Annotated in this window: 88 protein-coding genes, 1 pseudogene and 1 CRISPR repeat array (2 of these 90 running past the window's edge); of the genes and pseudogenes, 56 read left to right on the forward strand and 33 right to left on the reverse strand. The window is 73.6% G+C overall.

Annotated features, from left to right (window positions below):
* From casB to cas2e, 6 genes are all read left to right on the forward strand, one after another.
* On the forward strand, positions 1–746 hold the 3' portion of the coding sequence (gene casB / locus ACIP4O_RS06190) for a type I-E CRISPR-associated protein Cse2/CasB (RefSeq protein WP_401572079.1). 115 nt of this gene lie to the left of the window's left edge; 746 of the gene's 861 nt are visible here — the last part of the coding sequence; the start codon falls outside the window, past its left edge; its stop codon occupies positions 744–746.
* Positions 747–839: 93 nt separating this feature from the next.
* Positions 840–2,021, forward strand: coding sequence for a type I-E CRISPR-associated protein Cas7/Cse4/CasC (cas7e, locus tag ACIP4O_RS06195; RefSeq protein ID WP_401572082.1), 1,182 nt, complete (start codon positions 840–842; stop codon positions 2,019–2,021).
* A complete protein-coding gene (cas5e, locus tag ACIP4O_RS06200; RefSeq protein ID WP_401572085.1) occupies positions 2,018–2,917 on the forward strand; it encodes a type I-E CRISPR-associated protein Cas5/CasD in 900 nt (299 codons plus the stop codon). The genes cas7e and cas5e overlap by 4 nt, the downstream gene beginning before the upstream one ends.
* Positions 2,914–3,567, forward strand: a complete 654-nt coding sequence (gene cas6e, locus ACIP4O_RS06205) for a type I-E CRISPR-associated protein Cas6/Cse3/CasE (protein ID WP_401572087.1) — start codon at positions 2,914–2,916, stop codon at positions 3,565–3,567. The genes cas5e and cas6e overlap by 4 nt, the downstream gene beginning before the upstream one ends.
* Positions 3,564–4,583 (forward strand): type I-E CRISPR-associated endonuclease Cas1e, encoded by a 1,020-nt coding sequence (cas1e, locus tag ACIP4O_RS06210; protein ID WP_401572089.1) that lies wholly within the window; start codon positions 3,564–3,566, stop codon positions 4,581–4,583. Before cas6e ends, cas1e begins: the two co-directional genes overlap by 4 nt.
* A 10-nt stretch (positions 4,584–4,593) precedes the next feature.
* Complete coding sequence (gene cas2e / locus ACIP4O_RS06215; protein WP_401573854.1) at positions 4,594–4,893, forward strand: type I-E CRISPR-associated endoribonuclease Cas2e; 300 nt, start codon at positions 4,594–4,596, stop codon at positions 4,891–4,893.
* A 24-nt stretch (positions 4,894–4,917) separates the two neighbouring features.
* Positions 4,918–7,105: a CRISPR direct-repeat array (repeat unit 28 nt; unit sequence ATCCGCCCCGCGCTGCGGGGGTGAACCG).
* 38 nt (positions 7,106–7,143) lie between these two features.
* On the opposite strand, the gene ACIP4O_RS06220 is transcribed toward cas2e, so the two are convergent.
* From ACIP4O_RS06220 to ACIP4O_RS06230, 3 genes are read right to left on the reverse strand one after another with little or no spacing between them, the layout of a single operon-like run.
* Complete coding sequence (locus ACIP4O_RS06220; protein ID WP_401572092.1) at positions 7,144–7,305, reverse strand: hypothetical protein; 162 nt, start codon at positions 7,303–7,305, stop codon at positions 7,144–7,146.
* Positions 7,302–7,487 carry a hypothetical protein gene (locus ACIP4O_RS06225; RefSeq protein ID WP_401572095.1) on the reverse strand — a complete coding sequence of 62 codons (186 nt, stop codon included), beginning with the start codon at positions 7,485–7,487 and terminating at the stop codon, positions 7,302–7,304. Before ACIP4O_RS06225 ends, ACIP4O_RS06220 begins: the two co-directional genes overlap by 4 nt.
* On the reverse strand, positions 7,484–7,939 hold the full coding sequence (locus ACIP4O_RS06230; protein ID WP_401572098.1) for a hypothetical protein: 456 nt from the start codon (positions 7,937–7,939) through the stop codon (positions 7,484–7,486). Before ACIP4O_RS06230 ends, ACIP4O_RS06225 begins: the two co-directional genes overlap by 4 nt.
* Before the next feature lie 222 nt (positions 7,940–8,161).
* Here ACIP4O_RS06230 and ACIP4O_RS06235 point away from each other — a divergent pair, with 222 nt between their 5' ends.
* Positions 8,162–9,373, forward strand: coding sequence for a helix-turn-helix domain-containing protein (locus tag ACIP4O_RS06235; RefSeq protein ID WP_401572100.1), 1,212 nt, complete (start codon positions 8,162–8,164; stop codon positions 9,371–9,373).
* Here the strand turns inward: ACIP4O_RS06235 and ACIP4O_RS06240 are convergent.
* The 3 genes from ACIP4O_RS06240 to ACIP4O_RS06250 all read right to left on the reverse strand — a co-directional run bounded on the left by ACIP4O_RS06240 (position 9,354) and on the right by ACIP4O_RS06250 (position 13,815).
* The gene (locus ACIP4O_RS06240) at positions 9,354–10,016 is read right to left on the reverse strand and encodes an HAD family hydrolase (protein ID WP_401572102.1); all 663 of its coding nucleotides are present in this window, start codon (positions 10,014–10,016) and stop codon (positions 9,354–9,356) included. The genes ACIP4O_RS06235 and ACIP4O_RS06240 overlap by 20 nt on opposite strands.
* Before the next feature lie 1,274 nt (positions 10,017–11,290).
* Positions 11,291–13,627, reverse strand: a complete 2,337-nt coding sequence (locus ACIP4O_RS06245) for a TOMM precursor leader peptide-binding protein (RefSeq protein WP_401572105.1) — start codon at positions 13,625–13,627, stop codon at positions 11,291–11,293.
* Positions 13,624–13,815: a hypothetical protein gene (locus ACIP4O_RS06250; protein ID WP_361320670.1), complete on the reverse strand. Its 192-nt coding sequence runs from the start codon at positions 13,813–13,815 to the stop codon at positions 13,624–13,626. Before ACIP4O_RS06250 ends, ACIP4O_RS06245 begins: the two co-directional genes overlap by 4 nt.
* Before the next feature lie 399 nt (positions 13,816–14,214).
* On the opposite strand from ACIP4O_RS06250, the gene ACIP4O_RS06255 reads away from it, so the two are divergent.
* The 7 genes from ACIP4O_RS06255 (at position 14,215) to ACIP4O_RS06285 (ending at position 20,696) form a co-directional block, all read left to right on the forward strand.
* Positions 14,215–14,907: a tryptophan 2,3-dioxygenase family protein gene (locus tag ACIP4O_RS06255; RefSeq protein WP_401572108.1), complete on the forward strand. Its 693-nt coding sequence runs from the start codon at positions 14,215–14,217 to the stop codon at positions 14,905–14,907.
* On the forward strand, positions 14,904–15,914 hold the full coding sequence (locus ACIP4O_RS06260) for an alpha/beta hydrolase (protein ID WP_401572111.1): 1,011 nt from the start codon (positions 14,904–14,906) through the stop codon (positions 15,912–15,914). The genes ACIP4O_RS06255 and ACIP4O_RS06260 overlap by 4 nt, the downstream gene beginning before the upstream one ends.
* 4 nt (positions 15,915–15,918) lie before the next feature.
* Positions 15,919–16,599 (forward strand): 4'-phosphopantetheinyl transferase, encoded by a 681-nt coding sequence (locus ACIP4O_RS06265; RefSeq protein WP_401572113.1) that lies wholly within the window; start codon positions 15,919–15,921, stop codon positions 16,597–16,599.
* 109 nt (positions 16,600–16,708) lie between these two features.
* Positions 16,709–18,268, forward strand: a complete 1,560-nt coding sequence (locus ACIP4O_RS06270) for an amino acid adenylation domain-containing protein (protein WP_401572115.1) — start codon at positions 16,709–16,711, stop codon at positions 18,266–18,268.
* Between the two features lie 170 nt (positions 18,269–18,438).
* Positions 18,439–18,660 (forward strand): MbtH family protein, encoded by a 222-nt coding sequence (locus ACIP4O_RS06275; RefSeq protein WP_401572118.1) that lies wholly within the window; start codon positions 18,439–18,441, stop codon positions 18,658–18,660.
* Between the two features lie 41 nt (positions 18,661–18,701).
* Positions 18,702–19,655, forward strand: coding sequence for an ATP-binding cassette domain-containing protein (locus ACIP4O_RS06280; RefSeq protein WP_401573856.1), 954 nt, complete (start codon positions 18,702–18,704; stop codon positions 19,653–19,655).
* Positions 19,656–19,685: 30 nt separating this feature from the next.
* The gene (locus ACIP4O_RS06285; protein WP_401572121.1) at positions 19,686–20,696 is read left to right on the forward strand and encodes an ArsR/SmtB family transcription factor; all 1,011 of its coding nucleotides are present in this window, start codon (positions 19,686–19,688) and stop codon (positions 20,694–20,696) included.
* Between the two features lie 193 nt (positions 20,697–20,889).
* Here the strand turns inward: ACIP4O_RS06285 and ACIP4O_RS06290 are convergent, their stop codons facing one another.
* The 5 genes from ACIP4O_RS06290 to ACIP4O_RS06310 all read right to left on the reverse strand — a co-directional run bounded on the left by ACIP4O_RS06290 (position 20,890) and on the right by ACIP4O_RS06310 (position 27,732).
* Positions 20,890–23,421: an ABC transporter permease gene (locus ACIP4O_RS06290; RefSeq protein WP_401572124.1), complete on the reverse strand. Its 2,532-nt coding sequence runs from the start codon at positions 23,419–23,421 to the stop codon at positions 20,890–20,892.
* Positions 23,418–24,215 (reverse strand): ABC transporter ATP-binding protein, encoded by a 798-nt coding sequence (locus ACIP4O_RS06295; RefSeq protein ID WP_401572126.1) that lies wholly within the window; start codon positions 24,213–24,215, stop codon positions 23,418–23,420. Before ACIP4O_RS06295 ends, ACIP4O_RS06290 begins: the two co-directional genes overlap by 4 nt.
* 86 nt (positions 24,216–24,301) lie before the next feature.
* Positions 24,302–24,865: a flavin reductase family protein gene (locus ACIP4O_RS06300; protein WP_361320690.1), complete on the reverse strand. Its 564-nt coding sequence runs from the start codon at positions 24,863–24,865 to the stop codon at positions 24,302–24,304.
* Positions 24,862–26,154: a cation:proton antiporter gene (locus ACIP4O_RS06305; RefSeq protein ID WP_401572129.1), complete on the reverse strand. Its 1,293-nt coding sequence runs from the start codon at positions 26,152–26,154 to the stop codon at positions 24,862–24,864. The genes ACIP4O_RS06300 and ACIP4O_RS06305 overlap by 4 nt, the downstream gene beginning before the upstream one ends.
* A gap of 27 nt (positions 26,155–26,181) precedes the next feature.
* Entirely contained in the window at positions 26,182–27,732 is a 1,551-nt protein-coding gene (locus tag ACIP4O_RS06310; protein ID WP_401572132.1) for a tryptophan halogenase family protein, read from the reverse strand.
* Between the two features lie 298 nt (positions 27,733–28,030).
* Between ACIP4O_RS06310 and ACIP4O_RS06315 the strand changes: the two genes are divergently transcribed.
* The 11 genes from ACIP4O_RS06315 (at position 28,031) to ACIP4O_RS06365 (ending at position 49,033) form a co-directional block, all read left to right on the forward strand.
* Positions 28,031–28,816: a BTAD domain-containing putative transcriptional regulator gene (locus ACIP4O_RS06315; protein WP_401572133.1), complete on the forward strand. Its 786-nt coding sequence runs from the start codon at positions 28,031–28,033 to the stop codon at positions 28,814–28,816.
* A gap of 161 nt (positions 28,817–28,977) precedes the next feature.
* Complete coding sequence (locus tag ACIP4O_RS06320; RefSeq protein WP_401572136.1) at positions 28,978–30,000, forward strand: LysR family transcriptional regulator; 1,023 nt, start codon at positions 28,978–28,980, stop codon at positions 29,998–30,000.
* Positions 29,997–30,275, forward strand: a complete 279-nt coding sequence (locus ACIP4O_RS06325; RefSeq protein ID WP_361320700.1) for an acyl carrier protein — start codon at positions 29,997–29,999, stop codon at positions 30,273–30,275. The genes ACIP4O_RS06320 and ACIP4O_RS06325 overlap by 4 nt, the downstream gene beginning before the upstream one ends.
* A gap of 33 nt (positions 30,276–30,308) precedes the next feature.
* On the forward strand, positions 30,309–31,568 hold the full coding sequence (locus ACIP4O_RS06330) for a beta-ketoacyl-[acyl-carrier-protein] synthase family protein (RefSeq protein WP_401572139.1): 1,260 nt from the start codon (positions 30,309–30,311) through the stop codon (positions 31,566–31,568).
* A complete protein-coding gene (locus ACIP4O_RS06335; protein WP_401572142.1) occupies positions 31,568–32,653 on the forward strand; it encodes a beta-ketoacyl synthase N-terminal-like domain-containing protein in 1,086 nt (361 codons plus the stop codon). The genes ACIP4O_RS06330 and ACIP4O_RS06335 overlap by 1 nt, the downstream gene beginning before the upstream one ends.
* Before the next feature lie 56 nt (positions 32,654–32,709).
* A complete protein-coding gene (fabG, locus tag ACIP4O_RS06340) occupies positions 32,710–33,456 on the forward strand; it encodes a 3-oxoacyl-[acyl-carrier-protein] reductase (protein ID WP_361320706.1) in 747 nt (248 codons plus the stop codon).
* A gap of 18 nt (positions 33,457–33,474) precedes the next feature.
* On the forward strand, positions 33,475–34,179 hold the full coding sequence (locus ACIP4O_RS06345; RefSeq protein ID WP_401572145.1) for a 2-hydroxychromene-2-carboxylate isomerase: 705 nt from the start codon (positions 33,475–33,477) through the stop codon (positions 34,177–34,179).
* 130 nt (positions 34,180–34,309) lie between these two features.
* On the forward strand, positions 34,310–45,721 hold the full coding sequence (locus ACIP4O_RS06350) for an amino acid adenylation domain-containing protein (RefSeq protein ID WP_401572148.1): 11,412 nt from the start codon (positions 34,310–34,312) through the stop codon (positions 45,719–45,721).
* Positions 45,722–45,917: 196 nt separating this feature from the next.
* Positions 45,918–46,796 carry an ABC transporter permease gene (locus ACIP4O_RS06355; RefSeq protein ID WP_401572151.1) on the forward strand — a complete coding sequence of 293 codons (879 nt, stop codon included), beginning with the start codon at positions 45,918–45,920 and terminating at the stop codon, positions 46,794–46,796.
* Positions 46,797–46,842: 46 nt separating this feature from the next.
* Positions 46,843–48,081 carry a cytochrome P450 gene (locus ACIP4O_RS06360; protein ID WP_401572154.1) on the forward strand — a complete coding sequence of 413 codons (1,239 nt, stop codon included), beginning with the start codon at positions 46,843–46,845 and terminating at the stop codon, positions 48,079–48,081.
* A 1-nt stretch (position 48,082) separates the two neighbouring features.
* Positions 48,083–49,033, forward strand: a complete 951-nt coding sequence (locus ACIP4O_RS06365) for a TauD/TfdA family dioxygenase (protein ID WP_401572157.1) — start codon at positions 48,083–48,085, stop codon at positions 49,031–49,033.
* A gap of 83 nt (positions 49,034–49,116) precedes the next feature.
* Here ACIP4O_RS06365 and trpD read toward each other — a convergent pair whose 3' ends face one another.
* Positions 49,117–50,223, reverse strand: a complete 1,107-nt coding sequence (trpD, locus tag ACIP4O_RS06370; protein ID WP_401572160.1) for an anthranilate phosphoribosyltransferase — start codon at positions 50,221–50,223, stop codon at positions 49,117–49,119.
* A gap of 159 nt (positions 50,224–50,382) precedes the next feature.
* Between trpD and ACIP4O_RS06375 the strand changes: the two genes are divergently transcribed.
* Positions 50,383–51,765: a PLP-dependent aminotransferase family protein gene (locus ACIP4O_RS06375; protein WP_401572163.1), complete on the forward strand. Its 1,383-nt coding sequence runs from the start codon at positions 50,383–50,385 to the stop codon at positions 51,763–51,765.
* Here ACIP4O_RS06375 and ACIP4O_RS06380 read toward each other — a convergent pair.
* A complete protein-coding gene (locus ACIP4O_RS06380) occupies positions 51,758–52,339 on the reverse strand; it encodes an anthranilate synthase component II (RefSeq protein ID WP_401572166.1) in 582 nt (193 codons plus the stop codon). The two genes, ACIP4O_RS06375 and ACIP4O_RS06380, sit on opposite strands and share 8 nt — an antisense overlap.
* The gene (locus tag ACIP4O_RS06385; RefSeq protein WP_401572169.1) at positions 52,336–53,889 is read right to left on the reverse strand and encodes an anthranilate synthase component I family protein; all 1,554 of its coding nucleotides are present in this window, start codon (positions 53,887–53,889) and stop codon (positions 52,336–52,338) included. The genes ACIP4O_RS06380 and ACIP4O_RS06385 overlap by 4 nt, the downstream gene beginning before the upstream one ends.
* Before the next feature lie 208 nt (positions 53,890–54,097).
* Here ACIP4O_RS06385 and ACIP4O_RS06390 point away from each other — a divergent pair, with 208 nt between their 5' ends.
* The gene (locus tag ACIP4O_RS06390; protein WP_401572172.1) at positions 54,098–55,543 is read left to right on the forward strand and encodes a class II 3-deoxy-7-phosphoheptulonate synthase; all 1,446 of its coding nucleotides are present in this window, start codon (positions 54,098–54,100) and stop codon (positions 55,541–55,543) included.
* Here the strand turns inward: ACIP4O_RS06390 and ACIP4O_RS06395 are convergent.
* Positions 55,451–56,284 carry a thioesterase II family protein gene (locus tag ACIP4O_RS06395; protein ID WP_401572175.1) on the reverse strand — a complete coding sequence of 278 codons (834 nt, stop codon included), beginning with the start codon at positions 56,282–56,284 and terminating at the stop codon, positions 55,451–55,453. The genes ACIP4O_RS06390 and ACIP4O_RS06395 overlap by 93 nt on opposite strands.
* Positions 56,285–56,501: 217 nt before the next feature.
* Between ACIP4O_RS06395 and ACIP4O_RS06400 the strand changes: the two genes are divergently transcribed.
* The 10 genes from ACIP4O_RS06400 to ACIP4O_RS06445 all read left to right on the forward strand — a co-directional run bounded on the left by ACIP4O_RS06400 (position 56,502) and on the right by ACIP4O_RS06445 (position 70,674).
* Entirely contained in the window at positions 56,502–57,581 is a 1,080-nt protein-coding gene (locus ACIP4O_RS06400) for a cysteine synthase family protein (RefSeq protein WP_401572177.1), read from the forward strand.
* Complete coding sequence (gene argH / locus ACIP4O_RS06405; RefSeq protein ID WP_401572180.1) at positions 57,578–59,059, forward strand: argininosuccinate lyase; 1,482 nt, start codon at positions 57,578–57,580, stop codon at positions 59,057–59,059. Before ACIP4O_RS06400 ends, argH begins: the two co-directional genes overlap by 4 nt.
* A gap of 85 nt (positions 59,060–59,144) precedes the next feature.
* Complete coding sequence (locus tag ACIP4O_RS06410; protein ID WP_401572183.1) at positions 59,145–60,374, forward strand: ATP-grasp domain-containing protein; 1,230 nt, start codon at positions 59,145–59,147, stop codon at positions 60,372–60,374.
* Complete coding sequence (locus tag ACIP4O_RS06415; RefSeq protein ID WP_401572185.1) at positions 60,371–63,568, forward strand: amino acid adenylation domain-containing protein; 3,198 nt, start codon at positions 60,371–60,373, stop codon at positions 63,566–63,568. Before ACIP4O_RS06410 ends, ACIP4O_RS06415 begins: the two co-directional genes overlap by 4 nt.
* A complete protein-coding gene (locus tag ACIP4O_RS06420; RefSeq protein WP_401572188.1) occupies positions 63,565–64,458 on the forward strand; it encodes a kinase in 894 nt (297 codons plus the stop codon). Before ACIP4O_RS06415 ends, ACIP4O_RS06420 begins: the two co-directional genes overlap by 4 nt.
* A gap of 87 nt (positions 64,459–64,545) precedes the next feature.
* Positions 64,546–66,753, forward strand: coding sequence for an MMPL family transporter (locus tag ACIP4O_RS06425; protein WP_401572191.1), 2,208 nt, complete (start codon positions 64,546–64,548; stop codon positions 66,751–66,753).
* 59 nt (positions 66,754–66,812) lie between these two features.
* Positions 66,813–67,997, forward strand: a complete 1,185-nt coding sequence (locus ACIP4O_RS06430; protein ID WP_401572194.1) for a sensor histidine kinase — start codon at positions 66,813–66,815, stop codon at positions 67,995–67,997.
* Positions 67,998–67,999: 2 nt separating this feature from the next.
* Positions 68,000–68,647 carry a response regulator transcription factor gene (locus tag ACIP4O_RS06435; RefSeq protein ID WP_361320741.1) on the forward strand — a complete coding sequence of 216 codons (648 nt, stop codon included), beginning with the start codon at positions 68,000–68,002 and terminating at the stop codon, positions 68,645–68,647.
* Between the two features lie 111 nt (positions 68,648–68,758).
* Entirely contained in the window at positions 68,759–69,988 is a 1,230-nt protein-coding gene (locus ACIP4O_RS06440; RefSeq protein ID WP_401572198.1) for a sensor histidine kinase, read from the forward strand.
* A 77-nt stretch (positions 69,989–70,065) separates the two neighbouring features.
* Positions 70,066–70,674 carry a DNA-binding response regulator gene (locus ACIP4O_RS06445; protein WP_401572201.1) on the forward strand — a complete coding sequence of 203 codons (609 nt, stop codon included), beginning with the start codon at positions 70,066–70,068 and terminating at the stop codon, positions 70,672–70,674.
* A gap of 41 nt (positions 70,675–70,715) precedes the next feature.
* Here the strand turns inward: ACIP4O_RS06445 and ACIP4O_RS06450 are convergent, their stop codons facing one another.
* From ACIP4O_RS06450 to ACIP4O_RS06460, 3 genes are all read right to left on the reverse strand, one after another.
* A complete protein-coding gene (locus ACIP4O_RS06450; protein WP_401572204.1) occupies positions 70,716–71,342 on the reverse strand; it encodes an NADH oxidase in 627 nt (208 codons plus the stop codon).
* Positions 71,343–71,376: 34 nt separating this feature from the next.
* Entirely contained in the window at positions 71,377–72,189 is an 813-nt protein-coding gene (locus ACIP4O_RS06455) for a BTAD domain-containing putative transcriptional regulator (protein WP_401572207.1), read from the reverse strand.
* A gap of 340 nt (positions 72,190–72,529) precedes the next feature.
* The gene (locus tag ACIP4O_RS06460) at positions 72,530–72,937 is read right to left on the reverse strand and encodes a DUF5997 family protein (protein ID WP_401572209.1); all 408 of its coding nucleotides are present in this window, start codon (positions 72,935–72,937) and stop codon (positions 72,530–72,532) included.
* Positions 72,938–72,997: 60 nt separating this feature from the next.
* Here ACIP4O_RS06460 and ACIP4O_RS06465 point away from each other — a divergent pair, with 60 nt between their 5' ends.
* The 4 genes from ACIP4O_RS06465 to ACIP4O_RS06480 all read left to right on the forward strand — a co-directional run bounded on the left by ACIP4O_RS06465 (position 72,998) and on the right by ACIP4O_RS06480 (position 80,490).
* The gene (locus ACIP4O_RS06465) at positions 72,998–73,822 is read left to right on the forward strand and encodes a LysR family substrate-binding domain-containing protein (RefSeq protein ID WP_401572212.1); all 825 of its coding nucleotides are present in this window, start codon (positions 72,998–73,000) and stop codon (positions 73,820–73,822) included.
* Between the two features lie 117 nt (positions 73,823–73,939).
* Entirely contained in the window at positions 73,940–76,912 is a 2,973-nt protein-coding gene (locus ACIP4O_RS06470) for a BTAD domain-containing putative transcriptional regulator (protein WP_401572215.1), read from the forward strand.
* A 219-nt stretch (positions 76,913–77,131) separates the two neighbouring features.
* Positions 77,132–77,911: an ABC transporter ATP-binding protein gene (locus ACIP4O_RS06475; protein ID WP_401572218.1), complete on the forward strand. Its 780-nt coding sequence runs from the start codon at positions 77,132–77,134 to the stop codon at positions 77,909–77,911.
* Entirely contained in the window at positions 77,911–80,490 is a 2,580-nt protein-coding gene (locus ACIP4O_RS06480) for an ABC transporter permease (protein WP_401572221.1), read from the forward strand. Before ACIP4O_RS06475 ends, ACIP4O_RS06480 begins: the two co-directional genes overlap by 1 nt.
* 12 nt (positions 80,491–80,502) lie before the next feature.
* Here the strand turns inward: ACIP4O_RS06480 and ACIP4O_RS06485 are convergent, their stop codons facing one another.
* The 5 genes and pseudogenes from ACIP4O_RS06485 to ACIP4O_RS06505 all read right to left on the reverse strand — a co-directional run bounded on the left by ACIP4O_RS06485 (position 80,503) and on the right by ACIP4O_RS06505 (position 85,930).
* A complete protein-coding gene (locus ACIP4O_RS06485; RefSeq protein ID WP_401572224.1) occupies positions 80,503–82,599 on the reverse strand; it encodes an N-6 DNA methylase in 2,097 nt (698 codons plus the stop codon).
* A gap of 23 nt (positions 82,600–82,622) precedes the next feature.
* Positions 82,623–82,760: a hypothetical protein gene (locus tag ACIP4O_RS06490; protein ID WP_401572226.1), complete on the reverse strand. Its 138-nt coding sequence runs from the start codon at positions 82,758–82,760 to the stop codon at positions 82,623–82,625.
* A 312-nt stretch (positions 82,761–83,072) separates the two neighbouring features.
* Positions 83,073–83,246: a hypothetical protein gene (locus ACIP4O_RS06495; protein WP_401572229.1), complete on the reverse strand. Its 174-nt coding sequence runs from the start codon at positions 83,244–83,246 to the stop codon at positions 83,073–83,075.
* Positions 83,247–83,293: 47 nt separating this feature from the next.
* Complete coding sequence (locus tag ACIP4O_RS06500; protein ID WP_401572231.1) at positions 83,294–83,956, reverse strand: hypothetical protein; 663 nt, start codon at positions 83,954–83,956, stop codon at positions 83,294–83,296.
* Positions 83,957–84,031: 75 nt separating this feature from the next.
* Positions 84,032–85,930: pseudogene (locus ACIP4O_RS06505) on the reverse strand (fibronectin type III domain-containing protein).
* 257 nt (positions 85,931–86,187) lie between these two features.
* On the opposite strand from ACIP4O_RS06505, the gene ACIP4O_RS06510 reads away from it, so the two are divergent.
* The gene (locus ACIP4O_RS06510; protein WP_401572234.1) at positions 86,188–86,430 is read left to right on the forward strand and encodes a hypothetical protein; all 243 of its coding nucleotides are present in this window, start codon (positions 86,188–86,190) and stop codon (positions 86,428–86,430) included.
* Between the two features lie 140 nt (positions 86,431–86,570).
* Here the strand turns inward: ACIP4O_RS06510 and ACIP4O_RS06515 are convergent, their stop codons facing one another.
* Complete coding sequence (locus ACIP4O_RS06515) at positions 86,571–87,014, reverse strand: MarR family winged helix-turn-helix transcriptional regulator (RefSeq protein ID WP_401572237.1); 444 nt, start codon at positions 87,012–87,014, stop codon at positions 86,571–86,573.
* Positions 87,015–87,250: 236 nt separating this feature from the next.
* Between ACIP4O_RS06515 and ACIP4O_RS06520 the strand changes: the two genes are divergently transcribed.
* Positions 87,251–88,693, forward strand: coding sequence for an MATE family efflux transporter (locus ACIP4O_RS06520; protein ID WP_401572240.1), 1,443 nt, complete (start codon positions 87,251–87,253; stop codon positions 88,691–88,693).
* Positions 88,694–88,810: 117 nt separating this feature from the next.
* Here the strand turns inward: ACIP4O_RS06520 and ACIP4O_RS06525 are convergent, their stop codons facing one another.
* Both ACIP4O_RS06525 and ACIP4O_RS06530 read right to left on the reverse strand, forming a co-directional pair.
* On the reverse strand, positions 88,811–90,112 hold the full coding sequence (locus ACIP4O_RS06525; protein ID WP_401572243.1) for a M14 family zinc carboxypeptidase: 1,302 nt from the start codon (positions 90,110–90,112) through the stop codon (positions 88,811–88,813).
* Positions 90,113–90,118: 6 nt separating this feature from the next.
* Complete coding sequence (locus tag ACIP4O_RS06530; protein WP_361320962.1) at positions 90,119–90,250, reverse strand: hypothetical protein; 132 nt, start codon at positions 90,248–90,250, stop codon at positions 90,119–90,121.
* A gap of 69 nt (positions 90,251–90,319) precedes the next feature.
* Here ACIP4O_RS06530 and ACIP4O_RS06535 point away from each other — a divergent pair, with 69 nt between their 5' ends.
* Together ACIP4O_RS06535 and ACIP4O_RS06540 are read left to right on the forward strand one after the other, a co-directional pair.
* The gene (locus ACIP4O_RS06535) at positions 90,320–91,507 is read left to right on the forward strand and encodes a HesA/MoeB/ThiF family protein (RefSeq protein WP_401572245.1); all 1,188 of its coding nucleotides are present in this window, start codon (positions 90,320–90,322) and stop codon (positions 91,505–91,507) included.
* A 116-nt stretch (positions 91,508–91,623) separates the two neighbouring features.
* Positions 91,624–92,817, forward strand: coding sequence for a hypothetical protein (locus tag ACIP4O_RS06540; RefSeq protein ID WP_401573857.1), 1,194 nt, complete (start codon positions 91,624–91,626; stop codon positions 92,815–92,817).
* A 352-nt stretch (positions 92,818–93,169) separates the two neighbouring features.
* Here ACIP4O_RS06540 and ACIP4O_RS06545 read toward each other — a convergent pair whose 3' ends face one another.
* Entirely contained in the window at positions 93,170–93,967 is a 798-nt protein-coding gene (locus ACIP4O_RS06545; RefSeq protein ID WP_361320765.1) for a phosphatase, read from the reverse strand.
* Positions 93,968–94,168: 201 nt separating this feature from the next.
* Here ACIP4O_RS06545 and ACIP4O_RS06550 point away from each other — a divergent pair, with 201 nt between their 5' ends.
* Both ACIP4O_RS06550 and ACIP4O_RS06555 read left to right on the forward strand, forming a co-directional pair.
* Positions 94,169–95,755 (forward strand): beta-xylosidase, encoded by a 1,587-nt coding sequence (locus ACIP4O_RS06550; protein WP_401572249.1) that lies wholly within the window; start codon positions 94,169–94,171, stop codon positions 95,753–95,755.
* 234 nt (positions 95,756–95,989) lie between these two features.
* Positions 95,990–97,201 carry an ROK family protein gene (locus ACIP4O_RS06555; protein ID WP_401572252.1) on the forward strand — a complete coding sequence of 404 codons (1,212 nt, stop codon included), beginning with the start codon at positions 95,990–95,992 and terminating at the stop codon, positions 97,199–97,201.
* A gap of 118 nt (positions 97,202–97,319) precedes the next feature.
* On the opposite strand, the gene ACIP4O_RS06560 is transcribed toward ACIP4O_RS06555, so the two are convergent.
* Positions 97,320–98,663 carry an enolase C-terminal domain-like protein gene (locus ACIP4O_RS06560; protein WP_401572254.1) on the reverse strand — a complete coding sequence of 448 codons (1,344 nt, stop codon included), beginning with the start codon at positions 98,661–98,663 and terminating at the stop codon, positions 97,320–97,322.
* Positions 98,664–98,836: 173 nt separating this feature from the next.
* Here ACIP4O_RS06560 and ACIP4O_RS06565 point away from each other — a divergent pair, with 173 nt between their 5' ends.
* From ACIP4O_RS06565 to ACIP4O_RS06580, 4 genes are all read left to right on the forward strand, one after another.
* On the forward strand, positions 98,837–100,219 hold the full coding sequence (locus tag ACIP4O_RS06565; protein WP_401572257.1) for an ABC transporter substrate-binding protein: 1,383 nt from the start codon (positions 98,837–98,839) through the stop codon (positions 100,217–100,219).
* Positions 100,219–101,202, forward strand: a complete 984-nt coding sequence (locus ACIP4O_RS06570) for a sugar ABC transporter permease (protein ID WP_361320775.1) — start codon at positions 100,219–100,221, stop codon at positions 101,200–101,202. The genes ACIP4O_RS06565 and ACIP4O_RS06570 overlap by 1 nt, the downstream gene beginning before the upstream one ends.
* Complete coding sequence (locus ACIP4O_RS06575; RefSeq protein WP_361320777.1) at positions 101,199–102,101, forward strand: carbohydrate ABC transporter permease; 903 nt, start codon at positions 101,199–101,201, stop codon at positions 102,099–102,101. Before ACIP4O_RS06570 ends, ACIP4O_RS06575 begins: the two co-directional genes overlap by 4 nt.
* 115 nt (positions 102,102–102,216) lie before the next feature.
* Positions 102,217–103,110 carry an NAD-dependent epimerase/dehydratase family protein gene (locus ACIP4O_RS06580; protein WP_401572262.1) on the forward strand — a complete coding sequence of 298 codons (894 nt, stop codon included), beginning with the start codon at positions 102,217–102,219 and terminating at the stop codon, positions 103,108–103,110.
* A gap of 106 nt (positions 103,111–103,216) precedes the next feature.
* Here the strand turns inward: ACIP4O_RS06580 and ACIP4O_RS06585 are convergent, their stop codons facing one another.
* A complete protein-coding gene (locus tag ACIP4O_RS06585; protein WP_401572264.1) occupies positions 103,217–106,456 on the reverse strand; it encodes a VWA domain-containing protein in 3,240 nt (1,079 codons plus the stop codon).
* A gap of 134 nt (positions 106,457–106,590) precedes the next feature.
* Between ACIP4O_RS06585 and speB the strand changes: the two genes are divergently transcribed.
* Both speB and ACIP4O_RS06595 read left to right on the forward strand, forming a co-directional pair.
* The gene (speB, locus tag ACIP4O_RS06590) at positions 106,591–107,577 is read left to right on the forward strand and encodes an agmatinase (protein ID WP_361320783.1); all 987 of its coding nucleotides are present in this window, start codon (positions 106,591–106,593) and stop codon (positions 107,575–107,577) included.
* 90 nt (positions 107,578–107,667) lie between these two features.
* Positions 107,668–109,344 carry a thiamine pyrophosphate-binding protein gene (locus ACIP4O_RS06595; protein ID WP_401572267.1) on the forward strand — a complete coding sequence of 559 codons (1,677 nt, stop codon included), beginning with the start codon at positions 107,668–107,670 and terminating at the stop codon, positions 109,342–109,344.
* A 73-nt stretch (positions 109,345–109,417) separates the two neighbouring features.
* Here the strand turns inward: ACIP4O_RS06595 and ACIP4O_RS06600 are convergent, their stop codons facing one another.
* A complete protein-coding gene (locus ACIP4O_RS06600; protein ID WP_401572270.1) occupies positions 109,418–110,908 on the reverse strand; it encodes a hypothetical protein in 1,491 nt (496 codons plus the stop codon).
* A 113-nt stretch (positions 110,909–111,021) separates the two neighbouring features.
* On the opposite strand from ACIP4O_RS06600, the gene ACIP4O_RS06605 reads away from it, so the two are divergent.
* Together ACIP4O_RS06605 and ACIP4O_RS06610 are read left to right on the forward strand one after the other, a co-directional pair.
* Positions 111,022–112,377, forward strand: coding sequence for a molybdopterin-dependent oxidoreductase (locus ACIP4O_RS06605; protein WP_401572272.1), 1,356 nt, complete (start codon positions 111,022–111,024; stop codon positions 112,375–112,377).
* A 2-nt stretch (positions 112,378–112,379) separates the two neighbouring features.
* Positions 112,380–112,844: a hypothetical protein gene (locus tag ACIP4O_RS06610; RefSeq protein WP_361320791.1), complete on the forward strand. Its 465-nt coding sequence runs from the start codon at positions 112,380–112,382 to the stop codon at positions 112,842–112,844.
* Here ACIP4O_RS06610 and ACIP4O_RS06615 read toward each other — a convergent pair.
* Genes ACIP4O_RS06615 through ACIP4O_RS06625 form a run of 3 tightly spaced genes read right to left on the reverse strand, consistent with a single transcriptional unit; the run spans position 112,733 to position 114,764 of the window.
* Positions 112,733–113,464, reverse strand: coding sequence for a class I SAM-dependent methyltransferase (locus ACIP4O_RS06615; protein WP_401572275.1), 732 nt, complete (start codon positions 113,462–113,464; stop codon positions 112,733–112,735). The two genes, ACIP4O_RS06610 and ACIP4O_RS06615, sit on opposite strands and share 112 nt — an antisense overlap.
* Positions 113,461–114,078: a TIGR04282 family arsenosugar biosynthesis glycosyltransferase gene (locus tag ACIP4O_RS06620; protein ID WP_361320795.1), complete on the reverse strand. Its 618-nt coding sequence runs from the start codon at positions 114,076–114,078 to the stop codon at positions 113,461–113,463. The genes ACIP4O_RS06615 and ACIP4O_RS06620 overlap by 4 nt, the downstream gene beginning before the upstream one ends.
* A complete protein-coding gene (locus ACIP4O_RS06625; RefSeq protein ID WP_401572278.1) occupies positions 114,075–114,764 on the reverse strand; it encodes a glycosyltransferase family 2 protein in 690 nt (229 codons plus the stop codon). The genes ACIP4O_RS06620 and ACIP4O_RS06625 overlap by 4 nt, the downstream gene beginning before the upstream one ends.
* A 121-nt stretch (positions 114,765–114,885) precedes the next feature.
* Between ACIP4O_RS06625 and ACIP4O_RS06630 the strand changes: the two genes are divergently transcribed.
* Positions 114,886–115,343, forward strand: the 5' portion of a protein-coding gene (locus ACIP4O_RS06630) for a response regulator transcription factor (RefSeq protein ID WP_401572281.1). The gene runs 382 nt beyond the window's last position; only the first 458 of its 840 coding nucleotides appear in the window; it begins with the start codon at positions 114,886–114,888; the stop codon falls past the right edge of the window.

Below are 115,343 nucleotides of genomic sequence, written 5' to 3' on the forward strand. Positions count from 1 at the left end.
AGGTCGGGCAACCGGGCAACCGCTCCGCCCTGCGCAGCGGCGTCGGACGCACCGGCCGTCGGCCCGTCCAGGGTGACCGGCGGGACCCGCTGGAGCGCATGCACCGCGCCATCGCGCACTACGTGCCCGCCGGCCTGACGCACCAAGAAGCCGAGGCGCACTACGCGATCGCCTCGATCATCGCGGCGCTGCCCCGCACCACCGCCGCGACCGAAGCCGACGAACCTGCCGAGGAACCCGCGGACTCCACGGCGACGGCCCCCGACAAGGAGCCAACGGCCACCGCAGCGGCTACGGCCGAGTCCTCGTCAGGCAGCGCTGCGGAAGCGGCGCCGACTCCCGGCGCCACCGCGGCCGCGCCAACGCCGAGCGCCGGCTCGACCCGCACGCCGGCCCGCCCACCACGAGCCCGCAACCTCGGGCAGAGCCTGGCGGAGGCCGTCGCTGCCGGCCGGATCACCACGACCTACGCGGAGAACCGCCTTGCCCTGCTGGTGCGGCAGAGCGCTGCCGGACTGCACCGCTACCTGCCCGCCACCGTGCTGCGCCTCGCCAGTGAGCGCGGCGCCGTGGACTTCGCGCAACTGCTCCTCGACCTGCGGTGGTGGCATCGCCACCACACCGAGATCTCCCGCCGCTGGCAGCAGAGCTACTACCGCGCCGTCTTCGCGGCCACCGCCCGGCAGGCCGAGGCGGACGACCAGGCCGAGCAGGAACAGGCCGCCGACAACGCCACCACCGGCTGACCGGTCCGCCCACGACGGCCGGCGTCCCGCCCACCTCGCCGTCCCCGTGCCCTTCCGAGACCACGACCACCGCAACGAACGGAGCCTGCCGCCATGGCCGACATCACCGGGCGCTTCATCGAAGCCCACCTTCTCCAGGTCATCCCGTACGCGAACCTCAACCGCGACGACAACAACTCCGTCAAGACGGTCGTGTTCGGTGACACCCCACGCACTCGGGTCAGCAGCCAGAGCTGGAAGCGCGCCGCCCGGCTGCGACTGCAACAGCGTCTCGGGCAGCAGGCGCTGCGCACCCGCCGTCTGGCCGAGCGCGTCCAGGAGTACCTGGTCGAGGAGCGCGGCTGGGACGAGGCGGCCGCCGTCCTCGCCGGCCGGCACCTGATCTCCGCCGGCAGCACCGGCGCGGACATTCCGAAGAAGGACGCCGACACCGCCCCGTGGTCGACCGCGGCGATGGTCTACCTCCCGGACACCGCCGTCGTCGAACTCGCCGACCTCGCCGAGCAGTACCGTCCGCAGTTCGAGGCCGGCAAGCCGGTCAAGTCGGCGATCGCGGCGAAGAACCTTATCGTCCCGGGCAAGGAGGTCGACGCGATCCTGCGCTCGCGCAACGGCGTCATCAACCTCTTCGGCCGGATGCTCGCCCAGGTCGAGGACGCGAAGGTCGACGGCGCTGTCCAGGTCGCCCACGCCTTCACCACCCACTCCACCGACGTCGAGATCGACTACTTCAGCGCCGTCGACGACGTCACCGCCGACTGGGGCGACGCCCCGGGCAGCGCCCACCTCGGCCACGCCGAGCACTCCGCCGGCGTCCTCTACCGCTACGCCGTCGTCGACCTGCGGGAGTTGGAGCACAACCTCGGCGGCGACCGCGCGGCGAGCCGGGAGCTCGCGACGGCCTTCCTCGACGCGATCATCCGGTCCCTGCCGTCCGCGAAGAAGAACTCCACCGCCCCGAACACCGTGCCCGACCTCATCCACCTCGTCGTCCGCAACGACCAGCCGGTCTCCTACGCCTCGGCGTTCGAACGCCCCGTCGCGGCCGCCGACGAGGGCGGCCACCTCGCCGCGTCGATCACCGCGCTCGACAGCTACGCCACCCGCCTGGCGGCGATCCTCGGCGAGGAGGACGTGTGCCACCGCGGGCACATCGCCGTGCACGAGGCCGCCACCGAGCCGACCGGCCTGGGAGGCGCCGCGGAGAACCTCGCCGCCCTGATCGGTGAGACCGTCGACGCGGCCGCGTCCGAGGCGGAGGCCGAAGCCCGATGACCAGCCCGCATACCCTCACCTCGGGGGACGCCGCCCAGGACGCCGCCACGCCGGACGCCCCCGCGCAACCCACCGGGCCCACGCTTCTGATGCACCTGGCCGGCCCGTTGCAGTCCTGGGGCGAACGCTCCCGTTTCCCCAGCCAACGCGACACCGGCGTCACCCCGACCCGCTCCGCGCTCATCGGCCTGTTCGCCGCCGCTCTCGGACGCAGTCGCGACGACGCCCTGACCGGCCGGGACCCCGACACCGACGGCGACCTGCGCACCCTGTCCTTCCTGGTGCGCACCGACCGGCCCGGCACCCGGCTGCGCGACTTCCACACCGTCGGCGGCGGCCTGCCCCGCACGGAGACCGTCGTCACCGCCGAAGGCACCTACCGGAAAGGTGCGAACGCCCTCGTCACCACCCGCCACTACCTACAGGACGCCGCGTTCACCGTCGCCGTCACCGGCACTGACACCGCGCTGCTGGAACGCTGCGACGAGGCACTGCGCCGGCCCCGCTGGCCGCTGTACCTCGGCCGCCGCTCCTGCCCGCCCACCGGCCGGGTGCGGCTCGGCCTGCTGCCCGGACCGCCGATGCCGTACCTGCTCGATCTGCCGCTCGCCCGTCCCATCCCAGGCCGGCACGTCGAGACCGTTCCGGTCAGCTTCGACGCCGACCGCCCGCTGCGGCCGATGCTCGATCAGATCACGTTGCGCACAGGCGAGTTCAACACCACCGAGGTCGCCGACGACCCGCAGTCCTACGCCACCTTGGACCGCCGCTACCTCGACCGCACCCGCCACCACGTGGTCGTCCACCTGCCCGCCGCCCGCTGCGGTGGTCAGGGCACGACCTACCTCGGCAACGCCGCCCGCTACCTCACGACGACACGAGGCGCCGCATCATGATCGAGCACCGGGTCTGGCTCACCCAGATCGTCCCGCACACCGGCCTCAGTGCCGAGGCCACCCGCGACCTGCGCAGCGCCGTCAACCTGCACAAGCGCGTCATGAGCCTCTTCCCCGACGACCTGGGCGAGCGGGCCCGGCAGCAGATCGGGGCGCTCTTCCGCTTCGAGGAGGACGCCACCCGCGGTAGCCGCCTGCTCGTGCAGAGCGTCGTCGAACCCGACCCGGCCCGGCTGCCGGCGCGCTACGGCGCCGTCCGCAGCACCGAGATCACCCCGCTGCTGCAGCGCCTGCGAGCCGGCGTCCGCGTCAACTACCGGCTGGCCGGCAACGCCACCCGCACCCTCAGCCGTGACACCACCGCCGGCCGCCCCAACCAGGTCATCCCGCTACGCGGCGCCGACGCCGAGGAGTGGTGGCTGCGCCGCGCCGCAAGCGCCGGCCTGGAGATCCACAAGATCCACACCACCGAGCTCGACGACGCCGCCGGCAACCGCCATGACAAGCAGCGCATCCGCCACGCCCGCACCCGCTTCGACGGCACCGCCACCGTCACCGACCCGGACGCTCTGCGCACCTGCGTCATGACGGGCATCGGCCGCGGCAAGTCCTACGGCTGCGGCCTGCTCAGCCTGGCACCCGCCCGGTGACCCCGCGACCGGCCGGGCCCGCCAACCGCCGCGCCGCCCTCGCGTCCGGCACCGCCCGCAAACGCATCGGCAAGCCCAACGCCGCGATGCTCCCGCGGATCGGCGACTCGCTGTCCTTCCTGTTCCTCGACCAGGCACGCGTCGAACAGGATGCCACCGGCGTCAAGGCCGTCCTGGCCGGCGACGACGGCCCGACGGTACTCGCCGTCCCGACGGCCGCACTCTCCTGCCTGCTCCTCGGCCCCGGCACCTCGATCACCGCACCGGCACTGCGCACCCTCGCCCGGCACGGCACCTCCGTCGTCATCACCGGCTCGGCAGGCGTGCGCTGCTACGCCGGACTCGTCCCGGAGGGCGTGACGTCGAAGTGGCTCCAGGCCCAGGCGACGGCCTGGGCCGACCCCACCGCGCGCACCGCGATCGCCGAGCGGATGTACCGGATGCGCTTCGGCCCGACCGCGCCCCAGGACGCCACCATCGCCACGTTGCGCGGCCTGGAGGGCAGCCGTATGAAGGCCATGTACAAGGCCCTCGCCCAGCAGCACCACCTCCCGCCGTTCCGCCGCAGTTACGACCCGGAGGACTGGGACGACCAGACGTCCGTCAACAAGGCGCTCTCGGCTGCCAACTCCTGCCTCTACGGCATCGTCCACGCGGCGATGATGGCCCTCGGTATCAGCCCCGGACTCGGCTTCGTCCACACCGGGACGACGCTGTCGTTCGTCTACGACATCGCCGACCTCTACAAGAGCGAACTGGCCATCCCGCTCGCCTTCAGCCTGCACGACAGCACCGATCCCGAGGGCGAAGCCCGGCGGTCTTTCCGGGAAGGACTGCGGCTCTTCAAGCTGCTGCCACGCATTGTCGCCGACCTCCAAGACCTCTTCGACCCCCAGAACGGGCACAGCCGCCGCGACGACGCCGAAGAGGCCCTGGAGGAGATCACCGACCTGTGGGACCCTGAGCTCGGCGCCTTGCCCGGCGGCCGCAACTACAGCTCAAGCGGGGAAAACTGACGTGCCGTCGATGATCGTCATCGCGACGACCGCCGTCCCCGAGCACGTCCGCGGCGCTCTCACCCGCTGGATGATCGAACCGATGCCGGGCTTCTACATCGGCACGCTCTCGGCGCGGGTCCGCGATGCCCTGTGGGACGTCGTCGCCGCCTCGGTGGCCGACGGCGCAGCGGTCATGGGGTACCCGGCGGACACCGAACAGGGCTATGCGGTCCGAACCGCGGGCGAACGGCGGCGGAGGCCGGTGGATCTGGAGGGCCTGGTGTTGGTGGCGTTCCACCCGAGCGAACATAACGAATCGGCAACGTAGCGCAAGCGGTGCAGGTCAGGAAGTATCCGCCCCGCGCTGCGGGGGTGAACCGCCCCGACGTCTGACGCGGTGCTCCCCACGGAGATCCGCCCCGCGCTGCGGGGGTGAACCGGGGCGTACAACGGGATGTAGGCACGCACGGTGATCCGCCCCGCGCTGCGGGGGTGAACCGCCGCGGCACGGCGACCCGCACGCCTACCCGTGATCCGCCCCGCGCTGCGGGGGTGAACCGGCGCAGGAGGACGCCCGGCGCACTGGCGTGGAATCCGCCCCGCGCTGCGGGGGTGAACCGTTACCGCCGGTAACACCACGGCTACGGAGGGAATCCGCCCCGCGCTGCGGGGGTGAACCGGGTGACGGGGATCGCTGGGTCCCTCCGGGCAGATCCGCCCCGCGCTGCGGGGGTGAACCGCCCGCCGGCACCTCATGGCGTGGGCCAGCGGGATCCGCCCCGCGCTGCGGGGGTGAACCGCCGAGAACGTGGACTGGGTGTGGAAAGGCGCCATCCGCCCCGCGCTGCGGGGGTGAACCAGACCGTCAGCCCGCAGTAGCGGAAGGTGTGACATCCGCCCCGCGCTGCGGGGGTGAACCGGATCTGTACGTCGGCGCCGTTGTCCTGATCGGATCCGCCCCGCGCTGCGGGGGTGAACCGATGGATCTGCGCGCCATGCAGCAGCCGTCCCGATCCGCCCCGCGCTGCGGGGGTGAACCGGGCGGGCGCCCGCCGCCGCCGGGGAGAGCGTGATCCGCCCCGCGCTGCGGGGGTGAACCGGAGCAGGTGGTCCAGGAGCGTGCTGTGGGTGCATCCGCCCCGCGCTGCGGGGGTGAACCGACACTGATGGCCCATCGTGGGGACGCGCTTCTATCCGCCCCGCGCTGCGGGGGTGAACCGCCCCGGCGGACTGCCCCCAGCCCACGGCGCAAATCCGCCCCGCGCTGCGGGGGTGAACCGGCCTCCGGAAACGTCCCGAGGCCTTCGTCGTGATCCGCCCCGCGCTGCGGGGGTGAACCGGCCCTGGACGCCTACATCGACCTCTACCGCCCATCCGCCCCGCGCTGCGGGGGTGAACCGCTGATGGACCCATCGGGCGCCGGGGCGCGCGAATCCGCCCCGCGCTGCGGGGGTGAACCGACCGCCGTGGCTGGCCGCATCATCTTCGTCTGATCCGCCCCGCGCTGCGGGGGTGAACCGTGCGCGGGGCACAGCCCCTGCCGCAGGGAGCGATCCGCCCCGCGCTGCGGGGGTGAACCGCGGGCCGCCGCGTGACCGCCGCCGTCGCACCGATCCGCCCCGCGCTGCGGGGGTGAACCGACGGGCCGATCCTCGCGGACCTCGACCTCACGATCCGCCCCGCGCTGCGGGGGTGAACCGGACGAGGTCGCCGCCGAGGTCGCCCGCATTCAATCCGCCCCGCGCTGCGGGGGTGAACCGGCCGAGGTGATCCGATGCCGCTGATCGTCCGCATCCGCCCCGCGCTGCGGGGGTGAACCGTAGAGCGGGCGGCTCAGCGCCTCGCTGTCCATATCCGCCCCGCGCTGCGGGGGTGAACCGTCGGCGTGGCCCCGGAGGCCCGGGTCGTTGAATCCGCCCCGCGCTGCGGGGGTGAACCGCGCAGCCCCCTTCATGTCCGGAACGTCAACCGATCCGCCCCGCGCTGCGGGGGTGAACCGCCGAGGGTGACGAGGTCGCCTGGCTGTAGCTCATCCGCCCCGCGCTGCGGGGGTGAACCGAGCGTGCGGACGTTCGGGCTGACGCTGTGCGAATCCGCCCCGCGCTGCGGGGGTGAACCGTCCTCGGTGACGCCCTTCGCGTAGAGCTGCCCATCCGCCCCGCGCTGCGGGGGTGAACCGCCGGGGGCGGCCACGGACCCGTAGTCCCCCAGATCCGCCCCGCGCTGCGGGGGTGAACCGGACGGCGGGCTCATCCACCGCGCGAACGGCGGATCCGCCCCGCGCTGCGGGGGTGAACCGGCGGACCTGGACCGGAAGATCAGCGCCGCGCAATCCGCCCCGCGCTGCGGGGGTGAACCGGACTCCACGGGCAGCGCCCAGTCGCCCTGGAGATCCGCCCCGCGCTGCGGGGGTGAACCGATTGAGGGCGGGAGTCGTCCGGCCAGCCCCGGCATCCGCCTTGCGCTGCGGGGGTGAACCGGAGGAGGCGCTGGCGCTGATGCTGCGCGTCCTGTCCGCCCTGCGCTGCGGGGGTGAACCGGTGCGCGAGGGGCGTGAACGGGCCGCAGTTGGGGCAGTTCACGGCCGCTCCTCCGGGGGTGCGAGGTTGAGGGTCGGCCGCCACGCCCGGTACAGGGCCGCCGCCTCGGGGCAGCCGTCGACGCCAGCCCGGCACTGCGGGCACTCATCCGAGTGCCGCGCGAGGGCGGCGAACGCGACCTTCTCCTCCTGGGTGGTCATCGCTTCTCCGCGTAGGGGGTGAGCTGGTACGACTCGCGGCAACGCGGGCAGGCGTAGAGGTGCCCGCCCGCTCCGGGCCCGGACGCCTGCTCGACAACCTGGATGAGGGTGACGTCGTCGGCGAGGCCGCGATGCCACGCACACCAGCCGATCAATCGCGCCGGGGCGCCGGGCGTGGTCACCGGCCCTCCCTCACGTGGCAGGGCTGACAGGCGCGAGGGAACCAGGCGACAGAGGCGCCGCCGCTGGGGCGCCAGCGGCGTGACCCGAGGTCGACGTCGTTGAGTCCCGCCTGTACGGGCTTCCCGCACCAGACGCACGCGGCACCACGCACCTGTTCCCCCGTGAGGGCGCTCGGGTGGGGAAGGGCGTCGGCCAGTGCGGCGGCCAGGGCGTCGGGGTCGGTGGGCAGCCAGGTCTCGGCGGGGCAGACCAACCAGCGAGGTCCGGGCCCGTTCGTGCGTCGTCCCGCAGGGATCGGGGTGCTCGCAGGGTCGGCCGGGTCCGCGCCCGCGATGCTGGCCTCGGGGGGCACGAGGAAGTAGACGCCGCCTGCCCCGTCGTCGATTGCGGTGCCGCAGCGGGCGCCGAGGATCTGGACTGCGGACAGGCCGATGCCTCGCGGTACGCGCACCGCAGATGCGGTAGAAGGCGCGGGCCCGAGATCAGGGGCAGTCTCCACGAGCACTCCCGGAGTTCGATGGGCTACCCAGGGTGGCCCTGCTCCGGAGATGAAACGAGGACTTCCATAGGTCTTATCGCTGCCGTAAAGCGGGCTTTCGGTCCCTCGCGCGGGTGACGGTGGCGTGCTCGGCGGACTTCGCAGACACTGAAAGCCCGTCACCGAGGAGGTATCGTGCCCAGTTTGGGGAACGCTCGCCTGCGAGCCGCGCGCATCGCGGCTGGCTACCCGTCCCAGCAGGCCCTCGCCGACGCGCTCGGCGTGGGCGTCCGTCAGGTCCGCCGCTGGGAATCCGACACCCCGCCCTGGCCTCAGGGTGACATGCAGCAGGCCCTCACCCGCGCCCTCGGTCAGGACCTTACCGCGCTCGGGTTCAGCCCAGCAGGGCCCTCTGTGAACCGGCCCACCGTGTCACCGCTCTCCGCTCCGGTGGCCGCGCAGGTCCCCACGCAGTCCGCGCGAGGCGTGCAACCCGCCTCGGTCGCCGCCGACTTCACGGCCACGACGCGCGCGCATCGGCGGCTGTACTGGTCGGTCGCCCCGTCCACCCTCCACCCGGCGGTCATCGCCCACGCCGGGCTCGGGCACGCCCTCCTCATCGAGACGGCCGGGCAGACCCGCGCGCTTGTCGCGAGCGCCCTCGCCGAGACGCATCTCCTCGCAGGGCGGATCGAGTTCTTCGACCTGCAGGAGCCGGACCGAGCTTCGGCGACCTGGCTCCGCGCTCTCCAGGCGGCAGGGGAAGCGGATGACGCCTTGCTCGGCGCCGCCGTGCTCGCCCACACCGCGTTCGTTCCCGGCTGGGCCGGAGACCGGGCCACCGCCGCCGAGCGGATGACGGCGGCCCGCACCTACGCGCGGCGCGGCGCAGCACCCGAAGAGGTGCTGGCGTGGCTCGACGCGGTGGAGGCCGAGTGCGAGACGCGCTGTGGGAACACGCGGACCGCACTTCATCTCATCGGGCACGGCGAGGATCTCCTCGCGCGCGGCACGGGCGGCGACCTGCCGGAGTGGTTCGACTGGTTCAGCGCGGTGCGCCTCGCTGCCTTCAAGGGCAACACCCAGCTCAAAGCAGGGCACCTGCCACAGGCGCGCGAGACGCTCCTCGCCGCGCTCGACGCTCTCCCGGTCGCCGAGGAGAAGCAGAGCGCGGTCCTCCTCGGGGACCTCGCCGCGGTAGAGGCGGCGGCCGGACGCCCCGAGGAGGCTTGCGCCTTCGCGGCACGCGCGCTCGACCAGCTCGCCCGCACCTGGTACGCGGTGGGCATGGACCGCGTGCGGGAGGTGCGGCGCGCGCTCGCCCCGCACCAGCACGAGCCGTGCGTGCGCGCCCTCGACGACCGCCTCTACGACTGGTCGACCACCGTCAGCGCCCTTGCTCGTTGAAGTTCGCGATGAGCGGCGACAGTTCAGCGAGGCTCTCGATGCGGAAGGTCGGCAGCTTCTCGGCCGCCTCCGTCCGCCACTGGATCGTCGCCCAGGGGCCACGGTGCACGAGCGCGGTGAGCATGCCCGCCTTCCGGGCGGGCGCGATGTCGTTGTCGACGCGATCGCCGACGTACAGGATCTCGCCCGGTTCGGCGGGGACGGCGTCGGCGACGCGGTGGAAGAACTCTGGGTCGGGCTTGCTTGCGCCCCAGTCGTCGGAGGTGCCGATCAGGTCGACGTCCTTCGTGAACAGCTCGCGCAGGATGCGGCCCGCGCGGACAGTCTGGTTTCCGGCGATGCCGAGCCAGAGCCCGTCCGCGCGCAGGGCATGGAGGGCGTCGCGGACATCCGGATGGAGGTCGTCCTCGCCGAAGTGCTCGGGTTGGCCGGCGGCGGCGCGGCGCTCGCGTTCGGCGTAGAGGTCGAAGCCGGGCTGGAACTCCTGGAAGACGTCGCGGTAGTCGCGGCCCTGGGCGATGACGGCGCCGAACATGGCGGCGAAGGTGTGGCGGGGGACGCCGAGCCAGTCGGCCCAGGTGCCGTACTCCCGTGTCTCGTCTACCAGGCATTCACCGACGTCGAAGACCACCGCTCGAATCATGCCGGTGATCCTACGGAGCCCGCGCCGCAGCGGGTAGCCCGCTCTCCCGTGGGTGGCCAACCGCGACGGGGGATGCACGGCAGGCCGGTCTCAGTGTGGCACCCGCCCCGGCGGAGGCGTGCGACCACTGTCGGCCGGACACGGCGCTCGGGTGGATGGGGTGACGCGCGAAGCCCCCGCCGCCCGGAGCGGGCGGCGGGGCGAGGGCCGGCCGAAGTCTTACGCGGTGCGCCGACGCTCGATGGCGATGAGCGGCCGTGTGAGCTTGCCCGTCAGCCAGGTGGGGCATTGTCGTCCTCCTCGTGCTCGTGCTCCGGGGTAAGCCAGTCAACGCGGGAAACAGCTATAGGCTGCGCCTGTGTTCCCCACGCTGCGGGGGGTAAGCCGCGCACGCACGGCGCCTCCGGTCCGCCGTGCCGTCCTCCCCGTGTTGCGGGGGTGAGCCGGGGTTTCGCCAGCGCCGGTCCGTCGCGTCAAAGGTTCCCCGTGTTGCGGGGGTGAGCCGGGGTTTCGCCAGCGCCGGTCCGTCGCGTCAAAGGTTCCCCGTGTTGCGGGGCGGCGGCCTGAGCGTTTGCTCCGGCCTTGCCAGCATCGTGGAGACTCTTGCGGACAAGGGGTTACGGCAACGTCGATCAATGCACGATTTTTCCAAAATCCTGAAATGTCAGGTCTCATCGTGCGAGAGTCCGTGGAGTCAGCCCCAGTGGGCTGACTCCGAAGATCGCTGTCTCGCCAGGGGGCTAACGTGACTGAGCACCGCAAACCTAAGGGCTCGTCGATTAGGCAGCGTCAAGACCGCCTGATGATCGTCAACATCTGCGTTGGCCTCAGCCGACTGTTCGAGCGGATCCTGAGTCACCTCGGCTGGTAGGAGCTGCGGGGCGCCTGAGTAGATGTTGACCGTGCTCAATGGTCACGTCGCCATGATGGTGGCTGCGCCTGTGCCGGGTTGGTGTTGGGAGAGACCGCTCCTGGAGACTGGGCGTGCACGTGGGAGCGCTGCGTCAGACGTTCCGGTTCAACGTGTAGTGGGTTAGCTGTCGCGAGACAGCGAATTCGTTACGTATGCAGGCCGGGTGGGGTTGGGCTCTGGTGAGCCCGGCCCCTTCCGCATTCCTGTGCTGACTTGGTGCTGACTCATCCGCGGGGAGGCGGATCGAGTTTCCGCAGGTCGAGGTTGATCTCGAAGGGGACCGGGCGGAGGAGCGCGCCGCCGACCGGCTCTGTTGCGGGCGCCCCCTCACGTCCCCGGCCGGGTGGCGGCCCGGTCGGGGTCAGACGAAGAGGGGGATGGGGTTGAGGTTCTCGTAGCGGGTCGGGGTGGGGAGGCGGCCGAGGGTTACGGGGGTGTCGAAGAGGCGGCCCGGGGCGAAGCGGGACCAGAAGTGGCGCAGGCCCGGGACGATCACCTTCACGACCGGGAGGTCCAGGTCGGGCCGGCGCTGGTCGAGCACGAGCAGGTCGAGGCCCTTGCGGCGGACCAGGTCGGTGACGGCGTGCACGTCGTCGAGGAGATCGGGGTGGTGCGGGGTGTGCCAGTGGGCGGGGCCGCGCGGGGCGGTGTGCGGGTCGGGGGAGAGGTAGGGCTGGTTGCGGGTCGTCGCGTGCCGCCACCAGCCCATCGGCTCGGGGTCGTCCAGGCGGTATCCGGAGCCGTCGGGCAGCACCTCGCAGACCGCGGGCAGGAGCTGCCCCATCTCGGTGAGCGCCCGCCGCAGGGCGATGCGCGGGTCGAAGTGGGCGCCGAAGCCGAAGACGATGTCCTCGGCCGGTTTGTCGTTGCGCCGGGAGAGCGCCGCCACGACCGGGATGCCGAAGTCCGACGTCAGGTCGAGGACCCACACGTCCCGGTGGACGCGCCGGTACCCCTCGCGCAGCCGGGACACGTACGGCTCGTCGAAGGCGTCCAGGTCCACCTCGGCCTGCCGGGTGCGGTTGTACCACCACAGGGCGACCGCGTCCCGCTCGACCAGCTCCAGGAAGCCCTGGAGGAGGGCGTCCTCCGGGCTGCTGCCGGCGGCGTTGCCGTTCGAGTCGGCCCACAGGCCGTCGCCGCGCTGCCTCGGTGCCGTGCCCGTCTGCCCGGCCCCGGCGAAGTAGAGCATGGACGTGGGCAGGAACCGCTGGGTGTCGTGGGTCAGGGACCAGACCGGCGTCCAGTCGGTCGGTCGCCCCTCGTCGAACGGCGCGCTGACGTACTGGAACCGGGAGTGGCTCGCGTTCCACCGCTCCCGCTCGGCGAACTGCCGGTCCGCGTAGAGCTGGCAGTCGTTGGGGTGCACGGCCGCCTCGCCCAGGCCGCGGTAGGAGTCGCGGATGACCGGCTCGTCCCCGTGCCGGGTCCCGCTGTAGCGTTCGACGGCCTCGCACACGGCGCTGGTACGCGCCTCGGCCTCCGTCAGGCCCTTGCCCCCGCTGAGCGCGCGCAGACCGGAGCGCAGTCCGGCGAGCGTGGCGGGGCCCATCGCGAGGTTGTGGCCGGAGAGGTAGGACGTGACGAAGTCGGGACAGCCGGCGGCCGGTCTGATCTCCTTGACGACCCCCGTGACGGGGTTCACCAAGTGCCCGTACTTGCCCAGCATCTGCTCGGGCGTCAGCGCCCGGTGCCCGCTGCCGTCCGTGGTGGCCTTGGAGCGCGGTACGGGCCTGAACGGAGCGCTCACCTGCCGGGCGACCAGCTCCGGGTCCCCGCACTCGGGGCACTGCGGGCGCCTGCTCACCGGATACGAGGCCGTGTGCAGGCGGAGCGTGTCGAGTGTGCGGATGTGCCCCTGCTCCGGATCGCGCACCCCGGCCAGCCACTTCGCCGTCTCCAGGACGGCGAGGCCGACGGCCAGGGAGCGCCCGGCGGCCAGCGAGGCCGCGGGGCGGGGGAGCGGTCCGTCGAGCCCGAGCGCCCGCTGGGCGGGTACCTCCGAGTGCCGGTGCCCGCGCAGCCGTACCGAGAGGCAGTGCCAGCAGGGGCCCTCGCCCTCGTCGGGGCGGAACACCGGCCCGATCCACGGGTCCGCGCCGCACAGTTTCGCCAGCAGCCAGGGCCTGCCCTCCGCTCGGTGCTCCGCGTCCACGGCCGCGAGGCCGGGCGTCAGGTAGTCGTCGCACAGCACGAGCGAGAAATCGGCGGGCGCGCCCGGCGCCGCCACCGTGAGCCCTTCGGCGAGGGCGGCCCGCGCCACCGCGTCCCGCGACACCCCCGGCAGCGCCTCGATCGCGACGGTGGCGCCCGCGAGGGCTCCCGCGGCGCGGTCGCCGTCGAGGCCGATCAGGTCCCAGTACGCCTCGGCGACGGGGTCCACGTGCCGCGAACCCGTTCCGCCGAAGCGCAGCAGGCCCGCGGCGTCGAGGGCGTGCAGGGCGCCCTCGGCGGCCTCACCGCCGAGCAGGGCCGCGGCCTCGCGCAGCACGGCCGGCGCGCTGCGGGTGCCGTCGAGGAGGGGCACGAGCACCTCGGCCTGGGAGCCGTGCAGCGCCGTGACGCCGCGGCGCGAGACGAGGTACGTCGCGTCGCCGGGCACCACGGTCGGGCGGAGGTGGCTCTTGAAGCCCACCAGCGGGCTCTCGGCGCCCTCGCGGACGGGGGATCTCCCGTCCCGTGCGTCGGTGGGCGTCATGCCTCGAGCCGTCCGGCTCCCCGCGGGGCGACCGGGACAGCCGTGTCGGCCATGATGCAGAACGTGGACAGGGCGACCATGTGGTCCGCCATCGTGTCGAGTTCCTCGATCACGAGGCCGGGACCGGCGGGGCCGGTGCCGTCGGTGGCGAGGGTCTTCAGCTGGCTGCCGGAAGAGAGCATGTTCATGATGTGGTGTCCCCCAGGAGTAGGTGGTGCGCCGGTGTTCGCAGGTGGTGCGGTGTGCCGTTCCGGAGAAGATTCTGCGAAGTCGGGCCGGGCGCGCACAGTGCCGGTGTCATCACTGCACGGTGAAGAATTCATGCGCGCCCCGGGGGCGGCCCGGCGGGCCCGTCCCACGGCCCGGGGACTCGCCCCGCGGGTGCCCCGAAGCGGAACCGGGTTGCCCCGGAGCGGAGCCGGGCGGCCCCGAAGCGGACCCGGATGGTCCCGAAGCGGGCCTGGGTGGCCCCGGAGCGGACCCGGGTGGCCTCAGGTGGCCCTTTAAGCCTCCGCTTGATCTCGGTGATCGGTACGACCCGCGCGGCTACGCTCGCGGCGACAGCGCTCCAGCGGAAGAAGGCCCCTGTGAATGCCGTGACCGATCACCCGCCCTACGGCCAAGTGCTGCGGCTCGACGAGCTGTTGGGGACCGCGCGCGTCCACGACGACGACGTCGACCACGTACTCTTCCTCGCCGTCCACCAGTCCAGCGAGATCCTCTTCGCCGTCGGCCTGCGCCACCTGGAGGAGATCCGCGCCGCGCTCGACGAGGGCGACGGGGACAAGGCCGTGCGCAGGGCCGCGCCGCTGCCGCTGCTCATGTCCACGCTGACCCGGCACTTCGACGTGCTGGCGACACTCACCCCGGCCGCCTTCGAGGACATCAGGCAAGCCCTCGGGGACGCGAGCGGGTTCCAGTCCGCCCAGTTCCGTGAGATCGAGTTCCTCTGCGGCCTGCGGGATTCCCGCTATCTGACCACGCCGGGATTCACCGAGCGGGACCGCGCCCGGCTGGAGGCACGGCTCAAGGAGCGGTCGGTCGCCGAGGCGTACCGGGAGTACGTGGGCGCGTGCGCGGACCGGCCGGCCGCCGACCGGGTGCGGCTCGCCCTGCTCGCCTTCGACGAGGCCGCCACCGTCTGGCGGGCCCGGCACGCGGTACTCGCCGAGCGCTTCCTCGGCACGGCCGCGGGCACCGCGGGGTCGGAGGGCGCCGGCTACCTGTGGCGGGCCGCGTTGCGCCGGATGCTCCCCGAGGTCTGGACCCCGCTGTCATGAGTACGGGCCCCGCGCCCGCGACGCCGCCCGCGCCCGCGACGCCGCCCGCGCCCGCGACGCCGCCCGCGCCCGCGACGCCGCCCGCGCCCGCGACGCCGCCCGCGCCCGCCACACCGCCCGCGCCCGCCACACCGCCCGCGCCCGCGACGCCGCCCGCGCCCGCCACACCCCCCGCGCCCCCGGCGGACCGTACCGCGCTGGACCTGGAGTACTCGCCCAGTTCCCGCGTCCCCGACCTCGGCACCCACCTCGCGCGCTACGCCGACGACAGCGCCCGGGCCCGCGCCGTGCTTCCCGCCCGTCTCGACGTGCCCTGCGGCCCACTGCCCGAGCAGCGGTTGGACCTGTTCCCCGCGCCCGATCCGCACGCCCCGCTCTTCGTCTTCGTGCACGGCGGCTACTGGCAGGAGCTGAGCAAATCCGAAGCGGCCTTCGCCGCCGAGGACTTCGTGGCCGCCGGGATCTCCTTCGCGGCCCTGGGCTATGGCCTCGCCCCGCAGCATCGGCTGCCCGCCATCATGGCGGCCGTCAGCGACTCCCTGTGGCGCCTCGCCACGGGGGGCGTCCCTCTGCCCGTCACCCCCGCCGCCGTGCACCTCGGCGGCCACTCCGCCGGTGCCCACCTCGTCGCCCACGCCCTCGTCGAGGCGGGCGGCCGGGGCGCGGCCGGCGCGTTCGCCTCCGCGACGCTCGTCAGCGGTGTCTACGACCTGGAGCCCCTGCGGCACACCTACGTCAACGACGCCCTCGGCATGGACGCCGCCGAGGCCCGCGCGTGCGGCCTCCTGGATCGCCTGCCGACCGGGCTGCCGCCGCTCGTCGTCGCCCTCGGCGAGAACGAGACGGACGCGTTCGCCGCCCAGCATCGCCGGTTCGTCACCGCGGCGCGGGAGCGCGGCGCCGAGGTGACCGACCTGGTCGTCGCCGGACGGCACCACTTCGACCTGCCCTTCGACCTCGCCGATCCGGGCACCGCGCTGGGCGCCGCGGTGCGGCGACTGCTGTGACGCCATGCGGCAGACCCTGATCCAGAGCCTTCTGCCGCCGTCCGTCGCGGGGGCCGACACCCGCGCCGACGCCCCGGACGACACGCTGCACCCGTTGGAGCGGGCCGCGCTCCCCACCGGCGCGAGCGAGGGACGCTGCCGCGAGTTCACCACCGTCCGGGCGTGCGCCCGCGAGGCACTCGCCGCGCTCGGCCGGCCGCCCGCGCCGCTGCTTCCCGACGCGAGGGGCGTGCCGCACTGGCCGCGCGGCATCGTGGGCAGCATGACGCACTGTCGCGGATACCGGGCCGCCGTCGTGGCACGCGAAGGCGACGTGCCGGCGCTGGGCGTGGACGCGGAGCCGTGCGAGCCGCTGCGCGAGGGAGTGCTGCGCACGATCTCCCTGCCCGGGGAACGCGAGCGACTGCGTCTCCTGAGCGCCCTGCGCCACCGGCCCGAGTGCTGGGACCGGCTGCTGTTCTGCGCGAAGGAGGCCGTCTTCAAGGCGTGGTTCCCGCACACCAGGACCGAACTGGCCTTCCAGGACGTGTCGGTCGTGCTCGACGCCGCCGGACAGTCCTTCCGCGCGAGGGTCCTGGTCCCGGGCGGCCGCGAGTACACCGGGCGCTGGCTCGCGCGGGAGGGACTGCTGGCGGCGGTCGCCTTCGGCGGCGGGCCCGACCGGAGAGTTTCGGCGAGGACTTAAGGGCGTGGCCGGGCTCCGCCGCGATTCCTACGCTGGCCCCGCCCCGGAGTACGCACCGGCGCGACCTCTCCCGACCGTCGGCCGACGGACGGCAACCCCTGGAGCAGCCATGGCCCACGTACCCCACCCCAGCTCGGTGTCCGGCGCCGTGCGCCCCGTCCCCGAGGCGTCCGTCGTCCACATGATCCTCCGGCACGCGCGGACCAGGCCCGAGGCGACGGCGGTGCGATCCACCACCGCATCCCTCAGCTACGGGCAGTTGTGGCGGCGCGCGCTCGTGATCGCCGCCGCCCTGGAGGAGGCCGGGGTCGGCGCGGGGGACCGGGTGGCCCTCGTCGCCGCGAGGACGCCGGACACGGTGGCGGGGGCGCTCGCCGTGATGGCCCTCGGCGGGGCCTACGTGCCCATCGATCCCGAGCACCCCGGCGAGCGCACCGCCGCCGTCCTCGCCGGCGCGGCGCCGAAGGCGCTGCTGCACGCGGGCCCGTGGGCAGGGGGAGGAGCGTCCGCGGGCCCGCCGTCGCTCCCGTACGTCGACATGGCCGCCCTGCCGGACGCGCGGGTCCCGGACCGCGCCGACGCGCTGCCGGGCCCCGAGGACATCGCCTACGTCGTGTTCACCTCCGGCTCGACCGGCACCCCCAAGGGCGTACGGGTGCCGCACGCCTCGCTCGCCAACTACGTGTCCTGGTGCGGCGAGCTGGTGGGCACGGCGGGCACCGGCAGTCCCCTCTTCGGCAGCCTCGGCTTCGACCTGGCGATGACCTCGCTGTGGGTGCCGCTCGCGCAGGGCCGTACGGTCGTGACCGTCGCCGGGCTGTGGGACCAGGGCACGCTCTTCGGCGAGCGGGAGCGGAAGTACACGTTCGTGAAGATGACCCCCTCGCACGCCCGCTTCTTCGACGTGCTCGCCGAGCCGCCCCGCTACGACCGCGTGACCGGGCTGCTCATGTTCGGCGGCGAGGGGCTCGACCCGGCGCTCATCGCCTCGCTGGGGGACCGCGTCGAGGGCGTCCGGCTCGTCAACCACTACGGGCCCACCGAGACCACCATCGGCTCCTGCGCCTTCTCCTTCGACCGCGGGACGGTGCCCTCGACGCCGACCGTGCCGATCGGCCGGCCCGCCTGGAACACCCGGGCGTACGTCGTGGACGACGCGCTGCGTCCCGTACCGCCGGGCAGCCCGGGCGAGCTGGTCATCGCGGGACGGGCGGTCGCGGCCGGCTACCTCGGCCCGCGGCCGTCCGGCGAACGCTTCATCGACGAGGCGGATCTCGGCGGTCGGGCCGGACGCGCCTACCGCACGGGCGACGTGGTGGAACTGCGCCCGGACGGCACCCTGCTCCATCTCGGCCGCCAGGACGATCAGTTGAAGGTCAACGGGCACCGGATCGAGCTGGGGGAGCTGCGCCATCACGTGCTGTCCGTGCCGGGGGTCGCCGACGCGGCGTTCGACATCGTGCGCGGCCCCGTCGACACGCTGGAGCTGTTCGTGCGGCCCCGCGCGCAGGGCGGCGGGACCGGTGACCTCGCGGGCGAGGTCCGTACCGCGCTCGCGTCGGTGCTGCCCTCCGCGCTCGTGCCCGAGGAGGTGCACACGGTGCCCGAGATCGTCGTGAACGCCAACGGGAAGTGCGACGTGGCGGCGACGCGGCTCCGCGTGGCCTGACCGGCCCCGTCCGCCCCGCCCCGTACCGGGCCGCGGACCGGAGCGGCCCCGGCCTGTCGGCGAAGCACCTCAGCGAGCGGTCAGCGATTCGTCAGCGCGGGTCGAGATCCTCGATGAGCCCGGGGCGCGGTCCCGGGCCGGCGAAGCCGACACGACCTGGAGAGTGCGACGTGGCGAACCCCTTTGACGACCCGGACGGAACCTTCCTGGTACTGGTCAACGACGAGGACCAGCACGCCCTGTGGCCCGCGTTCGCGGAAGTGCCCGCCGGGTGGCGGGTGGTGCTCGACGCGGGCCCGCGCGACAAGGCGCTGGCATACGTCGAGGAGCACTGGACCGACCTGCGCCCGCGCAGCCTGCGCGCCGAGTCCGCCGACGCGCCGGCCGCCTGACCGGCCGGCCGGGGACAGGGCGGACTGCGGAGGTGGCAGCGGTGGAATGGGCGATCGAGGCCGAGGGCCTGAGCAAGCGGTACGACGGGCGCGAGGCGCTCGGCGGAGTCGACCTCGCGGTGCCGCCCGGCACCGTGCTCGGCCTGCTCGGGCCGAACGGGGCCGGCAAGACGACCACCGTCAGGATGCTGGCGACGCTCCTCGCACCGGACGGCGGCCGGGCCCGTGTCGCCGGGTACGACGTGGTGCGCAGCCCCGCCGAGGTCCGGCGCCGCATCGGTCTCGCCGGCCAGTACGCGGCCGTGGACGACGCGCTCACCGGACGGGAGAACCTCACCCTCATCGGGACGCTCGCCCACCTCGGCCGGCGCGCCGCCCGCGCCAGGGCGGCCGCGCTGCTCGACCGCTTCGGCCTGGCCGAGGCGGGCGACCGGCCGGCGCGCACGTACTCGGGCGGAATGCGGCGCCGCCTCGACCTCGCGGCCTGCCTGGTGGCGACGCCGTCGGTGCTCTTCCTCGACGAGCCGACCACCGGCCTCGACCCGCTCAGCCGCAGTCAGCTGTGGGACGTGGTCAAGGACCTGGTCGCCGAGGGCGTGACCGTGCTGCTGACCACCCAGTACCTGGAGGAGGCGGACATCCTGGCCGACCGGATCGCGGTCATCGACCGCGGCCGTGTCATCGCCGAGGGCGCGCCCGCCGAACTCAAGCGCACGGTGGGCGAGGAGCGGCTCGAAGTGTCCCTCACCCGGCCCGAGGGCGTGGCGCGCGCCGCGGCGGCGCTGCGCCGCGTCGCCCCGGGCGAGCCGAGCGTGGACGCCGCCGAGGGCACGGTGTCGATCGTCCTGAGCGACGGCATGGCGAGCATGGAGAGCGCCGCGGCGGCGCTGCGGCGGGCGGACGTCACCGTCGCCGACTTCGCCCTGCGCAGGCCGACGCTCGACGACGTCTTCCTCCTTCTCACGGGAGAGTCGGTCCAGCCGCACGCCGGTTGATGACGCAGGCGCGATCACGGGGGCATCCTCATGCAACGAATCCACTTCACCCCTGCCGACTTCGCACGGGTCCGGCTGAAGGCGACCGCGGGACCGCTCGTGGAGAGCGCCTTCGCGTACGGGCTGCTCGGGCGCGGCGTCGGCACGCCGTTCGCCCGCTGGCGGGGCCAGGTCGGAGAGCGGCTGGCCCGTTCACCGCTGCTGCTGACCGGCGGCAGCGCCGCCACCGGCCTCGACGGGCTCCTCGACCTCATCGAGCGCAGCGGCCGCGGCGTGAGCACCGACGGGCGCGGCGTGCCGACGAGACCGGGGCCGTCCGCGGCCGCCGGTGACCTGTCGCTGGTGTGGCGGGCGGCCGTGGCCCCGTACTGGGAGCACGTGCTCGGTTATCTGGAGGCCGAGTGCGAGGCGCGCGGCCGGGTCCTGATGACCGGCGGGGTCGAACTGCTGCTGTCCACCCTGCACTCGAAGATCTCCTGGCGGGCGCCGGTGCTGGAGATCCACGAGGGGCCCGACGAGGACATCCGGCTCGAAGGACGCGGGCTCGTGCTCGCGCCCTCGGTGTTCCTGGCGCACCGCCCGGGGCGCGTCACCCGGCGACTCGTGGAGAACGGCGGCATCGTGCTCGCCTTCGCGGCGCCTCCCGACCCCCGGCAGGCCGCCGCGCTGTGGGACGAGCCGGACGACAGCGGCGCCTCGCTCGGCGCGCTCGTCGGGCAGACCCGGGCCGCCGCGCTGCACGCCCTGCGCAGCAGTTGCACCACGACCCAGCTCGCCGACCGGCTCGGCATCTCGGCGGCGGGGGCCAGCCAGCACACCGCGGTACTGCGCCGCGCGGGTCTCATCACGACCCGCCGCATCCGCAACACGGTGCTGCACACGCTGACCCCGCTCGGCATGGCCCTCCTCAGGGGGATGTCGCCCCGCCCGGCGGCCCCCGCGCGAGCGCAGGCGCACCGCCGCCCGGCCGGCGCGGTGCAGGGACACCGCGCCCCGCGCCCGCTGACCGAGCTGTCGGTACGCGGCACTCCGGCCGCCTGAGGCGGCCGCGGCCCGGTCCGGCGCACACCCTCGCGGTGGCGCCGGACCGGGCCGCTGTGCTGTGCCCACCCAGGGGCGCGGGGCAGCGGGCACCCGACAGGCGGGGGACGCACAGGGTGGCGGGCGCACGAGGCGGTGGGGTGCCCCGGCGTCGTACGCCGTGCCGGGCACCCCACCGGGTCCGCGCCTCCCGCTACTCCTTGATGCCCGCCATGTCCCCGGGCCGCCCGCGCAGCACCGCCGCCGAGGCGAGCAGTGTCGTCGCCAGCGTCAGCGCCACCGCCCCCGCCACCACGACGGCGAGAATCCACGGCGAGCCGCCGGGCAGCGCGGTGCCGAGCACGCTCAGGCTCAGGGGGACCAGCGTGGCCCCGGCGACCAGGAGACCGAGGACGATACCGGCCAGGGCCACCAGCGAGGCCTCGACCGTCATCATGTGCAGCACCTGGCGGCGGGTGGCGCCGATGAGCCGTTGCAGCATGAACTCCTTGCGCCGCTCGGTCGTCGCCAGCACCTGGGTGTTGATCAGGGCGAGGGTCGCGTAGCCGACCACGACGCCGAGGACCAGGTAGGCCATCCACGCCTGCGTGTCGTCCGCCTCGGCCTGCGCCGCCTCCAGTACTTCCCTGCCGGACACCCGCAGGCCGGGCTGATCAGCGGCGAGCGCGGAGAGCGAGGAGATCAGCCGGTCCTTGTCCGTACCGGCCGCCGCGCGCACCATGATCTGCGGCACGAGCCCGCCGTCGGTGTGCCCGATGAGCAGCGACGCGGGGACGAGCGCGGTCTCGTAGCCGCGCCGCCCCTCGACGGTGGCGACCAGCTTCAGCTCGACCCGCGTGCCGTCACCGAGCCGCATCGGGACCAGGTCGCCGAGGGCGCGGTCCTTCGCGTCGGCGGCGGGGAGCGCCACGCTGTCGCCCTTCAGGGCGGTGAGGCTGCCGCGCGCCGCGTGGTAGGCCGTCGTACGGTCGAGGCCCTGCTCCGTGACGCCCCGCAGGGACAACTCGGTGGGCTGCGGCCCGGTGTCCTCGCCCTCGCTCGGCCGCATGGGCTCGTCGGGCTCGATGTAACCGGTCGTGGAGATCTGCGCGGTCGCCGCCGCCACGCCCGGCTGGGCACGGACCTTGTCCACGACGTCGAGCGGCAGGCCGCCGGAGTCCGAGGTCACCACGACGTCCGCGCGCACGTCCTCGTCGAACGCCCGCTGGGCGCCGTCCGATTGCGTGGTCTGCATGTAGATCAGGCCGATCGCCAGACCGCTCGCCAGCATCACCGGCATCACGGCGGAGGCCAGCCGGCCCGTCCGCGCCCGCGCGTTGTGCGCCGCGAGTTCACCGGCGAGCCCGGACACCTTGGCCGCCGGACGGCGCAGCGCGGCCACCATGGCCCGTACGACGACGGGCCCGAGGAGGCCGAAGGCGGCCGCCCACACCATCGCCGCCGGGGTCGCGACCCCCGCGGCGTCCGGACCGGCCGCACCCGCGGTGCCCCAGGCCAGGGCCACGCCGCCGACCAGGCACAGCAGGCCGACGACCAGGCGGAACGCGCTGAACCAGCGGCGCCGCAGGGTGGCTTCGGCGAGCGCCTCGGTCGGCCGGGTGCGCGCCGCGGCCTGTGCCGCGATGAAGGCCGCGCCGATCGCGGTGAGCAGAGCCGTTCCCACGCCCACGATCACCGGCACGGAACCGGCCCGGAACGCGATCGAGCCCGGCACCACCCCGGCGTCCGCGAACGCGTCCAGGAGCCAGTGGCCGAACCGGGGGCCCGGGACGACGGCGAGCCCGGTCGCGACGATCGCGAGGAAGAGCGTCTCGCCGACCACGAGCCGCCGCAACTGTCCCGGCGTCGTACCGATCGTGCGCAGCAGTGCGAGTTCGCGCTGCCGCTGCTGGATGGAGAGGCCGAGCGTGCTCGCCACCACGAAGATGGTGACCATCGCGGACAGACCGCCGAACGCGGCGGCCAGCGGGATCAGGTCGCTGCCGTCGGCCACGACGTCCGGGTCCTCGGCGCGGCCGCGGTCGTCGCCGGTCAGGACGGTGATCGGGGAGTCGCCGACGAGGTCGCGGACGGCGGAGGCGATGTCCGCGCTCCGCGCGCCGGCGGCGGGGAAGACACCGATGTTGTCGACCGTGCCGGCCCGCCCGCTGACCGCGGCGGCCTCGGCGTCGCGGAGGAAGACGTCCGTGCCGTCGTCGGGGCCGGTGGCCAGGCCCGAGACCTGGTAGCTCTCGCGCGTGCCGTGGACGAGGAGCTGGACGTGGTCGCCGGTGCGGACGCCCGCCTGCCGGGCGAGGGCCTCGCCGAGCACGGCCTGGCCGTCCGCGGCCGGCGCCGAGCCGCCGGTCAGCTTGTACGGGGAGAGCCTGGCGGAGGACCAGCCGTGTCCCGTGACCTTGCCGCCCTTGGCGAGGGCGGCGGGGAACGACAGGTCGGGCACCGCCGCTCCGACGCCGGGCAGCCCGGCGATCTTCCGCGTCAACGCGCCGTCCATGTGCAGGCGTTCGGGGAAGACGAGTTCCTGCTGGGTGTACTCGTACCGCTGGTCGCCGGTGACGACGACGGGCGCGGAGGACAGGCGGTGCGGCGGTGCCGCGTTGTGGATGCCGGTCTCCAGGAGCCCGCCCGCGCCGATGACGATGACGGCACCGAAGAACAGGCCGATGAACGAGGCGATGAACCCGCCCTTGTGGAAGCGCAGGGTGCGCAGCGCGATGCGGATCATCGGCGCACCCCGAGCCCTGTCTCCCGGATCGCGAGCGGGTCGCCCCACGTGCCCAGCAGCCGCATCTGCTCCGTGACCTGCTCCACGGTCGGCCGGTCGAGCGCGCCGTTGAGCCTGCCGTCGGCGAGGAACAGCACGCGGTCCGCGTACGCCGCGGCCACCGGGTCGTGCGTGACCATCACGAGCGTCTGCCCCGCGACGTCCACCGACTGCCGCAGCAGCGTGAGGACATCGGCGGCGGTACGGGTGTCCAGGGCGCCGGTCGGCTCGTCGCCGAACAGGACGGCGGGCCGGGTGACGAGCGCGCGCGCGATGGCGACGCGCTGCTGCTGCCCACCGGAGAGCTCGCCGGGGCGGCTGCGCCGCTTGCCGGAGAGGCCGACCTGTTCGAGGATCTCGTCCACGAACTGCTTCTTGGGGCGGGTCCCGGCCAGGCGCAGCGGCAGGGTCACGTTGTCGACCACGCTCAGCGCGGGCAGGAGGTTGAACGCCTGGAAGACGAAGCCGATGCGCTCGCGCCGGAACTTGGTCAGGCGCTTCTCGCGCAGTCCCGCGAGGTCCACGCCGTCCAGGTGGACGGCACCCGAGGTCGGGTGGTCGAGGCCGGCCGCGCAGTGCAGGAAGGTCGACTTGCCCGATCCGGAAGGGCCCATGACGGCGGTGAAGGTACCCCTCTCCAGGCTGATGCTGACGTTGTCGAGTGCCGTCACTCGATTCTTTGAGCCGCCGTAGACCCGGCTGACGGAGTCGAGCCGGACGACGGGCTGGGCCTGCGGGTCCTCTGTCCCGTTCATGGGTTTCCTTAAGAGTGTGGAGCGGGGGGCTTGATCGGGGTGCGGGGCGTGCCCTCCCTGCGGGTGGGCGCGCCCCGCACCGGTGGTCAGGTGGTCGCGGGCCAGGCGGCGAACCGCCGCAGCCCGTACAGGAGCGGGGGTCGTCCGCTCAGGCGGGTGACCGCCCGGACACGCCCGTAGACCGTCACGTGGTCCCCCATGCGCTGGGTGACGGCCACGGTGCAGTCGGCGATGGTGTGCGCGTCCCTGAGCAGGTGCGGTCCGGCGTCGTCGGCGGCGCGTCTCCAGGGGGTGACCCGGAACCGTTCGGGGTCACCGGAGGCGAACAGTTCGGCGACGCCCTGCGCCTCCTCGTGCAGCAGGTTCACGGCGAACTCCCCCGAGGCGAGGACGGCCTGAAGGGTGGGGCTGCCCTCGCGCAGGCACACCAGGAGGGTCGGGGGCTTCAGCGCGACGCTGCACACCGAGGAGCACGTCATGCCCCGGGGTTCGCCGTCGAGGTCCTCCGCGGCGATCACGGCGACCCCGCTGGGGAAGCCGCTCATCATCGTGCGGAAGTCGTCGGAGACGGCCGTGGCGCCGGGCGCGGCGGTCGCGGTCGCCGCCCGCAGGGCGGACGGGTTCGTCGGCTGGCGTGTGGGTTGGCTCATCGGGTACCGCTTTCTGCCGCGAGGGCGACCGGTTCGGCGGCGGGAGCGGGCTCGGGACCGCGCCCGCCGCTGTCGAGGAGGCCGAGCAGCGCACCCGTCGCCGCGGTGGTGAGCACCGCCATCAGCGTCAGGGCGAGCACCAGGGGAGCGGTGAGAATCCCCGCGGCGAACCCGGCTTGGAGCACGATCAGTTCGGTGAGCCCGCGGGCGTTCATCAGCACACCGATGCGGCGGGACTCCCCGCGCGGCTGCCCGGCGCGGCGCGCCCCCAGGTAGCCGCCGACGCCCTTGCCCGCACAGGCGAGCACGAGGGTCACTCCGATCAGCGCCCAGGAGACGTGCGAGAAGGCCTCGTCGAGAACGGTGATGCCGGTGACGACGAAGAACGCCGGCACGAGCACGCGCCCCACTCGTGTCAGCCGGGCGACGGCGGGGGTCCAGGCGGTGGTCTCCCCGGCGGGTATCGCGAGACCCACCAGGGCGGCGCCGAGGATCGCCGTCATGCCGAGGTGCTCCACGGTCAGGGCGATGGCGAGGGCCGCCGCGCCGAGCAGTACGGCGGCCGCGCGTGGCCGCCGGGCGCACGCCCGTCCGGCCGCGGGTGTGCGCACCACGTACCGCACGGCGAGCGCGCCCGCGGCGCCGAACCCCAGCGCGAGGACGGAGCGCAGGAAGCCCGTGAGGCTTCCCGAGCCCAGACTGATCGCGAGCATGCACAGCAGCCAGCCGACCGCGTCGATGGTGACCGCCGCGGCCAGCGCGAGCCGCCCGGCCGAGGTGGCGCTCAGGCCCCGGTCGGCCAGTATCCGGGCCATGACCGGTACGGCGGTGATGGACAGCGTCACGGCGACCATCAGGACGAACGCGGGGAGCGGGGCCGCTCCCCGTACCGCCGGGTCGTCCTGGAGCAGTACGAACCCGGCGAGCAGGGTGCCCGCGAGGAGCGGGGGAACGAGCGCCCCGGCCGCCACCCACAGCGTGGCCCGCCGCGTGACGCCGGAACCGGCCCGCAACTCGTGGGCGAGACCGACCAGGAAGAGCACGAGCCCGGCCTTGGCGACGAGCTTCAGGGCGTCGAGCGCGGCGGCGGGCAGGACCGCGTCGAACGTCTCCCGCCCGAGCAGGTGCAGCGCGGCGGGCCCGAGCAGCAGGCCCCCGACGATCTCGCCGATCACCTCGGGCTGGCGCAAGCGCCGCGCCGTGGCGCGCCCGGCGCGGGCGAGCAGCAGGACGGCGGCGAGCAGGGCCGCCAAGTGGGCGGCGCGTAACAGGATCTGAAGGGAATCCATCGCGTGCGAGCTCCCGGCCGCGGGCGGTCAGTGCTGCGCGGCGAAGTAGTCGTAGGCCGTGGGCAGCGTCTCGGCGAGGCGGTGCGTCTTGGCGCGGATCGCCTCGAACTCCCGCTCGGCCGGGCCGGGGTCGGCCAGCGAGAGGGCGGGGGAGGGCTGCGTCTCGATGCCGCCCATGCCGAGCAGGATGCACATGTAGGAGTAGGGCGGCAGGCCGTGGTAGTAGGGGTAGATCGTCTCCGAGTCGGGGAGCTGGGTCTTCCACTTCTCGATGCGGGCCGACAACTCCTCGGGCACGCGCCGGTTCTTCGCGTCGCGCCAGTACTGGGTGTCGTCGCGCTTCGCCGCCTGGTAGTGCAGGACGAGGAACTCCCGTATGCCTTCCATGACATGGGCGACGGAGTCGTTGTAGAGGTCCCGCTGGACCGGGTTCCAGGACTCGTCGGGGAAGTTCTTGGCGAGCTGCTCGATGGCGTGGTGGATGAAGAAGATGCCGGTGGACTCCAGCGGCTCGACGAACCCGCTCGACAGGCCGATCGCGACGCAGTTGTTGACCCAGGAGTTCTCGCTGCGGCCGACGCGCATCTTGATGTGGTTCGCCTTGACGCCGTCGGCGGCGGGGCCGACGAACTCGCGCAGGGTGCGCTCGGCCTCCTCCGGGGAGAGGTAGTCCTTGGCGTAGACGTAGCCGGTGCCGATGCGGCCCATCAGCGGGATCGTCCAGATCCAGCCCGCGTCCTGCGCGGTGGCGGTGGTGCACGGCAGGATGCCGCGGGCCTTCATGTCCTGCGGGACCTGGAGGGCGACCGCGCTGTCGTTGGGCAGCGTGTCCGCGTAGGAGATGAACGGGGTCTCCAGGGCCTGGTTCAGGAGCAGGCCGCGGAAGCCGGTGCAGTCGACGAAGAGGTCGCCCCCGATGTCGCCGTGCCCGGCCGTGGTCACGCCGGTGATCCAGCCGCGTTCGTCGAGGTTGACCTTCTCGACGTCGTCGGTGATGTGCGTGACGCCGCGCTCGACCGCGTACGTGGTCAGGTACTTGGCGAGCAGCGCCGCCTCGAACTGGTAGGCGTAGGGGAACTGCGTCTTGCCCTGGTGCTCGGACATGGTGAGGCCCTGCATCTCGTCCGCGCCCTCGACGAAGGGCTGGTCGATGAGCGAGCCGTCGAGGTGGCGGGGGCTGAGCCCGGCGTCGATGACGGAGGGCATGACGAAGCAGTCCTTGTCGAACCGGTCCGTCGGGCCGTTCTTGAGCCACCAGTCGGTCAGCGGGAAGCCGTTGACCGACCTCATCTGCTCGAACGGGTGGTAGAAGTGGTGCCCCTTCTCGCGCCAGTCCTCGAACCGGACCGCGAGCTTGTACGTGGCGTTGCACGCCGGCATCCAGTCCTTCTCCTTGAGCCCGAGGAACTCGAAGAAGTGCCGGATGTCGCTGAACGTCGCCTCACCGACGCCGACCGCGCCGACGTTGCCGGATTCCACCAGCGTGATGTCGATCCGGTCCCCGAAGGCGGCCTTGAAGTACGAGGCGGTCATCCACCCCGCCGTTCCGCCGCCGACGATCACAAGTCTGTTGAGCATGAGATGTCTCCTGTTCACTGACCGACTTCCCGTACACGGGAGGAGCCTAGGAACGGGAACGGGGGGTGCGACAGGTGATGAAGTCAGCGCTGAAACACGCACGTCGAAACGGTTCGGCGGCAGGAATTCCCGGCGTCAGCGAACCGTCAGTGAGATTCGGGATTATGCCTGCGCGCCGCGCGCCCAGCAAGGGTCATACCACGCGAGTGCCCGAGGGCGACGCGGATGGTATTTCCCCCGAACGGTGGACGCGGGCCATATTTGGGCCCTCAACCGACGAGTACGGGGGCGTGACTCAGTGGACATTCAGGTGCTCGGTTCTGTTTCAGTGCGGTACGGCAGCCGGCCGCACACCGTGGGCTCGAAGCGGCTCACGGCGATCCTCGCGCTCCTCGCGCTGTCGCCGGGGCGCGCCGTCTCCGCCGACCAGCTGGAGGACGAGCTGTGGGCGGGCCGCCCGCTCGCCAACGCGCGCAACGCGCTCCAGGCCAGTGTCGGCAGGCTGCGCAGACACCTGTGCGCGATCACGGGGCGGCCCGGGGACGAGCTCATCCGTACCACCGCGAGCGGCTACCAACTCGACGTTCCAGCCCATCTGGTGGACGCGCAGCGCTTCCGCGAGCAGGCCGCGGGCGGTTCCGCCCTCGTGGCGCGCGACCCGGCGCTGGCCGCGCTCGCGCTGGAGGACGCCTTGGCCCTGTGGCGGGGGCCGGCCCTGATGGACGTGCACGACGGCCTGCGCCTGCGCATCGCCGCGGCCGATCTGGAGGAGCGGCGGATCACCGCGTACGAGGACCTGATCACCGCGCGCCTGGCGGTGGACCCGCGCGGCATCTCGCTGCCGGAGCTGCGCGCGATCGCCGCCGAGCACCCCGAGAGGGAGCGCCTGAGCGAGCTGTTGATGCTGGCGCTGTACCACGCGGGGCGTCAGTCGGAGGCGCTCGACGTGTTCCACCGCGCCCGCCGCAGGCTCGCCGAGGAAATGGGGCTCGAACCGGGCCGCGCGCTGCACCGCGCCTATCAGGCGATCCTGGAACAGGACGACGCGCTCGGGGAACCGCGACGGGTTCTCGCCGCTCTCTGAACAACCGCTGACGGAACCCTGAGTGCGGGCTGAACACGCTTTGCCGTTCGCCGGGCCGCCGTTACCGTGGAAGGCAATGAATGTCCGCCCGCCCGGCCCCGCTCTTCTCGCGGGCCGGGCGGGCGGAATTCTTCTGTCGGCTCGGGAATGTGAGGCGGCTCATGGACATCGAATTACGGCACGCCCGGATCGTTGTCACGATCAGCGAGGCCGGGAGTATTTCCCGTGGCGCGAGCGAACTGAATCTTCCGCAGCCGAGCCTCACCGCGCAACTCAAGCGGATCGAGAAGGCCGTCGGCGGTGACCTCTTCGTGCGCTCGCCCAGCGGTGTGGCGCCCTCGCCGCTGGGCGAGCGGCTGATCCCGCTCTTCGGGGATCTCGTGGCGCGGGCCGACGAGGTCATCGCCCAGGCGAACTCGGCCACCGCGGGCCATGTGCGACTGGGCAACACCGAGTGGACCCCGCCGGCCCTCGCCGCCGCCCTGCAGGGGGTGTTGCCCGGCAACGTCGTGGCGACCGAGACGCTCTCACCGGCCGCCGCGCTCGCCGGTGTGCGCCGCGGCGTGCTCTCCGCGGCGATCGTCTCGGGCCGGGCCCGGCTTGCCGGGCCCGATCCCGGCGTCGCGGAGCCGGCCCTCGGCAGCGTCGTGGTGCTGCGCGAGCCCGTGTGGCTGGCGCTGCCCGCGCTGCCGGAACGGACCGAGGAGGTCTGGGTGCGGTACTCGCGGGAGCACTGGCTGCACACCGTCGAGGAACGCATGTTCACCGGGGCGGGCCGGGCGGGACCGGCCCAGGTGCCCCACCACGTCAGCACGCAGCGCGAGGCGATGATCTGGGTGCGCGACAGCGGGGCCCGCGCCCTGGCCACCCCCTCCGGGGCCACCGCCGACGTGCGCCTGCGGCCCCTCGCCGACACCGAACTCGTCGAGATGCTCCTGGTGTGGCGGCGCGGCGGGGTCACCGAGGAGACCCTGCGGCTGCTCGTGGAAGCCGTCCGCGACTACTACTGCGCCTACGCGCGCACCGTCCCCGGCTACTGGGACTGGCTGGTCGCGCACCGCGCCGAACTCCCCGAACTCCAGCCGTGGCTGCCGCGGCCACCAGGGGCTCGCGAGCCGGGGCCAGAGCCTGTCAGCAAGTCATCAGTGAACGGTCAGCGGGTTCGGCCAGCATCGTTGACATGACGACAACGCAGCAGCTCAGCGACAAGGACCGTGCCGAGATCAAGGGCATCATCTGCGACATCCTGGAGATCGAGCCGGAGGAGATGACCGGCACGAGCCGCTTCAAGGAGGACCACGAGGCGGACTCCATGGGCGCCATCGAGATCCTCTCCCAGCTGGAGCGGGCCTTCGGTATCGACATCGACCAGGCGGAGCTGTCCCGCATGGTCAACCTGGACGGCGTCGTGACCGTGGTCGGTGAGGCCGTCGCGGCCAAGCTCGCCCGGGCCAACTAGCCCTCGATCCAAGGATTGCGAGGGGAGCGGACGGTGTACGACGACGAGCAAGCGCCGCGCCGGGTGGTCATCACCGGCCTCGGCACGGTCACGAGTATCGGGCTCGGGGCCCCGGCCTTCCTGGACGGACTGCGGTCGGGGCGCAGCGGGGTCAAGCCGATCACGGCCTTCGACACGACCGGTTTCGCGCACGCCAACGCGTGCGAGGTGGCCGACTTCGAGCCGGGGGACTGGATTCACCACGTCGACCCGCGGGAGCTGGGCCGTGCGACGCAGTTCGCCGTGGCGGCGGCCAACATGGCCGTCGCGGACGCGGGACTGAGCGCGCGGGAGCTGCGCGAGCGCAGGATGCTGGTCTCGGTCGGCACCACGGACGCCGAGTCCCGCGACCTCGACACCCTGGTCGGCGTCCAGCTCGCGGAAGGCGCGGGGAACTGGACGCCGACCGTGGCCCGCCGGGCCCAGGCGGGCCGGCTGTCCAGCGGCATCGTCCGGGAACTGGGCCTCGTCGATGTCGAGGCCCTCACCATCCCGACCGCCTGCGCGGCGGGGAACTACGCGATCGGCAGCGGCTTCGACGCCATCCGGCACGGTGAGGTGGAGGCGGCCCTGTGCGGCGGTGCCGACGCCGTCTGCCGCAAGACCTTCACCGGCTTCTACCGGCTCGGCACGATAGCCCCCGAGGTCAGCCAGCCCTTCGACATCGACCGCAAGGGCATCCTCACCGGCGAGGGCGCGGGCGTCCTCCTCCTGGAGAGCCTGGAGTCGGCGCTCGCGCGCGGGGCCCGGATCTACGCGGAGGTCCTCGGCTACGGCCTCAACTGCGACGCCCACCACCCCGTGGCGCCCGACCAGGACAGCCTGGCGCGCTGCATGGAGGTGGCACACCGCAACGCGGGGGTGACCGAGGACGACATCGACTTCATCTCCGCGCACGGTACGGGGACACGGGCCAACGACGTGACGGAGGCCGGCGCCATCCGGCAGGTGTTCGCCACCCCGCCGCCCACGATCTCCATCAAGTCCATGATCGGTCACTCCATGGGCGCGGCCAGCGCCCTCGCCGCGGCGGCCTGCGCCCTCGCCATCACGGAGGGCTTCATCCCGCCGACCATCAACCACCGCGAGACCGACCCCGAGTGCGGCCTCGACTGCGTGCCCAACGAGGCCCGTCCGGCCGAGCTGGACGTCGTGCAGAACAACGCGCTCGCCTTCGCGGGCAACAACGCCGTGCTGATCCTCGGCCGCATGCACCGCGCGGACCGTGCGGAGCTCGTGAAGGAGGCCGCGTGATGCCGTCCCTCGTCCTCTCCGCCTGGTCGGCCATCTCCCCCTACGGCGTGGGCAACGAGCCCTTGCGGCAGGGGCTCGCCGAGGGCCGCGACGCCCTCGTGCCCCTCGACCGCGAGCAGTACGAGGCGCCCTTCGCCCGGGCCGGCCTCGTGCCGGGCTTCACGGCCGCCGAGTACGTCGGCAAGAAGGGCACCCGCACCATGGACCGGGTGACCGCGCTCGCGGTCACCGCGGTCGGCGGGCTCGTCGGGGTCGTCGCCGAGGAGCTGGCGGAGCGGCCCGAGCAGACCGCCCTGGTCCTCGGCACCGGTTCCGGCAGCGTCCAGAGCATCATGGACTTCACGAAGGACTCCCTCACCGGGGAGCGCCCCTACCACGTGGAAGCGGCCCGTTTCCCGAACACCGTGATGAACAGGGCGGCCGGCCAGAGCGCCATCTGGCACCACATCAAGGGCCCCAACACCACCGTCGCGGGCGGCTCGTTGACGGGACTGCTCGCGCTGAGCTACGCGCTCCGGCTGCACCGGGGCGGCCACTGCGGCCGCGTGCTCTGCGGAGCGGCGGAGGAGTTCTCCACGCAGCGGGCCTGGCTGGAGTGGCACGGACGGGCCGAGGAGGAGCGGGAGACGCCGCTCGGCGAGGGCGCGGCCGTGTTCCTCGTGGAGCCGGCCGAGGAGGCCGCCGCCGCGGGACGCACCGCCCTCGCGCGCGTCGCGGGCGTCCGCTTCCGCGCCTACCGCACGCCCGACGGGGCCCGTGAGGCCCTCACCACGTGTGTGCGCGAGACGCTGGAGGCGGCGGGCACGAGCCCCGCGGGCGTCCGGTTCGTCGCGCCGCTCGGAGGCGGTGGGAAGCGCGCCGCCGAGGAGGAGCAGGCCGTCACCGACGCCCTGCCCGGTGCGCGTCCCGAGTGGCTGCGCCTGCGCGGACTCCTCGGCGACACCTCGGCGGCGGCCACCGCCCTGCAACTGGCCGCCGTGCTCGCCGCGGCCGGCGAGCGGGGCCTCGGCCCCGGCGAAGCGGCACTGGTCACCGGTGTCGAGCAGGACGGCCAGGTCGGCTGTGCCGTGTTCACCGGCGCCTGACCGGACGGCCCGCGCCGGCCGGTGGAACCACCTCTGAGCCCACAGGAGAGACAAGCATGTCCGCAACCGATCGTCCCGTCGCCCTCGTCAGCGGCGGCTCGCGCGGCATCGGCCGCCACGTCGTGACCCGGCTCGCCCGCGACGGCTACGACGTGGCCTTCTGCTACCGGTCCGACAAGGCCGCCGCCGACGCGGTCGCCGAAGAGGCCGTGGCGGCGGGCGCCCGCGTGCACGCGGCCCGCGTGGACGTGTCCGACCACGAGGCCGTACGCGCCTTCGTCAAAGCCGTCGAGGGCGAACTCGGCCCGCTGCGGACCGTGGTGTCCTGCGCGGGCATCGTCAGGGACAACCCGCTCGTCCTCCTCTCCCCGGACGACTGGGACGCGGTCCTGCGGACCAATCTCGACGGCACGTACCACCTGTGCAAGGCGGCGGTCTTCGCGATGATGAAGCGCAAGGCCGGTTCCGTCATCACCCTCTCCTCGGTGGCCGGTGTCCACGGGAACGCCACCCAGACCAACTACTCGGCGACCAAGGCCGGGATCATCGGCTTCACCAAGGCACTCGCCAAGGAGACCGGTCGCTACGGCATCCGCGTCAACGCCGTGGCGCCCGGGTTCATCGACACCGACATGCTCTCCGGCCTCGCCGACGACCACGTCGAGAACATGGCGCGGCGCATCCCGCTCGGCCGCCTCGGACGCCCCGAGGAGGTCGCCGACCTGGTGGCGTTCCTCGCGTCCGACCGCGCCTCGTACATCACAGGACAGGTACTCGGAGTCGACGGCGGCCTCGTCGTCTGACCGGAAGGGGGCGCCACCATGCCCAGGAACAAGACGCCACGGTTCTACTTCTCGCTGCGCAGCCCCTACTCCTGGCTCGCCTACCGCAAGGTGATGACCGAGCACAGGGACCTCGCCGAGCGCCTCGAATGGGTGCCGTTCTTCGAGCCCGACCCGCTCAGCGCCCGCCTGCTGGAGGAACAGGGCGGCAGGTTCCCGTACTCGGAGATGTCCCGCGAGAAGAACCGCTACGTGTTGCAGGACGTCGGCCGCCTCACCAAGGCCCTCGGGATCGAGGTCACGTGGCCGGTGGACAGGGACCCGGTGTGGGAGGTGCCGCACCTGGCCTATCTCGTCGCCGCCCGGCAGGGGCGCGGCCACGACTACATCGACGCCGTGTACCGGGCCAGGTTCGGCGAAGGACGCGATATCTGCGACCGCAACACGATCGAGGACATCGGCAGGGAACTCGGTATCGACCCGCACCCGCTGTCCCGTGCCGCCGACCGGCCCGAGGAGCGCGCCGAAGGCATCCGGATTCTCCTGGACGTCTGCAAGGACGGCGTCTTCGGCGTCCCGTTCCTCGTGCACGGCTACACCCGCTACTGGGGCATCGACCGGCTCGACGCCTTCGTCGAGCACCTGCGCTCCCAGGAGGAGCCCGCCGCCTCGGTGCCGCGCGAGCTGACCGCCGTCGGCATGGGCACGGCCACCGACGACGGCCACGCGGGCGGCTGCGGCTGACCCGCTCGCCCCCACCCGCGCCCGCTCCCACCCTCACCCGCGCCCGCCCCCACGCGCGCCCCCCACCTCCACCACGCCTCGCTCATCGCTTCGCGGTGCGACTTCAGTGACCTTCGCTAGGGGATTTGCTATGACAGCTGTGCAGACGGTCGGCCTTCCGCTCACCGCCGGCCAGAAGGACATCTGGTTCGACGTGAAACTCTCCGGCGGGGGCGCGACCTACAACACCGCCATCTACTGGGACATCCGCGGGCCGCTCGACGCGGACCTCTTCCGTACGGCGCTCGCGCGGCTCGCCGAGGAGTCGGAGTGCCTGCGGCTCCGGTTCGACGAACAGGACGGCGAACCCCGCCAGTTCGTCGAGCCGCTCGCCGCGCTGCCGCTCACCGTCACCGACGTCAGCGCCGCGGCCGACCCCGCGCGGGCCGCCGAGCAGGCGATCCGGGCCGACCTCGCGGTGCCCTTCCCGCTCGACGAGATGCCCGGGCAGGGGCCGCACGTGCCGCTCTTCCGCATGAGCGTGTTCACGCTCGGCCCCGAGCGCGTCTTCTTCTGCCTGCTCAACCACCACCTGGTCTCCGACGGCTTCAGCTACGTCATCTACTTCGAGCGGCTGGCCGAGATCTACACGTCCCTGCTCGACGGCACCTCGCCAGACGAGAACCGTTTTCCCCCGCTCGCCGAACTGGTCGGCGCCGAGGCCGCGTACACCGCCTCGGCGAAGGGCGCGCGCGATGCCGCGTACTGGCGCGAGCAGGTGGGCGACGGCCCCGAGCTGATCACCCTCGCCACCAGGGACGCCGAGCCGGCCCAGTCCTTCCACCAGGAGACCGCGGTGCTGCCGGGGACGACGACCGAGCTGCTGCGCGCGGTCGCCTGGGAGTCCCGGGTGACCTGGCAGACCGTGCTCGCCGCCGCGCTCGGTGCCTACACCGCCCGGACCACCGGCACCGAGGACGTCCTCCTCGCGCTGCCGGTGACGGCCCGGGTCGGCGCCGCGATGCGCCGCATCCCCGGCATGGTCGTGAACAACGTCCCGCTGCGCCTGGCCGTGTCCGCCCGCACCACCCGCGAAGAGCTGCTCACGGCGGCGTACCGGACCTTCTCCTCGGGGCTCAAGCACCAGCGCCACCGGGTCAGCGCCATCCGTCGCGCGATGGGCCTGCCGAGCGACGACCGGCGCCCCTTCGGCCCGTTCCTCAACATGATGCCGCAGGTCGAGAAGCTGGCCATCGGCCCCTGCGAGGCCACCATCTACAGCCCCTCCACGGGCCTCGTCGACGACCTCGAATTCACCGTCGCTGACAAGGGCGACGCGGGCATCGGGATCGACCTCAGCGGCAACACCGCCCGCTACGACCGCGCCGAGGTCCGCGCCCACCTGAGCCGGTTCACCGCCTTCCTCGGCGCCTTCCTCCAGGCCGCGCCCGACGCCCCGCTCGGCGACCTCGACCTGCTCGGCGACGAGGAGCGCGCGGACCTCGCCGCCGCGCTCACCGGGCCCGTCCGCGCCACGCCCTACCGGGGCGTCGTCGAGCGCGTACGCGAGCACGCCGCCCGGGCACCGCACGCGGTCGCCGTCACCGACGACGAGGGCGGCATCGACTACGCCACGCTCGTCGGCCGCGCCTCCGCCCTCTCGCGCCTGTTGGACGAGGCCGGCGCGAGGGGCCCGGTGGCCGTCCTCACCGAGCCCGGCCGGGACTTCGTCACCGCGGAACTCGGCGTCCTCGGTGCCGGACGGGCCTTCGTGCCGCTCGACCCCGGAGCCCCGCGGGACCGCCTGCTCGCGCTGCTGCGGGACAGCGGCGCCGGGTTCGTGCTCACGCAGGACGCCCACGCCGGCAGGGCGCGCGAGGCCGCGGCGGCGCTTCGCGCCCCGCTGCCCGTGCACGTGCTCGACACCACCGCCGACGCCCCCGACGAACTCGCCCCGGTCACCGGCGGCCCGCTCGATCTCGCCTACGTCATCTACACCTCGGGCTCCACGGGCAAGCCCAAGGGCGCCATGGTGCAGCGCGGCGGCATGGTCAACCATCTCCTCGCCAAGATCGAGGAGTTCGGCCTGACCGCCGACGACGCCCTCGTCCACAACGCGCCCGTCACGTTCGACGTCACCGTCTGGCAGACCCTGACCGCCCTGCTCGTCGGGGGCCGCGTACGCGCCTTCGGCCGGGGCGACGCCGCCGACCCCGACGCCCTCTTCCCCGCCATCGGCGCCGAGTCGCTCACCGTCATCGAGGTCGTCCCCTCGCTGCTGCGCGCCACCCTCGACGTGTGGGACGCGGGGGGCACGGCACCGCGGCTGCCCGCCCTGCGCTGGATGATCTCCAACGGCGAGGCGCTCCCCGCCGACCTGTGCGCGCGCTGGTTCGCCCGCTACCCCGAGGTGCCGCTCGCCAACCTCTACGGCCCCACCGAGTGCTCGGACGACGTCACCCACGCCTACCTCACCGGCCCCGCCGCCCTGGACGCCCCCGTCGTGCCCATCGGCCGGCCCCTGCGCAACACCCGCCTCCACGTCCTCGGCGCGGACCTGCGCCCCGTGCCGCGCGGGGTGCGGGGCGAGCTGTTCATCTCCGGCGCGGGAGTCGGCCGCGGCTACCTCGGCGACCCCGCCCGTACCGCCACCACCTTCCTGCCCGACCCCTTCGCCGCCGACGGTTCCCGCATGTACCGCACCGGCGATCACGTCGTGCTGCGGCCGGACGGGCAGCTCGCGTTCATCGGCCGCGTCGACCACCAGGTCAAGATCCGCGGCCAGCGCATCGAACTCGGCGAGGTCGAGACGGCCCTGCGCGAACTGCCGGGGATCGCCGAGGCGGTCGCGGTCGCGGTCACGGACCCGGCCGGGCAGAAGCGGCTCGTCGGCTACGTCGTCGGCGACGGCCCGCGTCCCGACACCGTGGCCGCGCGCGACCTTTTGGCGCGGCGGCTGCCCGGCGCGCTCGTGCCCTCGGTCCTCGTCGCCCTGGACGAACTGCCCCTGACCGCGCACGGCAAGGTGGACCGCAAGTCCCTGCCGACGCCCGACTTCGGCGGCGCGGCGCGGAAGGCGGTCGCGCGCACGGACGAGGAGAGGACCCTGTGCGCGGTCTTCGCCGAGGTGCTCGGCCTGCCCGAAGCGGGTCCCCAGGACAGCTTCTTCGCCCTCGGCGGCGACAGCATCAGCTCCCTCCAGGTGGTCAGCGGGGCGCGCAGGGAAGGTCTTGTCATCACCGCGCGCGACGTCTTCCGGCACCGCACCCCGGCAGCCATCGCCGCCGCCGCGGGGCGCGCGGAGGAGAACGCGCCGCTCGTGGAGGACGGCATCGGGGAAGTCGAACTGCTGCCGGTGGCCGACCAGCTGCGTGAGCTGCTGGCCCACCGCCCGGTCGAGACGGCGGAGTTCGCCCAGTACGCCACCGTCGTCGTGCCCCCGGAGGTGGACGGCGCCCGCCTGGAACGCGCGCTCCAGGCGGTCATCGACCGACACGACACCCTGCGACTGCGCCTCTCCGCTCCCGTGCCCGGCCTGTGGTCCCTGGAGACCCGGCCGCGCGGCACCGTCGCGGCGGCCGATGTGCTCCGTACGGTCACGATCCCGCCGGAGGGCGACCGCGAAGCCGTCCTCGCCGCCGAACTGGCCGCCGCGCGCGCACGGTTGCGCCCGCTGGAGGGCCTCGTCGCGCAGGCGGTCCTGCTGGTGACGGACCCGGAGGACACGCGGGCGCGGGAGTCCGGGGGCACGCGTGCGGAGACGGCCGGGAGCGCGCCGGAGGCGACCGCTCGCACCCTTCTCCTCGTCGTGCACCACCTCGCCGTGGACGGCGTCTCCTGGCGGATTCTGCTGCCCGATCTGCGAGCGGCCTGGGAGGCGGTCGCCGCCGGGCGCGAGCCGGCCATCGACCCGGTCCCGACCTCCTACCGGCGCTGGGCGACGGCCCTCTCGCAGGAGGCCCGCGCCGCGGACCGCGTCGCCGAACTGCCCTTGTGGACCGAGCCGTCGGCGGAGCCGGGGATCACGCTCACCGACCAGCCGCTCGACCCGGCGCGTGACGTGCGCGGGAGCGCGGGACGGCTGCGCCTGGAACTGTCCGCCGAGCACACCGCCGCGCTGCTCACGACCGTGCCCGCCGCCTTCCACGCCGAGATCAACGAGGTGCTCCTGACGGGCCTCGCCCTCGCACTCGCCGACCGCGCCGACCGCGCCGGTTCCCCCGCCACCCGCGCCGTGGTCGAACTGGAGGGCCACGGGCGCGAGCAGATCGCGGGGGACCTCGACCTGTCCCGTACCGTCGGCTGGTTCACCAGCGTCTACCCCCTCGGCCTCGACGTGGGAGGGCTCGACCGGGACGACGTCCGGGAGGGCGGGCCGTCCCTCGGCGTCGCGGTGCGGCGCACCAAGGAGGCGCTGCGCGCCCTGCCCGACCACGGCATCGGCCACGGCCTGCTGCGCCACCTCAACCCGCAGACCGCGGGCGTCCTGGCCCGCACCCCCGTCCCGCAGCTCGGCTTCAACTACCTGGGCCGGTTCACCGCCGCGGGCGGCGACTGGTCCATGGAGGCGGGCGGCGCCGGGCAGACGATGGCGCCGGGCACCCCCCTGCGCCAGCCGGTGGAGCTCGTCGCCGTGACCGAGGACCGCGCCGAGGGGCCCGTCCTGGTCGCCGACTGGACCTGGGCCTCCGCCCTGCTCGACGAGGACGGTGTACGGGAGCTGGCCGAGGGCTGGTTCCGGGCCCTGCGCACCCTCGCCGCGCACGCGGACCGGCCGGGAACCGGCGGGCGCATCCCGGCCGAGTTCCCGCTCGTGGAGCTCGCGCAGGAGGAGATCGACACCTACGCGACCGAGCTGCGCGGGGTGAGCGACATCCTGCCGCTCTCGCCCCTCCAGCGGGGGCTGCTCTTCCAGGCCGAGTTCGACCGGCAGGGCATGGACGCCTACACCCTCCAGGTCGTCATGGACATCGGCGGCCGCATGGACAGCGCCGCCCTGCGGGCCGCCGCCGTCGCCCTCGTCGACCGCAATCCGGGCCTGCGCGCCCGGTTTCGCGAACGGGAGAACGGCGACCCGGTCCAGCTGATCCCCGACCGCGTCGAGCTGCCCTGGGAGGAGGTGGACCTCACGCACGTCGACGCGGCCGAGGTGGACGCGGAGGTGGCGCGCAGGACCGACCAGGAGTGGCTGCGCCGCTTCGACGTGACCAGCGGCCCGCTGACCCGGTTCACGGTCTACCGCCTCGCCGACGACCGGCACCGCGTCGTGTGGACCACGCACCACATGCTCGTCGACGGCTGGTCGCTCTCCGCCGTGCTCGCGGAGGAACTCGTCACCCTGTGGTCCAACGGTGCCGACACCACCGCCCTCGCCCGCGTGGCCCCCGCCGCCCGCTATCTTCAGTGGTCGGCCGCTCAGGACAAGGAAGCGGCACGCGCGGCATGGCGAGCCGAACTCGCCGGCCTGGAAGGGGACGGCGCCACCCGCCTCGGACCCGCCGACCGGGACCGGGTCTCCGTACTGCCCGAGACCCTCGTCGCCGACATCCCCGCCGAGGTCACCGCCGCCCTCACCCCCTGGGCGCACCGCCACGGCATCACCCTGAACACGGTGATGCAGGGCGCTTGGGCGGCCGTGCTCGGCGCGCTCACCGGGCGCGAGGACGTCGCCTTCGGTGCCGTGGTGTCCGGCCGGCCGGCCGAACTCCCCGAGGTGGAGCGGATGGTGGGCGCGTTCCTGCACACCCTGCCGGTCCGCGTCCGGCTCGACGCGGAGCAGCCCTTCGCGGATTTGCTCTCCGAACTCCAGGACCGCCGGCTCGGCCTCGAACCCCATTACCACCTGGGCCTCGCCGAGGTGCAGTCCTGCGCGGGCACCGGGGAACTGTTCGACACGGTCGTCAGCTTCCACAACTACCCCTCCGGGGTCCTCGACCGGATCGGTGAGCACGTCCCGGGGCTGACCATGCTCGGCTGGAAGGCCCGCGTCGTCGCCGAGTACCCCTTGGCGATCGGGGTCTTCCCCGGCACCGACGGGGAGTTGCGGGTCGAGGCCCAGTACCGCCCCGACGTGTTCGACGCGGAACGGGTGGACTCCTTCGTGCGGCGCTTCATCCGGGTGCTGGAGGCCCTCGCCGCCGATCCGGCCATCCCGCTCGGCCGGGTGCACACCCTCGCCGAGGACGAGCGGCGACGGCTCACCGAGGACTGGTCGGGAGCCCGGGCCGCACTGCCCGAACCCGCCCTGCTCGCCACCGACACCGTGGAGCGGTGGGCCGCCTGGTTCCCGCGCAAGGCCGCGGTGCGGCTCGGCGAGGAGGTGCTCGACTACACGGAGCTGAACACCCGCGCCAACCGGCTCGCGCGGCTGCTCGTCGCGCGCGGCGTACGCCCCGAACAGCCCGTCGCCGTCCTGCTGCCGCGCCGTCCGGAGCTGGTCGTCGCCGCCCTCGCCGCGATGAAGGCGGGAGCCGTGTTCCTGCCGGTCGACACCGACTACCCGGCCGACCGCGTCGGCTACCTCGTCGACGACGCCCGCCCCGCGGTGCTCATCACGGACACCACGACCGCGGCCCGCCCGGCGGGCCTGCCGGACCTCGACGCCGCACCCCTCGTCCTCGACTCGCCCGCCCTCGCGGCCGAGCTGGACCGCCTCTCCGGCGACGACCTCACCGACGCGGACAGGAACGGGGCCCTCGACCCGCGCCACCCCGCGTACGTCATCTACACCTCCGGCTCCACAGGCCGCCCCAAGGGCGTCGCCGTGCCGCACTCCGGGCTGATGGCGATGGCCGACAGCCTCACCGAGCGGTTCGACCTCGACCACGACGTGCGCGTCCTGCAGTTCGCCTCCTTCAGCTTCGACGCCTCGGTCTTCGGCATCATGCTGGCGCTGCTCAACGGCGGCACCCTCGTCATCGCCGACGAGGAACACCGCACCCCCGGCCGGCCGCTCGTCGACCTGATCAACGAGGCCCGCGTCAACCTGGTGGCGCTGCCGCCGGTCGTGGCCGGAGCACTCCCCGAGGGCTCCCGGCTCCCGGCGGACCTGCGCATGGTGGTGACCGGCGAGGCCGTGCCCGCCGAGGTCGTCGACCGCTGGGCGGGCTCCGTACGGCTGTTCAACGGGTACGGGCCCACCGAAGCCGTCGTCGGCTGCACCGTCAGCGGCCCCCTGGCACCCGGCTGCGGCCGTCCGCCCATCGGCCGCCCCACCAGCGCGCACCGCGTGTACGTCCTGGACCGGGCGCTGCGCCCGGTGCCCACCGGCGGGACCGGCGAGCTGTACGTCGGCGGCGGACTGGCGCGCGGTTACCTCGGCAGGCCCGGGCTGACCGCCCAGCGGTTCCTGCCCGACCCGTACGGACCGCCCGGCAGCCGTATGTACCGCACCGGCGACCTGGTGCGCTGGCTCCCCGACGGCGAACTCGACTACCTGGACCGGGGCGACGACCAGGTGCAGTTGCGCGGCATCCGTGTCGAACTCGGCGAGATCAGTACGGCGCTGACCGCGGCGCCCGGCGTCGAGCAGGCCGTCGCCGTGATGCGCGAGGACGAGGCGGGGGAGCGGCGTCTGGTCGCGTACGTGGTCGCCCCGGGCGCGGACACCGGCGCGCTGCGCGAGCGGCTCGTACGGGAACTGCCCGACTACATGGTGCCCTCGGCCGTCGTCGCGCTGGACGCCCTCCCCCTGACCACCAACGGCAAGCTCGACCGCGCCGCCCTGCCCGACCCGCTCTTCGGCACCGGTGCGCGCGGACGCGCCCCGCGCACGCCCGTCGAGGAGATCCTGTGCGGTCTCTTCTCCGGCATCCTGGACAGGGAGGAGGTCTGGGCCGACGACGACTTCTTCGAGATCGGTGGCCACTCGCTGCTCGCCACCCGGCTGGTCAGCCGGGCGCGCGCCGTCCTCGGGGTGGAACTCCCCATCCGCGCCCTGTTCGAGGCCCGTACCCCGGCCGCCCTCGCCGCCCGCGTGGAGGGCGCCGAGCGGGCCCGCCCGGCGCTGGTCCCCGCGCCCGCCGCGGCCGGACGCCCGCTCTCCTTCACGCAGCAGCGGCAGTGGTTCCTCAACCGCCGCGAGGGCAGCGACGACGGCTCGTTCAACTCCGTCCTGGCCTTCCGGATCACCGGGCAGCTGGACGCGGAGGCCCTGCGCGCGGCCTTGCGCGACCTCGCCGAACGGCACGAGGTGCTGCGCACCGTCATGCCGGAGGAGGACGGCCTGCCCACCCTGCGGGTCCTGGACGCCACGGCCGGGGCCCCCGCGCTCAAGGTGGTGCGGGTGCCCGCGGACGAGGTGGGCGCGGCGGTGGCCGCCGAGGCGGACCGCGGCTTCGACCTCACCGCGCGGACGCCGTTGCGGGTGCGCCTCTTCCCGGCCGGGCCGCAGGAGTACGTCCTGCTCTTCGTGCTCCACCACATCGCCTTCGACGGCTGGTCCATGGGCCCCTTCCTCGACGACTTCGCCGCCGCCTACCGGGCCAGGAGCAAGGGGCAGGCGCCGCACTGGCGGCCGCTGCCCGTCCAGTACGCCGATTTCGCCGTGTGGCAGCGCGCGCTCCTCGGCGAGGAGGAGGACCCGGAGAGCCTCGCCGCCGAACAGCTCGACTTCTGGCGTGACGCGCTCGCCGGAGTCCCCGAGGAGACCCCGCTGCCCACCGACTTCCCGCGCCCCGCCCGGGGCAGCAGGGAGGGCGAGGTGGTGCTCTTCGACATCGACTCCGCGCTCCAGGCGTCGGTGCGCGAGCTGGCGCGGGCCACCGGCACCACCGAGTTCATGGTCTTCCAGGCGGCCCTTTCCGCCTTGCTGACGAGGCGGGGCGCGGGCACCGACATTCCGGTGGGTGTCTCGGTGGCGGGCCGGGCCGACGACGCGCTGGCGGATGTTGTCGGGATGTTCCTCAACACCCTGGTCCTGCGCGGCGACACCAGTGGCGACCCGACCTTCCGCGAGCTTCTCGACCGGCTCAGGGAGACCGACCTCGCCGCGTTCTCGCACCAGGACGTGCCCTTCGACCGGGTCGTGGACGCGCTGCGGCCGGCCCGCACGCTCAACCGGCACCCGCTCTTCCAGGTCTCCCTCACCGTGCAGTTCGACGGGGTCCGCGAGCTGGGCCTGCCCGGTCTGACCACGCGCCCCGAGTACGTCCCCTCGCGCCAGGCCAAGCTCGACCTCGTCGTCGAGGTGGTGCCCTCATTCGGCGGGGACGGCATGCAGGGCCTGCTGACCTTCAGCAAGGACCTGTTCACGCGGGAGACGGCGCAGACCCTGGCGCGGCAGCTCACGCAGGTGCTCCGGGACGCCGTGGCCGACCCGGACGTGCGCCTCGCGGACCTGCGGATCGCGGGAGCGGACGGCGCCGGGGAAGCGGACGGCGCCGGGGAAGCGGACGGCGCGGAGGAGGCGGCGGCGCACCGCACGGCGGAGGAGACGCCCGAGGAGGACGGCTTCGCCGCGATCGTGCGGGAACTGCCCGACGTGACCCTGCTCGATCTCTTCGCCGAGCGCGTCGCCGAGAGCCCCGACGCCACCACCGGTACGGGCCCCCGGGCCCAGACCTACGCCGAACTCGACCGGTGCGCCGACGTGTTCGCCCGCGCCCTGCTCGCCGCCGGGGCCACTGCCGAGCGGACCGTGGCGCTCGCCGTGCCCCGCGCCGCGGACCAGGCCGTCGCGGCACTCGCCGTCCTCAAGGCGGGCGCGGCGTACGTGCCGCTCGCCGCCGAGCGGTCCGCCGAGGCGACGCGGGCCCTGTTCGCCGACCTCGACCCGGTGTGCGTCGTGGCCTCCGCGGGCCTCGCCGGGCGGCTGCGGGCCACCGGGGTGCCGGTCCTCGTCCTCGACGTCGCCGAACTGCGGGCCGGGCCGGGCGTGCCGGGGGTCGCGAGCGGCTCCGCGCGCGTACGCCCGGAGCAGGCCGCCTACGTGATCCCCGGCAACACCTCGGGCACCGTCGTCGAGCACCGGACGGCCGCCGCCCGTGTCTCGGCGGCGCTCGACGCGGGGCGCTCCGAGGAGGCCGGGCTGTTCGGGGCCCTGCTGGCGGGAACCGGCGTCGCGACCCGCGAGCGCCCGCCCGCCCGGTGGGCCGCGCCGGACACGTTCCCGGCGACCACGCGAGGGACGGACGCCCACGGCTACGTACTCGACGCGAGCCTGCGCCCGGCCGAGGAGGGGGAGCTGTACCTCGCGGGCGCCGCCGTCGCCAGGGCCTACGCGGGCCGGGCCGGCGCCACCGCCCAGCGCTTCGTCCCCGACCCCTGGGGCGGCGCGGGCGCGCGGATGTGGCGGACCGGCCGCGAGGTGACCCGGGGCGGCCGTACGGCCAAGACGCCCGGTGGGGCCGGGACGCCCGCCGGGACCGGGACCGTACCGGCGCCGGAGGCCGTGGCGGCCGACCCGGTCGTCGAGGCGCTGTGCGCGCTCGTCGCCGAGGTGGTGGGGGCCGAGACCGTGTCGGCGCGGGAGAACTTCTTCGAGACGCGCTCCATGGACAGCATGAAGTCGCTGCGCCTGGTGGCCCGCGCCCGCAAGGCCGGGATCGGCATCACCATCGCCGACGTCTTCCAGCACCAGAGCGTCGCGGCCCTCGCCGCCGCCCTGCGCTCCGCCCAGGCACCCGCCCCCGCGGAAGCGCCGGCCCCCGCGGAAGAGCCCGCCCCGGCACCCGCCCGGGCCAAGGCTCCCCGGCTGCGCGAATCCGTGCGGGGGATGGCCGAGGCGATCGCGGAGACCGGGGAAGCGGACGACGCGGACACCTTCGCGCCCGTCCTGAGCATCCGGCCCACCGGGGACCGCCCGCCCGTCTTCTGCGTGCACAGCGGCGTCGGCCTCGCCCTGTCCTATCTGCCGCTGGCCCGCTACATCGGGGCGGAACACCCCCTGTACGGACTCCAGTCGCCGGCCGTCGTCGACGGCGCCCCGCTCCCCGGCAGCATCGAGGAGAACGCGGCCGCGTACGTGAAGCTCATCCGCGAGGTGCGCCCCGAGGGGCCGTACCACCTGCTCGGCTGGTCGTACGGGGGCCTGCTCGCCTACGAGATCGCCGTGCAGCTGCGGGCCGCGGGGCAGCGGGTGGGGCTGCTCGCCAATCTCGACGCCTACCCGCGTACCGACGTCGTCGACGAGCGCGACGTCCAGCAGAGCCTGGCGTGGCTCCTGGAGGGCATCGGGCACGATCCCGCGGAATACGCGGGCCGCGAGCTGACTTCGGCCGACGTCGTCGAGGCCCTTCGCCGGGACGACAGCCCGCTCGCCCGGCTGGGCGAGGAGCGGATGGGGCGCATGGTCGAGCTGATGGGCCGCCACCAGGTCCTCAACACGCGGTACCGGCCCGGCTCCTACGACGGGGAGATGCAGCTCTTCCTGGCGGACCGCTCGCCGTGGGGCGAGGTGACCGACAAGGAACGCCTCTGGGCCCCGCACACCCGGGGCCCGGTGCGGGTCCACCACGTCGACTGCGGGCACGACGACATGCTCTCGGGGGACAACCTCGACCGCATAGGCCGCGCCGTGGCCGCCGAACTGGAGCGGCTGCACGCGGACGGAGGAGCGCGGTGAGAGCGGCGTACTCCCGGGCGGCCACCCGCACCGGGGCCGCCCGGCGGCGCCGCGTGTGGGCGGCCGCCCGCCGGGCCGGCCTGCGCGGCGTCCTCGCGCTCTCCGGCCCCGGCCCGGCCGCGCACGCCCCCGACCCCGCCCACCGCACCCCTTCCATCCGGCCACCGCGCTCCACCCAGGACGATCGGACCCCGTCATGACGACCACCCTCCCCGCGGCGCCGACCCCCCAGGCGCCCACTCCCGGCCGGGCGCCCGCGGCGACCCCCCTGCCCGACGGGGCCCGGCCGGGCGGATTCAGGGCCTTCACGACCGAGGCCTTCGCCGTGTTCGGACGCAGGCTGACGCGGCTGCGCCGGGGGCCGGGCCGCGCCATCGGCATCGTGCTCAACCCGCTCGTGTCGATGGTGCTGCTCGGGTACCTCTTCCGGGACGCCATCTCCCTGCCCGCCGGGGGGAGTTATATCGAATACGTCTTCGCCGGCGGGGCCGTTCAGGTGGGGCTCGCCTGCGTGGGCCCGACCGCCGTGTCCATGGCGATGGACCTGCGGGGCGGGATCGTCGACCGGTTCAGGTCGCTGCCGATCAGCCGCTCCGCCGTGCCCTTCGGGCACACCGCCGCGGACTTCCTGACCGCCCTGGTCGCGCTCGCGGTCACCACCGGCGCCGGGCTCCTGCTCGGCTGGCGCTCGCACACGGGAGTGCTCCGCACGCTCGCCGGCTTCGCCCTGGTCGCCGCCTTCACGTACGTGATGCTGTGGCTCGGCGTGCTGCTCGCGATCACCCTGCGCAGCATCGAGACCATCAGCGTCGTCGCGCCGTTCATCGTGATCGTGCTGCCCTTCCTGTCCAGCGCCTTCCTCTCCCCGCGGTCCATGCCCGCCGCGATCCGCCCCCTAGCCGAGTGGAACCCCGTCAGCGCCGTCATCGCGGCCTGCCGCGACCTGTGGGGCAACCCCGCCACCACGGGGCCCGGCTTCGTCGGCGACCACCCCCTGGTCGTGGCCGCCGTGACGTCGAGCGCGCTGCTCACCGTCTGCTGTGCCGTCAGCCTGCGCCGGTTCCAGCGGCCCTGAACCGGCTTCCCGAAACCGCCCTGCACCCGTAGACCCAAGGAACGCCATGCCAGTCACAGCACGCGCGGCGGCGCCCGAGCCCGCCTCGCTCGACCTCACCGATCCGCAGACCTTCCTCGACGTCGACCAGCGCGCCATGTGGCGGCGGTTCCGTACCGAGAGCCCCGTCCACCGGCACCCGGGCACCCCCGGGTTCTGGGTGCTCTCCCGGTACGAGGACGCCGTCGCCGTCTACCGCGACAACAAGCGGTTCACCTCGGAGAAGGGCACGGTCCTCACCACTCTGCTCCAGGGCGAGGACTCGGCCGCGGGCAAGATGCTCGCCGTCACCGACGGGGCGCGCCACCGCGAGATCCGCAACCTGATGCTGAAGTCGTTCTCGCCGCGGGTCCTCGCGCCGGTCGTGGAGGGCGTCCACCGGCACACCCGCGAACTCCTCGGAGCGGCGGTGGCGCGCGACCGGATCGACTACGTCACCGACGTCGTCGACCACATCCCGATGCACACCATGGGCGACCTCCTCGACATCCCGGCCGCCGACCGCCCGCAACTGGTCGAGTGGAACACCCGCACGCTCTCGCGGCACAGCGGTGAGGAGAGCGAGTTCGAGTCCCTGATGGCACGCAACGAGATCCTCCTCTACCTCTCCCAGCTCGCGGCCGAGCGCCGGGCCAGGCCCGGGGACGACGTCCTGAGCACTCTCGCCACCGCCACCGTCGGCGGCGAGCCGCTCTCCGACGACGAGATCATCCTGAACAGCTACAGCCTCATCCTCGGCGGCGACGAGTCGACGCGGATGTCGATCATCGGCGGGCTCATCGCCCTCGCCGAGAACCCGGAGCAGTGGCGCCGGCTCAAGAGCGGCGAGGTCACCTCGGACGCGGCCACGGAGGAGATCCTGCGCTGGACGACCCCCGCCATGCACTTCGGGCGCCGCGCGCTCGTCGACGTGGAGCTGGGGGGCCGGACGATCAGGGCCGGGGACGTGGTGACCCTGTGGAACGCCTCCGCCAACTTCGACGAGGACGTCTTCACCGACCCGGACACCTTCGACGTCGGCCGCAGCCCGAACAAGCACGTGGTCTTCGGCCACGGCCCGCACTTCTGCCTCGGCGCCTTCCTGGGCCGGGTGCACGTGAACGCCATGGTGGAAGCGCTGAGCGCCATGGTCGCCGACATCACGTTGCTCGGCCCGCCCCGGCGGCTCTACTCCAACTTCATCAACGGCTACAGCGGACTGCCCGTCGCACTGCGCGCGGAGCCGGCCCGCCAGGAGGTGCGCTGACATGCGCCACGACATACGGACCACGGGCGGTACGCGGCTCGCGATCCTGCACACCGAGGCCCCCGCCGACACCTGGAGCGAGGCCCGCTGGGACGAGGTGCGCGGACACGTGCGCGAACTGCTCGGCAGCTTCGGCGTGGTGATGCTGCGCGGCGCGGGCGTCCGCGACACCGCCGCCTTCCACGCCTCCGTCAGCGGCTTCGGCCGTGACCTCATCCAGAGCTACCGCGGCGGCAACACGCCCCGCACGACGCTCTCCGAGGGCGTCTTCACCTCGACCGAGTACCCGGCGCGCTACGACATCACCCTGCACAACGAGCTCTCCTACGCGGCCAAGTGGCCCGATCGGCTGTACTTCTGCTGCCTCGACGCCCCCGACACCGGCGGCGCCACCCCGGTCTGCGACGGCGAGGCGCTGCTCGGCGCCCTCTCGCCCGAGGTCAGGGACCGCTTCGCCTCCGGTGTCGTGTACCACCAGTACCTGCACGGCGGGGCCGGGCTCGGCAAGTCGTGGCAGGACACCTTCGAGACGACGGACAAGGAGGCCGTGGGTGAGTTCCTCACCGCGTCGGCGGCGGAGTTCGAGTGGACCGGTGACGGGGGGCTTCGCGTCCGGCAGCACCGCCCCGGCACGGTGAAGAACCCGCGCACCGGCCGCGACACCTGGTTCAACCAGGCCGACCAGTGGCACCCCTCCAACCTCCCGGACGACGAGGGGGAGTTGCTGCTGTCGATCACGGAATCCGTCGCCGACCTGCCGCACTGGGTCACGTACGCCGACGGCACGCCGCTCTCCGACGCCGATCTGGCCGAGGTCCGCGCCGCCCAGGACGCGCACAAGCTGATCGAGCCCTGGCAGCGGGGAGACGTCATGATCGTGGACAACCACTCCGTACTGCACGGCCGACAGGCGTTCACCGGTACGCGCAAGGTCGTCGTCTCGATGACCTGAGCACCCCGGACGCGAGGGGCCCGGCGCGCACCCCGCCGGGCCCCGGCGCGTACCCGGGGCACCCCCAGGCCGCCGGACCCGGCCTAAGCCACCGCGACCGAGCCGGCGCGCACCGTACCCGCCCGCTCGGCCGACACCCGCACCCACCTGTCGAGCACGGCGGCCGCCGCGCCCGAGTCCACCGCCCTCGCCGCCCGCTCGAAGCCGGCGGCGAGCCGTGCCGTCAGCGCGCCGCCACCACCCTCCAGCGCGGCGAGTCCCGCGGCGGCGGAGAGCAGCACCGCGTCCCGGACGGGACCGGGGGCGCCCGCCAGGACCTCACGGGCCACCCGGGCGTTGTGGACGCGGTCCCCGCCCCGCAGGGCGTCCGCCGCGGCCCTTGGGACACCGATGTCCCGGGGGTCGAACGTCTCCCGGCGTATCCCGCCGCCGGACACCGACCAGACCGTGGAGGTCGTGGTGACCGTCAGCTCGTCCATCCCGTCGTCCCCCCGGAAGACCAGCGCGTCCGTACCGCGCCGCGCGAGCACCTCCGCCATGCGCCGCGCGAGCACCGGGTCGGCGACCCCGACCGCCTGGGCGGCGGGCCGCGCCGGATTGGCCAGGGGGCCGAGGGCGTTGAACACCGTACGGATACCCAGCTCACGGCGCGGTCCGGCGGCGTGCCGCATCGCGGGGTGGAACATCGGGGCGAAGCAGAAGGTGATGCCGGTCTCCTCGGCGATCGCGGCCACCTCGTGGGCGGGCAGCGCGAGCGACACCCCCAGCTCCTCCAGCACGTCGGCCGAGCCGCAGGCCGAGGAGGCCGAGCGGTTGCCGTGCTTCACGACCCGGGCCCCGGCCCCGGCCGCCACGAGGGCCGACATGGTGGAGACGTTGACGCTGTGCGAACCGTCGCCGCCCGTACCCACGATGTCGAGGCAGCGGCCCGGCACGGAGAGCGGCACCGCGTGCCGGAACATGCCGCGCACGAGTCCCTCGATCTCGACGGCCGTCTCGCCCTTCGCCCGCAGGCCCATCAGGAGCGCGGCGAGCCGCGCCGGACCCGCGGCACCGGACATGACCTCGCCCATCGCCCACTCGGCCTGCCCCTCGGACAGGTCCTCGCCGTCGAGCAGGGAACTCAGCAGTCGCGGCCAGTCGCGATGGCGCACGGCGGTGCCGGCGGAAATGTTCACGGCGGTGTTCACGGCGGTCTCCTCACGGGCGAAAAGATTCTCCCCCGAGTCTGCGAAACGCGGGGACCGCTTTCCAGACCAGTCCCGTACCAGCGGTGCGGACCAGTTCCGCACCGCGACCACGCCGGAATTCCCTCCGGAATTCCTCGCACGGAAGGGAAATCGAGCGTCATGCACGTGGCCATGGAAGTCCTGAGGGAATCCGGTGTTCCGCTGACTTCGCAGATCCAGCGATTCATCAAGGGCGAGGTGACCTCCGGTGTCCTGCACCCGGGCAGTCGTCTGCCCTCCAGCCGCAGCCTCGCCGACGACCTCGGTGTCTCGCGCAGCGTGGTCGTCGAGGCGTACGGGCAACTCGTCGCCGAGGGCTACCTGGAGGCGGTGCAGGGCGCGGGCACCCGCGTCGTCCGCCACCTGCGGCCCGCGCCGCCCGTGCCCACGCTCCTCGACGACGGCGGAGCCCCCGAGGTGCGCTGGGACCTGCGCCCCAACGCCCCCGCCTTCCCGCACTTCCCGCGCCGTGACTGGCTCAGCAGCTATCAGCGGGCCCTGCGCACCGCGGGAGCGGCCGACCACGACTACCCCCCGCCCGCCGGCGTACCGGCGCTGCGCGTCGAACTCGCCCACTACCTGGGCCGGGTGTGCGGGGTGCCCAGCACCCCGGACCAGATCATGGTCGTCGCCGGCTTCGCCCAGACCCTCGGCCTGCTCGGCGCGACGCTGCCGGCACTGGGCGTGGACGCCCTGGGGATGGAGAACCCCGGCCACCCGCGCCTGCGCCGCTTCGTGCGCGAGTGCGGACTGCGCCCGGTCCCGCTGCCGGTGGACGCCGAGGGCATCGACGTGGCGGCCCTGCGGGCCTCGGGGGTGCGCGCCGTGCTGGTCACCCCCGCCCACCAGTACCCGACCGGGGTGACGCTCTCCGACCGGCGCAGGGCCGCGCTCGCCGCGTGGGCGCGCGAGAGCGGCGGCTGGATCGTGGAGGACGACTACGACGGCGGGATCTGGTACGAGCGCGGCTCGCGCCGGCCGCTCGCGCTGCGCAGGCTCGCCCCCGAGCACGTCGTCTACGCGGGCACGGCGAGCAAGACCCTCGCGCCCGGTCTGCGCCTGGGCTGGCTCGCGGCCCCGCCCGCGCTCCTGGCCCCGCTGCTGCGCGCCCGTGCCCGGCACGACCTCGGCACCGACAGCCTGGCGCAACTGGCGTTCGCGGAGTTCCTGCGCGGCGGCCTGTACGACCGCCACCTGCGGCGCCTCAACGCGCTGTGCCGGGACCGCAGGTACGTACTGGAGGACGCTGTGCGACGGCACCTGCCCGGCGCCTCGGTGCCCGGCTCCGCGGCCGGACTGCACGCGTACATCCGCCTGCCCCCGCGCACCGACGAGGCGGCGCTGGTGGCGGGGGCGCTGAGCCGCTCCGTGCTGGTGCGCGGCGCGGCGGCGTTCCACGCGCGGGCGGGGGAAGGGGGACCCGCGCTCGTGGTGGGGCACGCCCAGCTTCCGCGCACCGGGATCGGCGAGGCGGTCGCGGTGCTCGGCGAGCTCCTCAGCTGACGGGCGCGGCCCGCGAGGCGAGGAAGTTGCGCATCATGGTGAGCCCGCCCGTCGTCATCACCGACTCCGGGTGGAACTGCACCCCTTCGACGGGCAGCGAGCGGTGCCTGAGCCCCATCACGTACCCGTGATCGGTGGCGACGGCCGTGGTCACCAGCTCGTCCGGGAGCGGCTCGGCCACCAGGAGGGAGTGGTAGCGGGTCGCCTCCAGGGTGTGGCCGAGCCCCTGGAAAAGGCCTGCCCCGTCGTGCCGTACGGTGCTGGTCCGGCCGTGCATGACCTGCTCGGCCACCTCGATCCGGCCGCCGTACGCGAGCCCGATGGCCTGGTGGCCCAGGCACACGCCGAGCAGCGGTACGCGGCCCGCGAACTCGCGCACCAGCTCCACGTGCCCGGAGTCCGCCGGGTGCCCGGGGCCCGGGCCGAGGACCACGGCGTCCGGTTCGAGCCCCGCCAGAGCTGCTGGTGTCCGGGTCAGGGAGCGCACGACGTGGGTGTCCGCGCCGAGCGTGCGCAGGTACTGGTCGATGATGTGCACGAAGCTGTCGTAGGCGTCGATCAGCAGAACCTTCACGGACGTGTCCCCTCACTGTCACTGTCCACGGCGGCCCCCGCCGCCTCCTCGCCGGTCGACAACTCCTCGCCGGTCAGCGCCCAGTACGCGGCGCCCATCTTCGCCAGCGTCTCCCGCCACTCCGCCGCCGGGTCCGACTGCGCGACCATGCCGGCCGAGCTCTGCGTGGAGTAGGTGGTGCCGTCGTACTCGATCGTGCGGATGCACAGCGCGAGTTCGCTCCAGCCGCGCACGTCGATGAGGCCCACAGCCCCCGCGTAGCCGCCGCGGCGCTCCTCCTCCAGGCCGTCGATGACCTCCATGGCCCGCAGCTTGGGAGCCCCGGTCATCGTTCCGGCGGGGAACGTCGCGCGGACCGCCTGCCAGACGTCGACGTCCGGCGCGAGGCGGCCGGAGACGGTGGACACCAGGTGGAAGACGTGCGAGAAGCTCTCGACCTCCATGAGCCGCTCCACCGGCTGGGTGCTGGGCCTGCTGACCCGGCCGATGTCGTTGCGGCACAGGTCGACCAGCATGATGTGTTCGGCCTGTTCCTTGCTGGACTCCCGCATCTCCTTGACGCGGCGCCTGTTCTCCTCCTCGTCCGGGCCCCGCCGGGCCGTGCCGGCGATGGGCCGCATCACGATCTCGTCGCCCGCGACGGCGTCGGGCTCGATCCGCAGGAACAGTTCCGGGCTCGCTCCGATCAGCGTGCCGCCCGCGCGCGGCATCACGTACATGTACGGCGAGGGGTTCCGGCCGCGCAGCCGCCGGTAGACGTCGAGCGGCGCGAGGTCCGTCGTGACGTCGATCCGGTGACCGAGCTGGATCTGGTAGAGGTCGCCGACCCGGATGTGCTCCAGGCAGAGCTCCGCCCAGCCCAGGAAGGTGTCCCGGCCGACGCTGTCGCGCACCGCGCGGGGCGCGGGCGCCTCGGGCACGGCCGCGGCCACGGCCCGCGCCGCGGCCGCGGCCGCCCGCGCCACGTCGGCGGCGGCGGGGGCCTGCGCGAACTCCGCGCTGAAAGCCCGTAGATGACGGGGGACAGCGCCCGACACGTCGTACCAGACGGTGTCCCTGAAGAGCGAGAGCGTGATGTCCGGACCGTGCGGAGTCTTGCTCCGCTTCGGCAAGGTCTCCATGTGCCACGCGGATTCGTACGCGAACGAGGCGAGGAACCCGAAGGCGTAGGCGCTCGGCGGTGGGCCGCCACTCAGCTCGAAGGTCCGCCGGAGCCGGCCGAGGGCCTCCCACAGCTGGTCCTGGCCGGTGAAGCGCAGCCGGTGCACGCCCTCCTCCGCGCCCGGCGGCACCTGCGGCGCGAGCCCCGCCGACCGCGCGGCCCGGGCGAGCAGCGCCGTCACGGCCGGTACGCCGTCGATGTCGACATGGCGCTCGTACACCCGTATCTCGGCGAGCCGGCCGACGCCGACGACGGCCGAGCGCCGGTCCTCGGCACTTCCCGAAAGGCTCTCCAGGAGGAACACGTCCGTGGCCGGCCGGTCGGCGGCCAACCTCTCGTAGAGGGCGAGCGGTTCGTGCCGCGGCAATGGAGCCGAAGTGATCCGCACCTCAATCTTTTCCGTTCCGTTCACAACGAACTCCCCCGCCGGAATGGCTGTCTGGACTGTGGGTGTGAAAAGAGTCAACCAACCGGTCGGCGAACGGGGCCAGACCAATTCCGCGGAGCCGATGCGGTCCATTCCCGAATTCCTTGACCGGGCGGGCGGGGGACTATGTAGTGGGCGCGTATTCGACGCCACGAGGGAAGGCACGGTCATGACCGCAGAGCTACTGGAAAGGCACGAGAGAACCACAGCCCCCGGCGAGGTCCCGCGGAACGCCGAAGCCCTGCGTGCCGCCGCGTCCTGGCGCGAGTTCCCGGCCGCACAGCAGCCCGACTGGCCCCGGCGGGACGCGCTGCGCGAGGTCACCGACCGGCTCGCGGCGGCCGCCCCGCTGGTCACCGCCGAGGAGTGCGCCGACCTGCGCACCCGGATGGCGGCCGTGGCCCGTGGCGAGGCGATCCTGTTGCAGGGCGGAGACTGCGCCGAAACGTTCACGCAGGTGACCGCCGACGCGGTGCGCCGCAAGCTGAGGACACTGCTCCAGATGGCCGTCGTGCTCACGCACGCCACGGCCCTGCCCGTCGTCAAGGTCGGCCGGATGGCGGGCCAGTACGCCAAGCCGAGATCGAGCCCCGTGGAGCACAGGGGCGAGGTCACGCTCCCCTCGTACCGGGGCGACGCGGTCAACGGCCTGGAGTTCACCGCGGCCTCGCGCACGCCCGATCCGGCCCGGCTGCGCACCATGTACGAGGCCTCGCTGAGCACCCTGGACCTGGTCCGCTCCCTCACCACGGGGGGCTTCGCCGGGCTGAGCCAGGTGCACGCCTGGAACCGCGGCTTCGTCGCCACCTCGCGGGCGGGGGAGCGGTACGAGGCGCTCGCCGACGAGATCGGCCGCAGCCTCGCCTTCATGCGCGCCTGCGGCATCGACACGGGGAAACTCGGCACCGCCGACTTCCACGTCAGCCACGAGGGACTGCTCCTCGACTACGAGGCCGCGCTCACCCGCACCGACCCGCTGACCGGCCGCGCCTACGCGGGCAGCGGCCACCTGCTCTGGATCGGTGAGCGCACCCGGGCACTCGACGGGGCGCACATCGAGTTCTTCTCCCGGGTCGGCAATCCGATCGCGGTGAAGCTCGGCCCGAGCGCCGCGCCCGGCGACCTGCCCGGGCTCATCGACCGCCTCGACCCGCACCGCGAGCCGGGCCGCCTCACGTTCGTGGTGCGGGCGGGCGCCGAGCGGGTACGGGACGTGCTCCCGGGACTCGTCGAGAAGGCCGCCGCCGAGGGCGCGCCGGTGTGCTGGGTCAGCGACCCGATGCACGGCAACACCGTCACGGCGCCCAGCGGACACAAGACCCGCTTCTTCGAGACGGTCCTCGACGAGGTGCGCGGCTTCGTGGAGGTGCACCGCGCCCTCGGCACCCACCCGGGCGGTATCCACGTCGAACTGACCGGGGACGACGTCACGGAGTGCGTCGGCGGCGGCAACGCGCTCCTGGCCGAGGACCTGCCGGCGCGCTACGAGACGGCCTGCGACCCGCGCCTGAACCACACCCAGTCACTCGACCTGGCCTTCCGGCTGGCGGAGATGTACCGGGACCACGCGGCCGGGACCGCGGCCGCGGAAGGACGAGGCACGAGCCCGCGGTGACCCGGCGCCCCGCGGTACGTCCAGCGCCCGGCCCACGATCCCGTACGGGGGCGCGTCCTCCAGGTAGAAGTGCCCCCCGGGGAGCGTCAGATGACGGAAGGGACCCCGCGTGACCTCCCGCCAGTCGGCCGACTCCTTGGCCGTCACCCGGGGATCACCGGCGCCGACCAGGGCCGTGACCGGGCACTCCAGGGGGGCGGCGGCCGGGTCGCTGCCGTAGGCGGCGAGCATCCGGAAGTCGGCGCCGATGTACGGCAGGACGAGGTCCACGAACGCCGGGTTGTCCAGCAACTCGGGGTCGGTGCCGCCCAGTTCGGTCAGGGTGGCGATGATCGCCGCGTCGTCCCAGGTGGCGGCCGCCGCGGCGTCCGCGACGTGCCACCGCGGCGCGCGGGCGCCCGAGACGAAGAGATGGTCCACGGCACGGCCCGCCCCCTCGACGGCCCGCGCCACCTCGTAGGCGACCGTCGCGCCCATGCTGTGGCCGAACAGGGCCACAGGGCGCGCGTCGTCCGCGCTCAGCAGCTCGCGCGCGATCTCCCGGGCCATCGCGGTGAGTTCGCTCGCGCACGGTTCCCCGAAGCGCTCGGCACGCCCCGGGTAGCACACCGCCCGCACCTCGACGGCGTCGAGCGCCCCGCCCCAGCCGCGGAAGAGATAGGGGGAACCTCCGGCGTGCGGGAAGCACACCAGGCGGCGCCCGGCGAGCGGCCTCGCTTCCACCGCTTGTGTCCACAGCATCCTGCCTCCACGGTTCGTCGCTCACTCGGGCACCCACCGGTGCCCCGGCGATGCTCGCGCCCGCCCCTGACACGCCGCTGACAGACCGCCGGCACCTCGCCCCGCGCCCCGGGTGTCAGCCGCCTGTCAGGGCCGCCCGCCAGCCTGGAGGACCCGGGACTCGCGTCCTCCTCACCCCGGGGGACCCCGTCCGCCGACCGATGCACTCAGGAGCACCATGCCGCAGGCCACCGCGATGTACCCCTCGATCACCGAGGCCACGATGATGCCGCGCCTCGTCCGGATCGGCCCCAACCTCTACGGCGCCGTCTTCACCCTGATGAAACTGCTGCCCGCCCACTACATCCTCCAACGGGCGGAGGAGCGGGGCGAGCTGGGAGCGGACACGGTCATCGTCGAGACCACGTCCGGCACCTTCGGACTCGCCCTGGCGATGCAGGCCGCGCTCATGCGCCGCAAGCTGGTCCTCGTCAGCGACCCGGCCATCGACGCCAACCTCTACCGCAGGCTCACCGACCTCGGCGCCCGGGTCGAGATCTGCCACGAGCCCGCCCCGGTGGGCGGCTACCAGACGGCCCGCCTGGACCGGCTCGCCGAGATCCGCGCCGAACTGCCCGACTCCTTCTGCCCGGAGCAGTACAGCAACCCCGACAACCCGCGCTCCTACGGGGTGGTCGCCGACCAGCTGCGGCACAGCCTCGGCACCGTCGACTGCCTCGTGGGCCCGGTCGGCTCGGGCGGATCGATGTGCGGCACCACGCGCGCCCTGCGCGCCCACACCCCGCACACCCTCGCACTCGGCGTCGACACCCACCGCAGCGTCCTGTTCGGGCAGCCCGACGGCTCGCGCGAACTGCGCGGCCTCGGCAACAGCCTGTGGCCCGCCAACCTCGACCACGGCGTCTTCGACGAGGTCCACTGGCTCTCGGCCGCCGAGGCGTACGCCAGTACCCGCGCGCTGCACGCCCGCCACGCCCTCTTCCAGGGCCCGACCAGCGGCGCCGCCTACCAGGTGGCCCACTGGTGGGCGGAGCGCAACCCCGAGCGCACCTGCGTCGTGATGCTCCCCGACGAGGGCTACCGCTACCAGTCCACCGTCTACGACGACGACTGGCTCGCCGCCCACGGGCACGCGGCCCCGGCCGGTCCGGCACAGCCGCGACGGGTCACCGAGCCCGGCGCCGCCGAAGACCGCTGGACACGGCTCGACTGGCGGCGACGGGAGTACGAGGCGGTGCCGGGCGCGGTCCCCCGCCCCGCCCAGGAGCTCCCGCTGGCCGAGGAGGCGCTGTCATGAGCGCCCCCGCCTCCCCGGCCCAGGACACCGGCCGCCTCACCCGGACCCTCGCCCCCCGTACCCGCCGCATCGTCTACGGCGAGCAGGGCCCCGAGGAGACCCGCCGCGAACTCGCGCCCATCACCACGGTCGACCTCGCGCACATCGTGATGCTCGCCGAGAGCGGACTGCTGCCCCTCGAAGCGGCGGCGCGGCTCATCACCGCCGTACAAGCGCTGCGGGACAGCGGCTTCAGCGCACTCGACGGCCTGGACGCGCCGCGTGGCGCCTACCTCATGTACGAGGGCCACCTCTCCGACGAACTGGGTGCCGACATCGGCGGCAAGCTGCACACCGCGCGCTCCCGCAACGACCTCAAGGCGACCGTCACCGCCATCCGGCTGCGCGAGGAACTGGCCGGCCTGCACACCCAGCTGGCGCGTCAGCAAGGCGTCCTCCTGGCCCGCGCCCGCGCGCACGCGGACGTCGCCATGCCCCTGTACACCCACTTCCAGCCCGCGATGCCGGTCAGCTACGGCTACTACCTGGCCGGTATCGCCACCGCCCTGGACCGCGACCTCGCGGCCCTGGCCCACACCATCGACGAGCTGGACCGCTGCCCCCTGGGCGCGGGCGCCGTCGCCGGCACCGACCTGCCCATCAACCCGGAGCGCACCGCGCTCCTGCTCGGCTTCACCTCGCCGCCGCTGCACGCCACCGACGCCGTCGCCGCCAGGGACACCCTGCTCCGCGGCCTCGCCGTGGTCGCGTCGGCCGCCGTCACCCTCAGCAGGCTCGCCACCGACCTCCAGCTGTGGAGCACCCAGGAGTTCGGCTTCGTCGAGTTCCCCGAGCGGCTCGTCGGGGGCAGCTCGGCGATGCCGCAGAAACGCAACGCGTTCCTGCTCGAACACGTCAAGGCCAAGGCGGCACTCGCCATCGGCGCCTGGACGGCGGCGGCCTCGGCCATGAAGTCGACCCCGTTCACCAACTCCATCGAGGTCGGCACGGAAGCCGTCTCGGCGGCGTGGCCCGCGCTCGCCGCCGTCCAGGACGCGGTCCAGCTCGGGCAGGTGCTCGTCTCCGGCGCACGCCCCGTCCCCGAACGGATGGAGAGCCGCGCCAAGGAGGGCTTCGTGACGGCCACCGTGGTCGCCAACCGGCTGGTCGCGCAAGGCGTCCCGTTCCGCACCGCCCACCACACGGTCGGTGCGGCCGTGCGCCGCGCCGTCGAGTCCGGCGGCACCGAACTCACCGGCATCGACTGGCCCGACGGGCGGCCCGCGACGCTTGGCGAGCCGCTCGCGGTCGTCGCCGGACTCAACCGGGGCGGCGGCCCGGGAGAGTGCGCCAAGACGATTCAGACGCTGCGCGGCCGACTGGCCGCGCAGGGGGAGTGGGCCGCCGCCCACCGCGCGCGCCTGCGCGAGGCCGCCCTGCGGCTCGACGCCGAGGCGCGGGCGCTCGTCGACCGCCGCGCGCAAGGGGCCCGGTGGTGAGCGGCGGCCGGTCCGCGAGGCAGGGGAGCACTCCGCGCGGGCGGGGTGCGGACGGTGGGGAAGAGGAACGATGAGCGGCCGGTGGATGGCATTCCTGGAGAGCAACACGACAGGCACGGGAAGGGAGTTCTGCGGCGCGGCGCGAGCACGCGGCCTGCGGCCGGTGCTGCTCGCCAAGAACCCGGCGAGGTATCCGTACGTCGCCGAGGACGCCGTGGAGGTCCGGGTACTGGACACCTCGGACCTGGCGGCCGTGTCGCAGGCCCTCGACGGGCTCGCGGCGGACGGCGGTCTGGCCGGTGTCACGTCCAGCTCGGAGTACTTCATCGCGTCCGCAGCCCGTGCCGCGGCTCGGCTCGGCCTGCCGGGACCCGACGCCGATGCCGTGAGCGCCTGCCGCGCCAAGGACGTACAACGCGCACGCCACCGCGCGGCGGGTGTCCCCGTACCGCGCCACCGGGCCGTCACGGACGCCGAGGCGGCCGTGGACGCGGCCCTCTTTCTCGGCGGCCCGGTCGTCCTCAAGCCCGTCAGCGGATCGGGCTCGGCCGGGGTGCGCCTGTGCCGCGACGCGCGGGAGACCCGGGCCTGGGCCCAGCGGCTCCTGGCCGACGGCACGAACCCGCGCATCCTGGTCGAGGAGGCCGTCTCCGGCCCGGAGTTCTCCGTCGAGACCTTCGACGGCACGGTGATCGCCGTGGTCGCCAAGCACGTCGGGCCGGCCCCGTACTTCGTGGAGACCGGCCACGACGTGCCCGCCGCCACCTCCGCCGCCACGGTGCGGGCCCTGGGCGCGACAGCCCTGCGCGCCCTGGCCGCGCTCGGCCTCGGCTGGGGCGCCGCCCACACCGAACTGCGCTGGTCCGCGGGCGGCCCGGTCGTCATCGAGGTCAACCCGCGCCTCGCCGGAGGCATGATCCCGGTCGCCGTACGGGCCGCGCTGGGCGTCGACCTGGTGGACGCCGTGGTGGCCGGGGCGGCCGGTCTGGCAAGCGCGCCCTCCGTCCCCGGCGCCGGGTACGCCGCCGTCCGCTTCGTGCGGGCGAGGCACGAGGGCCGGGTGACGGCGGTGCGCGGACTGGCCGCCGCCGCCGCTGCCCCCGGCGTGCTGTCCGCGCGGGCGACCACCGAGGCCGGCCGCGAGGTCCGTATCACGCACTCGTTCCAGGACCGCCTGGCCTGTGTGGTGGCCGAGGCCCCCGAACCGCAGCAGGCGGCCCGCCGCGCGCTGGCGGCCGCGGACCTCATCGAGATCGCCATGGACACGCTGCCCCCCGCCCCGCACGCTTCACGAGAGAGGGCCCCCGTGCGATGACAGAGACGAACGCTCCCGGTGGGAGACGCGAGGGCACCGGCACGCGGCACACACCGCTACCCGCCGACCTGTCCCAGGAGCTGGAGCGCACCGCTCACGCACTCGGCACCGGCCTGCCCGCCCTCCTGCTCGCCGCGCACGCCCGCGTCCTGGCCACCCTCGCCTGCGAACGCCACGTCGTGAGCGGCTGCGTACCGCCCCAAAGCGGCGCCGCGCCCCACGCCCTGCGCCTCACCGTCGATCCCTCCCCGTGGACCGAGCTGATCGACGCCGTCACCGGCGCCCCCCGTACGGCGGAGGTCCCCGACGTCGTGCTGGACCTGTCCGGCCTCACGGAGCGCTCCCCGGCGCCCGGCGCGCCGGGCGCGCTGCGCTTCGGCTGGGCACGGACGGCGGACGGACTCGCGCTGCGCGTCACGTACGACCCCGCCACGTGTGACGACGACCGTGCCGCGCGCCTCGCCGGCTATCAACTGGCCGCCCTGCGGCTGCTCGTCGCCGACCCGGCCGCGCGCCACGACCGCCGGAGCCTGCTCTGCGCCGAGGAGACGGCGACACAGCTCCACGCCTTCGCCGGACCGCGTGCCGACCCGGGCGCGCACACCGTGGTGGACCTCTTCCGGCAGCAGGCGCGCGCCAGGCCGAGCGCACCGGCGGCGGCCCACGGCGAGCGCACCTGGACCTACCGGGAACTCGACGAGCGCTCCGACCGCGTGGCACGCGCCGTGGCCGCGGCGGGCGCCGGTCCCGAGGACGTCGTCGCGGTCGTCATGGACCGTACGCTCGACTGGATCGCGAGCGCCCTCGGCGTCCTCAAGGCGGGTGCCGTGTACCTGCCGATGGCGCCCGACCTCCCCGCCGACCGCGTCGCCCTCCAACTCGGCGAGGCCGTCTGCGTCCTCGCGCTCACCGACCAGCGCGGCGAATCCCTCGTCCGCGAGGCGCGCGGTCGGCTGGAGGACCCGCCCGCCGTGCTCACGGCCGAGGGGATCGCCGGGGCCACCGGCCCCCTGCCCCAGCCGCCCGCCCTCTCCCAGGCGGCGTACATCTACTTCACCTCCGGCTCCACCGGAACCCCCAAAGGGGTCCTGTGCGAGCACGCGGGGCTCGTCAACCACCTCCTCGCGAAGATCGACGACATGGCGATCACGGGTCCCGGGCAGGTCGTGGCACAGACCGCGCGCCAGGACTTCGACATCTCCCTGTGGCAGTTCGCCGCGCCCCTGCTCACCGGCGCGAGCACGCGCCTCGTCGACACCGGCATCCTGCTCGACGTGCCCGGATTCCTCGGCGAACTCACCACCGGCGGGGTGACCGTCGCCCAGACCGTCCCCGCCTACCTCGACGTCCTCGTACGGTACCTGGAACGGCATCCCCGCGCGCTCGGTGCCCTGCACACCCTGTCGGTCACGGGCGAGGTCCTCACCCCCGAGTTGGCCCGGCGCTGGTTCGCCGCCCAGCCGGGTGTCCGCCTCGTCAACGCGTACGGTGCCACCGAGGTCTGCGACGACACGGCGCACGAGATCCTCGACGCCGCTCCCGAGCGCGGCCCCGTCGCGCTGGGGCGGCCGCTGCGCGACGTCAACGCCTACGTCCTCGACCAGAACCTCCAGCTCGTCCCGCTCGGCACGACCGGCGAGATCGCCTTCTCCGGCGTCTGCGTGGCCCGCGGCTACATCAACGACGAGGAGCGCACCCGGCAGCGCTTCGTCCCGGACCCGTTCCGCGCCCACACCCGCATGTACCGCACCGGCGACTTCGGCCGCTGGCTCCCCGACGGCCGGCTCGAATTCCTCGGGCGCCACGACGACCAGGTCAAGATCCGCGGCTACCGGATCGAGCTCGGGGAGATCGAGCACCGGCTGGCGGGCATGCCGGGCGTACGGGAGGCGGTGGTCGTCATCGACGGCGGCCTCGGCGAGGCGCGCGGACTCACCGCCTTCTTCACCACCGACCTGCCGCACGCGGACCTGCCCGACGCGGACCAGCCGCACGCGGACCTGCCGGACGCCGCACGGGCCCGCGACTTCCTCGCCGCGCTGCTGCCCGGCTACATGGTGCCCGCCTACTGCCACCGGCTCGAACGGCTGCCGCTCACCTCGAACGGCAAGATCGACAAAGCGGCCCTCACCGAGCTCGCCGCCACCCTCGGCCATGGCGGCACGAGCCGCACCGCCCCGCACACCCCCGGCGAACGACGCCTCGCGGTCGCCTGGGCGGAAGTGCTCGGCGTCCCCCTGGAGCGCATCGGGAAGGACGACAGCTTCTTCGCGCTCGGGGGCACCTCCCTGGCCGCCGCCCGCCTCATCGCCCACCTCGGGCGGCACCTGCGCGTCGCCGACCTCATCGCCCACCCGGTGCTCGCGGAGCTGGCGGAGGTCCTGACCCGGCGGCGGGACGGCGAGCCCGGCCGGCCTCGCGCCCGCCGGCTGCTGCACCCCCTGCTCCCGGTGCACAGCCCGCACCGTACGCTCGTCTGCTTCCCCTACGCCGCGGGCAACGCGGTCAACTTCCGCGCGCTCGCCCGCGAGCTGGAACACGACGGCATCGCCGTCCACGGAGCGGAGCCGCCCGGCCACGACTTCGCCGCCCCCGACGAACCCCTGGAGGACGTGCCCGCGCTGGCCCGCCGGGCCGCCGACGAGGTCCTCGCCCACCTCGCCACACCGGTCCTGCTGTGGGGTCACGGCGCGGGCGCCGCCCTCGCGCTGGAGACCGCCCGGCTCCTGGAGGAAGCGGGCCGCCCCGCGGAACGGGTCTTCCTGGGGGCCCAACTGCTGCCCGACGCCGCTCAGGTGCGGGCGGAGCTGGCCGAACTCGCCGCCGCGGACCGGGGCACGCTGCTCGGCCGCCTGCGGGGCGGACGGGCGTTCGTCGAACTGGACGCCTACCAACGGGAGCGCGCGGAAGTCGCCGACCGGGCCTACCGGCACGACGTCGAGACCTCGCACCGCCATCTCCTGCGGATGCGTGCACGCTCCCGCCTCCTCACCACCCCGGTGGACGTCGTGCTCGCCCAGGACGACCCGCTGAGCCCTGCCTCCGCCCCGGCCGCCGAGACCTGGGGTGCTCTCGCGGAACACGTCGGCCTCCACGAACTCAGTGACGGGGGCCACTACTTCATCGTCACCAGGCCCGCCCTCGGCGCGGCACGCGTGCGCGCGGCGATCGCGCGGGAAGGGACTCGTACGTGACCACCATCGACCACCGCCCTCTGGCCTCCACCGGAGTGAGCACCGCCTTCGGCACCTTCGGCGAACTCCTCCAGGGGGTGCTGCCCGAGGACGACGGGGACTTCCTGGTCACCCTGCCCGTGGCCCGCTGGTCCACCGCGGGCTTCGAACTCACCGTCGGCGCACCGGACGTGGTGGTCGAGCCGGCGCACAAGAAGAAGGCGCTGCGGCTCGCCCGGATGATCCTCGCGGACAGCGGAAGACCCGGGGGCGGTGTGCTGCGCATCGAGAGCACCCTGCCGGAGGGCAAGGGGCTGGCCAGTTCCTCCGCCGACCTCGTCGCCACCGCGCGCGCCGTCGCCAACGCCCTCGGCGAAGCGATGCCGCCCCGCCGCATCGAGCGGTACCTGGCCCGCATCGAACCCACCGACGGGGTGCTGTACCCGGAGATCGTGGCCTTCCACCACCGCAGCGTGCGCCTGCGCGCGCGACTGGGCTCACTGCCCGCGATGACGGTCGTCGGCATCGACGAGGGCGGCGCGGTCGACACGGTCGCCTTCAACGCCATCCCCAAGCCCTTCACGGCGGCCGACCGACGCCGGTACGCCCAGCTCCTGGACCGCGTGACGCACGCCGTGGCCCGCCGCGACCTCGCCGAGGCCGGCCGGGTCGCCACCGAGAGCGCCCGCATGAACCAGGTCCTGCGCCGCAAGCGGTCGCTGGAGCCGATGATCCGCATCTGCGAGGACATCGGCGGACTCGGTGTCGTCATCGGCCACAGCGGTACCTCGCTGGGCATCCTCCTGGACACCACCGCCCCGGGGAACGCCGCCCGGCTGGCCGCCGCGGCACAGCGCTGCCAGGAACTCGTGGGCAACGTGACGGTCTACCAGACGCTCAGCTTCCACTGAGCCGGCCTGGGGTCCACCACCTGGTGGACCCCAGGTTCAACCGGTCGCCGCTGTCGGAGCCCCGCCCCTCGCGAAGAGCATGGACGCATGAAGAATCTTCCTGTACGCATGGCCCGTTGGAGCGCGGCACACCCGTGGCGAGGCATCGTCGGCTGGCTCGTCTTCGTCGTCCTGTGCCTCGGGGTCGGCATCGCGGCCGGTACCCACGCGGCGACCACCGAGGACTTCCGCATCGGCGAGGCGGGACGCGGCGAGGCGCTCGCCGCCGAGGGCGGCTTGCAGCAGCGGCCCGTCGAGCACGTCCTGATCACCGCGAAGCCCGGCACCGGAAAGCTCGACATCGCCGCCGCCGACGCGGCCGCCGCGGACGTGGCCGCCCGGATGGCGAAGCTGCCCGAGGTGCGCTCGGTCGCCGACCCGGTACGCAGCGCGAAGAACACCGCCGTGCGGGTCACCGTCACCATGAAGGGCCCCGAGCTGGAGGGCAAGAAGCACGTCGACCCGCTGCTGGAGCACACGGCCGCCGTGGGCGAGGCACACCCCGGACTCCGCGTCGAGGAGACGGGATCGCCCTCCATCAGCAAGGGCGTGGACAAGCTGCGCGGGGACGACCTCTCGCGCACCGAGGTCATCGCGCTGCCGGTCACCCTCATCACCCTGCTGCTCGTCTTCAGCTCCATCGCGATGGCCTTCGTGCCGCTGCTGCTCGCCCTGTCCTCGATCGCCGCGGCCATCGGCCTGTCGATGGTGGCCTCGCACGTCTTCCCCGACGCGGGCGTCGGCACCAACGTCATCCTGCTGATCGGTCTCGCCGTCGGCGTCGACTACACGCTCTTCTACCTCAAGCGGGAGCGCGAGGAACGGGCCCGCGCGGGCGGCAGGCTGAGCCCGCGCCACGTCGTGGAACTCGCCGCCGCCACCTCCGGACGGGCCGTCGTCCTCTCCGGCCTCGCCGTCGCCGTCTCCAGCGCCACCCTCTTCCTCGCCGACGACGTCATCTTCTCCTCCATCGCCACCGGCGCGATCGTCGTCACCCTCGTCGCCGTCGTCAGCTCCCTCACGGTGCTCCCCGCCCTGCTCGCCATGATGGGGCTGCGCGCCGAGCGGCGCGCCGAGCGCCGGGCGGCCCGCGGTCTCGCCCCGAAGAAGCGCAAGACGCACAAGAACGGCCCGGGACGGCTGACCGCCGCCGTCCTGCGGCCCGTCGCGAAGCACCCCGCCGCGACCCTCGCGGTCACGGTGGTCGGCCTCGTGGCGCTCGCCGCCCCCGTCCTCGGCCTCAAGCTCACCGACATGGGCCGCGAGACGCACTCCCGCTCCATCGTCGCCATGCAGGTGTACGACCGGCTGAACGCGGCCTACCCGGAGCTGAAGTCCATGCACCAGGTCGTCGTCCGCGCCGACGCCGACCGCTCGCCCGAGGTGACCTCCGCGCTGCGCCGGCTCGCCGCCGACGTCAAGGACGATCCGCGCCTGAGCGGCACCTCCACCCTGACCACCTCGGCCGACAAGCGGATCAGCATGCTCCAGTTGCAGGTCCCGCACTACGTGAGCACCGACCAGGCCCAGTCCTCCCTGAAGGACATCCGCGACACCTACGTCCCCGAGACCGTCGGCAAGGTGCAAGGCGCCGAGACCGCGGTGACCGGCGACGTCGCCCGCTACACCGACTACCCCACCCACCAGGAGCAGAAGCTGCCCCTCATCATCGGGGCCCTCCTCCTGGTCACCTTCGTCATGACGGTCTGGGCCTTCCGCTCCGTCGTCCTCGGCCTCGTCGGCATCCTCCTGAACCTCCTCTCGGCCGCGGCCTCGCTCGGCATCCTCGTCATGGTCTTCCAGCACACCTGGGCCGAGGGAGTCGTCGACTTCACCTCCACGGGGTCGATCGGCTCGCGCGTCCCGCTCTTCCTCTTCGTGATCCTCTTCGGCCTCTCGATGGACTACCAGGTCTTCGTGATCAGCCGGGTCAGGGAGGCGGCCCTGCGCGGAGTGCCGACCCGCAAGGCCGTCATCGAGGGCATCGGCAGCTCGGCGGGCGTCGTCACGAGCGCGGCCGTCGTCATGGTGACCGTCTTCGCCAGCTTCGCGGCCCTGCACCTGATCGAGATGAAGCAGATCGGTTTCAGCCTCGCCGTCGCCGTCCTGCTGGACGCCTTCATCATCCGCATGCTGGTCCTGCCGTCCCTCATGCTCCTGCTCGGCGAGGCCAACTGGTGGCCATCGAAGGGAGTTGGGCGCGCCCGCAAGGCCACCGAACAGGCCGCCCACCGGCCGCTGGAACCGGTGAGCTGACCGCTGCGGCCGTAAGCTGCCCCGATGCCCCCGCTCCGTGCCGTACGAGGTGAGACACAGTGAATCAGAGGCAGCAGCCGGGCGACCGGCTCACCCTGGACCGGCTGCGACGCTGGAACCTGGCGGGCTGGCTCCTGCTCGGGCTGCTGCCCACGGCCCTCGCCGTGCTCGACGCCTCACCGGCCCGGAAGGCCTGGCTCCTCGGTCTGCTCGCCCTGATCGCGCTGTGCCACACCGTCACCCTCGTCCGCCCGGACAACCCCGTCCTGCGGCCCCGCGCCTACCTCGGTCTGCTCGCGCTGGTCCTGGGCGCCAGTTCCTTCCTCCTGGACGGCGGGGCCGCCCTCTACGTGGTGTCCCTGCCGCAGTTCTGGCTCTTCACCCGGGCCCCGCGCGACGCGATCGCGCTGAGCGGGGCCGGCGCGGTCCTCACGGTCTTCGGCGGCACGCTCGGCCAGGGCTGGAGCCCTCAATTCCTCACCGGCAACGCCGTATCCACCGTTGTCGCCTACGCCGCGGGGGTCGGTATGGGACTGTGGCTGCACCGCTTCATAGGGCTGAACAACGAACGCAACGAACAACTGTCCGCCGAACTCCACCTCACACAGGAGGAGTTGGCGGCGGCCTATCAGAGGCAGGGGGCGGCGGACGAACGCGAACGACTGTCCAGGGAGATCCACGACACCCTCGCCCAGGGCTTCGCCTCGATCGTGGTCCTCGCGGAGGCCGCCCGCGGTGCCACCCTCGCCGATCCCGACCGCTGCCTCCAGCAGCTCACCTCCATCGAGCGGACCGCGCGGGAGAACCTGGCCGAGGCCCGCGTCCTCGTCGGCTCCGCCCCCGAGGGCGGCGTCGCGCCCGGCTCCGTCACCACGACCCTGCGCAGGACCCTGGACCGCTTCGCGCAGGACACCGGCGTGACCGTCAGTGCCGAACTCCCCGACGTCGACCTGGACCAGCGCACCCGCGTCGCCCTCCTGCGCTGCACACAGGAGTCCCTCGCCAACGTACGCAAGCACTCGGGAGCCTCCACCGTGGGCGTGGTGCTGACCGCGTTCCCGGGGGGCGTCGAGCTGGAGATCACCGACGACGGCCGCGGCTTCCTCGTCGAGGAATCGCGCGGGTTCGGCCTCGACGGCATGCGCCGCCGCCTCGCCGAACTCGACGGCGAGCTGACCGTCACCAGCTCCCTCGGGGACGGCACCCGCGTCCTCGTCATCCTTCCCACGCACAGTCAGGACTGACCATGACCGACACCGCGGACGACCCGATCCGGGTGGTCGTGATCGACGACCACGCAGTGATGCGCGCCGGGGTCGTGGCCCTGCTGGCCACCGCCCCCGCCATCGAGATCGTCGGCGAGGCGAGCGACGGACGCGAGGGCGTCGGCCTCGTCGAGCGGCTCGCCCCCGACGTGGCGCTCGTGGACCTGCGCATGCCGGTGCTCGACGGGGTGGCCGCCACGACGGCGATCGTCGCCCTGCCCGTGCCGACCCGGGTGCTGATTCTCACCACGTACGACACCGATGCCGAGATCGAGCGGGCGGTGGAGGCAGGCGCCGTCGGCTACCTGCTCAAGGACACCACCCGCGACCAGCTCGCCGACGCCATCCGCTCGGCGGCGCGCGGCGAGACCGTGCTCGCGCCCAAGGTCGCCGAACGCCTCGTCGCACGGATGCGCCGCCCCGAACCCGTCGCCCTCACCGCCCGTGAGCAGGACGTCCTGCGCGCGGTCGCCGACGGACTGTCCAACGCCGAGATCGGCCGCCGGCTGGTCATCGGCGAGGCCACGGTGAAGACCCACCTCCTGCGGGTCTTCGCGAAGCTCGACGTCAGCGACCGTACGCACGCCGTGGTCGTCGCCCTGGAGAGGGGCCTGCTGGTGCGCTCCTAGCCGGGCGCACGCGGCCGCGCGGTTCCGCGACGGCCGGCGCACCTTGCCCGCTCTTTGTCTTCCTCGCTTATGCTCCGCACGCAAGGCGGGCGTGAAGAGGGGGAATCACACATGCTGAGCCGTCACAGGGTGTCACCCGAAAGGGCTGAGACCAGCCGACCGCGGGACGAAACCGGCGCCGCGCAAGGGCACTTCCCCGCGCCGCGCCTCGGGCGCTTCGTCCTGACCGCCGCACTGCTGTGCTACTTCAGCGTCACCCTGCTCAACATCCTCAGTTCGCACAACTCGGTGGCCGAGGTGGCGGCGGCGACGCTGTGCCTCCTCGGCCTCCTCGGGCTGCAACTGCTCCACTCCCGGCCCGGGGCGCAGCTGGCACCCGCCCGCGTCAAGGCCCTCACCCTGTGCGTACAGGCCCTCCTCACCTATCTCCCCCTCCTCGTCTTCCGCACCCAGTGGGGATCGATGGCGGGTTTCCTCGCGGGCTCCCTGCTCCTGCTCCTCCCGCCGGTCTCCGCCTGGTCCCTGTACGCGGTGGTGGGTGCCTCGATGCTGGCGCCGCCGCTTCTCGCCGACCTGCCCGTCGTGGAGACCTTCTACTACGTCCAGTCCACCCTGCTGACGGGACTCGTGGTCTTCGGCCTCACCCGGCTCGCCGACCTGATCCGCGTCCTGCACGAGACGCGCGGCGAACTCACCCGCGTCGCGGTCACCCAGGAGCGCCTCCGCTTCGCCCGCGACCTGCACGACCTGCTCGGCTACAGCCTCTCCGCGATCACGCTCAAGGGTGAACTGATCCACCGCCTGCTGCCCGCCCACCCCGTGCGCGCCAAGGCCGAGGTCGAGGACGTCCTCACCATGTCCCGCCAGTCGCTGGCCGATGTGCGCAGCGTCGCGAGCGGCTACCGCGACATGTCCCTGGAGGAGGAGATCAGTTCGGCCGAGTCGGTGCTCAACGCCGCCGACGTGCGGGTCGTGGCCCGCGTCAGGACCGGGCCGCTGGAGAGGGAGATGGACACGGTCTTCGCCACGGTGTTGCGCGAGGCGGTGACCAACGTGCTGCGCCACAGCAGCGCCACGCACTGCGAGATCGCCGCCGAACGCTCGGCGGGGCAGGTGCGGCTCACCATCGTCAACGACGGCGCGGCGAGCGGCTACCGGGACCCGTCCCCGCACAGCGGCAGCGGTCTCGGCAATCTCCAGACCCGGCTCGGGGCCTTCGACGGCGAACTCACCGCGGCCCAGGGGGCGGACGGAACGTTCCGGCTCATCGCCCGCGTCCCCGATCGCGAGGGGCCCGACACCGCGGCGATCGGCCCCTCGGGGATCGAGTCGGCAGCTTAGTCCTCAACCGTTCCCCGAAACCTCCCCATTGGTAAGGTGACGAGCGCAGATCACCGTGCCAAGGGGGAGGCGCCGGAGTGATTCGGATATTGCTCGCTGAAGACATGAACATGGTCCGGGGCGCGTTGGTCGCGCTGCTCGACCTGGAGAGCGATCTAGAGGTCGTCTGCGAACTGGAGCGCGGGGACGAGATCCTGGACGCGGCTCTGCGGGCCCGGCCCGATGTCGCCGTGATCGACATCGACCTGCCGGGTCTCGACGGCCTCAGCGCCGCCGTCCAGCTCCACGAGCGCCTGCCCGGTTGCAAGACCCTGATGCTCACCAGCCTCGGCCGTCCCGGCACCCTGCGCCGGGCCCTCGCCGCCGAGGTGCACGGCTATCTCCTCAAGGACGAGTCGCCCGCCGAACTGGCGCACGCCATCAGGCGGGTGGCCGCGGGCCACCGGGTCATCGACTCGAAGCTCGCGCTCGCCTCGTGGAACGGTGCCCAGAGCCCGCTGACCGAGCGCGAGACGGAGGTGCTGCGCCTGGCCGCCGACGGCTCGGAGGCCAAGGAGATCGCGACGGCTCTGCACCTGTCGACCGGTACGGTGCGCAACTACCTGACGACGGTGGTCGCCAAGCTGAACGCACGCAACAGGGTCGACGCGATCCGTATCGCGCGGGACACGGGCTGGCTCGTCTAGGCCGTGTCCCGCGGATCTTCGTGGGCCCGCGGCCCAGCCGCTCAGTCCACGCTGCCGCTCCGGGCCTCCGACGGTGCCGCCATCCCGGCCGCCACCAGATAGCGGATGACCCCCTCGGTGATCTGGGGCGGCAGCGGGAGCGTGGCCGTGGCGGTGTCCGGAGTGACGGGCCAGGCGAGCAGCGCCACCACGAGGGCCGCCTCCGGCCGGTGCAGCACGACCCGGTGCGGACTGCCCGCGGCCTCCAGCGCGATGCCGGAGTCGAGCACGGTCAGCACGACGTGGCGCGGCAGCTGTACGGACCGGTGCCCCGGAAGCCAGACCAGCGTGAAGGGCGCGTGCGCCGCCACCGGGAAGACCGACAGGAGCGGACCGCCGAGGTCGTCGAGGCCGAGCGTACGCACCACCAGGTGGGAGAGCTTGCTCAGCGTGGGCAGCACGGCCGTGTACAGCTCGCTCTTCTCCGGCGTCGCGTTGGCGAGGACGACGGGCCCCAGCTCCATCCGGCGCAGAGCCTCGCGCACCGCGGCGCCCGGCCGCTCGACGTGATCGACCCCCCAGCGACTGCTGAGCGCCAACTGCCCGCTCTTCTCCTGGTGTTCGACGACCACGTCCTCGGACAGCGACCAGAGGTGGATCGTGAGGGCTTCGGCAGGCGTGGGCCGCATGGCCGCTCTTTCCTTTCGGGGTGCCGGGCGCGGGTCAGAACGCGACGAGCGCGCGGACCGGGGCGTCGAGCCGGGGCTCGTCCGCCAGCACCCAGCGGTGCAGCTCCTGGAGTCGGCGGGAGGGCTCGATCCCCAGCTCCCCCACGGTCGCCTCGCGCAGCCGGCGGAACGCCTCAAGGGCCTGCGAGGGACGGCCGCTGCGGTAGAGCGCGACGATGAGGTGCGCGTGCAGGCTCTCCTGGAGGGGGTGCAGGGTGGTGAGCGCGGTCAGTTCGCTCAGCAGCTGGGAGTGGCGCCCCAGCCGCAACTCCGCCTCGATGCGGTTCTCCACGGCGGTGAGGCGCGCCTCGTCGAGCCGCAGCGCCTCGGCGAGGAGCGCCCCCGAGACACGTACGTCACTGAGGGCCTGCCCGCGCCACAGCCCGAGCCCCGCCGACAGGAGCCGGACGCCGCGCTCGTCCTCCCCTTCGGCGATGGCCCTGTTGCCCTGCCGGACCAGGTCCTCGAAATCGTCGGCGTCGAGCCGGGTGCGCGACATGCCGAGCAGGTACCCGCCGTGCCCTCGGGCCAGGATCTCCTTGGCGCTCACGCCGGGGCTCAGCCGCGCGGCCGCGGGCGCGATGCGCTGCCGCAGCTGCTTCACGTACGTCTGCACGGCCGCCGACGGCCCGGCGGGCGGGCAGCCCTCCCACAGCTCGTCCGTGATCGTGGCCATGCTCACCTCGCGACCGGCGGCTGTCGCGAGCAGCGCGAGCAGCCTGCGCTGCTGGGAGGCGCTGGGAACGATGGATACCCCGCCGACCGTGGCCGTGAACGGCCCCAGCAGCCCGATGTCCAGATTCGACATGCCAGGTTCCCTTCTCTCGATGGTGCGAGCCTGGCACGGGTGATCAACCGGCCGACAGTGAGTGCGCCACGAGAAGGGGATGATTGTTGCGAGCCACCGGCATGAGAACTTCATACGCCCCAGGTCACGGGCCCGCCCCGGCCGGAACGCCGCATTCCCGGGCCCACGGCGGGGCGGGGTCCGGGGCGAGCGTCACGAGGCGTGAAGGCGGGAACGACCCCGCGGAACGAGGGCTCCGGGAGCCGCGCCGAAGCCGGGTGCCGGTGACGCGGTGGACGCGCGAGGGGGAAGGGCCCGGCTCCTGGGAGCCGGGCCCTTCCCCCTCGCGTCGTCTTCGCCCCTACCGGAGGGGCCGGTCCGCGTCGCGGGCCGCGCGTTCCTCGTTGCGGGCCTTGATGCGGGCGGCTTCCTTGCGGGTTTCGGTCCGGGTGGCGCGTTCCTGGCGGAGCCAGTCGGGGCACTCCTGCTTGAGGGCCTCGATCTGGGCGGTGGTGAGGGGGTCGGTGATGCCGCCGCGGGCGAGGCCCGCGATCGAGATCTCCAGGCGCTCGGCGATCACCGGGCGGGGGTGGGGGCCGTTGCGGCGCAGCTCGCGGAGCCACTCGGGCGGCTCGGCCTGGAGCGCGTTCAGCTCGTCGCGTGAGACGGGGCCCTCCCGGAACTCGGCGGGGGTGGCTTCCAGGTACACACCCAGCTTCTTCGCCGCGGTCGCGGGCTTCATGGTCTGGGTGGTCTTGTGCGACGTCATACGTCCAGCGTAACGAGTGCCCGGCGCTCGTGACGCCACGGCCGCCGGTAGCCTGGAGCGGTGACTGGCTCGGACGCTTCCCCTTCGTTCACGCTCGCCTACGTTCCCGGCGTGACCCCCACGAAGTGGGTGCGGGTCTGGAACGAGCGGCTTCCCCATGTTCCCCTGACCCTCACGGCCGCCCCGGCGGGCGAGGCCGAGGGCCTGCTGCGCGCGCGGGGCGCCGACGCCGGGTTCCTGCGGCTGCCCGTGGACCGTACGGACATGAGCGCCATCCCGCTGTACACCGAGGCCACCGTCGTCGTGATCCCCAAGGACCACCTCGTCGCGATCGCCGAGGAGGTCACGACGGCGGACCTCGCCGACGAGACCGTGCTGCACCCGCTCGACGACGTACTGGAGTGGGAGGCGCTCCCCGGGCACCCCGCCAACGAGCGACCCGCGACGACCGCCGACGCCGTCGAGCTGGTGGCGGCCGGGATCGGCGTGCTCGTCGTGCCCCAGTCCCTCGCCCGGCTCCACCACCGCCGCGACCTCACCTACCGCACGGTCACGGACGCCCCCGTCTCGCGCGTCGCGCTCGCCTGGCCCGAGGACGCGACGACGGACCTGGTCGAGCAGTTCATCGGCATCGTCCGGGGCCGTACGGTCAACAGCAGCCGCGGCCCGAAGCAGGCCACGCCGGAGCGGGGCGGGGCGGGGGAGCGGAAGCGTGGGCCGGGCGGTGGCGGTGGCACCGGGGGTGCCGGAGGCGGCAAGGGGCAGGGGCGGCGCGGGGGTGGCGGCGGTACGGGCAAGGGGGCCGCGAGGGGCGGGACGAAGGGCTCGGCGACGGGCGGTTCCCGGGGCGCGGCCAAGCGCGGGAAGCCGCGCAAGCGCCCGTAGACCCGGAGCGGCCCCCGTGGACGCGGAGCCGCCCTCGTCCGGACGGACCCGCCCCGTTTCGCCCTTCCGTCCCCGCCCCCTCCGGTAGGGTCGCGGCGGACGGGAAGGGGGCTTCCGGTGGGGGATCGGCTGGCGTTCCGGGTGCTCGGGGCGGTCTCCGCGACCGTGGACGGGCAGCCGGTCCCGACGGGCGGCGCCCGGCAACGGACCGTGCTCGCCCTGCTGTTGGTGAACCCCGGGCGGACCGTCCCCGTCGACGCGCTCGTCGAAGCCGTGTGGAACGGCTCGCCCCCCGCCACCGCGCGCACCCAGATCGCGATCGTCGTCGCCCGCCTGCGCAAAGCGCTCAAGGCCGCCGGAGTGGAAGAGGACGTCGTCGTCACCGCGTCCCCCGGGTACGTCCTGCGCCTCGACGATCCCCTGTGCGTGGACGCGGCCGCGTTCGCCGCGCTCGTCGAGGAGGCGGGGGCGGCCGCCGGGCAGCGACGGTACGAGCGGGCCGCCGCGCGCTACGCGGAGGCGTTCGCGCTCTGGACCGGGCCGGCCTTCGACGGCGTCGTCGCTCGCGCGGCCGAGGACGAGGCGGCTCGTCTGGAGGAGCGCAGGCGCGGTGCGCACGACGAGTTCACCGCCGTCCGGCTCGCGCTCGGCGAGCATCAGTCGCTCGTACCCGAACTCGCCGCGCTGGTGAGGGAAGAGCCGTTGCGGGAGCGACCTCGCCGCCACCTCATGCTCGCCCTGTACCGCTCCGGGCGGCGCGCGGAGGCGCTCGCGAGCTACCGCGAGGGGCGCGAGCGCTCCGTGGCGGAACTCGGCGTGGAACCCGGTCCCGCGCTGCGGTCCCTGCACGAGGAGTTGCTGCGCGAGGAGCCGACGGAGCTGCCGCGTTCCGGTCTGTACCCCTCTCCTCGCGAATTGCCCCCGGACCCGCCGGGATTCGTCGGCCGGGACGACGAACTCGACCGGCTCGACGCGCTGTTCGCGCAGGACGGGCCCGCTCTCGGTCTCGTCACCGGTACGGCGGGGGTCGGCAAGACCGGTCTCGCCGTGCGCTGGGCCCACCGGGCCGCCGCGCACTTCCCCGACGGGCTGCTCTTCGCGGATCTGCGAGGCTACGACGAGGAGCCGGAGCCGGTGCGCGCCACGGACGTCATCGGCCGCTTCTTGCGCGCACTCGGCGTACGGCCCGAGCAACTGCCGCCGGAAGAAGAGGAATTGGTGGCCCTGTACCGCAGTGTGCTCGCCGGTCGGCGGGTGTTGCTGGTGCTGGACAATGTGCGCGGCCACGAGCGGCTCGCGCCGCTGCTGCCCGGCGGCGGCGGAAGCGCCGTGCTCGTCACGAGCCGCGAGCCCCTGCCCGAACTGGTCGCGTGGCCGCCCCGGGCGCGCGTGCACCTCGGGGTGCTGCCCCCCGCGGAGGCCGTCGGACTGCTCGCCGTGATCGCGGGCGAGGACCGGGTCGCGGGCGCCCCCGAGGACGCCGCCCGCCTCGCCGAACTGTGCGACCGGCTGCCGCTCGCCCTCCGCGTCGCCGCCGCGCGGCTCGCCTCCAAACCGCACTGGACCGTGGGCCACCTCGTCAGGCGGCTCGCCGACGAGCACCGCCGGCTCGATGAGCTGAGCCGGGACGGCGCCCGGGTGCGTGCGGGCTTCGAGGTCTCGTACCGCTGCTTGTCGCGCGAGGCGGCGCGGCTCTACCGGGGGCTCGGGCTGCTCGACGTACCGGACTTCACGGCGTGGGTCGCCGGGGCGCTGCTCGGCGTCGGCGCGCCCGAGGGCGAACGGCTCGTCGAGGACCTGGTCGACGCGCGCTTCCTCGACGTCGTGGGCGCCGACGCGACCGGGCGGCTGCGCTATCGCCTGCCGAACCTGCTGCGCCTGCACGCGCGCGAACAGGCCCGCGCTGAAGAGTCCGCGGAGGAGCAACGGGCAATGCTGGAACAGGTGTTCGGCGTGTACGTGCTGCTCGCCGAGGAGGCGTACCGGCGTGAGTACGGGTCTGACGGCGAGGTGGTCCGGCACGCGGCGACGCCCTCGCGCGCCGTGCCCGCGGCGTCCTCGCGGGGGCTGGACACCGAGACGCGCGAGGCGCTGCTCGCCGTGCCGCTTCAGTGGCTGGAGGCGGAGCGGCTCGCGCTCGTCGCCGTCGTCGTGCAGGCGGCGGGGCTCGGCCTCGCGGAGGCGGCCTGGCGGATCACCGCGGCGGCCTCGGTGCTCTTCGACACACGCAACTACCCGGACGACTGCCAGGTCTGCGCACGGGCCGCGCTCGCCGCCTGCGAGGAGACCGGCGACCGGCGCGGGCTCGCCGCCATGCTGCACGAACTCGGCGCCGTCGAGCAGGCCCACCGCCGCCTCGACGCCGCGCACGCCTACTACGCGAGGGCGTTGGAGCTGTGCGAGGAGCTGGGCGAGGACCGCGGGCGGGCGCGGAATCTGCGCAACCTCGCGATGATCGAGCGCTTCCGCGGGGACCTCGGCTCCGCCGTACGGCGGCTCGACAGCGCACGGGAGCTGGGGCACGCGGCGGCGGACCGGCAGGGCGAGGCGCTCGCGCTCGGCGGGCTCGCGCAGATCGCGCTGGAGCGCGGCGAGGACGCGCACGCCCTCGCGCTCGCCGAGGAGGCGGTACGGCTCGGCGCGGGCAACGCGCGCGGCCTCGCCCAGGCGCTGCATCGCCTGGGTCAGGCGCACTTGGCGTGCGGCGCGTACGGCGTGGCCGAGGAGGTGTTCGCGCGGGTCGTGGAGCTGGTGTGGGCCAAGGAGGACCGCGTCGGACTCGTGTACGCGAGCCTCGGGCTCGGCGAGAGTCTGCTCGGAGCGCACGAAGTAGAGCGTGCGGCACAGACGTTGAGCGATGCGCTCGTCGAAGTCGCCCATATCCGCGACCCGCTTGTCGACGGCCGCGTGCACCTGGCACTCGCCGAGGCCCGGCATCGGCAGGGTCGGCTTGCCGAGGCGCGCGATCAACTCGTCGCGGCACAGGCGGCCTTCGCGTTGACCGGGGCGCGGGGGTGGCTCGCGCGGACGGAGGCGGTTCGCGCGCGACTGGAGGCGGAGGGCGGCGTCGGCCGCGTACCGGGGCCTTGAGCCGTCCCCGCGCCGGAGCCGGGAGCCGCTCCCGTACCGGTGCGGGAAGCAGCTCCGGCACCGGAACCGGCAGGCACCCCCGCCCCCGTGCCGATCCCGCCCACGCCCCCTGATAACCGCCCGATAACCCGGTGATAACCCCGCCCGCTAGCTTCGGCCCGACAAGCAGCGGGGCAGCGGCATCCGGGCACCGGGCCGCGGGGAGAGGACGGGTCACGGATGAGGACCGAGCGGCAGCTCGTGGGGGCGCGCGGGGGTACGGGGGGCAGCGGCAGTGCGCTGCGGCTCGAAGCCGTCACCAAGGTGTACGGCAGGGGCGGGCGCGAGGTGACGGCGCTCGACGGGGTCGGGGTCGAGATCCCGCACGGCTCGTTCACCGCCGTCATGGGGCCCTCCGGCTCGGGGAAGTCGACCTTCCTGCACTGCGCCGCCGGGCTCGACGTGCCGTCGTCGGGGCGGGCCTGGATCGGGGACACCGAACTCGGCGGCATGAAGGAGACGGAGCTGACGAAGCTGCGCCGGCGCCGCGTCGGCTTCGTGTTCCAGGCGTTCAACCTCGTGCCCTCGCTGTCGGTGCGGCAGAACGTCGAACTGCCCCTGCGCCTCGCGGGTGAGCGACTCGATCCCGCGTGGCTCGACGAGATCCTCGCGCGCGTCGGCCTCGAAGGCCGCGCCGCGCACCGCCCCGCCGAGCTGTCCGGCGGTCAGCAGCAGCGCGTCGCGATCGCCCGCGCCCTCGTCACACGCCCCGATGTCGTCTTCGGCGACGAGCCGACCGGTGCGCTCGACACCGTGACCGCGCGCGAGGTCCTGTCGCTCCTGCGCTCCTGCGTCGACGACGCCGGGCAGACCGTCGTCATGGTCACGCACGACCCCGTCGCCGCCTCGTACGCCGACACCGTCCTCTTCCTCGCGGACGGCAGGCTCGCGGGGCACATGGACGCGCCGACGGCGGACCGCGTCGCGGACCGCATGACCCGGCTCGGAGCGTGGGCCTGATGCTGCGCTACGCCTTGCAGAGCGTACGGGCCCGAAAGGGCGGCTTCCTCGCCGCGTTCCTCGCGCTGCTGTGCGCCGCCGCGCTCGTCACCGCGTGCGGCGCCCTCCTGGAGACCGGCCTGCGCGGCACGATCGGCACGGAGCGGTACGCGGCCGCGCCGGTCGTCGTCGGCGGGGACCAGTACGTCCACCGGACGACGGTCACGAAGAAGAAGGGGAAGACGAAGACCAAGCACAAGGCGAAGCCGATCACCGAACGTGCGTGGCTGTCCGCCGAGTTCACCCAGCGGCTGGCCCGGGTGCGGGGCGTGCGGGCCGTCGTGCCGGAGGTGACCTTCCCCGCGTACGCGGTGACGGGGGCGGGACAGGGCGGCGGCGAGGGAGCGAGCGGTGGGCGGGTCCTCGGCGGACCGGACGGCAAGAGCTCGTACGGGCACGCCTGGACCTCCGCGGTACTGACCCCCTTCCGGCTGCTCGACGGCACCGCGCCCACCGCATCCGACGAGGTCGTCGTCGACCGCGAACTCGCCCGTCGCGCCGGGGTGGAGACCGGGGCACGGCTCACCGTCCAGGCGACCGGCGCCCCGCGCACCTACCGCGTGAGCGGTGTCGCCGCGGCCGAGGGCGGCGATCTCACCCAGCAGTCCTCTCTCTTCTTCTCCACCGCCGAGGCCGAGCGGCTCTCCGGTCGTCCCGGGCAGGTGGCCGCCCTCGGCGTGCTGCCCGCGAAGGGCGTCGGTACGGGGAAAGTCGCCGCGCGCGTGCGGGAAGCGCTCGACGGGACGGGCGCGCACGTCGCCACCGGCGGTGACCGCGGTCCCGTCGAGTTCCTCGACGCGGCGGGTGCCCGCGTCAAGCTCGTCTCGATGGGGGGCGCGATCGGCGGCACAGCGCTGCTCGTGGCGGTCCTCGTCGTCGTCGGCACCTTCGCGCTGTCGCTCCAGCAGCGCCACCGCGAACTCGCCCTCCTGCGCGCGGTCGCGGCGACCCCCCGGCAGGTGCGGCAGCTCATCGGGCGCGAGGCCCTGCTCGTCGGGCTGCTCGCCGGGGTCGTCGGCTCGCTCGCCGGGCTGCCGCTCGCCGCCTGGCTGCACGGCAGGTTCGTGGCCCTCGGCGCGATCCCCGAGACGCTCGAACTCGCCCACTCCGTCTTCCCGTCGCTCGCCGCTGTGGCCGCCTCGCTGCTCGCCGCCTGGTCGGCGGCGCGGATCTCCGCGCGCCGCACCGCCCGGATACGCCCCGCCGAGGCGCTCGCCGAAGCCGCCGTCGAACGCCGTACGGGGTGGGGGCGGCTCCTCGTGGGCGCGGTGGCCTTCGCCGCCGGCGTCGTGCTGCTCCTCGTACTGGGCCGACTGCACACCGAGCCGGCCTCGACGCCCGTCACCTTCCTGACGGTCGTCGTGCTCGCCGTCGCCGTCGCGCTCCTCGGCCCGCTCCTCGTGCGGCTCGCGGTCGCCGCGCTCGGCCTCCCGCTGCGCGTCTCGCGCGTCGCCGGGTACCTCGCGGCCGCCCACGTACGGGCCAACACCACGCGCATGGCCGCGGCGACCACCCCGCTCGTGCTGCTCATCGGCATGGCCTGCACGGTTCTCTTCGTGCCGACGACCATGGGCGAGGCCGCTTCCCGGCAGGCGGAGGCGGGCATCAGGGCGGACCGGGTGGTCACCTCCTCGGGGCCCGGGGTGCCCGCGGCGGCGGCCGGGAAGCTGCGCGAGGTGCCGGGCGTCACGGCCGTCACGGAGGTCGTCCGCACGTCCGTACGGGTCGGGCTCGACAAGTACGCGGCGCAGGGCCTGTCCACGGCGGGGCTGCGGCGGACGTGGGACCCGGATGTCGTACGAGGCCACCTCGCGGGCTTCGGCGCGGACAGCGTCGCGCTCAGCACACTCGCGGCCGACCACCTCGGCAAGAAGCCGGGCGACAGCCTGCGGCTGACGCTCGGGGACGGCACCGCGAAGACCTTGACGGTGGCCGCCGTCTACGCGCGCGGCCTCGGCTTCGGGGACGTGACCCTCGCCCACGCGCTCGTCGTCCGGCACGTCGACAACCCGCTCGCCTCCTCCGTACTCGTCACGACGCACGGCGCGGACCCCGCGCGACTCGCGGCCGCCGTCGCACAGTTCCCGGGCGTCGGCGTCCTCGATCGGGACCGCGCCGACGGTCTCCGTGCCGAGGTGCGGCGCGCCGACGACGAGGTCGAGTACCTCGCGATGGGCCTCGTCATCGCCTTCACCGCGATCGCCGTCGTCAACACCCTCGCCATGTCCGTCTCCGACCGCTCCCGCGAACTGGCCCTCCTCCGCCTCGTCGGCGCCACCCGCCGCCAGCTCCGGGCGATGCTCCGTACCGAATCCCTCATCGTCTTCCTCACGGCGGCGGCCCTCGGCACGACGATCGCGTACGCGGTCCTCACGGCGTTCGGCGTCGGCATGACGGGTGCGGCGTCCCCGGCGATCACCCCTTGGTGGTACGCAGCCGTCCTGGCCCTGGCGGCCACGCTGACCCTGCTCGCGACGCTGGTGCCGGGGAGAGTCGCGCTGCGGGGGCGGGCGGGGGAGGGGGTGGGGGCGCGGGAGTAGGGGGGCGGGGGGTTACGACTGGGGGATGATGTCTCCGTCCAGCGCGGCCTGGCGGATGTGCTGTGTCAGTTCGAGCTGATCGCGCAGTGCGCGTTCTCGCGCGTCCAGTTGGGCCATGGTGTCCGCGATGGAACGTTGCGTGGCGAGACCGGGCAGCGCCATGGGCAGCTCGGTAAGAGCCCGGCGAGGGATGGTGCGCATCCGCATGCTGCCCGTGGAGTGGTTTTCGAGCCACAGCCGCGCCTCGGGAGAGCGGAGGTACGCGACGAAGTAGTCGGCGTCCAGAAGGGCGGCGGGCGGGCGGAGGAGGAAGCACCCGGTGCCGCACATCCAGCCCTCCTGTTCGGCGCGGACGACGGCGGCCCTCCCCAGCTCTCCCCGGCGGGCCACGACGACATCGCCGGACTGGAGCCGAAAGCGGCGCAGCTCCCGGGCCTGCCGCTCGCTGATACGGCGGATGTCGGTCGTGCTGAAGCTGTTCCCCTTCAGGTTCTTGGGCATCACAACGGGCACACCGTCCGTTTCCTCGACGTAGTGCTCGGCTCGGACAAGGCTCCCCGAGGGGCCTGCGAGCAGGACGCCTGCATGCGAAGCGGCGGATGTCCCCGAGGCGGTGCCCACGAGTTCCCCGAGCCGCACCTGCTGCGCGCCCGTCTCGCTGAGGGCGGCACGCTCGCTCCGCTCGAAACTCCCGCGCAGGAGGGTGGTTGACCGCGAGGCCGACTCGGCCTGCTCCAGCAGAGCGTCCAGCAGGCCATGGGTGTCCCGTGCCGAGGCGGTCCGTTCCCGCGCCACATACAGGCGCGGGTCGAGAGAGCAGTCGCCGCCCTCCAAGATTTCCCCCCAGGAGACGGATTGGGAGAATTCCGGTTCGTCCGGTGTGGTGTGGGGCGAGCGGGACCATTTCTGGAAGCGCTCCGCGATGCGTCGCACGTCCTCGTCGCGCAGGATTCGCCTGCGGCGGGACCGCTTGCCGAGGCGGCTCGCGTCGATGAAGAGAACCGAGGAGTTGTCCCGGGCCGGCACGTGGCCGGTCGGGTCACCTGCGAGCAGCCAGATGTGCACAGGTATGCCTGTGTGGAGGAAGAGCCCTTCCGGCAGAGCGACGACAGCCAGGATCGCGCCCCGAAGCAGCATGTTCCTGCGGATTTCGGCCTCTGTGCCCCGTGCGGAAGCGGCGCCGGTCGGCATGATGACGGCGGCGCGGCCCTTGCCGTTCAGCCGACTCCACGCGAACTGCAGCCAGGCGAAGTTGGCGTTCGACTCGGGAGGGGCACCGAAGGGCCAGCGGAGGTCAGCGAGGTTGGTGACCCGCTGGTTGAAGGGCGGGTTGAGCATCACGTAATCCGCTGGGTCGCCGCCGGGGTCCCGGAAGAGGGACTCAGGGGCGGAGGCACGTACGGAGAACTCCTCGATGCCGTGCACCGCCAGATTGAGCGCGGCCAGCCCGGGGTTGCGGTGGTCCATGGTGTAGCCCTTGAGCGAGGCGTCATCACCGCGACCGTGGTTCTCGGCGACGTACCGCGCTGCGGCCACAAGGAAACCGCCGGTACCGCACGCGGGGTCCAGCACGCGCCCGCCCGGCTGGACGGAGAGCGCCTCGGCCGCCAGATCCGTGAGCTGCCGAGGGGTGTAGAACTCGCCCCTCTGCGAGTCGCTTTCACCAGAGTAGCGCTCCAGGAGCAGACCGCTGACCTCTCCCAAGCCCGCCTGGTCCGTCTCTTTGCCGGTGCTCTCCTGAAGCGCGGTGAGGAAGGCGGCCGCCCACGGCAGCTCGTCGGCCACCCTCTCGCCGTCGGGGAAGGCGGCGTCCAGGTGGGGGGAGAGGCGTGGGCCGAGCTGTTCATGCTGGGTGGCAAGGCGGGCAGCGCCGCGCAAATCACTCAACGGCGAGTATCCGAGGCCGGCTTCCGTGACCGCCCTCGTCCACCGCCGACCGAATTCCGGGCCGAAGGTCTTCGCCGATCTTGCAAACCTGGCCAGGACCAGGATCGCGAACATGGCGTCCAGATCGTGCTCCGTGCTGCGGCCACGTCGATACGGGATGTATGCCCGCCACAATCGGTCGACGATGTCCGTGGCTGGGCTTTTCTCCTGGTGCGCGTGCATCGCCACTCCCTTTCCGCGCGCGTTCACTTCGTCCGGGCGATGAGATACACGATTGCCCCCAGGCACACCGCTACCGCGGGGACAAGCAGGAGCAGGAACAAGCGCAGCGTAGTCGCCGTGCTCAGCATCGCCCTGCCCAGCAGATCGAAGAAGTCCTTCACCTTTTGCCACCCCGTCGTGCGCAGCGTTGCTGCGATAGATTCCCGATCCGCTAGCGCCCCCTGATCGCTCGTCAGGAGAGCCGCCTTGATCGAAATTAGCAGGGGTGTGCCTTGCGGCCGGGGTGGAGCAGAGGGCCCGCCTTCTCGACCCTGCTCGTTGCGCAGCATTGCTGCGCAACGAAGGTCGGCGAATTCGCGCTGCTCCGGCGGTCCCAAGGGCGAGGCGTCGCGGGAGGGGTAGAAGGTGTACAGAGGGTCAGAAGGTGACGCGGATCACGTCGGGACGATTGCCTTGATGTGTGGGGCAAGGGCTCAAACGGAATGTGTGGCCTTCAGCTCCTCGGCCACCGCTGCCCTGATGCGGCTCTCCTCACGCCGTGCGCGGCGGCGGCGCAGGCGCAGGCTTGTCGCCGCGCAGGCGATGAGGAGCGCGAGTACGACGAGCAGGGTCCAGGGGATCGCCGTGCCGTGGGCCGTCGCCCGCACCGGGGTGAGGGGAGATGTCGAGCCGGAGGCGTCGGTCAGGAGTGGGGTCAGGGTGATCCTCGCCTCCAGCGCGAAGGACGGGTCACGCCCGTGACCGGGACCGTGACCTTCCAGCGTTCGCCGGGGAGGAGTTCGGGGGTGTCCTTCGGGTCCCGCACGTGAGCGGTGAACCACCCGAAGGGGCCGGTCAGTCCGGCCGTCTGGCGGGCCGCGACGGCCGCGTCGCCCGTGTTGTGGATCGTGTACGTCAGGGTCGCGTCCCCCCGCGCGAAGGGGCCGGCCGTGCCGTCGTACGAGACGTGCGCGTCCTCGACCGCGAGCGCCGGCTCCAGCGCGCCGGTCACGCGCAGCTTCACTTTGATGGCGGCGGTGCGGAGCCAGGCGCCGACGCACACCGACTTCCTCCCGGCCGCGAGCAGGTCGAGCGACCCGGTCTCCGTCGTGAAGCCGTCGGCCGCGTACACCGTGAGCGTGAGCGGCTTCCCGCCGCGGTTCGCGACGACCATCGCGTCCTCGACGTGGCCGCCGGGATTCACGCCGTAGCTGTAGCTGGAGCGGTCCTCGCCGTAGGAGTTCGGGGCGGTGCGGACCGTCCATGTGACGTCCTCGTCCGCCGCGCGCGCGGGCGCCGACGCGAACGCGGCGGTCAGGAGGAGGGCGGCGAGGAGGAGCGGGAGGAGGCGGAGGGGGGTGCGGATGGCGGTGGGCATCTCGGGTCCTGAGGGGGAGGGGAGCGGGGGGAGGGGCGGGCGCCGGGTGGGGCGCCCGCCCCAGGTACGTACGGCTCAGCTGCTCAGCGCGGTGATCGTCAGGGTCGCCCGGTACGAGCCCTTCGCGGCCGAACCCGGGATCTTCAGGTCCAGGTCCGCGCCGAGCTTCGCCTTGCCCTTGGCGTGGCCCTGCGTCGCGGAGCCGAGGCCGCGCGAGACGGACAGGCCCTTGCCCTGCGTGTCGAAGCCGGAGCCGATCGGCGCTCCGGTCTTCGCGCCCGCGCCCTCCTGGAGCACCTTCGGCGTCCAGCCGAGGTGGGAGCCCGAGAAGGTCTTGTCCGCGCCCTTGAAGTCGCCGACACTCGCGGAGACCGACCAGGGCGCGAGGGTGCGGCGGCTGTCGGTCACGGCTATCGGGTTGGTCGTCCCGGCCGCCTCGAAGTGGTCGCCGTCCTTGTCCTCGGCCGTACCGAGGTCGACGAGGCCGTTGTAGCCGTCGATCGTCCACCCGAATTCACCGGGCGCCGCCTCGGGCACGTCGACCTAAAGGTCCTGGCCGCCGCCGTGGTGCGGGTACACGGTGACCTTGTCGACGATCGAGCCGACCGGCTGCCCCTCGGGTGTGTTCGCGCAGTCGTCCTGCTTCAGCTCGACGGCCGCGTTGGGCGCCGCGCGCGTACCGCTGCGCAGGTTCTCGACGACCAGCTTGTCCTTGCGGACGCCGACCTTGACGTAGCTGCGCACGTGCTCCTGGTTCTGCACGGAGTTGTATCAGTAGCTGTCGGGGCGGAGCGGGTCGGCGCCGTTGCCCGCGCCGCTCGTGCCGCTGTTGTCGGGCGCGGTGATGTCGTAGTACTTCGAGCCCGAGGCCGAGTTGGCGGTCACGTAGAGGACGCCGCCGGGGCCCGGGTAGACCTCGTTCTGCCCCGGCTGCTCCTCCGGGTCCGCCTTCTGACCGTTCTTGATCAGGTAGCTGCGGGAGTAGCTGTGGTCGTGACCCTGGAGGACCAGGTCCACGCCGAGCTTCGAGAAAGCCGTCGGGAAGTCGGTTCTGCGGACCTTGTTGTCGCCGTCCTTGGCGTGCGAGGCGGGCGAGTAGATGGCGTGGTGGTAGACGAGCACCTTCCACTTCGCCTCGGAGCCGTGCTTCTCGATGATGTCGTTGACGTACGAGAGGTGCGCCGCGTCACCGCCGCCGCCCTGCGAGGTGGCGTAGCTGTTGCTGTTCAGGTCGATGAACAGCGTGTCCTTGTAGATGTACCAGGAGTCGCCGCCCGAGGTGTTCGAGGACGGGTTCCCGTTGGAGTAGTACGGGGCCGAGCGGTCGGTGTTCGGCGTGTACAGGTGCTGCTCGTACGCCTTGCCGCCGACGTCGTGGTCGCCGATCGTCGCCGCCCAGGGATACTGCTTCAGCTTCCCGGGGGCGAGGAAGGCGTTCCACTGCGACTCGTTGTTCGCGCTCTCGACCTGGTCGCCGCCGGAGACGAGGAGCTCCGCGTCCGGGTTGGCGGCGAGGGACACGTCGACGGTGTCCTCCCAGCCGGCCTGGTCCTTCGCGGTGTCGCCGGAGGAGCCGATCTGAGGGTCGCCGTAGAAGAGGAAGTCGTAATCGCCCTCGAAATCCCGTGTCGTGAAGGAGTGCGTGGGCGACCACGAACCCGCGGTGCCGACGCGGTACGAGTACGCGATGTGCTCCTGGAGCCCCGTGAGGGTCGCGTGCCGGTTGAAGCCGCCGCTCGTCGCGATGTTCGCGGAGCCGCTCGCGTCGAACACGGTGGCGTCGGCGGGGAATGCACCGTTCGTGAGCCGCGCGGTCGGGAGGAGTTGCACCTGCTGGGCGCTGTCCTCGGTGGTGTACCAGGAGACAGTGCGCTGGGTCTCGTTGGCGCCGACGCCGAGGATGATTCCGGTCGCGGACGCGGCGTCGGCCGCGGTGGCGGGCGCGGCGAGCGCGCCGCCGAGCGCCATCGTCATGCCCAGGATTCACACCGGAGCCCGACTCGTGGAAGGACGTGCACCCGCCGCGCGGCTACCGCGTCGTGCTGCTCACGGCCGGGGACGACGGCCCCACCAAGACGCTCGTGCGCGCGGTGCGGGAGTGGGGGCGGCGGAGGAGGTCGCGCTGCGCACCGTACGGGCCGAGGGGGAGCCCGACCTGCTGCCCTCGATCGGCCGGGCGATAGCCCTCGGCCCCCGATCTCGTCCTCGCGGTCGGCAACACGCTCGCCACCGTGACGCCCCACCACCTCGACCGCCGCTTCCTCGTCGTGGGCGCGGAGTTGGCGGAACCGACCGAGAACGTGACGGCGGCCGACTGGAGCGGGGCCTCGTTCCGGGGCGAGGGGCTGGGGATGTCCTCGACGTACGACGCGGTCTCGTTTACGCCCGCGCGGAGCGCGGCGGCCGTGCGGGCGGGAGTCGCGGCGGTGCTGCACGGGCTGACGGGGATCGTGGTGTGGGTGGACAAATACTGAGGGGCGGGGCGTGGCGGCGAGCGCCACGCCGATCGCGGTGAGGGTGCTCGGCGCGATGTTCGCGTACAGCCCTGTACCGGACCCGCGCCCGCCCGCGCCGAGCGGCCGTCGACGACCGCGCACGCCACGTCCGCCCGGCGTCAGTGGGAGGGCGGGGGCAGTTGTTCCGCGATCTTCGTGAGGAGGGAGTGCAGGGTCGTGCGCTCCTTCTCGTCCAGGGGGGCGAGGATGCCGTCCGTCACGGTGCGCATCGCGGTGTCGAAGCCCGCGATGTGCTCGTCCGCCTCCGGCGTCGCGTAGACGCGTTTGCTGCGTTCGTCGCCCGGCTCCGTACGGCGTTCGACGAGGCCCCGGCGTTCGAGGCCCTTGAGGAGGCTGGAGACGCTCGCCGCGCTGGTGCGGCTCGCCTCGGCGATGTCGCGCTGCATCGCGCCGGGGTTCTTGACCAGATAGCCGAGGGTGAACGCCTGCTCGTGACTGAGTTCGCGCTCCCTCATCCAGTCCTCGCCGCCCTTGCGCAGGGCCCAGACGATCCAGCGCATGAGGTCGAGGCTGTTCGTGGGGCCGATGTCCGGTGTGGCCATGACGAGAACCCTAAGCGTGAGCACTTCGGTTTGTTGACTGTTAGGGCTCTAAGAGTTAGCTTTCTAAGTGGGCCGCTCGACATCCACCTGTCGCGTGCGCCCCGTGGTGCCGTCCGCGCCGCACCGTGCCGCGCGTTTCCCGCGCCCCTCCCCTCCCGAGCAGCCCCGGCGTCCCCCGCCGCGCGCTCGAAACCGTCCGGGCCGGGCGCTCGAGGCTGCCCGAAAGGAGCACCGCCATGACCACCACACCTCCGGAAACCCCCGCGCCGCCCACGGATGCCGTGGGCACCAACCGCTGGTACCTCTCCAGCGCCCCTCTCCTGCGTGCCCTCGTCCACCTGTGCGTGCCGATGGCGGCGGGGACGGCCGTCAGCGCCGTCTACAACGTGATCAACTCCGGTTTCGTCGGCTCGCTGCACAGCACGGCGATGCTCGCGGCGATCACCTTTGGCACCCCGATGCTCGCCCTGGTGCTGGCCTTCGGCGGGGTCTTCGGCGTCGGCGGCGGCGCGCTCGTGTCGCGGCTGCTCGGGGCGGCCGAGCGGGAGCCCGCGAAGGCGGGCGAGATCCGGCACGTCTCCTCGTTCGCCGTGTGGGGCTCGGTGATCGCCGGGGCCGTGATCGCGGGGCTGGGGCTCCTGCTCCTGGACCCGATCGTGTCGGCGCTCGGCGCGGACGGGGCGGCGGCGGGACCGACGAGGCACTACGTCGCCGTGATGCTGGCCTTCGTGCCCGTGCTCGCCGCGTCGCTCTGCCTCGAAAACCTCGTACGGGCCGAGGGCGCCGCGCGTCAGGCGATGACGGGGCTGATCCTCTCGACCGTCGCGAACCTGGTCTTCGACGTCCTCTTCATCCTCGTGCTCGACTGGAACGTGGCGGGCGCCGCGGCGGCGGTCGGCCTCGGGAACGCCGTGAGCCTTGCCTACTGGGCCTTCTGGCTCCACCGCAACAGCGAGCACATGAGCCTCGCGCCGCGCTGGTTCACCTTGCGCGCCTCGGTGCTCAAGCCGGTCTTCGGGGTTGGCGGCGGACAGCTCCTCCAGGCCGGCTTCATGATCGTCACGAGCCTGCTGCTCAACAACTACGCCGCCCACTACGGCGACAGCCCGCTCGCGGCCATGGGGGTCGCCGTCCGTATCGCGCAGGTACCGGAGTTCCTGCTCATGGGCGTGACGATCGGGGTGCTGCCGTTGCTCGCCTACGCGTACGGGAAGGGCGACCGCACGCGCCTGAACGCCTCGCTGCGGGCCTCCGCCACGGCGGTCGGGGTCGTCGGCCTGTTCTTCTTCGCGGCGATCATCGGCTTCCGCGAGCAGGTCATCAAGATCTTCTCCTCGGACGACTCGGTCCTCGCCTTCGGTACGACGGTGCTGCTCGCGCAGCTCGTCGGCATGGTCGGCAACGGCTTCACCGGCCTGCTGACCACGCTCTTCCAGGCGACGGGCCGCGCGCGCCCGGCCCTCGTGATGGCCTCGGCGCCGGGGGTGCTGTTCATCCCGATCGTGATCCTGGGCAACCACTGGTTCGGCCTGGACGGCGTCATCTGGTCGCTGACGGCGACGGAGGTGATCGTTCTCTTCATCGGCTTCGGGATGTGGCTCGCCTCGCGCCGAGCGATCGACGAGGGCTTGGCGGAGGGGAGTCCGGAGCGGGCGGAGGAGGCGCTGGAGGAGGTCTGAGGGGGAGCGGGGGCGGAGGTACGGGGCGGGAGAGCCGGGCGGTTATACGGGGAGAGCCGGGCGGTGACGACACGCGCGTCACCGCCCGCCGCCGTCTCACCCGTCACCGCGCCCCCGTCACCGCCCGCCCGTCTCCTCCAGCGCCGCTTCCGCCGCCGCCAGTGTCGCGGCGGCCTGGTGGCCGACCTGATCGCGGGGCCGGATCGCCCGCAGGCCCAGTTCGTGGGCGAAGTGCGCGCACCACGTGGTGAGGAGGGCGTCCACGCGCGTGCGCGGGGACGCGGCCTCCGGGGCGGTGGCGCGGGTCAGCAGGTCGTGCAGGAGACCGGCGGCGCGCAGCGGCTGGCGGCGGGCGGCGATGCCGAGGGCGTCGATGTCGGCCACCGAGAGCGGTGGGCCCTCCGCGAGCGCGAGGGACCGCCAGGAGGAGGTCACCAGCTCGTAGAGCCCTTCGCCCATCCACGTCAGGACGCGAAGGCGCGGGTCGTCGGCGGGCAGCAGGTGCCGTGCCCCGGCGACCAGGGCCGTGATCTCGCGACCGCCGGTGAGAGTCAGCGCGGTCAGCGCGCGCAGGGCGGCGGCGGGGGTGGGGTGCGGCGCGGGGTCGTCGGCCGCGCGGCTCGCCCACAGCGGGACCTCGATGATCGCCGTCGTCCCTCCGTACGCGTCCGGGGCGCACCACGTCGAGCGGCCGATGCCCGCCGAGCCCGCCGTGAGGCGGTGGCGGAGCGCGGGCGGGGGCAGGACGTGCACGGCGGGGGTCGGGGTCTGCCAGTGCAGGGCGTCGAAGGTGCCGTACTGGAGCGGGATGCCGTGGTCCGCCGCCGCGCGGGCGAACGGCTTCTCGACGCCCGGGAGCCCGGCGGTGAGCTGGAGGAAGGTGCCGCCCGCGTCGACGTTGTGCAGGGAGCATTGCAGGACGGGGCGCAGGGTGTCGACGAGGCCGAGGAGCACGTCGGTCTCCGGGAGGTGGCTCCCCTCGATCGGGGCCCACTCCGGCTGCTCGGCGGCGAGCGGGCGGTAGGAGGCGCGGTAGTAGTCCGCGAGGGCGCGCGCGGGAGGCGCGGGGACCGCGCCGCCGCAGACCTCCGCCGTGCGGCTGAGGGCCGCCGCGTCCGGATCGAGGCAGAGGAGGAAGTCCCAGGTCACGCGGGTGAGATCGGCGGCGGGGGACGCGATCCGGCCGCGCAGGAGGCGGCGCGCGAGCGCGAGCGCCGTCGTCGGTCCCGTCGGCTCGTCCGCGTGGGCCCCGGCCACGACGAGTACGTGCCTCGGGCCGCTGCCGACCGAGAGCAGGAGCAGGGGCCGTCCCTCGCGCGAGGTCCCGGCCCGCCGCAGGCGGCCGGCCCCCGCGTGCGCGGAGACCAGCCGCCGTGCCGCCGCCGAGACCTCGGCGACGGTGAGCAAGCGGTTCAGCATCGGGGCTCAGGCACCGCCGTTGCCGCCGGACTCGCCCGTCGTCTCCTTCTTGTCGAGCGGGCGGATCGCGATCTTCTTCGCCATGTCGTCTCCTTCCGGTCGGTGCTGCGGCAAGGTGCCCTTGTCATGTTTCGGCACGCCCGGCATCGTTGTCAACGGCGCTCATCAGTACGGCAGTTGAGGCGGAAGGGAAGCGAGGTGCGGGTGATGCGACGGCCGCGGATCAAGCCGGAGCACCGGGCCTACCGGACGGTGGACGGGAACGTCAGGGTCGGCGGCGTCGTGCACGGCATCGGCTCCGAGATCGAGGACCCGGAAGGGTGGGTGTGGACCCTCGTCGAGGCGATGGACGGCACCCGCGCTCCCGGGGAACTCGTGGCCGAGGTGCTGCGTGGGCACCCTGGCACCGGCCTGACCGGGGAGGACGTCACGGCGGCCGTGGACGACCTCGCGGAAGCCGGATTCGTCGAGGACGCGGGCGCCCCCGAGCCCGCCGCGCTCTCGGCACGCGAACGCGAGCGGTACGGGCGCGGCATGACGCTCCAGCGCTGGATGGACCTCACCCCCCGCTCCAGCCCCTGGGAACCCCAACTCGCCCTGCGCGCCGCACGCGTGCTCCTTGTCGGCGTCGGCGGTACGGGGGGTGCCGCCGCCCGCGACCTCGTCGCCTCGGGCGTGGGACACCTGCACTGCGTGGAACCGGACACCGTCGAACTCTCCAACCTCAACCGGCAGACCCTCTACGGCGAGGCCGACATCGGGGCGCCCAAGCTCGGCACCGCGCTGCGCGCCCTGCGCGCGCTCAACGAGAACGTGGCACTGAGCGGCGAGCGCCGGGAGGTACGCGGTCCGGACGACCTCGCGGAACTGCTCGCCGCCGCCCCGTACGACGCCCTGCTGCTCGCCGCGGACCGGCCCCCGGTCGTCCGCCGCTGGGCCAACGAGGTGTGCCTCGCGACGGGCACGCCGTGGGCGGAGGCCGGGTACCGGGGGCCGCTCGTGAGTGTCGGCGTCTTCCGGCCCGGTACGGGGGCGTGCTGGGAGTGCCTGCGGGACGCCGAGGCCGAGCGCCGCGAACTGCGCCTGCCACCGGGCCAGGACGAGGAGATCGCCTCCCCGCGCATGGCGTGGAACCCGGTCAACGCCGTGACCGCCCAGCTCTCCGGGAGCCTCCTCGCACACGCCGGACTCGCCCTGCTCAGCGGCGTCCCGCACATCGAACCCGGCTGCCGTTTCGGCTTCAACCTCATGCGCCCGGGGGACAACGTCCTCGGCCGCGCCCCACGACGCCCCGACTGCCCGGCCTGCGGAAGGACGGCGAGTGAAGCGGCGGGGGAAGCGGTGGGGCCGGGATCGGTACGGGCGGGGGCGGGCGTCCTGGAGCCGGGCCGGTGACGGAGGAGGTGCCGGTGACTACGCAGGCCGCGCGGGAGGGGGTGGCCGCGCGGGAGGGGGTGGCGTGCGACGGGGCGCCGGTGGCGGAGGCGGCGGCGGTGCCTCCCGGTGCCCGGGTGCGCCTGCGCGAGCTCGCGCTCCGTGCGGACCGCGCGGACGAGTGGATCGTGGGCCGCATGGCGACCCGTACCTTCGTCGCGATGCCGGCCGAGGGGGTCCGCGCCCTCGCGCTCCTGCGCGCGGGCACGCCCGTGGACGAGGCCGCGCGGGTCCTGCGCGAGGAGACCGGCGAGGACTTCGACGTGGCGGACTTCGTCACGGATCTCGCCGCGCTCGGCTTCGTCGCGCGGATCGGGGACCGCGAGCTGCCGGAGACCCCCGCGCCGCGCGCGAGCCTGCCCCGGCTGCGCCCCGCGCACGTCCGCCTCGCGCTCCACCCGGCACTCCCCGTCCTGGTCGGCGTCCTGCTCGCGGCGGCTCTCGTCGTCCTCGTCCGGCGGCCGGAACTCCTGCCCGGCTACCGCGACCTGCTGTGGAGCCCGCACGGCAGCGTGGTCCTGCTCACCGGGGCCGCCGCCGGCTGGGCGCTGCTCTGCGCGCACGAGCTGGCCCACCTCGTCACGGCCCGCGCGGCCGGGGTGCCCGGTCACGTACGACTCGGCACGCGCCTGCAATTCCTCGTCATGCAGACCGACATCAGCGGCATCGAACTCGCCCCGCGCCGCCACCGCCTGACCGCCTACCTCGCGGGCATCGCCCTCAACCTCTCCTTCGCCTCGGCGACGCTCCTCGCGCTCGCGACGACCGCGCCCGGCTCGGCGCCGTACCGCTTCCTGGCGGCCGTACTGCTCCTCGCGCTGCTGCCGCTCCCGTTCCAGCTCATGGTCTTCACGCGCACGGACGTGTACTTCGTCCTCCAGGACCTGACCGGCTGCCGGAACCTGTACGGGGACGGGCTCGCCCACGCCCGCCACGTCCTGCGCCGCCTGCGGCCCGGCGGGGACCGGTCCCCGGGGCCGAGCGCGCGGCTGCCCGCGCGCGAGCGCCGCGCGGTCCGCGTCTACAGCGTCGTCCTCGTCCTCGGCACGGCGGTCTGTCTGTGCTTCCTGGCGGCGGTCACGCTCCCCGCGGACCTCACGCTCCTCGCCCATGCCGCACGTGACCTGGCCCGGGGCGGCGACCCCGCGCGGACCGCGGACGCGCTGCTCGTGCTGGCGGTGCTGGGCGGGGTCAACGTGCTGTGGGCGGTGACGTGGTGGCGCGGCCGCCGGGAGCGGCGCCGGGCCCGGGCGGGGGAACGGCGGGTCTGACGGGGGCGGGCGGTGCGTGTCCTGGTGGAGCGGGGTGGATCGCGCGCGGTCGGCCGGTGTGCCTGGTGGGGTGGGCCTCGTCCCGAGCGCTCAGGACGGCCGGCGGAGCTCCGTGAGCCCGGCCGCGCGTGAGGGGCCCGTGTGCCCGGTCCAGCGTGCCCGGTGTCCCGAACCGGGCTCGGCGTGCCCGGTCCCGTACCCCCGGTCCGCCGCGGTGTGCCCGCTCCGGCGGCCGAGCGTCTTCGGTACGCGCCCCTCTCCGCCGTGGCGGCGACCTCCCGCCTCCCCGGCGACCTCCCGCCTCCCCGGCGGCCTCCCGCCTCCTTGGCGCCCTCCCACCCCCTCCGGGAACTCAGTACCCCCGATCCGCTCCCGGCAGCCCCGCCGCGTCCAGGAGGTACGCCGTCATCGGCTCGTAGAAGCGCGGGTCGGTCACGTGGTCGTCGAGCGGGACCGTGACCCGCATCGTGCCCTCCAGCTCGCCGATGAAGAGCGCCGGGTCGTTGCAGTCCGCGTAGCCGATCGAGTCGATCCCGCGCTGACCCGCGCGGCCCGCCCAGCCGTGGTCGGCGACGACGAGGTCGGGGAGCGCTTCACCCCCGCGCTCCAGGCCGTCGAGGATCGCGTCCATCGGGGCGGGGGAGTGGGTGTGCCACAGGCTCGCCCCGGCCTCGTACACCGCGACGTCCGCGAACTGCACGACGCAGCCGTCGTCCGCGCGCAGGCCCCCCGGGATGCGGACGACGTCGCAGCCCGCCTCGCGCAGCGCCTGCGCGGTACGGCGGTGCAGGTCCAGGAGGGCGCCGGGGTGCCCGGTCGCGACGAGGACGCGCTCACCGGCCTCGGCGGCCTCGCGCAGGCGGGCCGCCATGCGGTCCAGGCCGGCGAGGGTCAGCTCGGGGTCGATCGTGTCCTGGCCCTGGCGGTGCTCGGGGTCGTCGTTGACGCCGCAGCGCTCCGCCATCACGGCGAGGACGTCCTGCTCGTCGGTCCAGCGCTCGCCCAGCTCCAGGCCGAGCCACCAGTTGCGCTTGCCGTTGGCGAGGTGGCGGTAGTGGGCGAGGTTGTTCTCGCGGGGGGTGGCGACGTCCCCGGTGATACGGGTCTCTACGAGGTGCTGGCGCAGGGCGGCGCGGCTCGGTATGGGCATGCGCCCCATTCTGCCGTGGCCTCCGGGGAGGCGGCGGATTTCCCCCTGCCCTCTCCCGCGCGGGTCTTCCGGGACTCGCCCCGGACCCCGCGCCTCAACCTGCCGCGGCCTTTGGCCGGAGAAGGCTTGGCTTATGTCTATCATTTTGATTTAATGAACTCCGCCAGGGCCTCACGCGGGCACCACGAGGGAAGGAACACCATGCCGGGCGACATCTCCGTCAGCGGTCACGCGAGCGCCGCCGCGACCTCGCTGCCCCACTACTGGAGCCGTGTCGTCGGCGCGGGACGCGCCAACGAGGGGCTGCGGGCCGACTGGCAGCGCCAGCTCACCGAGGCCAAGCGTGAGGCCGGGTTCGAGTACATCCGCTTCCACGGGCTCTTCCACGACGACATGTTCGTCTACACCGAGCGCGAGGACGGCACGCCCGTCTACAACTTCCAGTACGTGGACGCGCTCTTCGACTTCCTCCTCGACCTCGGCGTCCGCCCCTTCGTGGAGTTCGGCTTCAGCCCCAGCGCCCTCGCCCGCGAGACGAACACCGTCTTCTGGTGGCGCGCCAACGGTGCCCCGCCGGTGGACCTGGGCAAGTGGGGCGAGCTGATCACCCGCGTCACGGAGCACTGGATCACCCGCTACGGCGCCGAAGAGGTCCGCACCTGGTACTTCGAGGTGTGGAACGAGGCCAACCTCTGGGGCTTCTTCCATGGCACCCGCTCCGAGTACTTCGAGCTGTACCGGACGACGGCCCGCGCCGTGAAGGCCGTGGACCCCGCGCTGCGCGTCGGCGGCCCCGCGACCTCGAACTTCGTCCCCGACGCCCGCTTCGACGGCGAGAGCGAGAACGTCGAAGCGCGCGTCGTCGTGGGTGACGAGAACATCGACACCTACGACTGGCGCCCGGTCTGGTTCGACGCCTTCCTCGCCTACTGCGCCGAGGAGGACCTGCCCGTCGACTTCGTCTCGACCCACCCCTACCCCACGGACTGGGCGCTCGACGCGCACGGCCAGGGCCAGAAGCTCACCCGCGGCAAGGACGCGACCCCCGTGGACCTCGCGCTCCTGCGGGACCTGGTCGCGAAGAGCCCGTACCCGGACGCCGAGATCCACCTCACCGAGTGGTCCTCGTCCTCCTCGCCGCGCGACCACACGCACGACACGCTCCCGGCCGCGACCTACGTGACCCGCTCGATCCTCCATTCGCTGGACACCGTCCACTCCCTCTCGTACTGGACGTTCACGGACGTCTTCGAGGAGGGCGGCGCGGGCGAGGAGCTGTTCCACGGCGGCTTCGGCATGATCACGCTGCCCGGTATCCCCAAGCCCACCTTCCACGCCTACCGCATGCTCCACCGCCTCGGTGACGAGCTGATCGACAGCGGTGAGGACCACGTCCTCACCCGCGAGGCCGCGAGCGGCAGGCTCACCGCGCTCGCCTACCACTACCCGGCGGAGGAACCGCGCTCGGTCCCCGCCTCCTTCGACGGGCGCGACCTCGCCCGGGCCACCGAGGCGAAGGGCACGCCGCGCACCCTGACGGTCGAGCTGGCGGGCGTGGCCCCCGGCACGCCCTTCCGCGTCGAGATCCTCGACACCGAGCACGGCAACGCGATCGGCGCCTGGCGCGCCCTCGGCTCCCCCGAGGCCCCGACACGCGAGCAACTCGGCCACATCGACCGCCTCGCGCGCGCCACCGACGTGCGCACGGCGCGGGCCGGTGAGGACGGTGTGCTGCGGTACGAGGTCACGCTCGCCCCCTGGGCGCTGGCGCTGGTCCAGCAGCTCTGAGCGGGCGCCCACAGACTGGCGCGGGGGTGGTGGTACGTAACGGGACGGCGGCACCGGCTCGTGACGCCACCCCCGCGCCGCGTTGTTTGCGGCCGGGCGGTGCTGAGGTCAGGCACCGCCCGAGCCGGTAGCATTTCTGCAAATCGACGCACCGGAGGGGCGGTACACCCCTCGGGGTCCGGCGCCCGCGCCGCTCCCCTCCGGGGCCGGTAACCGTCCAGGAGAGACCCGAGCGTGACGACAAAAAGGGCGAGTGCCACGAAGACGTCGATCCGGCGAGGGACCAATCTGCCCCGTATGGGGGACTTCAACGAGTCCGTCGTACTGGACGCGATCCGCCGCCACAAGGCCGGGCTCAGCCGCGTCGAACTCGCCCAGGCCACGGGCCTGTCGGCGCAGACCGTCTCCAACATCACCCGCCGCCTGCTCGACCAGGGCGTCGCCCGCGAGTCGGGCAAGCAGTCCACGGGCAGCGGCAAACCGCGCACCCTGCTCCAGGTCACGCCCGGGGCGCGGTACGCGATCGGGGTCCACCTCGACCCGGCCGTCATCACGTACGTCCTGCTCGACCTCCTCGGCACCGTCGTCGCCCGGCGCGGCGAGCCGACACCGCGCGGCGTGCACACCGAGGCGCTGCTCGCCGGGATGGCCGCCTCGGTCGGCGCGCTCGTCGCGGATTCGGGCGTCGACCGGGACCGCGTGCTCGGCCTCGGCATCGCGGCCCCGGGGCCCGTCGACCCGGTCGCCGGGCTCGTCATCGACCCACCCGAACTCCCGGGCTGGGGCAGCGTTCCGCTGCGCGAACGCCTGGAGGCCGACACCGGTTTCCCCGCGCTGCTCGACAAGGACGTCATCGCCGCCGCCGTCGCCGAGCGCTGGTCCGGCGCGGCCACCGACAGCCGCAACTTCCTCTTCTTCTACCTCGGTACGGGTTCGGGCATGGGTCTTGTCGTGGACGACACCGTGCTGCGCGGCTCCTCCGGGAACGTCGGCGAGGTCGGCGGTCTCGGCGCGGCGTGCTCCAGCCGCGCACTCGTCGAGGAGGCCATCGAACTGGGCGCGCTCGGCCACGAGTTCACGCCGACCGACCCGCAGGACGCGCAGCGCGGCCTGGAGCACCTGGCCGGTGTCGCCGCCGACGGCGAGCCGCGCGCGGCCGGGATCATCGACCGCTGGGGCGTGCGGATCGGCCGCGGCGTCACGGCCGCGGCGACCCTCCTCGACTCCGACACGATCATCTTCGGCGGGCCGCTGTGGCCGCTGCTCGCGCCGAGGTTGCTGCCGCTCATCGAGCCGATGGTGGCGGAGTCACCGTTCGTGAAGGCGGTGCATCCGACGACGGTGACGACCACGGCGATAGGGGAGGACGTGGCGGCGGTCGGGGCGGCGTGTCTGGTGCTGGACCGGACGTTGTCGGCGCAGCCGAGGTCGCTGCTGCTGGCCTGACGGCCGGGGCGGGGGTTTCGGGGCGCTGCCCCGGGCCCCGCCCCGGCCCCGGCCGGGGATTTCGGGGCTCCGCCCCGGACCCCGCTCCTCAAACGCCGGAGGGGCTGGATGAGTGCCCCTACGGCCGCTGCACGCTTCCGTCGTTGTTGCGGAGCAAGGCCCAGCGGTCGTGGCGAAGCGGCTCGGGGACCGGGTACGCGCGGGCCGCCACCTCGTCGAAGTCCACGCCCAGGCCCGGGAGTTCGGTGCCGTGGAAGCGGCCACGCTCGGGGACGGGGGTGCCCGGGAAGACCTCGCGCGTCGCCTCCCTGAAGGTCGCCGCCTCCTGGACGCCGAAGGCCGGGGAGCTGAGGTCGAGGCCCAGGTTGGCCGCCATGCCGACCGGGCTCACGTCGCCGGGGCCGTGCGGCGCGGTGCGGGCGCCGAGGAGTTCGACCGCCGCGACCAGCTTGCGGGTCGGGGTGAGGCCGCCCAGGGTGGGGATGCGGATGCGGGCGAAGTCGATGACCTGGCGCTGGAGGAGGGGCAGGTACATCATCACGTCGTGATACAGCTCGCCGACCGCGAGCGGCACCGAACCGGCCGCGCGGAGCTGGTCGAAGTGGGCGGCGTCCTCGGGCGCGAGCGCGTCCTCCAGGAAGAACAGCCGCGCGTCCTCGACCTCGTGGACCAGCTCGCGGGCCTGTGAGGGCGTCAGCCGCTCGTGCGCGTCGTGCAGCAACTCGACGCCCGTACCGACCCGTTCGCGGATCTCGCGCAGCACAGGGGGTACGTGCCGCAGGTACGCGAGGGAGTCCCAGCTCCCGGCCCGCAGCTCGCGGCGGCGGGCCTCGGCGGCATCGCGGGGCGCGGTCCCGTACGTGTCCGTGCCGGGCACCGAGACCTGCACGCGGACGTGCCGGTAGCCGCGTTCGTGCGCGGCGAGCACCTTCTCGGCGATCTCGCCGGCGTTGTCGCCGTCCACGTGCGTATAGGCGTCGGCGGCCTCGCGCGCCCGCCCGCCGAGGAGCTGGTGCAGGGGGAGGCCCGCGACCTTGCCCTTGATGTCCCACAGCGCCACATCGATGCCCGCGAGGGCGTTCTGCCCGATCGAACCACCGCGCCAGTAGCCGCTGTTGAAGAGGAGTCGGTGCAGGTCCTCGATGTCGGACGGGTCGCGGCCCAGGAGCATCGGGGCGTAGTAGTCGTCGACGACGGAGCGGATCGCGAGGGTGCGCTGCGGGTCGGAGGCGCAGCCCAGCCCGTACAGCCCCGGCTGGTTGGTCTCGACGCGCACGATGACGTACGGGCAGCCCTGCGGGGCGGTTAGGAAGGTGCGCACCGCGGTGACGCGCAGGTGCTCGGAATCGTCGGCGGGGGTGCTCCAGGGGGCCGGGGCGAGGATCTCGCCGGCGGCCTCGGGGGAGGCGGCGGCCTCGGGGGAGGCGGCGGGAGCGGAGTCGGAGTGGGCGGACGAAGCCATGGGAGCCCTCCGGGAAGGCTGTGTGTCGGTTCGGTGGCGGAAGGTTTTTCCGCTGTTTTTCCGTGCGGTTACGACTGTTGACACCGTACATCAAGTCGATTTAGATTCCAGGAACTGCTTCGAGAGAAGCCGGTGGGGCTGAACGGACAGCTCTGAAGAAAGGCGCTGGGAACGTGAGAAGACTTCTCCCCGTCGCGCACCGTACTTCCCTCCTGGCCACGGTCGCCGCGCTGAGCGTCCTGGTCGCGGGGTGCGGTGCGAGCGGCGGCGGGACGGGTTCCAAGCAGGGTGAACTGTCGATGTGGACGTTCAAACAGTCCCACGTGGCCGCTTTTCAGGCGGCCGCGGAGAAGTTCACCGCTGAGACCGGGACCAAGGTGAACATCCAGGCGTACACGCCCGACGACGCCTTCTCGACCAAGATCCAGGCCGCGGCGCGGACGAACGACCTGCCCGACGTCATGGAGGTCCATGCCAAGGGCGAGGACTTCGGGCTCGGGGGCGCGGGGCTCGTCGCCGACCTCTCCGGCGACGTGGACAAGGAGTGGCTCGACCGCTTCATCCCGCAGGTGAGGGAGGACGGCACGGTCATGAAATCCGACTACGAGGACTCCCTCGCGGAGGGCTCGAAGACGCTCGGCGTCGAGGAGGGCGACCGCTACAGCGTCCCGATCACGGTCGGCACGCAGGGCATGGTCTACCTCAACAAGGACCGCGCCGCGAAGGCCGGCATCACCGAACCCCCCGCCACCTGGGAGGACTTCATCGCCGACCTCGGCAAGCTGAAGAAGGAGTTCGGCGGCAGGGGCGGCCTCACGATCGGCCTCAAGTCCCCCTCCACCGCGATGGAGTGGATCATGCAGCCGATGGCCTACGGGCTGCTCGGCAAGAAGCGCTTCCAGGAACTGTTCGGCAAGGACCCCTCCAAGGGCTGGTCGAGCGCCGACGGACAGAAGGTCCTCGACACGTACATGGGGGTCCAGCCGTACTGGATGCCCGGCAGCCAGACGAAGACCATCGACGAGGCCGACCTCGCCTTCGCGCAGGGCAAGGCGAGCGTCGACGTCGGCGGTACGTACACCCTCGCCTTCCTCGCCGACAACGGCTACGACGTCGGCAACCTCATGACGTTCCCCGTGCCGCCCCCCGCCGCGGCGAAGACGCCCGACCTCCAGATGGCGCCCTTCTCGCTCACCGGCCTCGCGATGACGAAGAAGACGAGGAACAAGAAGGAGGCCCTGGAGTGGATGAGGTTCCTCTCCAGGCCCGACATCGCCGCGCTCTTCGGCAAGCAGGCCAATGACGTCCCGCCCAACGAGTTCACCGAGGCCCAGGCGAAGAAGCTCGGGCGGACGCTGAACTCCATGCAGGCGAGCTTCGGTACCGACCCCGACGGATACAACCCGACCATCACGACGTACCGTCCCGCCATCTACGACGCCGGCAAGGTCGGCGCCGTCCTCGCGCAGATGACCCCGCTCAAGACGCTCTCGCCGAAGAGCACGGGGTCCCGGATGAGTTCCATGATGAAGTCCTACTGGGCGGAGCAGGGCTGATGGCCACCGACATCGACGCGGCCCCGGCGGCCGTGCCCCCTCAGCCGAGAACCAGGGCCGTGAAGAAGCCGCGCGCCCGGTTCAGGGAACGGCGGAACGAAGCCGCCTGGGGATACCTCTTCATCGCGCCCGCGGTGATCCTCTTCCTGGTCATGGGCGCCTACACCGTGATCTACGGATTCGGCCTGAGTTTCGCGCAGTGGAACGGCTTCTGGCCGCAGTGGCACTGGCGCGGGTTCAAGAACTACTCCGACCTGCTCGGTGGTTCCCCGACGTACTGGCCCATCGTGAGGAAGGCCGCCACCAATACCCTGTGGGTGGTCATCGGGGTCCCCGTTCTCACGGTGCTCATCGCCTTCCCGCTCGCGATCGTGCTGAATTCGGTGAAGCGTTTCCAGGGAATTCTGCGGTCCGTCTATTTCGTGCCCTACGTCACGACCGGCATCGCCGTCTATTTCGCCTGGAACTACATTCTCGAACCCGGCGGCGCGATCAACCTGCTCCTCAAGGCGGTCGGTCTCGGCAGCCTCCAGGAACCGCAGGGCTGGCTCGGCAACCCGGACACCGCGCTGCCCACGATGATCGTCGTCATGGTGTGGTCGGCGGTCCCCGTCGCCATGCTGCTCTACCTGACCTCGCTCCAGTCCCTGGACTCCTCGCTCGTCGAGGCCGCCCAGATCGACGGCGCGGGCTGGCTGCGCACCACGACCTCCGTGATCTGGCCGCTCATGAAGCCCATCACCGTCGTCGTGATCCTGCTCAACGTCCGCGACTCGCTCCAGGGCTTCCAGTCCTTCCTGATCATGACCAACGGCGGCCCCGGCGACTCCACGAGCGTCCTCGGCCTGGAGACGTACCGGCTCGCCTTCCTCAACGAGATGTCCCCGACCCTCGGCCTCGCCAGCGCGCTCGGCTGGCTCCTCTTCCTCGCGGCCCTCGTCGTCGCCTTCATCAACCAGCGGGCCATGAGGAGGATCGGATGAGCACCACGCTCAGCGCCCCCCGCGCCACCGCGCCGGGCGCCGCCACCGGCGCACGTACCACCAGGAAGGGCACGCCGGTCGCGAAGGTCGTCGTCCGCTCGGTCATCGGGCTGCTCCTCGCCGCCTACGCGGCCGTGAGCCTCTACCCCTTCCTGTGGATGGTCTCGGCCGCCTTCAAGACCAACTCCGAGGTGCAGCAGGGCGGTCACCTCATCCCGCACCACCCGACGCTGCACACCCTGACCGACACGTGGAACCGGCTCGACTTCTTCGACTACTTCCTCAACAGCGTCAAGGTCACCGTGCTCACCACGGTGCTCGTCGTGGTCATCTACTCGGCCGCGTCCTACGCCTTCGCCACGCTGGACTTCCCGGGCAAGAAGTGGCTCTACCGCCTCTTCCTCGTGCTGCTCTTCGTCCCCGGCGTCGTGACCCTGCTGCCCGTCGTGCTCCTGGAGTCCAAGATGGACATCCTCGGCACGCACTGGGGGCTCATCCTCCCCGGCGTCAACGGCAGCGCGCCGCTCGCGATCCTCATGCTCACCAACAGCTTCCACGCGGTCCCCGGTGAGCTGCGCGAGGCGGCCCGCATGGACGGGGCCGGTGAACTGCGCATCTTCGCGCGGATCTACCTGCCGCTGACCCGCCCGGCGCTCATCACGATCGCCCTGCTCACCGCGATCCCGACGTGGAACGAGTACCAGCTCGCCCGGATCTCCCTCAACGACCCGGGCAAGTACACGCTGCCGATCGCCCTTCAGCAGCTCCAGTCCTCGAACGTCGTGCAGTACAACTCGCTCATGGCGGCGGCGCTGATCATGGTGATACCCGTGATCATCCTCTTCCTCTGCGCCCAGCGATACTTCGTCAACGGGCTCGTGGGAGCGGTGAAGGGCTAGCCTTCCGCAGTTCCCTTCCGGGGGCGCCACGAGGCCCGGCGGTCAGCCCCGCCGGGCCTCGTGGCGCCCGCGCGCAGCCGCACCGCACCACCGCGCACAACTCAGGAGTACCAAGGTGACCGAAGAACACGAGGCCCCGCACGGCCGTACGGTGCTGGTGACCGGAGCCACCGGCGACATCGGCCGCGCCGTCGTCGCCGATCTGCTCGCCCACGGGTACCGCGTCGTCGGCGCCGACCTGCGCGCCCCCGAGGCGGAGACCGGCTGCGCGGCCTTCGTCGCGGGCGACCTCGCGGACGCGGAGACGGTGAGCGGGGTCTACGACACGCTCGACGCGACCGCCGGCGAGGACGGCATCGCAGGCGTCGTCCACCTCGCCGCGTACCCGGCGCCCGGCATCGTCTCCGAGGACGAGACGCTGCGCAGCAACGTCCTCGCCGCGTACGTCGTCCTCCAGGAGGCCGGGCGGCGCGGCATCGGCCGCGTCGTGGCCGCCTCCAGCCTGTCGGCGGTCGGGCTCGCCTGGGCCGATCGCGAGCTGCACCCGGCCTACGTGCCGGTCGACGAGGAGCACCCGAACCTCACCGTCGACTCCTACGGCCTCTCGAAGGTCATGTCCGAGGAGGCCGCGGCCTTCACGACGCGCCGCTTCGGCACCGCGACGGTCATGCTCCGCTTCCCCTTCGTCGGCATGGGCGAGCGACTGGAGAAGCGCCTCGCCCGCACGCACCGGGACCCGGGTGACACGCGCCGCGAGCTGTGGGGCTGGCTGCACACCGAGGACGCGGCGGCCTCCGTGCGCGCGGCCCTCACCGCGCCGCTCACGGGGCACCACGTCGTGAACGTGGCGGCGCCCGACACCGAGGCCCTGGAGCCGAGCCGCGAACTGCTCGCGGCCTACCACCCGCAGGCGGAGATCCGGGGGGAACTGAGCGGGCACGACTCGCTCTTCGCCACCCGGCGGATGCGGGACGTCCTGGGCTTCACGCCGGAGCACACCTGGCGCTGAGCGGGGGCCGGCCCGGCCCGTACCAAGGGAAGGGCCCCGCACCACAGGTGCGGGGCCCTTCGTCGTGCCGTGAACCGTGCCGTCGGCTCTTTCGTGTGCCGTCGTGTCAGCCCTTACGGCGCCGCAGCCGCGCCCGCAGGGCGGCGTACGTCCCGAGGAGCAGGGCCACCGTGCCGGCCGCGGCGGCCCACAGGACCCCGTTGCCGGTGCTGGAGAGGCTGCCGCGGTGGTGCGGACCGGGGGCCGGGGTGTGGCTGCTCGGCTCCGGCGTCGGTGTCGGGTGCGGGGTCGGCTTCGGGGGCAGGTCGTGGTTGGTGAGCACGCAGCGCACGTCGGCGCCGCGCGCGAGCCGCACCGAGTCCTCGCGCACCGGGACCTCGTCGCCCTCCCCGTCCCGGCAGTCCCAGCCCGAGGACCGGTAGTGCTCCGGACCCCCGCTCTCGCGCAGCCGGTACGTGCCGGGGGCGGCCTCGGCGCCGGTGATCTCCGGGTCCCCGTTCCGCCCGCCGATGCCGGGGGTCGGCCCCGTGGCGCTCAGCAGCCAGTCGCGCGGGTCCGCGAGGCCCCCGTGCGCGTTGACGACCTTCTTGACGAGCGTGAGCGTCGCCGGGCGGTAGGTGTTGGTGTACGTGCAGGTGCCGACCTGACCGGAGGGGACGGCGAACGAGTCCGGGTCGCCGTCCTCGCTCTCGCCGTCGACGCGGCACGTGAGGTCGCTCAGCGCGTACCCCGCCGGGCCCTCGGTCTCGGTCAGGCGGTACGCCGTGCCGGGGCGGACGAGGACGGTCGTGCCCCCGGCGTCACCGGTCACCGTGCGCCCGGGCAGCCCCTCGGGCCCGTCCACGGGGCTCGCGGTCAGGTCCCAGTCGGCGGGCTCCGCCGTACCGCCCTCGACCTGCTTGACGAGCCGGAGCGGCACCGCCTCGTTGGTCGCCGTGCACGTCGCGTGCAGGCCGAGCGAGACGTTGACGCCGCCGTTGATGCCGTCGTTGAAGCCGAGGTAGGGGGTGCCGCTCTTCCCGGTCGCCAGGCAGTTCATCGAGCCGGTGGAGCGCGGGTTGGACTGGTAGTCCGTGCGGTCGTCGACCTGCTTGTAGGCGAGCAGCGCGGGGTCGTCGGACGTGAGCCGCTCGGCGAGCTGGTAGCGGGCGCCCGGGGTGACCGGGACGCGCGTCGCGGTGGCCGATCCGCTCACGCCGTGCGGCCCGGGGAGGTCGCCGTCGCCCTCGTACGCGCGCAGGTCCCAGTTGCCGGTGGAGGGGCCGGGCGGCGGTACGACGTCCTTGGCGAGGGTGAGGGTCGTGTCGCACGTGACGCGGTTGGTGATCCGGTGCCGGTTCGCGCCCTCGGCGAGCGTCACGGACGTCGTGGGCTCGTTCGTGGCGGGGAGCGGGGTGCCGTCGAAGTCGACGCCCGTCAGGGTGCAGTCGATGTCGTCGGCGAAGGTGACCTTCTCGCCGATCGTGACCCGCTGCCCCTGCTCGTACCCGGTGCGGGGCATGGACCACGACCACGGCGAGGTGCCGGAGCCGGTCGGGTCGCCGAGCCGCAGCGCGGCCTGGAGGTCGGAGGGCTGCTCGCCCTCGGAGTAGAGCACGGGCGGGGTGCCGGTGGAGGCGACCGACCACTCCTTGTCGACCTCGACCGTCGCGGGCACCCGCTCCGGGGGCGCCTGGTTGATGATCGTGCAGCTCAGGGACGAATCCCGCGCGATGGGGATACGGAAGCCCGGCCCGCCGGGGGCGTTGGTCACCGGCACGGGTCTCTCGGCGACCTTGTCGTAGCAGGAGGCGTTGTCCCCCTCCTGCTGGACGAGGGTGTAGCCGGGCTGCTGGTCCTCGGTGACGTCGAAGTCGGCGCTCTCGGTGCCGTCCGCGTACGTGAGCGGGAAGTTCACCGCGCCCGTGCCGTCACCGGTCGTCGTCCGCGGCGAGGCGGCCGAGGCGCCCGGCGTCGTGGTCGTGGCGCGGAACGTCCAGCCCTCGGGGGCGTTCGTGGTGGAGCCGTCCGGGAGCCGGACCTGCTTGACGACGGAGAGCGAGGGGGTGCAGTTCGCCAGCGCGAGGCTGCGCAGCGCCGTGCCCACCTGCGCGAAGTTCTGCTCCTGGAAGTAGTCGGCGCTCGCGATGTTCGCCCCGGTGTACCTGGTCTGCCCGGAGAGGGAGGCGAGGTTGAGGCTCGCGTTGCCCTGGACGCCCGCGCCGACGCCGACGGCGAGGACGCGGGTGCCCTCGGCCTTGAGGGCGTTCGCGGAGAAGATGCCGTTCTCCAGCTCGCGGAAGCGGGTGAGCGAGCCGTTGCCGCCGGGCCCGCTCTCGGTCCCGTAGCGGGTCGGCATGCCGTCGGTGATGACGACGGCGAGGTCGTACTGCTCGGCGGCGAGCGCGGGGACGTAGAGGGCGCGGTCCCAGTTGGTGGAGCCCTGGGCGGTGCTCTCGTTCCAGCTCGCGTAGGTGTTTTTGAAGGCCGTGGCGTCCGCCGTCGTCGAGACGGAGGCGAGCTGGGGTGCGTTGGGGCCGCCGCGCTCGGCGGGCGAGAAGCTGGAGAAGGTGAAGCGGGCCATGCTCGACGGGGTGCCCTGGAGCGCGTCGACGAAGGTGTTCGCGGCCGACTTGAGCGCGCGGACGCTGCCCTGCGTCGAGCCGGACAGGTCCATGACGAGGGCGACCTTGAGTCCGCACCTGTCCGGCAGCGCGGGGTTGTTCCTGGACTGCTGCCAGGTGCCGCCGGAGGCCGACTGGTTGGAGGCGCCGCTGCTCACCATGAAGCCGTTGACGCCGTTGTCGGTGGAGCTGTAGGTGGTGTCCGGGCGCAGCGCCGGGGTCTGGAAGCGGTACGGGGTCGTGGCGCTGCCCCCGGTGCGCAGCTGGGGGTTCTCGTACCAGCCGCCCGGGGCCGCGATCTGCCGCACCCACAGGCGCCTGCCCGCGTTGGCCCCGCCGGTGTTCGTGCCCGGCACGACGAAGGAGCAGTCGCCGTCGCCGTCCGAGACGCACTCCCCGACCAGGGCGCCGCCGCTCGCGGTGGTGTAGAGCCCGAGCCGCGTCCCGGCGAGCGCGGCCACGGCCTGGTCGCTGGAGCGGTCGCCGCCGGTCTTGACGGTGACGACGGAGGTCGTGGGGGAGGGGGTCGGGACGGTACGGGGGGCGGGCTTCGCGGCGGCGGGCGGGTCGGCGGCGGGGTGCGGGTTCGCGGCGGCCTGCGGGCTCGGGGCGCCGAGGAGGAGGGCGGGGAGGGTGGCGAGGAGGGCGGCGGTGCGCAGCGGGGCGGCGCGGCGCGTGGGTGGGGTGGTGCGGCGCGAGGGAGCGCCGCGTGGGACGGGGCGGAAGCGCTGCCAAGGGGACATAACGTCAGATAGTCACACAAAAGGTGGAGGGTTCGAGGGAGGGGAACGGGGTGTCGCCCGGACACCCCCGTTACAGTCGATGGCGCGCCCCCCGATGACGCGGGGCGCTCACCTGACCAGCGAAGAGGCACCCCATGAACGACCGCATCAGGCCGCCCGCCGATGCTCCGCGCGGCCCCGTCGACTCCTCGCGCGTCCCGCGCTACGCGGGCCCCGCGACGTTCGCGCGGCTGCCGCGCGTGGACGAGGTCGCCCGTACCGAGGTCGCCGTCGTCGGTGTCCCCTTCGACACCGGTGTCTCCTACCGTCCCGGCGCCCGCTTCGGGGGCAACGCGATCCGCGAGGCCTCGCGCCTGCTGCGCCCGTACAACCCCGCCCAGGACGCCTCGCCCTTCGCGCTCGCGCAGGTCGCCGACGCGGGCGACATAGCGGTGAACCCGTTCGACATCGACGAGGCCGTCGAGACCGTCCAGCACGAGGCGGGCCGCCTCCTCGACTCCGGCGCGCGCCTGATGACCCTCGGCGGCGACCACACCGTGGCCCTCCCGCTCCTGCGCGCCGTCGCCGAGCGCCACGGCCCCGTCGCCCTCCTCCACTTCGACGCGCACCTCGACACCTGGGACACCTACTTCGGCGCCGCCTACACGCACGGCACGCCGTTCCGCCGCGCCGTCGAGGAAGGCATCCTCGACACCTCCGCGCTCTCCCACGTCGGCACCCGCGGCCCCCTCTACGGCAAGCAGGACCTGACCGACGACGCGAAGATGGGCTTCGGCATCGTCACCGCGGCCGACGTCATGCGCCGCGGCGTCGACGAGGTCGCCGACCAGCTCAGGCAGCGCATCGGCGACCGCCCCCTCTACGTCTCCATCGACATCGACGTCCTCGACCCCGCCCACGCCCCCGGCACCGGCACCCCCGAGGCGGGCGGCCTCACCTCGCGCGAACTCCTGGAGATCCTGCGCGGCCTCGCCGGCTGCCGCCTCGTCTCCGCCGACCTCGTCGAGGTGGCCCCCGCCTACGACCACGCCGAGATCACCGCCGTCGCCGCCTCCCACGCCGCCTACGAACTCACCACCCTCATGACCCGCCGCATCGCCGCGGAACGGGACGCGGACTGAGCCGGGGCGACGGTACGGGCACGGGTGGCCCCCTTCCCCGTACCGTCGCCCCCGCCCTCCCGTACCGCACCCCCACCGGAAGGACCCGCGTTGAGCCACGACCACGACATCGAACTGCGCCCCACCGAGGCCCAGACGCGCGCGGCGCTCGACCCGCCCGCCGGGCGGACCGGCGGGGACCTCGTCGTGGAGACCCTGCACGGGCTCGGCGCGACGACCGTCTTCGGACTCCCCGGGCAGCACGCGCTCGCGCTCTTCGACGCGGTGCGCCGCTCCGCGCTCGCCTACGTCGGGCTGCGCGTCGAGAACAACGCGGCCTTCGCCGCCGACGGCTACGGGCGGATCACGGGCGAGGCGGCCCCACTCCTCCTCTCGACCGGTCCCGGCGCGCTCACCTCGCTCTCCGCCCTCCAGGAGGCCGCCGCCTCCAGCTCCCCCGTCCTCGCGATCTGCTCGCAGGTCCCGGCCGCGGGCCTGGGCGGCGGGCGCCACGGCTACCTGCACGAACTGCGCGACCAGCAGGCCTCGGTACGGGACCTCGTGAAATCCGTGCACGTCGTGCGCGCCGCCTCGCAGATCCCCTCGGCGATCGCCGCCGCCTGGGAGTCCGCGCTGAGCGCCCCGCACGGCCCCGTATGGGTCGAGATCCCGCAGGACGTCCTCGCGGCCGAGACCCTGCTCCCCGAGGTCAACGCCCCCGACGCGCTGCCCGAGCCGCTCCTCCCGCGCCCCGAGCTGACCGCGCTCGCCGCCGACTGGCTCGCGCACGCCGAGCGGCCCGTCGTGCTCGCGGGCGGCGGGGTCGTACGGGCCGACGCGGCGGGCAAGCTCCGCGCGCTCGCCGAGCACATGGACCTGCCGGTCGTGACGACGTACGGCGGCAAGGGCGCCTTCCCGTGGGAGCACCCCCTCTCCGGCCAGTCCTGGATGGAGGACCGGCACACGACGGACTTCCTCGCCGACGCGGACGTCCTCCTCGTCGTCGGCTCGGGCCTCGGCGAACTCTCCTCGCACTACCACTCGCTGGCGCCGCGCGGCCGGATCATCCAGATCGAGGCCGACCTCGGGAAGCTGGAGGCCAACCACCGCGCCCTCGGCATCCACGCGGACGCCCGCCTCGCCCTCCAGGCCCTCCTGGAGACGGCCCCGCCGCGCGAGGACCCGGGAGCGCGCGAGCGCGTGGCGCAGCTGCTGCGGAAGGTCCGCTCCCGCCTGGACGCCCAGGACCTGACCCTGGAACGCGAGCTCCTGACCACCATCCGCGCCGCGCTCCCCGACGATTCCTCCAGCTTCTGGGACATGACGATCCTCGGCTACTGGGCCTGGGCGGGCTTCGACCCCCGCCGCCCCGGCACGATGCACACGGCCCAGGGCGCGGGCGGCCTCGGCTTCGCCCTCCCCGCGGCGCTGGGCGCGGCGGTCGCGGAGCCGGGCCGCCCCGTCCTCGCGGTCACCGGCGACGGCGGCGCGATGTACTCCCTCGCGGAACTGGCGACGGCCCGCCAGCACGACCTCCCCGTGACCTGGCTCGTGGTGGACGACGGCGGCTACGGCGTCCTGCGCGAGTACCTGACGGGCGCGTACGGCGAATCCGTGGGCACGGAACTGTCCCGCCCGGACTTCGTGGCCCTCGCCGAGTCCTTCGGCGTCCCCGCGGTGACGACGACGGCCGCGGACCTGGGCGCCGACCTGACGAAGGCGCTGGGCAGCGGGGAACCGAGGGTCGTGGTGCTGCGGGAGCGGGTACGGATGTTCGGGGAGAGCTGAGGGGGGTGTTCCGCAACACCAGGATGCGCGAGCAGGCAGAAGTCGACCGCGCTCCCCCGGAACCGCCGCCCCCTCACCACGACGTCAGCAGCAGGTGGTTGAGGAGCAGCGCGAGGACCGCCTGCGCCGTCAGCCAGAGTCGCGGGCGCGGGAGGAAGGCCGCCGCCGGGAGGAGCCAGAGCGCGAAGGGCAGCCAGATCCGTTCCGTCTCGGCCTTGCTCATGCCGGACAGGTCGGCGGCGAGCAGCGCCACGAGGGCGGCGCAGACGAGGAACGCGAGGCGCGCGGACGGGGCGGCCTCCTTCGCCGTACCCGACCGGGGCACCGTCTTCGGCTCGGCGCTCGTCCGGAGCATCGTCTCGACCCCCGCACCCGCCCCGGGGACCGCACCCGCCGGGGAAACCGCGTCCACCCCCGTACCCCCCTCGGGCCCCGGCCGCGTCCTGCGGGCGCGCAGCGCCTGTCGCCCGCCGTCGATCAGCTCCGCGACCGAGCGGCGCAGGCCCGCGACCGTGGCGAGACCCACGACGAGGACGGTGCAGGCGAGGTTGGCCCACACGAAGTAGCCGTAGGGGCGTTTGCCGCCCGCTCCCTGGTAGTACCGCTTGACCAGGATGTGGTACGCCTCCCACCAGTTGAAGCCGAGCGCCGTGAACACGACGGGGACGACGACGAGCCCGGCGAGCAGGTACAGGAGCAGCACCGGTTTCCGGCGCACCTGGTGGCGGCCCAGCAGCAGCACCGCGCAGCCGATGACCGCGAACAGCGTCAGCCCGTACGAGAGGTAGAGGGCGAGGCCGAAGAGCAGCCCGGAACCGGCCGCCCAAGCGGGGGAGCGTCCCGTGACGGCGAGGGCGAGGAGGGCCACGGCCCAGGCGGCGACGGCGGCGAAGTAGCCGTCCGCCGAGACGCCCACCCAGACGGCGGCGGGCGCGAGGACGAGGAAGGGGGCCGCACGCCGCGCCAGGTCCTCGCCCGCGAGCGCCCGTACCGCGACCAGCACGGCGACCCCGGCCGAGGCCCCGACGACGACGCACCACATGCCCGCCCAGCCACCGCCCCCGAGCCCCACCCGGTCGAGCAGGACGAACGTCACCGTCGCCGCCGGGGGGTGCCCGGCGGTGTGCGGCGGCCAGTGGTGCGGGGAGTCCAGGAGGATGTGGTGCGTGAAGTCCCTGAGCGTGGCGGGGATGTCCTGGAAACGGTCGATGACCCGCAGGTACTCGTAACGCGAGGTCAGGCGCTCGGCGATGCCCCGGTACCAGCCGTCGATCCAGGCCAGCGAGAAAGTCCACGCGCTCGCGGCGGCCCACACCGCCAGGAGCAGCGCCCGCCACGGCAGCCGCGCCACGAGCGGCGGACCGTACAGGACGACGGCGGCGGCCACGAGGAGCGCCGCCGGGGTGCCGGGCCCCACGTGGGGCTCCCACCGGGCGTACAACGGGGGCCAGTCCACGAAGAGGTTGTCGTGGTCCGCCCGCAGGTGGCGGCCGATCAGGGCGGCGGCGGTGACGAGGAGGGCGGCGCCCAGGACGGCGTGGAGGTCGTGTCGGCTGCGGTGCACGTCCCGACGCTAGGCCGGGTGCGCCGCTTTCCCGCGCTCCTGGCGGGCGATGTCAGCGTTTCGTCATGAGTCGTAGCCCCGGTGGCGGGGGTCCCGCGCCCTACGGTCGTGCCATGCGCGTTCCCTCCCGGCTGCTGCCCTCCTCGCCCGGCTTCTGGCGCAGCCCCCTGCGCGGGCCGTGGTTCACCTCGGTCCTCGGCCTCGTCCTGCTCCTCGGCGTCACCGTGATGTTCGTGACCGGTCTGCTGTCCTACGCGGCGTACAACCCGGGGCTCGGCGGCGTGAACGACAGGACACCCGACAAGGGGCTGCTCGGCTTCTACCTCTTCGACTGGCCCACCGACCCGTACTGGCTCTACCGGCTCACCCAGGGCGTCCACGTCACGCTCGGCGTGACCCTGATCCCGGTGCTGCTCGCCAAGCTGTGGTCCGTCGTGCCGAAGCTCTTCGCGCTCCCGCCGGTCCGCTCCCTCGCGCACGCCCTCGAACGGATCACCATCCTGCTGCTCGTCGGCGGCGGCCTGTTCGAGTTCACGACGGGCGTGCTGAACGTGCAGCTCGACTACCTCTTCCCCGGCTCGTTCTACCCCCTGCACTTCTACGGGGCCTGGCTCTTCTTCGCCGCGTTCGCGCTCCACGCCGCCCTGCGGGTGCCGCTGGCCGTACGGACGGTGCGCAGGGCCCGTGCGGAGGGGAATCTGCTCGCGCCGGAGGACGCGCGGGCGGACTCCGGAGCCCGCACGCCCGGGGCGACCGGAGCCCGCGCGCCCGGGGAGCCCGTACCCGATCCCCCCGGCGAACCCGTCGCCCGGGAGGCGGACGCCCTTGTCGCCACCCACCCCGACGCGCCCACCGTCTCGCGGCGCGGCGCGCTGTGGTCCGTCGCGGGCGGCTCGCTCCTCCTGCTGGTCACCACGGCCGGGCAGAGCATCGGCGGGTCCCTGCGCCGCACCGCCCTCCTCGCGCCGCACGGCGGCGAGGACCCCGGCAGCGGCCCCGGCGCCTTCCAGATCAACAAGACCGCCGCCTACGCCGGGATCACCACCGCCCGCACCCGCGAGGACACCTGGCGCCTCGAACTCACCGGCCGCTCCGGCACCGTCCGGCTCAGCCGCGAGCGGCTGCGCGCCCTGCCGCAGCACGGCGCGGCGCTGCCCATCGCCTGCGTGGAGGGCTGGTCCACGTCCGACCAGCACTGGCGCGGGGTACGGCTGCGCGACCTCGCCGCGCTCGCGGGCGAGGAGGAACCGGTGGACGTGTACGTGGAATCCCTCCAGGCCCACGGCACCTTCCGGCACGCCTGGCTGCGCGCCAACCAGGTCGCCGACCCGCGCTCCCTGCTGGCCCTGGAGGTCAACGGAGCGGACCTGACACCCGACCACGGCTACCCCGCGCGGGTCATCGTGCCCGCCGCGCCCGGAGTGCTCAACACGAAATGGGTCACTCGCATGACGTTCGGAAGGCCCTGACGATGCGCCGGCCCACGCTCCCGCCGCTCGGCGGACCGCTGCCCCTCCTGCTGACCCTCTGCTCGCTCGCGGTCAGCGCGTACGCCGCCGTGCGGCTCCTGGCCGGGGACTGGCTCGGCGTCGCGCTGTGGATCGTGGGCGCGGCCCTCCTCCACGACCTCGTCCTCGTACCGCTCTACACCACCGCCGACCGCCTCCTCGTCCGCCCCTTCGCCGCGACGGGACACCGGAGGTGGGCGGGGCACGTCCGCGTGCCCGCCGCGCTCTCCCTGCTCCTGCTCCTCGTGTGGTTCCCGCTCATCAGCGGGCGCGTGGACGGGCAGTTCCGGTCCCTCACGGGCCGCTCGACCGACCCCTACCTCGGCCACTGGCTGCTGATCACGGCCGCCCTGTTCGCCGTCTCGGCGGTGGTGTTCGTGGTGCGGGTGCGCAGGGCGGCGAAGCGGCGCCCGTCCGCCGACCACTGAGCGCCCGGGCGCAGTCCCGCGCGCGCCGCGTACCGCAGGAGCGCGGGGGTGCCGACCCGCGCCCACGCGAAGGGCCGCCCCGGCGTGCCGCTCAGTGCGCCGCCGGTGTCCACCACCTGAACCTCCGCGCGCTCGTCCACGTCCTCCGACGCGGTCTCGGCGAGGAGCAGGCCGCCCGGGACGAGCAATTGGGCCGCACGCTCCAGGAGCGCGCACGGGCGGCCGCCGATGCCGATGTTGCCGTCCATCAGCAGGACGGTGTCCCAGCGGCCCTCGCCCGGCAGCGGCTCGAAGACGGAGGCGCGCACCGCTCGGCCGCCGAGCCGTCCGGTGTGCGCGACGGCGGCCTCGCTGACATCGACGCCGAGCACCGTCCGGCCCCGCGCGGCCAGCTCAGCGACGAGACGGCCGGGCCCGCAGCCCACGTCGAGCACCCGCCCCTCGCACCGGTCGAGCACCGCGCGGTCGGCCCGGTCGGCCGCCGCGCACCAGCGCTCCACCTCCAGTGGCAGCAGCCACCCGTCCGCCCGGCGCAGGAAGAGCGGGCCCCGCCCGGCGCGCAGCGCGGCGGCGTACGGGTCCGAAGCGGCCCAGGCGGCGGGCGCGGCGGGGGCGCTCACGCGGGGACCGCCGGGCAGTAGGAGGCGAGCCGGGCGGCGAAGCGGCTGCCGGGGGCCTCCGCGGCGACGGCGTGCGCGTCGGCCGCGGTGTCGACGTCGCGCAACGCCGGCAGGTCCCGTACCCGCAGCCCGGCGGCGAGGAGGCGCTCACGCAGCACCGCGCCCGTCGTCGCCGTGGACATGGGCACCCCGCGCAGCAACGCGGGGGCGGGGGAGGCCAGGCCGAGCGCCCAGAAGCCGCCGTCGAGAGCGGGCCCGAAGACGGCCTCGCCCCGCGCGAGGCGGACGTCCAGGAGCGCGGGGGTCACCTGCGGGGTGTCCATCCCGATCAGGAGCGCCGGCCCCGCGCAGCCCGCGAACGCCGCGGCGAGCCGCTCGTCCAGCCCGCCCGCGCACTGCGGGACGACGTCGAAGCCGGGCGGCAGCCAAGGGCCCGGCGTCCCGTCGAGCACGAGGACGCGCCGGGTCGCGGGGGTCGCGGCGACCGTGCGCAGCGTGTCGGTGAGGGACGCCTCGGCGAGCGCGGCGGCCTGCTCGGGCGTGAACGGCGGCGTCAGCCGCGTCTTGACCCGGCCCGCGCGCGGTTCCTTGGCGATCACGAGGAGCGTCGTCACCGTCCGGCCCCTTCCACCGCCACGCCCTCGGCCAGGACCCTTCGCATGTCCTGGACCGCGTGCCACGTACCGCGCCAGGTACCGGTCACCTTCGAGGCGCCCGCACGCGGCAGGTAGGGCACGTCGTGCTCCCGCACCCGCCACCCCGCGTCCGAGGCCCTCACCACCATCTGCAAGGGGTAGCCGCTGCGCCGGTCCGTGAGGGCGAGCGCGAGCAGCGCCTCGCGCCGGGCCGCGCGCAGCGGCCCGAGGTCGTGCAGCCGCAGCCCGGTCCTGCGCCGCAGCAGCCGGGACAGCGCCAGATTCCCCGCGCGCGCGTGGGCCGGCCAGGCGCCCCGCGCGGCGGGCCGACGTCGGCCGAGCACGAGATCGGCCTCTCCGGCGACGATCTCGCGGACGAAGGGGACGAGGAGCCCGGGATCGAGCGAGGCGTCGCAGTCGCAGAAGCACACGATGTCGGCGCTCGCCGCCCGCAGCCCCGCGTGGCAGGCGGCACCGAAGCCGCGCACCGGCTCCCGCACCACGTACGCCCCCAGCTCCTCGGCGATCCGCGCCGAGCCGTCACGCGAACCGTTGTCGACGACGAGCGCGCGCCAGCCGGGAGGGACGCGCCCGAGCACCCAGGGAAGCGCCTCGGCCTCGTCGAGGCAGGGCAGGACGATGTCAACGGTGGTGGGAGAGATCACATCCCCAGCCTACGAACGCGAAAGGGGCATAACGGGCGCTTCATCTTACGAAACGCGGACGTCCGGCCCCGGGCGGGCGAGGGGCGGACCCTCGCGGGCGGCACGGTGTCACGCTGGGGCCATGCGGCAGTCGTACGAAAGAAACGGGGCGGTGGACGCCGGCGGCGGCCCGCCCCACGTCCTGGTCGTCGACGACGACCCGACGGTGGCCGAGGTGGTGACCAGTTATCTGCACCGCGCCGGTTACACCGTGGACCGCGCGGGCGACGGGCCGAGCGCGCTCGCCCGCGCGCACACGCGCCGCCCCGATCTCGTCGTCCTGGACCTGATGCTGCCCGGCATGGACGGCCTGGAGGTGTGCCGCCGCTTGCGCGCGCGGACCCCCGTACCGGTCATCATGCTCACCGCGCGCGGCGACGAGGAGGACCGCGTCCTCGGCCTGGAGCGGGGCGCCGACGACTACGTGACCAAGCCCTTCAGCCCCCGCGAGCTGGTCCTGCGCGTGGAGTCCGTACTGCGCCGCACCCGCCCTGACCCGGTGCCTGACCCCGTACGCGTCGGCCGTCTCGCCCTCGATCC

It is taken from the genome of Streptomyces sp. NPDC088923 (genome assembly GCF_044749745.1).
Taxonomy (GTDB): domain Bacteria; phylum Actinomycetota; class Actinomycetes; order Streptomycetales; family Streptomycetaceae; genus Streptomyces.

Excerpts from the sequence above, each read along its gene's own strand:
- cas7e (WP_401572082.1), top strand. The coding sequence starts at position 840 with ATGGCCGACATCACCGGGCGCTTCATCGAAGCCCACCTTCTCCAGGTC.
- cas5e (WP_401572085.1), top strand. The coding sequence starts at position 2,018 with ATGACCAGCCCGCATACCCTCACCTCGGGGGACGCCGCCCAGGACGCC.
- cas6e (WP_401572087.1), top strand. The coding sequence starts at position 2,914 with ATGATCGAGCACCGGGTCTGGCTCACCCAGATCGTCCCGCACACCGGC.
- cas2e (WP_401573854.1), top strand. The coding sequence starts at position 4,594 with ATGATCGTCATCGCGACGACCGCCGTCCCCGAGCACGTCCGCGGCGCT.
- ACIP4O_RS06220 (WP_401572092.1), bottom strand. The coding sequence starts at position 7,305 with ATGACCACCCAGGAGGAGAAGGTCGCGTTCGCCGCCCTCGCGCGGCAC.
- ACIP4O_RS06240 (WP_401572102.1), bottom strand. The coding sequence starts at position 10,016 with ATGATTCGAGCGGTGGTCTTCGACGTCGGTGAATGCCTGGTAGACGAG.
- ACIP4O_RS06245 (WP_401572105.1), bottom strand. The coding sequence starts at position 13,627 with ATGACGCCCACCGACGCACGGGACGGGAGATCCCCCGTCCGCGAGGGC.
- ACIP4O_RS06250 (WP_361320670.1), bottom strand. The coding sequence starts at position 13,815 with ATGAACATGCTCTCTTCCGGCAGCCAGCTGAAGACCCTCGCCACCGAC.
- ACIP4O_RS06260 (WP_401572111.1), top strand. The coding sequence starts at position 14,904 with ATGAGTACGGGCCCCGCGCCCGCGACGCCGCCCGCGCCCGCGACGCCG.
- ACIP4O_RS06265 (WP_401572113.1), top strand. The coding sequence starts at position 15,919 with ATGCGGCAGACCCTGATCCAGAGCCTTCTGCCGCCGTCCGTCGCGGGG.
- ACIP4O_RS06270 (WP_401572115.1), top strand. The coding sequence starts at position 16,709 with ATGGCCCACGTACCCCACCCCAGCTCGGTGTCCGGCGCCGTGCGCCCC.
- ACIP4O_RS06285 (WP_401572121.1), top strand. The coding sequence starts at position 19,686 with ATGCAACGAATCCACTTCACCCCTGCCGACTTCGCACGGGTCCGGCTG.
- ACIP4O_RS06290 (WP_401572124.1), bottom strand. The coding sequence starts at position 23,421 with ATGATCCGCATCGCGCTGCGCACCCTGCGCTTCCACAAGGGCGGGTTC.
- ACIP4O_RS06295 (WP_401572126.1), bottom strand. The coding sequence starts at position 24,215 with ATGAACGGGACAGAGGACCCGCAGGCCCAGCCCGTCGTCCGGCTCGAC.
- ACIP4O_RS06300 (WP_361320690.1), bottom strand. The coding sequence starts at position 24,865 with ATGAGCCAACCCACACGCCAGCCGACGAACCCGTCCGCCCTGCGGGCG.
- ACIP4O_RS06305 (WP_401572129.1), bottom strand. The coding sequence starts at position 26,154 with ATGGATTCCCTTCAGATCCTGTTACGCGCCGCCCACTTGGCGGCCCTG.
- ACIP4O_RS06310 (WP_401572132.1), bottom strand. The coding sequence starts at position 27,732 with ATGCTCAACAGACTTGTGATCGTCGGCGGCGGAACGGCGGGGTGGATG.
- ACIP4O_RS06320 (WP_401572136.1), top strand. The coding sequence starts at position 28,978 with ATGGACATCGAATTACGGCACGCCCGGATCGTTGTCACGATCAGCGAG.
- ACIP4O_RS06325 (WP_361320700.1), top strand. The coding sequence starts at position 29,997 with ATGACGACAACGCAGCAGCTCAGCGACAAGGACCGTGCCGAGATCAAG.
- ACIP4O_RS06335 (WP_401572142.1), top strand. The coding sequence starts at position 31,568 with ATGCCGTCCCTCGTCCTCTCCGCCTGGTCGGCCATCTCCCCCTACGGC.
- fabG (WP_361320706.1), top strand. The coding sequence starts at position 32,710 with ATGTCCGCAACCGATCGTCCCGTCGCCCTCGTCAGCGGCGGCTCGCGC.
- ACIP4O_RS06345 (WP_401572145.1), top strand. The coding sequence starts at position 33,475 with ATGCCCAGGAACAAGACGCCACGGTTCTACTTCTCGCTGCGCAGCCCC.
- ACIP4O_RS06350 (WP_401572148.1), top strand. The coding sequence starts at position 34,310 with ATGACAGCTGTGCAGACGGTCGGCCTTCCGCTCACCGCCGGCCAGAAG.
- ACIP4O_RS06355 (WP_401572151.1), top strand. The coding sequence starts at position 45,918 with ATGACGACCACCCTCCCCGCGGCGCCGACCCCCCAGGCGCCCACTCCC.
- ACIP4O_RS06360 (WP_401572154.1), top strand. The coding sequence starts at position 46,843 with ATGCCAGTCACAGCACGCGCGGCGGCGCCCGAGCCCGCCTCGCTCGAC.
- ACIP4O_RS06365 (WP_401572157.1), top strand. The coding sequence starts at position 48,083 with ATGCGCCACGACATACGGACCACGGGCGGTACGCGGCTCGCGATCCTG.
- ACIP4O_RS06375 (WP_401572163.1), top strand. The coding sequence starts at position 50,383 with ATGCACGTGGCCATGGAAGTCCTGAGGGAATCCGGTGTTCCGCTGACT.
- ACIP4O_RS06390 (WP_401572172.1), top strand. The coding sequence starts at position 54,098 with ATGACCGCAGAGCTACTGGAAAGGCACGAGAGAACCACAGCCCCCGGC.
- ACIP4O_RS06395 (WP_401572175.1), bottom strand. The coding sequence starts at position 56,284 with ATGCTGTGGACACAAGCGGTGGAAGCGAGGCCGCTCGCCGGGCGCCGC.
- ACIP4O_RS06400 (WP_401572177.1), top strand. The coding sequence starts at position 56,502 with ATGCCGCAGGCCACCGCGATGTACCCCTCGATCACCGAGGCCACGATG.
- argH (WP_401572180.1), top strand. The coding sequence starts at position 57,578 with ATGAGCGCCCCCGCCTCCCCGGCCCAGGACACCGGCCGCCTCACCCGG.
- ACIP4O_RS06410 (WP_401572183.1), top strand. The coding sequence starts at position 59,145 with ATGGCATTCCTGGAGAGCAACACGACAGGCACGGGAAGGGAGTTCTGC.
- ACIP4O_RS06415 (WP_401572185.1), top strand. The coding sequence starts at position 60,371 with ATGACAGAGACGAACGCTCCCGGTGGGAGACGCGAGGGCACCGGCACG.
- ACIP4O_RS06425 (WP_401572191.1), top strand. The coding sequence starts at position 64,546 with ATGAAGAATCTTCCTGTACGCATGGCCCGTTGGAGCGCGGCACACCCG.
- ACIP4O_RS06435 (WP_361320741.1), top strand. The coding sequence starts at position 68,000 with ATGACCGACACCGCGGACGACCCGATCCGGGTGGTCGTGATCGACGAC.
- ACIP4O_RS06440 (WP_401572198.1), top strand. The coding sequence starts at position 68,759 with ATGCTGAGCCGTCACAGGGTGTCACCCGAAAGGGCTGAGACCAGCCGA.
- ACIP4O_RS06450 (WP_401572204.1), bottom strand. The coding sequence starts at position 71,342 with ATGCGGCCCACGCCTGCCGAAGCCCTCACGATCCACCTCTGGTCGCTG.
- ACIP4O_RS06455 (WP_401572207.1), bottom strand. The coding sequence starts at position 72,189 with ATGTCGAATCTGGACATCGGGCTGCTGGGGCCGTTCACGGCCACGGTC.
- ACIP4O_RS06460 (WP_401572209.1), bottom strand. The coding sequence starts at position 72,937 with ATGACGTCGCACAAGACCACCCAGACCATGAAGCCCGCGACCGCGGCG.
- ACIP4O_RS06475 (WP_401572218.1), top strand. The coding sequence starts at position 77,132 with ATGAGGACCGAGCGGCAGCTCGTGGGGGCGCGCGGGGGTACGGGGGGC.
- ACIP4O_RS06480 (WP_401572221.1), top strand. The coding sequence starts at position 77,911 with ATGCTGCGCTACGCCTTGCAGAGCGTACGGGCCCGAAAGGGCGGCTTC.
- ACIP4O_RS06485 (WP_401572224.1), bottom strand. The coding sequence starts at position 82,599 with ATGCACGCGCACCAGGAGAAAAGCCCAGCCACGGACATCGTCGACCGA.
- ACIP4O_RS06500 (WP_401572231.1), bottom strand. The coding sequence starts at position 83,956 with ATGCCCACCGCCATCCGCACCCCCCTCCGCCTCCTCCCGCTCCTCCTC.
- ACIP4O_RS06515 (WP_401572237.1), bottom strand. The coding sequence starts at position 87,014 with ATGGCCACACCGGACATCGGCCCCACGAACAGCCTCGACCTCATGCGC.
- ACIP4O_RS06520 (WP_401572240.1), top strand. The coding sequence starts at position 87,251 with ATGACCACCACACCTCCGGAAACCCCCGCGCCGCCCACGGATGCCGTG.
- ACIP4O_RS06525 (WP_401572243.1), bottom strand. The coding sequence starts at position 90,112 with ATGCTGAACCGCTTGCTCACCGTCGCCGAGGTCTCGGCGGCGGCACGG.
- ACIP4O_RS06535 (WP_401572245.1), top strand. The coding sequence starts at position 90,320 with ATGCGACGGCCGCGGATCAAGCCGGAGCACCGGGCCTACCGGACGGTG.
- ACIP4O_RS06545 (WP_361320765.1), bottom strand. The coding sequence starts at position 93,967 with ATGCCCATACCGAGCCGCGCCGCCCTGCGCCAGCACCTCGTAGAGACC.
- ACIP4O_RS06550 (WP_401572249.1), top strand. The coding sequence starts at position 94,169 with ATGCCGGGCGACATCTCCGTCAGCGGTCACGCGAGCGCCGCCGCGACC.
- ACIP4O_RS06560 (WP_401572254.1), bottom strand. The coding sequence starts at position 98,663 with ATGGCTTCGTCCGCCCACTCCGACTCCGCTCCCGCCGCCTCCCCCGAG.
- ACIP4O_RS06570 (WP_361320775.1), top strand. The coding sequence starts at position 100,219 with ATGGCCACCGACATCGACGCGGCCCCGGCGGCCGTGCCCCCTCAGCCG.
- ACIP4O_RS06575 (WP_361320777.1), top strand. The coding sequence starts at position 101,199 with ATGAGCACCACGCTCAGCGCCCCCCGCGCCACCGCGCCGGGCGCCGCC.
- ACIP4O_RS06585 (WP_401572264.1), bottom strand. The coding sequence starts at position 106,456 with ATGTCCCCTTGGCAGCGCTTCCGCCCCGTCCCACGCGGCGCTCCCTCG.
- speB (WP_361320783.1), top strand. The coding sequence starts at position 106,591 with ATGAACGACCGCATCAGGCCGCCCGCCGATGCTCCGCGCGGCCCCGTC.
- ACIP4O_RS06605 (WP_401572272.1), top strand. The coding sequence starts at position 111,022 with ATGCGCGTTCCCTCCCGGCTGCTGCCCTCCTCGCCCGGCTTCTGGCGC.
- ACIP4O_RS06610 (WP_361320791.1), top strand. The coding sequence starts at position 112,380 with ATGCGCCGGCCCACGCTCCCGCCGCTCGGCGGACCGCTGCCCCTCCTG.